At 67.4% G+C, this 115,343-nt stretch carries 90 protein-coding genes, 2 tRNA genes, 1 pseudogene and 1 riboswitch; of the genes and pseudogenes, 54 read left to right on the top strand and 39 right to left on the bottom strand.

All coding sequences use genetic code 11. The features are described 5' to 3' along the window. The first annotated feature begins 114 nt into the window (after positions 1 to 114). From IG65_RS0107605 to IG65_RS0107595, 3 genes are read left to right on the top strand one after another with little or no spacing between them, the layout of a single operon-like run. Positions 115 to 366 carry an acyl carrier protein gene (locus IG65_RS0107605; RefSeq protein WP_030514127.1) on the top strand — a complete coding sequence of 84 codons (252 nt, stop codon included), beginning with the start codon at positions 115 to 117 and terminating at the stop codon, positions 364 to 366. Continuing rightward, on the top strand, positions 363 to 5,573 hold the full coding sequence (locus IG65_RS0107600) for a type I polyketide synthase (protein WP_030514126.1): 5,211 nt from the start codon (positions 363 to 365) through the stop codon (positions 5,571 to 5,573). Before IG65_RS0107605 ends, IG65_RS0107600 begins: the two co-directional genes overlap by 4 nt. After that, the gene (locus IG65_RS0107595) at positions 5,570 to 7,300 is read left to right on the top strand and encodes a fatty acyl-AMP ligase (RefSeq protein ID WP_063833547.1); all 1,731 of its coding nucleotides are present in this window, start codon (positions 5,570 to 5,572) and stop codon (positions 7,298 to 7,300) included. Before IG65_RS0107600 ends, IG65_RS0107595 begins: the two co-directional genes overlap by 4 nt. Here the strand turns inward: IG65_RS0107595 and IG65_RS0107590 are convergent. The 3 genes from IG65_RS0107590 to IG65_RS0107580 all read right to left on the bottom strand — a co-directional run bounded on the left by IG65_RS0107590 (position 7,277) and on the right by IG65_RS0107580 (position 9,130). Beyond that, positions 7,277 to 7,663 (bottom strand): RNA-binding S4 domain-containing protein, encoded by a 387-nt coding sequence (locus IG65_RS0107590; protein WP_030514124.1) that lies wholly within the window; start codon positions 7,661 to 7,663, stop codon positions 7,277 to 7,279. The genes IG65_RS0107595 and IG65_RS0107590 overlap by 24 nt on opposite strands. A gap of 61 nt (positions 7,664 to 7,724) precedes the next feature. Continuing rightward, positions 7,725 to 8,402, bottom strand: coding sequence for a C40 family peptidase (locus tag IG65_RS39655; protein ID WP_030514123.1), 678 nt, complete (start codon positions 8,400 to 8,402; stop codon positions 7,725 to 7,727). 18 nt (positions 8,403 to 8,420) lie between these two features. After that, positions 8,421 to 8,584, bottom strand: a riboswitch (cyclic di-AMP (ydaO/yuaA leader). Positions 8,585 to 8,845: 261 nt separating this feature from the next. Then, complete coding sequence (locus tag IG65_RS0107580) at positions 8,846 to 9,130, bottom strand: hypothetical protein (protein WP_030514122.1); 285 nt, start codon at positions 9,128 to 9,130, stop codon at positions 8,846 to 8,848. A gap of 164 nt (positions 9,131 to 9,294) precedes the next feature. Here IG65_RS0107580 and IG65_RS0107575 point away from each other — a divergent pair, with 164 nt between their 5' ends. Both IG65_RS0107575 and IG65_RS0107570 read left to right on the top strand, forming a co-directional pair. Next, a complete protein-coding gene (locus IG65_RS0107575; RefSeq protein WP_030514121.1) occupies positions 9,295 to 10,479 on the top strand; it encodes an ATP-binding protein in 1,185 nt (394 codons plus the stop codon). Positions 10,480 to 10,574: 95 nt separating this feature from the next. Beyond that, on the top strand, positions 10,575 to 12,530 hold the full coding sequence (locus IG65_RS0107570) for an acyl-CoA dehydrogenase family protein (protein ID WP_030514120.1): 1,956 nt from the start codon (positions 10,575 to 10,577) through the stop codon (positions 12,528 to 12,530). Positions 12,531 to 12,602: 72 nt separating this feature from the next. Here IG65_RS0107570 and IG65_RS0107565 read toward each other — a convergent pair whose 3' ends face one another. Further along, positions 12,603 to 13,733 (bottom strand): epoxide hydrolase family protein, encoded by a 1,131-nt coding sequence (locus IG65_RS0107565; RefSeq protein ID WP_030514119.1) that lies wholly within the window; start codon positions 13,731 to 13,733, stop codon positions 12,603 to 12,605. Positions 13,734 to 13,983: 250 nt separating this feature from the next. On the opposite strand from IG65_RS0107565, the gene IG65_RS0107560 reads away from it, so the two are divergent. The 6 genes and pseudogenes from IG65_RS0107560 (at position 13,984) to IG65_RS0107535 (ending at position 20,305) form a co-directional block, all read left to right on the top strand. Further along, positions 13,984 to 15,000 carry an alpha/beta fold hydrolase gene (locus tag IG65_RS0107560; RefSeq protein WP_081879350.1) on the top strand — a complete coding sequence of 339 codons (1,017 nt, stop codon included), beginning with the start codon at positions 13,984 to 13,986 and terminating at the stop codon, positions 14,998 to 15,000. A gap of 169 nt (positions 15,001 to 15,169) precedes the next feature. Continuing rightward, positions 15,170 to 15,460 carry a hypothetical protein gene (locus IG65_RS0107555; RefSeq protein ID WP_030514117.1) on the top strand — a complete coding sequence of 97 codons (291 nt, stop codon included), beginning with the start codon at positions 15,170 to 15,172 and terminating at the stop codon, positions 15,458 to 15,460. 306 nt (positions 15,461 to 15,766) lie between these two features. Next, complete coding sequence (locus IG65_RS0107550) at positions 15,767 to 16,597, top strand: hypothetical protein (protein ID WP_030514116.1); 831 nt, start codon at positions 15,767 to 15,769, stop codon at positions 16,595 to 16,597. A gap of 60 nt (positions 16,598 to 16,657) precedes the next feature. Next, positions 16,658 to 18,151: pseudogene (locus tag IG65_RS39650) on the top strand (FAD-binding protein); the annotation flags it as partial. A gap of 37 nt (positions 18,152 to 18,188) precedes the next feature. Next, complete coding sequence (locus IG65_RS0107540) at positions 18,189 to 19,028, top strand: carbohydrate ABC transporter permease (RefSeq protein WP_030514114.1); 840 nt, start codon at positions 18,189 to 18,191, stop codon at positions 19,026 to 19,028. Further along, entirely contained in the window at positions 19,025 to 20,305 is a 1,281-nt protein-coding gene (locus IG65_RS0107535; RefSeq protein WP_030514113.1) for a sugar ABC transporter substrate-binding protein, read from the top strand. Before IG65_RS0107540 ends, IG65_RS0107535 begins: the two co-directional genes overlap by 4 nt. A gap of 5 nt (positions 20,306 to 20,310) precedes the next feature. Here the strand turns inward: IG65_RS0107535 and IG65_RS0107530 are convergent, their stop codons facing one another. The 3 genes from IG65_RS0107530 to IG65_RS0107520 all read right to left on the bottom strand — a co-directional run bounded on the left by IG65_RS0107530 (position 20,311) and on the right by IG65_RS0107520 (position 25,455). Continuing rightward, on the bottom strand, positions 20,311 to 21,306 hold the full coding sequence (locus IG65_RS0107530; protein WP_231509081.1) for a DNA-3-methyladenine glycosylase: 996 nt from the start codon (positions 21,304 to 21,306) through the stop codon (positions 20,311 to 20,313). A gap of 424 nt (positions 21,307 to 21,730) precedes the next feature. Further along, positions 21,731 to 24,502, bottom strand: coding sequence for an FAD-binding and (Fe-S)-binding domain-containing protein (locus IG65_RS0107525; protein ID WP_030514111.1), 2,772 nt, complete (start codon positions 24,500 to 24,502; stop codon positions 21,731 to 21,733). Positions 24,503 to 24,537: 35 nt separating this feature from the next. Further along, the gene (locus IG65_RS0107520) at positions 24,538 to 25,455 is read right to left on the bottom strand and encodes an NADP-dependent oxidoreductase (protein WP_228796162.1); all 918 of its coding nucleotides are present in this window, start codon (positions 25,453 to 25,455) and stop codon (positions 24,538 to 24,540) included. A gap of 170 nt (positions 25,456 to 25,625) precedes the next feature. Here IG65_RS0107520 and IG65_RS0107515 point away from each other — a divergent pair, with 170 nt between their 5' ends. Next, positions 25,626 to 27,506, top strand: coding sequence for an ABC transporter ATP-binding protein (locus IG65_RS0107515; RefSeq protein ID WP_030514109.1), 1,881 nt, complete (start codon positions 25,626 to 25,628; stop codon positions 27,504 to 27,506). Here the strand turns inward: IG65_RS0107515 and IG65_RS0107510 are convergent. The 6 genes from IG65_RS0107510 to IG65_RS0107485 form a co-directional block, all read right to left on the bottom strand. Then, positions 27,461 to 28,672 (bottom strand): Cmx/CmrA family chloramphenicol efflux MFS transporter, encoded by a 1,212-nt coding sequence (locus tag IG65_RS0107510; RefSeq protein WP_063833546.1) that lies wholly within the window; start codon positions 28,670 to 28,672, stop codon positions 27,461 to 27,463. The two genes, IG65_RS0107515 and IG65_RS0107510, sit on opposite strands and share 46 nt — an antisense overlap. Positions 28,673 to 28,754: 82 nt before the next feature. Next, positions 28,755 to 29,327 (bottom strand): TetR/AcrR family transcriptional regulator, encoded by a 573-nt coding sequence (locus tag IG65_RS0107505; protein WP_030514107.1) that lies wholly within the window; start codon positions 29,325 to 29,327, stop codon positions 28,755 to 28,757. 88 nt (positions 29,328 to 29,415) lie between these two features. Continuing rightward, complete coding sequence (locus IG65_RS0107500) at positions 29,416 to 30,411, bottom strand: oxidoreductase (protein ID WP_030514106.1); 996 nt, start codon at positions 30,409 to 30,411, stop codon at positions 29,416 to 29,418. Between the two features lie 42 nt (positions 30,412 to 30,453). Beyond that, positions 30,454 to 32,379, bottom strand: a complete 1,926-nt coding sequence (locus tag IG65_RS0107495; RefSeq protein WP_369801484.1) for a hypothetical protein — start codon at positions 32,377 to 32,379, stop codon at positions 30,454 to 30,456. 232 nt (positions 32,380 to 32,611) lie between these two features. Next, positions 32,612 to 33,397, bottom strand: coding sequence for an enoyl-CoA hydratase/isomerase family protein (locus tag IG65_RS0107490; RefSeq protein WP_030514104.1), 786 nt, complete (start codon positions 33,395 to 33,397; stop codon positions 32,612 to 32,614). Positions 33,398 to 33,510: 113 nt separating this feature from the next. Then, the gene (locus tag IG65_RS0107485; RefSeq protein WP_030514103.1) at positions 33,511 to 34,671 is read right to left on the bottom strand and encodes a DNA polymerase IV; all 1,161 of its coding nucleotides are present in this window, start codon (positions 34,669 to 34,671) and stop codon (positions 33,511 to 33,513) included. A gap of 90 nt (positions 34,672 to 34,761) precedes the next feature. Between IG65_RS0107485 and IG65_RS0107480 the strand changes: the two genes are divergently transcribed. From IG65_RS0107480 to IG65_RS35745, 3 genes are all read left to right on the top strand, one after another. After that, entirely contained in the window at positions 34,762 to 35,319 is a 558-nt protein-coding gene (locus tag IG65_RS0107480; RefSeq protein ID WP_030514102.1) for a TetR/AcrR family transcriptional regulator, read from the top strand. A gap of 29 nt (positions 35,320 to 35,348) precedes the next feature. Next, a complete protein-coding gene (locus IG65_RS0107475) occupies positions 35,349 to 35,849 on the top strand; it encodes a PaaI family thioesterase (RefSeq protein WP_051755574.1) in 501 nt (166 codons plus the stop codon). Between the two features lie 126 nt (positions 35,850 to 35,975). Next, positions 35,976 to 36,599, top strand: coding sequence for a DUF1707 domain-containing protein (locus tag IG65_RS35745; RefSeq protein WP_051755516.1), 624 nt, complete (start codon positions 35,976 to 35,978; stop codon positions 36,597 to 36,599). A 94-nt stretch (positions 36,600 to 36,693) separates the two neighbouring features. On the opposite strand, the gene lon is transcribed toward IG65_RS35745, so the two are convergent. Next, positions 36,694 to 39,138 (bottom strand): endopeptidase La, encoded by a 2,445-nt coding sequence (lon, locus tag IG65_RS0107465; protein ID WP_030514099.1) that lies wholly within the window; start codon positions 39,136 to 39,138, stop codon positions 36,694 to 36,696. A gap of 161 nt (positions 39,139 to 39,299) precedes the next feature. Between lon and IG65_RS0107460 the strand changes: the two genes are divergently transcribed. From IG65_RS0107460 to IG65_RS0107450, 3 genes are all read left to right on the top strand, one after another. Beyond that, positions 39,300 to 40,643 (top strand): hypothetical protein, encoded by a 1,344-nt coding sequence (locus IG65_RS0107460; protein WP_197039799.1) that lies wholly within the window; start codon positions 39,300 to 39,302, stop codon positions 40,641 to 40,643. Further along, a complete protein-coding gene (locus IG65_RS37665) occupies positions 40,640 to 41,548 on the top strand; it encodes a hypothetical protein (protein ID WP_030514097.1) in 909 nt (302 codons plus the stop codon). Before IG65_RS0107460 ends, IG65_RS37665 begins: the two co-directional genes overlap by 4 nt. Positions 41,549 to 41,687: 139 nt before the next feature. Further along, the gene (locus IG65_RS0107450; protein WP_051755515.1) at positions 41,688 to 42,425 is read left to right on the top strand and encodes a TetR/AcrR family transcriptional regulator; all 738 of its coding nucleotides are present in this window, start codon (positions 41,688 to 41,690) and stop codon (positions 42,423 to 42,425) included. A gap of 24 nt (positions 42,426 to 42,449) precedes the next feature. Here IG65_RS0107450 and IG65_RS0107445 read toward each other — a convergent pair whose 3' ends face one another. Beyond that, positions 42,450 to 43,499: a diiron oxygenase gene (locus IG65_RS0107445; protein WP_051755514.1), complete on the bottom strand. Its 1,050-nt coding sequence runs from the start codon at positions 43,497 to 43,499 to the stop codon at positions 42,450 to 42,452. Between the two features lie 299 nt (positions 43,500 to 43,798). On the opposite strand from IG65_RS0107445, the gene IG65_RS0107440 reads away from it, so the two are divergent. From IG65_RS0107440 to IG65_RS0107415, 6 genes are all read left to right on the top strand, one after another. Further along, entirely contained in the window at positions 43,799 to 44,803 is a 1,005-nt protein-coding gene (locus IG65_RS0107440) for a zinc-binding dehydrogenase (RefSeq protein ID WP_030514094.1), read from the top strand. Between the two features lie 125 nt (positions 44,804 to 44,928). Continuing rightward, entirely contained in the window at positions 44,929 to 46,284 is a 1,356-nt protein-coding gene (locus IG65_RS0107435) for a hypothetical protein (protein WP_030514093.1), read from the top strand. Positions 46,285 to 46,337: 53 nt separating this feature from the next. Continuing rightward, positions 46,338 to 47,129 carry a TIGR03084 family metal-binding protein gene (locus tag IG65_RS0107430; RefSeq protein ID WP_030514092.1) on the top strand — a complete coding sequence of 264 codons (792 nt, stop codon included), beginning with the start codon at positions 46,338 to 46,340 and terminating at the stop codon, positions 47,127 to 47,129. A 355-nt stretch (positions 47,130 to 47,484) separates the two neighbouring features. Continuing rightward, positions 47,485 to 48,294 (top strand): hypothetical protein, encoded by an 810-nt coding sequence (locus IG65_RS0107425; protein ID WP_030514091.1) that lies wholly within the window; start codon positions 47,485 to 47,487, stop codon positions 48,292 to 48,294. A gap of 225 nt (positions 48,295 to 48,519) precedes the next feature. Next, entirely contained in the window at positions 48,520 to 49,056 is a 537-nt protein-coding gene (locus tag IG65_RS0107420; protein ID WP_030514090.1) for an SRPBCC family protein, read from the top strand. A 10-nt stretch (positions 49,057 to 49,066) separates the two neighbouring features. After that, positions 49,067 to 49,696: a ribonuclease H gene (locus IG65_RS0107415; protein WP_030514089.1), complete on the top strand. Its 630-nt coding sequence runs from the start codon at positions 49,067 to 49,069 to the stop codon at positions 49,694 to 49,696. Between the two features lie 191 nt (positions 49,697 to 49,887). Here IG65_RS0107415 and IG65_RS0107410 read toward each other — a convergent pair whose 3' ends face one another. From IG65_RS0107410 to IG65_RS0107370, 9 genes are all read right to left on the bottom strand, one after another. Beyond that, positions 49,888 to 50,739 carry a hypothetical protein gene (locus IG65_RS0107410; RefSeq protein WP_051755513.1) on the bottom strand — a complete coding sequence of 284 codons (852 nt, stop codon included), beginning with the start codon at positions 50,737 to 50,739 and terminating at the stop codon, positions 49,888 to 49,890. A gap of 61 nt (positions 50,740 to 50,800) precedes the next feature. Then, complete coding sequence (locus IG65_RS0107405) at positions 50,801 to 51,970, bottom strand: MlaD family protein (protein WP_030514087.1); 1,170 nt, start codon at positions 51,968 to 51,970, stop codon at positions 50,801 to 50,803. After that, positions 51,967 to 53,061, bottom strand: a complete 1,095-nt coding sequence (locus IG65_RS0107400) for an MCE family protein (RefSeq protein ID WP_030514086.1) — start codon at positions 53,059 to 53,061, stop codon at positions 51,967 to 51,969. Before IG65_RS0107400 ends, IG65_RS0107405 begins: the two co-directional genes overlap by 4 nt. After that, complete coding sequence (locus IG65_RS0107395; RefSeq protein ID WP_030514085.1) at positions 53,058 to 54,146, bottom strand: MCE family protein; 1,089 nt, start codon at positions 54,144 to 54,146, stop codon at positions 53,058 to 53,060. Before IG65_RS0107395 ends, IG65_RS0107400 begins: the two co-directional genes overlap by 4 nt. Continuing rightward, complete coding sequence (locus IG65_RS0107390) at positions 54,143 to 55,150, bottom strand: MCE family protein (protein WP_030514084.1); 1,008 nt, start codon at positions 55,148 to 55,150, stop codon at positions 54,143 to 54,145. The genes IG65_RS0107395 and IG65_RS0107390 overlap by 4 nt, the downstream gene beginning before the upstream one ends. Then, complete coding sequence (locus IG65_RS0107385) at positions 55,147 to 56,178, bottom strand: MCE family protein (RefSeq protein WP_030514083.1); 1,032 nt, start codon at positions 56,176 to 56,178, stop codon at positions 55,147 to 55,149. Before IG65_RS0107385 ends, IG65_RS0107390 begins: the two co-directional genes overlap by 4 nt. Next, on the bottom strand, positions 56,178 to 57,680 hold the full coding sequence (locus IG65_RS0107380; RefSeq protein WP_030514082.1) for an MlaD family protein: 1,503 nt from the start codon (positions 57,678 to 57,680) through the stop codon (positions 56,178 to 56,180). The genes IG65_RS0107385 and IG65_RS0107380 overlap by 1 nt, the downstream gene beginning before the upstream one ends. An 82-nt stretch (positions 57,681 to 57,762) precedes the next feature. Continuing rightward, the gene (locus IG65_RS0107375; RefSeq protein WP_030514081.1) at positions 57,763 to 58,626 is read right to left on the bottom strand and encodes an ABC transporter permease; all 864 of its coding nucleotides are present in this window, start codon (positions 58,624 to 58,626) and stop codon (positions 57,763 to 57,765) included. Between the two features lie 4 nt (positions 58,627 to 58,630). Next, positions 58,631 to 59,449 carry an ABC transporter permease gene (locus tag IG65_RS0107370; protein WP_030514080.1) on the bottom strand — a complete coding sequence of 273 codons (819 nt, stop codon included), beginning with the start codon at positions 59,447 to 59,449 and terminating at the stop codon, positions 58,631 to 58,633. Positions 59,450 to 59,991: 542 nt separating this feature from the next. On the opposite strand from IG65_RS0107370, the gene IG65_RS0107365 reads away from it, so the two are divergent. From IG65_RS0107365 to IG65_RS0107330, 8 genes are all read left to right on the top strand, one after another. Then, entirely contained in the window at positions 59,992 to 60,663 is a 672-nt protein-coding gene (locus IG65_RS0107365) for a hypothetical protein (RefSeq protein ID WP_030514079.1), read from the top strand. Between the two features lie 172 nt (positions 60,664 to 60,835). Further along, positions 60,836 to 61,348 (top strand): DUF6764 family protein, encoded by a 513-nt coding sequence (locus tag IG65_RS0107360; protein ID WP_231509098.1) that lies wholly within the window; start codon positions 60,836 to 60,838, stop codon positions 61,346 to 61,348. A gap of 163 nt (positions 61,349 to 61,511) precedes the next feature. Further along, positions 61,512 to 62,678: a serine hydrolase domain-containing protein gene (locus IG65_RS0107355; protein WP_051755571.1), complete on the top strand. Its 1,167-nt coding sequence runs from the start codon at positions 61,512 to 61,514 to the stop codon at positions 62,676 to 62,678. 62 nt (positions 62,679 to 62,740) lie between these two features. Next, a complete protein-coding gene (locus IG65_RS0107350) occupies positions 62,741 to 64,144 on the top strand; it encodes a cytochrome P450 (RefSeq protein WP_081879349.1) in 1,404 nt (467 codons plus the stop codon). Between the two features lie 424 nt (positions 64,145 to 64,568). Beyond that, positions 64,569 to 65,396, top strand: a complete 828-nt coding sequence (locus IG65_RS0107345) for a L,D-transpeptidase (protein WP_081879348.1) — start codon at positions 64,569 to 64,571, stop codon at positions 65,394 to 65,396. A gap of 241 nt (positions 65,397 to 65,637) precedes the next feature. Continuing rightward, complete coding sequence (locus IG65_RS0107340; protein WP_030514074.1) at positions 65,638 to 66,564, top strand: carbohydrate ABC transporter permease; 927 nt, start codon at positions 65,638 to 65,640, stop codon at positions 66,562 to 66,564. Next, positions 66,561 to 67,403 carry a carbohydrate ABC transporter permease gene (locus tag IG65_RS0107335; RefSeq protein WP_030514073.1) on the top strand — a complete coding sequence of 281 codons (843 nt, stop codon included), beginning with the start codon at positions 66,561 to 66,563 and terminating at the stop codon, positions 67,401 to 67,403. The genes IG65_RS0107340 and IG65_RS0107335 overlap by 4 nt, the downstream gene beginning before the upstream one ends. 19 nt (positions 67,404 to 67,422) lie before the next feature. Then, on the top strand, positions 67,423 to 68,742 hold the full coding sequence (locus tag IG65_RS0107330) for an ABC transporter substrate-binding protein (RefSeq protein ID WP_231509080.1): 1,320 nt from the start codon (positions 67,423 to 67,425) through the stop codon (positions 68,740 to 68,742). On the opposite strand, the gene IG65_RS0107325 is transcribed toward IG65_RS0107330, so the two are convergent. From IG65_RS0107325 to IG65_RS0107315, 3 genes are read right to left on the bottom strand one after another with little or no spacing between them, the layout of a single operon-like run. Next, entirely contained in the window at positions 68,743 to 70,773 is a 2,031-nt protein-coding gene (locus tag IG65_RS0107325; RefSeq protein ID WP_081879326.1) for a M13 family metallopeptidase, read from the bottom strand. Further along, positions 70,774 to 71,163, bottom strand: coding sequence for a DUF397 domain-containing protein (locus tag IG65_RS0107320; protein ID WP_030514070.1), 390 nt, complete (start codon positions 71,161 to 71,163; stop codon positions 70,774 to 70,776). A gap of 10 nt (positions 71,164 to 71,173) precedes the next feature. Next, positions 71,174 to 72,022, bottom strand: coding sequence for a helix-turn-helix transcriptional regulator (locus tag IG65_RS0107315; protein ID WP_030514069.1), 849 nt, complete (start codon positions 72,020 to 72,022; stop codon positions 71,174 to 71,176). 117 nt (positions 72,023 to 72,139) lie between these two features. Between IG65_RS0107315 and IG65_RS0107310 the strand changes: the two genes are divergently transcribed. Further along, positions 72,140 to 72,655, top strand: coding sequence for a hypothetical protein (locus tag IG65_RS0107310; protein WP_036507404.1), 516 nt, complete (start codon positions 72,140 to 72,142; stop codon positions 72,653 to 72,655). A 9-nt stretch (positions 72,656 to 72,664) separates the two neighbouring features. On the opposite strand, the gene IG65_RS0107305 is transcribed toward IG65_RS0107310, so the two are convergent. Together IG65_RS0107305 and IG65_RS0107300 are read right to left on the bottom strand one after the other, a co-directional pair. Next, entirely contained in the window at positions 72,665 to 73,336 is a 672-nt protein-coding gene (locus IG65_RS0107305; protein WP_081879325.1) for a DUF4870 domain-containing protein, read from the bottom strand. A 51-nt stretch (positions 73,337 to 73,387) separates the two neighbouring features. Then, positions 73,388 to 74,188: a pirin-like bicupin family protein gene (locus IG65_RS0107300; RefSeq protein ID WP_030514066.1), complete on the bottom strand. Its 801-nt coding sequence runs from the start codon at positions 74,186 to 74,188 to the stop codon at positions 73,388 to 73,390. A gap of 95 nt (positions 74,189 to 74,283) precedes the next feature. On the opposite strand from IG65_RS0107300, the gene IG65_RS0107295 reads away from it, so the two are divergent. The 3 genes from IG65_RS0107295 (at position 74,284) to IG65_RS0107285 (ending at position 78,354) form a co-directional block, all read left to right on the top strand. Then, a complete protein-coding gene (locus IG65_RS0107295) occupies positions 74,284 to 75,648 on the top strand; it encodes a hypothetical protein (RefSeq protein WP_051755511.1) in 1,365 nt (454 codons plus the stop codon). 187 nt (positions 75,649 to 75,835) lie between these two features. After that, positions 75,836 to 77,458 carry a DUF4185 domain-containing protein gene (locus IG65_RS0107290; RefSeq protein WP_051755569.1) on the top strand — a complete coding sequence of 541 codons (1,623 nt, stop codon included), beginning with the start codon at positions 75,836 to 75,838 and terminating at the stop codon, positions 77,456 to 77,458. Between the two features lie 80 nt (positions 77,459 to 77,538). Continuing rightward, positions 77,539 to 78,354 carry a hypothetical protein gene (locus tag IG65_RS0107285; protein ID WP_030514063.1) on the top strand — a complete coding sequence of 272 codons (816 nt, stop codon included), beginning with the start codon at positions 77,539 to 77,541 and terminating at the stop codon, positions 78,352 to 78,354. Positions 78,355 to 78,381: 27 nt separating this feature from the next. On the opposite strand, the gene IG65_RS0107280 is transcribed toward IG65_RS0107285, so the two are convergent. Then, the gene (locus IG65_RS0107280) at positions 78,382 to 79,830 is read right to left on the bottom strand and encodes a CCA tRNA nucleotidyltransferase (protein WP_030514062.1); all 1,449 of its coding nucleotides are present in this window, start codon (positions 79,828 to 79,830) and stop codon (positions 78,382 to 78,384) included. 194 nt (positions 79,831 to 80,024) lie between these two features. On the opposite strand from IG65_RS0107280, the gene IG65_RS0107275 reads away from it, so the two are divergent. From IG65_RS0107275 to IG65_RS0107240, 8 genes are all read left to right on the top strand, one after another. Next, complete coding sequence (locus IG65_RS0107275) at positions 80,025 to 80,561, top strand: NUDIX hydrolase (protein ID WP_064923396.1); 537 nt, start codon at positions 80,025 to 80,027, stop codon at positions 80,559 to 80,561. Next, the gene (locus IG65_RS0107270; RefSeq protein WP_030514060.1) at positions 80,558 to 83,119 is read left to right on the top strand and encodes a DUF6049 family protein; all 2,562 of its coding nucleotides are present in this window, start codon (positions 80,558 to 80,560) and stop codon (positions 83,117 to 83,119) included. Before IG65_RS0107275 ends, IG65_RS0107270 begins: the two co-directional genes overlap by 4 nt. Positions 83,120 to 84,017: 898 nt before the next feature. After that, positions 84,018 to 87,944 carry a murein biosynthesis integral membrane protein MurJ gene (gene murJ, locus IG65_RS0107265; RefSeq protein WP_051755510.1) on the top strand — a complete coding sequence of 1,309 codons (3,927 nt, stop codon included), beginning with the start codon at positions 84,018 to 84,020 and terminating at the stop codon, positions 87,942 to 87,944. Between the two features lie 271 nt (positions 87,945 to 88,215). Beyond that, on the top strand, positions 88,216 to 88,779 hold the full coding sequence (gene sigM, locus IG65_RS0107260; protein ID WP_030514058.1) for an RNA polymerase sigma factor SigM: 564 nt from the start codon (positions 88,216 to 88,218) through the stop codon (positions 88,777 to 88,779). A 181-nt stretch (positions 88,780 to 88,960) separates the two neighbouring features. Continuing rightward, entirely contained in the window at positions 88,961 to 89,830 is an 870-nt protein-coding gene (locus IG65_RS0107255) for a hypothetical protein (protein ID WP_156055524.1), read from the top strand. A 99-nt stretch (positions 89,831 to 89,929) separates the two neighbouring features. Continuing rightward, positions 89,930 to 90,916, top strand: a complete 987-nt coding sequence (gene trxB / locus IG65_RS0107250) for a thioredoxin-disulfide reductase (protein WP_030514056.1) — start codon at positions 89,930 to 89,932, stop codon at positions 90,914 to 90,916. A gap of 55 nt (positions 90,917 to 90,971) precedes the next feature. Continuing rightward, positions 90,972 to 91,301: a thioredoxin gene (gene trxA, locus IG65_RS0107245; protein ID WP_030514055.1), complete on the top strand. Its 330-nt coding sequence runs from the start codon at positions 90,972 to 90,974 to the stop codon at positions 91,299 to 91,301. Between the two features lie 239 nt (positions 91,302 to 91,540). Then, positions 91,541 to 92,737 carry an N-acetylmuramoyl-L-alanine amidase gene (locus tag IG65_RS0107240; RefSeq protein WP_030514054.1) on the top strand — a complete coding sequence of 399 codons (1,197 nt, stop codon included), beginning with the start codon at positions 91,541 to 91,543 and terminating at the stop codon, positions 92,735 to 92,737. 61 nt (positions 92,738 to 92,798) lie between these two features. Here IG65_RS0107240 and IG65_RS0107235 read toward each other — a convergent pair whose 3' ends face one another. From IG65_RS0107235 to rpmH, 9 genes are all read right to left on the bottom strand, one after another. Beyond that, positions 92,799 to 93,539, bottom strand: coding sequence for a hypothetical protein (locus IG65_RS0107235; protein ID WP_030514053.1), 741 nt, complete (start codon positions 93,537 to 93,539; stop codon positions 92,799 to 92,801). Positions 93,540 to 93,731: 192 nt separating this feature from the next. Beyond that, positions 93,732 to 94,733 (bottom strand): ParB/RepB/Spo0J family partition protein, encoded by a 1,002-nt coding sequence (locus tag IG65_RS0107230; protein WP_030514052.1) that lies wholly within the window; start codon positions 94,731 to 94,733, stop codon positions 93,732 to 93,734. A gap of 4 nt (positions 94,734 to 94,737) precedes the next feature. Then, positions 94,738 to 95,739, bottom strand: coding sequence for a ParA family protein (locus IG65_RS0107225; protein WP_104366055.1), 1,002 nt, complete (start codon positions 95,737 to 95,739; stop codon positions 94,738 to 94,740). Between the two features lie 307 nt (positions 95,740 to 96,046). Next, complete coding sequence (gene rsmG / locus IG65_RS0107220; RefSeq protein WP_081879323.1) at positions 96,047 to 96,793, bottom strand: 16S rRNA (guanine(527)-N(7))-methyltransferase RsmG; 747 nt, start codon at positions 96,791 to 96,793, stop codon at positions 96,047 to 96,049. A 98-nt stretch (positions 96,794 to 96,891) separates the two neighbouring features. Next, positions 96,892 to 97,467, bottom strand: coding sequence for a protein jag (locus IG65_RS0107215; protein ID WP_030514049.1), 576 nt, complete (start codon positions 97,465 to 97,467; stop codon positions 96,892 to 96,894). A gap of 44 nt (positions 97,468 to 97,511) precedes the next feature. Continuing rightward, positions 97,512 to 98,666 carry a membrane protein insertase YidC gene (gene yidC, locus IG65_RS0107210; RefSeq protein WP_030514048.1) on the bottom strand — a complete coding sequence of 385 codons (1,155 nt, stop codon included), beginning with the start codon at positions 98,664 to 98,666 and terminating at the stop codon, positions 97,512 to 97,514. Between the two features lie 4 nt (positions 98,667 to 98,670). Further along, positions 98,671 to 99,036: a membrane protein insertion efficiency factor YidD gene (gene yidD / locus IG65_RS36715; RefSeq protein WP_081879322.1), complete on the bottom strand. Its 366-nt coding sequence runs from the start codon at positions 99,034 to 99,036 to the stop codon at positions 98,671 to 98,673. Further along, positions 99,033 to 99,473 carry a ribonuclease P protein component gene (rnpA, locus tag IG65_RS34460; RefSeq protein ID WP_081879321.1) on the bottom strand — a complete coding sequence of 147 codons (441 nt, stop codon included), beginning with the start codon at positions 99,471 to 99,473 and terminating at the stop codon, positions 99,033 to 99,035. The genes yidD and rnpA overlap by 4 nt, the downstream gene beginning before the upstream one ends. An 85-nt stretch (positions 99,474 to 99,558) precedes the next feature. Continuing rightward, entirely contained in the window at positions 99,559 to 99,702 is a 144-nt protein-coding gene (rpmH, locus tag IG65_RS36710; protein ID WP_006550910.1) for a 50S ribosomal protein L34, read from the bottom strand. Positions 99,703 to 100,273: 571 nt separating this feature from the next. Between rpmH and dnaA the strand changes: the two genes are divergently transcribed. From dnaA to IG65_RS34455, 10 genes are all read left to right on the top strand, one after another. Beyond that, positions 100,274 to 102,319, top strand: coding sequence for a chromosomal replication initiator protein DnaA (gene dnaA, locus IG65_RS0107200; RefSeq protein WP_030514046.1), 2,046 nt, complete (start codon positions 100,274 to 100,276; stop codon positions 102,317 to 102,319). A gap of 834 nt (positions 102,320 to 103,153) precedes the next feature. Beyond that, entirely contained in the window at positions 103,154 to 104,323 is a 1,170-nt protein-coding gene (gene dnaN, locus IG65_RS0107195) for a DNA polymerase III subunit beta (protein ID WP_030514045.1), read from the top strand. A gap of 166 nt (positions 104,324 to 104,489) precedes the next feature. Further along, entirely contained in the window at positions 104,490 to 105,725 is a 1,236-nt protein-coding gene (recF, locus tag IG65_RS0107190) for a DNA replication/repair protein RecF (RefSeq protein WP_030514044.1), read from the top strand. 111 nt (positions 105,726 to 105,836) lie between these two features. Next, a complete protein-coding gene (locus IG65_RS0107185) occupies positions 105,837 to 106,409 on the top strand; it encodes a DUF721 family protein (RefSeq protein ID WP_030514043.1) in 573 nt (190 codons plus the stop codon). A 392-nt stretch (positions 106,410 to 106,801) separates the two neighbouring features. Continuing rightward, positions 106,802 to 108,850, top strand: a complete 2,049-nt coding sequence (gene gyrB, locus IG65_RS0107175; protein WP_030514042.1) for a DNA topoisomerase (ATP-hydrolyzing) subunit B — start codon at positions 106,802 to 106,804, stop codon at positions 108,848 to 108,850. Positions 108,851 to 108,911: 61 nt separating this feature from the next. Next, positions 108,912 to 111,410, top strand: coding sequence for a DNA gyrase subunit A (gene gyrA, locus IG65_RS0107170; RefSeq protein WP_030514041.1), 2,499 nt, complete (start codon positions 108,912 to 108,914; stop codon positions 111,408 to 111,410). Positions 111,411 to 111,489: 79 nt separating this feature from the next. Further along, positions 111,490 to 112,464 carry a DUF3566 domain-containing protein gene (locus IG65_RS0107165; protein ID WP_030514040.1) on the top strand — a complete coding sequence of 325 codons (975 nt, stop codon included), beginning with the start codon at positions 111,490 to 111,492 and terminating at the stop codon, positions 112,462 to 112,464. A 151-nt stretch (positions 112,465 to 112,615) separates the two neighbouring features. Further along, positions 112,616 to 112,689, top strand: a tRNA-Ile gene (locus tag IG65_RS0107160). 33 nt (positions 112,690 to 112,722) lie between these two features. Beyond that, a tRNA-Ala gene (locus IG65_RS0107155) sits at positions 112,723 to 112,798 on the top strand. Between the two features lie 187 nt (positions 112,799 to 112,985). Further along, positions 112,986 to 114,968: a hypothetical protein gene (locus IG65_RS34455; RefSeq protein ID WP_036523616.1), complete on the top strand. Its 1,983-nt coding sequence runs from the start codon at positions 112,986 to 112,988 to the stop codon at positions 114,966 to 114,968. Positions 114,969 to 115,343: the final 375 nt, after the last annotated feature.

Genomic DNA, 115,343 nt, shown 5'->3' with positions numbered 1-115,343 from the left:
GGGGAACCTGCACTATGCGGGACACCCGCACCCGGTCGGCACTGTGAGCCGCTGCGCGAATCGCGCTCGCATGCCACCCGACCGTCGTGCGACGGCGCCGGATACGGGGAGGACATGGCGGTGGGGCAGCGGGAGCGGATCGGCACCTCGGCGGACGCGGCGGTCGCCGCCGTCGCGCACATGCTGGGCGCCGCACCCGAATCCGTCTCCACCACAGTGCCTTTCACCGATCTGGGCCTGAGCTCCGCGCAGCTCGCCCGCCTGGCCGGCGTGCTGGAAGATACTCTGGGCGTGGAGATCTCGCTCACCGAGCTCTACGACAACCCGGATATCGAGCGGCTCGTCGACCATCTCGAGCGCCGATGACAGCCGCCACGCCACCGGTATCGATCATCGGTATCGGATGCCGAGTACCGGGCGCTTCCGGCGTGAACGAATTGTGGCGCTTGCTGATCGAGAGCCGCAGCGGAGTCGGCGAACCGCCGCCGGGACGCGACGGCGCGGGCCGCGGCGGCTATCTGGATTCGATCACGGAATTCGACAACGACCGCTTCTCGATCTCCGATCGCGAAGCGGCCCTGATGGATCCACAACAGCGGCTGGCGCTGGAGGTCGCGGTCGAAGCGATCGACGATGCCGGAATCGGCTATCGGCTGAGCGGGTCGGATACGGCGGTTCTCTTCGGCGCCTGCGGTTTCGACCACGGAGCGGTCGTCCTCGGCAGCGGCGGACAGGACGCGCCCTACGCGGTGACCGGGTCCGCGCTGAGCATCATCGCCAATCGGATCTCGTACGCACTGGATCTGCACGGACCGAGTGTGGTCCTCGACAGCGCGTGTTCGTCCTCGCTCGCGGCGGTGGACCTCGCCGTGCGGTTGCTGGCCGACGACGCCGTACCGTACGCCATCGTCGGCGGCGTGAATCTCGCGCTGCTGCCGCACACTTCGCAGTACCTCGAACAGGGAGGCTTCCTCGCCGCGGACGGGCGGTGCAAGCCGTTCGACGCGGCCGCCGACGGATACGTTCGCGGCGACGGGGCGACCGTGCTGGTATTGCAGCGCGCGGCCGACGCGCAGCGTGAGGGCAATCGCTGCTACGCCGAGATCGTCGGCGCCGCAGTGGGTTCCGACGGCCGCTCGAACGGTCTCTACGCCCCGAACGGGCGCGCGCAACAACAGGTGATCCGCACAGCGTGGGCACGCGCCGGCCTGGATGTCCGCTCCGCCGGATACTTCGAATGTCACGGCACCGGAACACCGGTCGGCGATGCGGTGGAGATCGAGGCGCTGGCCACCGTACTCGATGCGCCGGGCGGCGCGGTGAAACCGTATGTCGGATCGATCAAATCGAATATCGGCCATCTGGAGGCGGCGGCCGGGGTGACCGGGCTGGCCAAGGTGGCGCTGTGCCTGCACCACGGAACCATCGTGCCCACCATCAACTTTCAGCGCGAAAATCCGCTGCTGCGATTGTCCGAACGCGGCCTCCGAGTGCCGGGTGAAGTGGTCGGCTGGCCCGCGGATTCCGGCGTGCCGCGATGCGCGGGCGTCAGTTCGTTCGGATTCGGCGGCACCAATGCGCATGTGGTGCTGCGGGAGGTGGAGCCGGGACCGGTGCGCGAGGTGCGGCCTCCGGTGCTCATCGGCCTCACCGGTCGCGACGAGGACGAACTGCGTGACACCGCGACCGTTCTGGCCGGCGGCGAGATGTCGCTGTCCACCCTGGCGGCAACCGGACGCGCACTGCCCCAACCGGTTCGGGCCGCGATCGTGGCGGACGAGCCCGACGATGCGGGCGACGCACTGCGCGCGGTGGCGAGCGGCTCCCGTTCGCCGGCCCTGCTCGGAGTCGGTGGGCGACGGCGCGGACGCGTGCTTTTCCTGTTCTCCGGACAAGGTGGTCAGCATGCGTACATGGGGCGCGAGCTGGCGGCCCGGTATCCCGAATTCGCCCGGGCGGCAGGCGAAGCGGCCGACGCCGTGGCGAATGCGGGCGGGCCGCGAGTGTGGACGCCCCGGCACGGCTTCGCCGACAGCGTCGGCGCCACCGAGACGGTGCAACCGGCGCTGTTCGTCTACCAGGTGGCGCTGGCCCGGTTGCTCGCGGCATGGGGAATCGAGCCGGATGCGGTCGCCGGGCACAGCCTCGGCGAAATCGCGGCCGCGGTGATCGCGGGAGCCCTGTCCCTCGACGATGCCGCGCATCTGGTCACCGTGCGCTCGCGGGCGCTGGGCCGGCTGGCCGGGCAGGGCATGATGGCGCTGCTCGAGGCGACACCGGATCAAGCGCGGCGGCTGGTCGAGCCCTTGCGCGCGGAGGTCGCGGTGGCGGCGGTGAACGGGCCCCGGGCGGTGGTGGTCTCCGGGACCACGCGATACATGGAGACATTGCTGCGGCGAGCGCGGCGGCGGCAGTACTACGTACGACCCGTGCCGGTGGACTTCGCCGCGCACAGTCCACAGGTTCGCGCGCTCGCCGACGAATTCACCACCGCGCTGCGAGCGCCGGTGCCGCGGGCGCCCCGCGTGCCGGTGTTCTCGACGGCACGATCCGGCCGGGTGATCGATTCCGCCGCGATGGATACCGACTATTGGATCGACAACCTCTGTGGCACCGTCGATCTGGACGCGGCCGTCGAATCCGCCATGGGCCGGGGCTACACCTCGATCGTGGAGATATCACCGCATCCGGTGCTGGCGCCGGCCGTGCGCGACTATCCCGAACTGGCCGACGCCGTCTTCTCGGCCGCGCATCGCGACGGCGAGGTCACCGCCCTGCTCCGCACCGTCGGTGCCATGTATCTGCGGGGGCGTGATGTCGATTGGTCGATCCAGGGCGCGACGGCCGGTCCGGCGGTCGAACGGCGTTGGCGGCGAAGAACTTTCCCGTTGCTCACCCGGACCGCGACCGATCCCGGCCGCGAACGACTGGACGATCATGTGGTGAACGGTGTGCCGACCGTGCCGGCCGCGTATTGGATTCGGCGCCTCCTGGATTCGGTTCCCGGGCCGATCCGGCTGGCCGATTTCGCGGTTCAGGAACGCACGGATATCGCGGATCTCGCGGCAGTCGGCTACCGCAGCGGATCGGATCTGCGCGTACTGCTGGGACCGGTGTCGCTGGCCTCGGCGCGGGCGGAGACCGCCGCCTCGCCCGCCGACATTCTCGGGTGGATGCGTACGGTGGACGACCATCGCATCTCCGCCACGACAGCGGACGAACTCGATATCGACGAGTTCTATACCTCCTTGCGCACCCGTGGACTCGACTACGGTCCGCGCTTCCGGACGCTGGCCGCCGTGCGTGCCGGAAACCGCAGCGCCGTAGGAGTTTTCGATTCGATCCCGCTGACCACGGCCGCGCTCGACGGCTGCTTACAGCTGATCGCCGCCGCCGGCCGGGAAATCCTGCCCGCGGACGGGCCGGCGGTTCCGGTAGCCATCGGGTCGGTATGGCTTTCCGATGCCCCCCGTGTACTGCTGACCGAGGCGCACGCGTTCGTGCGCGGGCACGAACCGGGCGGGCTGTTGTGCGACGTCATCGCGGTGGACCAGGACGATGCCCCGGCAGTGGCACTGATCGGCGTGTGGATAGCATTCGCGGACAAGGCTTTCGGCTCGCGGCAAGCGGCGAGAGACCCGTCCGGGCACACGGTCGTCTACCGGCCGCCCGGAAACGCCGACTTCGACGGCGACCGTCCCGACGCTGCCACCGATGACGGTCTGTACGCCCAGCCCCGGATGACTCGCGCGGCGGTACCGGACGATGCGCCGCGCGAACGCGCAAGTGCCGGTGTTGTTTCCGGAGTCGCCACCGGATCGGGAATGAACCTGCTTCTCGAGCGCACCGCCGCGCGCGGACCAGCCGAGTACGACGCGACGGTCGCCACGGCACCGGAGTGGGCGAACTCCGTACTGCGCGAGGAGCAGTGGATTGCTGTGCCGTTCTCCGCGGACGCCGCGCGGGCGGTGCACCCGACCGTCGAGCGGGCGTCGGTCGTCGGAGAATCGCGCCTCGCGAAGTCGATCGCCCGCGCGCTGGACCGCCACCTCCCCGCCGAGCGGATCGCCCGCGAGCCCGGAGAGTCGACGGCCTTGGCGGCGGCACAAGGACCGGCGCCCACGGCCGTGGTGTTGGTCTGGGCGGAAGCACTCTCGGCGCCTCGGCACGACGCGTTCGGCGCGGGAACCGACACGAGTCCGGTCGTCCCCGCACTCGAGCGAGCCTTGCGGGTCCTGCAGCAGGTGATCGCCGCGGAAACGACGGCGAGCCTCACCGTGGTGCTGCGGGATCCGGCATCCGTCGAACACAATGCTGTCGCCGCGCTGGTCCGGACCCTGCAGCTGGAATCCGGCCGACCGGTGCGCCTGATCTGGTCCGACGAGTCGGGCGCCGATATCGTGCGGGACCTCGTGCTCGACTCGCGGGGGCCGGCGGAAATGCGCGTGGAAGGTGCGCGGACGCTGATGCGGCGGTTCCGGCGACTCGGGGGAGCAGGCTCCGGGGTCCCGATCTGCGCCGACGGCACCTATGTGGTCACCGGCGGGCTCGGCGCGCTGGGGGCCGCCGCGGTGCGGTGGCTGCTCGAGCAGGGAGCACGCGATGTGGTCGTCCTGACCCGGCGTCCGCGGCCGCTGCCGCCGCTGCTCGACGGCGCCGAGGACCGCGTGGTGGTCGTGCGCTGTGATGTCGCCGATCGCGCGGACCTGGCCAACGCCCTCGACGACATCCGAGCGTGTGGATCGACGATCCGAGGTCTGGTGCATGCCGCCGGTGTGCTGCAGGACGCCGAATTCGACCGCGTGACAGGCGAGTCCCTGGCCGTGCACTTCGAACCGAAAACGACTGCGGCCGTCTCGCTGCTCGAACTGACGGCGAGCGACCCGGTCGACTTCACCCTCCTGTTCTCCTCCGCCACCGGTCTGTTCGGGGCACCCGGACAAGCCGCGTACGCCGCCGCCAATGCGGCAGTGGATGCGCTGGCACACGCCGCCACCGGCCGATCGGTGACCAGCATCGCCTGGGGCAGCTGGGACGCCGGGCTCGCCCGCTCCGCCGGAGGCGCCGCACATCTGCGGACCGCCGGCATCACCCCTTTCGATGCCGCTCGCGGCATGTCCGTGCTGTCCGCGATTCTCGGCCGCCCGCAGGCGGTGGTGCTCGCGCTGGACTACACGCCCACCGACGACTCGGGACCGGTCGCGGCCAGACTTCGCGAGGCGCTGGCTCCCGCGGGTTCGCTCGGGGCCGATCTGCCGGGTGAACGCTCGCCGGGCTCGGCAAACACTGCGGCCGACAGACGTCTTTCCCGAGTTGCCGACGCGGGTGAGGACGTACAGCGAATCGTGCGCGCCACAGTTGCGAACGTACTGTCGCGCGACGTCGAATCCGTCGATCCCGAAGCCGATTTCGCGACACTGAATCTGTCCTCGCTGCTGGCCATAGATCTGCGACGCCGTCTGGAGCACCGGCTGGAAATCCGGATCGCCACCGCCGAGCTGTTCGACAACCCCTCTGTCACGGCGTTGTCGGCCGCGTTGGCGCTTCGAATGCCGCGCCAGGAACGACGATGATCAACCGCTTGGCGGCGACCGTCGCGGACCGAGCAACGAACACACCGGACGATCCGGCCTTCACCGCGCTGTCGTACCCGGGCGGTCGGCGTACGGCGGCCACCGTCACGGTATCCGAATTACACAGTGCGGCAGGCACATTGGCCTCGCAGCTTCGCGAGCGGACATCGCCCGGTGATCGTGTCGCGATCCTGTGCGAGCACGGTCTCGACTATGTCGTCGCCTTTCTCGCCTGCCTCTACAGCGCCCGCACCGCGGTTCCGCTGTTTCCGATAGCGATGCGCCGCAATGCCGAACGGCTACGGACGATCCTCGTCGACGCCGAGCCGCGTCTGAGCCTCGTCTCGCCACGCTTGCCGACCGCCACGCCCGAATGTCCGGATGCCGACGCCATGCCGTACGGCGAACTCCTGACGGTGGATGTGCACGCCGGCACCGGCGACGTCCGAGTGGATCCGGCCGGCGCGCATCCCGCCTACCTCCAGTACACCTCCGGCTCCACCACTTCGCCTGCGGGGGTGTGCATCACCCACGCCAATCTCGCGGCGGCACTCGATCAGTTGCGTACGGCCCTGGCACCGGCCGACGACCGTCCGATGGTCACCTGGCTGCCGTTCTTCCACGATATGGGCCTGATTTTCGCCCTGTCGCTGCCACTGTATCTGGGCGTTCATGCGATCACGATGCCACCGGCCGACTTCGCCAAACGCCCGATCCGATGGTTGCGCGCGTGCAGCGACTATCGCGCCGCCGCGACCGCCAGCCCGAATTTCGGTCTGGCACTGGCCGTTTCGGGCACAACGGCGGAGGAGCGCGACGGTCTCGATCTGTCCTCGCTGGATCTGCTGCTCAACGGGGCCGAACCGATCCGCGCCACCGCTCTGGACGCCTTCACTCGCACCTTCGCCCCGTACGGATTCCGTCACCGGGCCCATACCGCGGGATACGGCCTGGCCGAGGCAACCCTTCCGGTGACCATCTCGCGCCCGGAGGCGGAACCGGTATGCGTCGACTTCGACCGCGCCGCCCTGAGCTCGGGCCGGGCGACCGTCGCGTCCGCGCGGCACGACGGTATCGCGCTGGTCGACTGCGGCCGTCCCGCCGGGCAAACCGTGCGCATCGTCGATCCCGTGACGGGCATACCGTGCGACGACGGTGCCGTCGGTGAGATATGGGTGCGGGGTCCGAATGTCGGCGCGGGATATGCGGGACTGCGCGAGCGGACCGCGGACATTTTCGGCGCAGTGCTCCCTGGACGTTCCGGAGCGTGGCTGCGCACCGGAGATCTCGGTTTCCTCCACGACGGGGGGCTCTACATCGCGGGCCGCCTGCGCGACACGATCGTCATCGACGGCCGCAACCATTTCCCCGCCGATATCGAAGCCACCGCCGCCGACTCCGCTCCCGAACTGCGCCCCGGGCATATCGCGGCGTTCGGGGTCGATACCGGTGAACGTGAGGACCTCGTGGTCGTCGCCGAGGTGGTGAGCCCACCGGCCGCCGCGCGCGATATCGGCCGGCGGGTCCGGGCCGCGGTGGCGACCGTGCACGGCATCGCACCGGCGGACGTGCTGTTGCTGCCGCGCGGCGCGATTCCGAAGACCTCGAGCGGAAAGGTGCGCCGGGGCGAATGCCGCACTCGCTATCGGGCAGGGGAGTTCAGCGAGGAATTCGGCACCGACGCGGGCGCCCTCCGCGCGAACTCAGGTCGAATCCCGGCCGAATAGCCGATCGGTTTCGCGGCGTTCGCGCTTGGTGGGCCGTCCGGCGCCGCGGTCGCGCTTGGGCATCGCGGCGACGATTTCCGGTGCGGGTGGCGGAGGGCTCTTGTCGATATAGCATTGCGTCGCAATCGAAGCGCCGACGCGTTTCACGACCGGTCGGACCACGACGACGATGCGTTCGACCCCGGCATTGCGGACCCGCACCTCATCACCGGGCTTGATCTGATGAGCGGGTTTGACCGTCGTGCCGTTGACACGCACATGACCGCCGCGGCACGCTGTGGCTGCGGCGGATCGCGTTTTGAACAGCCGGACAGCCCAGATCCAGGAGTCGACCCGAGCTGTAGCTGGTTGTGCCTGTTCCAGTTTCGCTCCTCACAGTAGGCCCGGCGGGTCACCGCCGGGCCGTGCTGTCGAGCGAAAACGACTAGGCGACGCGGCGTGCGGTGACGATCGAGTCGGGATCCAGATGCGCGTAGCTGACGGTCTCACCCGACTGCGGCGCCTGGAGAATCTTGCCATCCCCGGCGTACATGGCCACGTGGCCGCCGCCGTTCTGGATGACCAGGTCGCCCGGCTTCAGGTCCTGGAAGGCAACCGGCTTACCGACGTGCGACTGTTCGAAGCTGGTACGCGGCAGCTGAATTCCGGCCTGCTTGTACGCCCACTGCACCAGACCGGAGCAGTCGAAGTTCGCCGGACCGGAGGCGCCCCACACATAGTCGGCGCCGATCTTGCTGCGCGCAGCGTCGAGAGCGACGTCGCCGACACCGTGCTGCTGCTGCGACTGGCCGAACATGCCACTCATCGGGTTCTGCGCGGCGTTGGGGATGCTGGGCGCGATCGCCTGCGAGCTCAGCGCCTGCTGAACTCCCTTGATCTGATCCGCGTGATCGGCGAGCACCTGGTTCGCCTGGCTGACCTGCTGGTCGAATTCCGAACCCAGCGGAACGTCGAAGTTGCCGACGCCGGGAACGTTGATCGTGGCCGCCATGGCCGGAATCGCCGGAATCGCACCGGTTGTGGCCGCTACTGCGCCGCAGACCAGCGCACCCTTGACGGAATTCGGCAGCCGAGATTCCCGTTGCAGACTGTGTTTACCCACCGAGCTGAGTCTCCTGTTTCTTCCTTGCCCACGCGCCGACCGGGTTAGCTGACGGGTTCGGACCGGGAAGATCGGCCCTACCCCATCGACCTTGCGACCGAAGAGGATTCACCCCAGTAACCTGGGTCCCCGGTTCAGCGATCGAGCTGCCCACTCGACTGCTGATTAGGCGGTGACTCAGCGGGCCGCCCCTCTAATGAAGCGACATACTCCGCGAAGTCACGAAGAGATTACGACGGCTCGGTGTTGTTGTCCACCCCACACGACGGCGTGTCTGCCCGCGTGTCGCCAAAACGCCAGGACCACCCCCGATTACAGCCCGACGAATCCATCTGCTATGGAGATCACGGCACGGTATCCACGGCTGTGCCCTCGTTATCGAAAGAGTCGCCGGGGCGTTACATCCGTGGCATTTCATCGGCGGCGTTACATCGGCGACCGATTCACGCCTCATCGCGCGGACGGACCGCGCGCTCGAGTTCCGCGATGCGTCCTCGTGCGTCCGCCAGTTCTGTTTCCAGCCGGCCCAGGGCGATCACGAGCGGACCGACCGCCAGATCGGCCACCAGTTGCGGATCGTCGTACCCCTGCGCGATCGCGTGCAGGATGTTGTCGCGAATCTGCCGGGCGACGCTCGCTCCGGCCGGCACGTCCCAGGACCCGACGACCTCGGCCACCGTGGGGTTCGGCCGATCGCCGGACTGCTGATCTTCCGAATCGGTGGACATGACCCCTCCTGCGGACATTTCGGACCTCGATCAGCCACCAGCGTAGAGAGCCCCTCGCGCCCGGTCATCCCCGCACAGCGACTGCCATTCGCTCGGATAGCGCAATCTAGGACATCCCCTATATATCCCGAGATTTCGGTGCGAACGCGCTACGGTGTCGGGGCATGGACCCCGTGCGGAATCCGTATGCCCCGGGCGCCGGCCAGCGCCCGCCCGAACTCGCCGGGCGCGACAAACAGCTCGACGCGTTCGACATCGTGCTCGAACGTATCTCGCGCGGGCGCCCCGAACGCAGTGTGATGCTCACCGGACTGCGCGGCGTGGGAAAGACCGTGCTGCTCAACCAACTTCGGTCCACGGCCCGCTCGCGCGGTTGGGGGACCGGCAAACTGGAGGCTCGCCCGGATCAGGAATTGCGGCGACCGCTGGCATCGGCGCTGCATATGGCGGTGCGCCAGATCGCGGTCGCCCACCGCAATCCCGAGATGGTCGACGATTTCCTGGGCATCCTCAAGGCCTTCGCCCTGCGCGCGACCGCCGACAAGGGGATGCGGGAACGCTGGCAGCCCGGCATCGACGTCCCGGCCGTCACCGGGCGCGCGGACTCCGGTGACATCGAGATCGATCTGGTGGAGTTGCTCCTGGAGGCCGCCCAGCTCGCCCGCGATATCGGCGTAGGCATCGCCGTGTTCATCGACGAGATGCAGGATCTGGGACCGGCCGATATCTCCGCGATCTGCGGCGCCTGCCACGAATTGAGCCAGGAGACAGCGCCGTTGATCGTAGTGGGCGCGGGCCTGCCACATCTGCCGGCCGTCCTCTCGGCCTCCAAGAGCTATTCCGAGCGCCTTTTCGGCTACCACCGCATCGACCGACTCGATCGCGATTCCGCGGACCGCGCGCTGATCGCTCCCGCCGAGCGCGAGGCGGTGGAGTTCACCGAGGAGGCCCTGAAAGCCTTGTACGACAAGGCAGATGGGTACCCCTATTTCGTCCAGGCTTACGGTAAGGCCACGTGGGATGTGGCCGCCCGCAGCCCGATCGGCGCCGAGGATGTGGAACTGGCGGCTCCCGCGGCCGAGGAGGAGTTGGCGGTCGGGTTCTTCGGCTCCCGTTATGAACGAGCAACCCCGGCCGAGCGCGAGTACATGCGGGCGATGGCCGATCTGGCCGGCGACGACGGCCCGGTGCCGACCGCGGCGGTCGCCCAGGAGCTGGGCCGCAAACCCGCGTCGCTGTCTCCGGCCCGGGACGGACTCATCAAGAAGGGGCTGATCTACTCCGCCGAGCGGGGCACCATCGGCTTCACGGTGCCGCATTTCGGGCGGTACCTGCGCGGCGTGCAGTAATTCTTCGACCGCCGATTTCGCCGGAGGCCTACCGGCGGGTAACCAAGCCTTCTACACTCAAATGTGATCCTGATCACGTTTCGAGGGAGGGTTCCATGGCGACAGCCGCGAAAGTTCACGCCACCGAAGAGCAAGCCCGCGCACTGGTCGAGGAGTCGCGCGAAAGTACCTGGGCCAAACCGTCGTTCGCCAAGCAGATGTTCCTCGGCCGGTTCCGGCTCGACCTGATCCATCCGTATCCACAGCCGGCTCCCGACGACGCGGCGCGGACCGAGGCCTACCTGGAACGGCTGCGGGCCTTCTGCGAGACGCTGGACGGGTCGGTCATCGAGGCCGAATCGAAGATCCCCGACGACTACGTTCGCGGCCTGGCCGAACTCGGCTGCTTCGGGCTCAAGATCCCGCCGGAATACGGCGGGCAGGGCCTGTCGCAGGTCGGCTACAACCGGGCGCTGATGCTGGTCGGCTCGGTACACGCGAGCCTGGGCGTGCTGCTGTCGGCGCATCAGTCGATCGGCGTGCCGGAACCGCTGAAGTTGGCCGGCACCGAGGAACAGAAGCGCGAATTCCTGCCCCGATGCGCGCGGGGCGCGGTCAGCGCCTTCCTGCTGACCGAACCGGACGTCGGATCCGACCCCGCCCGGATGGCGAGTACCGCGACCCCGACCGCCGACGGCGAGGCCTACGAACTCGACGGAGTGAAGTTGTGGACGACCAACGGTGTGGTCGCCGAACTGCTGGTGGTGATGGCGCGGGTGCCGAAGGGGCCCGGACATCGCGGCGGGATATCCGCCTTCGTGGTGGAGGCCGACACCCCCGGCATCACCGTCGAGCGCCGCAACGCCTTCATGGGTCTGCACGGGATCGAGAACGGTGTCACCCGCATGCACAAGGTCCGGGTGCCGGCGCGCAATCTGATCGGTCGCGAGGGCGACGGCCTGAAGATCGCGCTGACCACGCTCAATGCCGGACGGTTGGCGATTCCCGCGCTGTGCACCGCGGCGGCGAAGTGGTCGCTCAAGATCAGCCGCGGCTGGTCGGCGGCACGCGTGCAGTGGGGCCGCCCGGTCGGTGAACACGCGGCGGTCGCGTCGAAGATATCCTTCGTCGCCGCAACCGCTTTCGCGCTGGAGGCGGTGCTCGAGCTGTCCGGGACCATGTGCGACGAGGCGCGCAACGACATCCGCATCGAAGCCGCACTGGCCAAACTGTGGGCCTCCGAGATGAGCTGTCGCATCGCCGACGAGCTGGTGCAGATACGCGGCGGGCGCGGCTACGAGACCGCCGCCTCCCTGCGCAGCCGGGGTGAGCGGGCGGTGCCGACCGAACAACTGGTGCGCGATCTGCGAATCAATCGGATCTTCGAAGGCTCCAGCGAGATCATGCGGCTGCTGATCGCCCGGGAGATGGCCGATGCGCACATGGCCGCCGCGGGCGCACTCGTGGACCGTCATGCGGCGTTGAAGGACAAGGCCACCGCAGCGGTCGGGGCGAGTGGCTTCTACGCGAAGTGGTTCCCGCAGTTGGCGGTCGGCCGGGGCACACTCCCGGCCGGATATACCGAATTCGGCCCGCTGGCAACGCATCTGCGTTTCGTCGAGCGCATGTCGCGCAAGCAGGCGCGCGAACTGATGTACGCGATGGCGCGCTGGCAGGCGAAACTCGAATACCGGCAGGGGTTCCTGGGCCGCCTCGTGGATATCGGCGCGGAACTGTTCGCCATGTCGGCGGCCTGTGTTCGGGCGCAGGCCATGCGCGCCGAAGACAGCCGGGACGCGGCCGCGGCGACGGAACTGGCCGATACCTTCTGCCGCCAGTCCCGGTTGCGGGTCGAGGCCGCCTTCGCCGCGCTCTGGGACAACACCGACGACGCCGACAATGCGCTGACTCGGCAGGTGCTCGAGGGCCGCTACGAATGGCTGGAATCGGGCGTGCTCGACCCGAGCGAGGGCACCGGCCCGTGGATCGCGGAATGGGAATTCGGGCCGTCCACCGAGCACAATCTGCTCACCCCGTTCCTGCCGTCCACGCGCGCGGCGGCCGACGCGTAGCGATCCATCGGGAAATCTAGGGCTGTCTAGCTTCAGTGATCGAGAGCCTTAGATTTCCCGATGAAACGTCGCTCAGCCGAGATTGCCGAAGAAGGTGCGCAGGTCCGCCGCATATGCCCGCGGTTGATCCATCGCGATGAAATGGTGCCCAGGCGGATTGTCCTCGGGCCAGTGCACGATCTTCGCGGTGCGCTCGGCGAGCCGCCGGATACCCGGCGCACCGCTGTACACCCCGGTCGGGACCTGCGCCGAACCGGTGGGCCAGGCGAAGCCGGTGCTGTCGTAATACGACCACGCGGAGGTGCCGAAACTCTGGGTGAACCAGTAGATGCTCACGGTGGTCAGCAGCGCATCGCGGTCGATCGCCGCCTCGAGCGAGCCGGCGGCGCTGAAGTCGGTGTACTTCTGCACCATCCAGGCCAGTGCGGCGGCGGGTGAATCGTTCCATCCGATCGAGAAGGTCTGTGGCGCCGCACGCAGCAGAGCGTGATGGTCCACGCCGTTGACCCAGTCCGCCGCCATCATCGCCTGGTAACCGGCCCGTTCCGTGTCGGTCAGGATCGGCAGATCGGCCTCGGTAGGAAAGCCCAGACCGGCGGTGATGTAGAGCCCGGCCACCCGGTCGGGCGCCACCTCGGCCATCGCGGTGCCCACGTAGGTGCCGAGATCTCCGCCCTGGACGCCGTACCGCTCGTAACCGAGCCGGCGCATCAGCTCCACCCACATCCGTCCGACGCGCTCGGTGCTCCACCCGGTTTCGGCAGGCGCCGCCGAGAATCCGTATCCCGGCACCGACGGTACGACCACATGGAAGGCCCGCGCGGGATCGCCACCGTGCGCCCGGGGATCGACGAGAAGATCGACGAGATCGGCGAATTCGGCGAAGGTGTTGGGCCAGCCGTGGTTGAGGACCAGGGGCAGCGCCTCGGGTTCGGGCGAGCGCACATGCAGGAAATGCACATCGAGGCCGTCGATCTCGGTGCGGTATTGCGGGAACCGATCGAGCCGGGATTCCGCTGCCCGCCAGTCGTATTCGGTGCGCCAGTACTCGGCCAGCTCGCGGAGCCGAGCCACCGGGACACCCCGGCTGCCGTCCGCGCCGGGCAATTGCGGCGCCCACCGCGTCCGGGCGAGGCGTTCGTGCAGATCATCGATGTCGGACTGCGGAATATCGATGTGGAAGTTGCGGATCTCTGCGCTCATGAACGCCACGCTATGGGTGATATAGGCCAGATTCCGTCCTAGTGCGGCGGGAAGCTCTCGATCCGTTTCTACGCCTGTCTACAGAAGTCGGTAGATTCGCGAAGATTCTCCCGATCACCGGCCCCGCCGGATCGTCGGCGTCCCAGCGGCAGCAATTGTGCAACTTCTGCATAACACCAGGTTAGAGCGGTTAACGCGACGGCAATCAATGACGACATCCGGGCAGGAACGGACTCTGCAGGAGGACGTCATGTCCACGACGATCGCCACCCGCGTCACCGTCTGCGCCGACGACGGCACCCCGCTGGCCGCCTGGACCTTCGGCCCGGCCACGGCCTCGGTGACGGTGGTCTTCGCCCACGGTCACTGCCTGCGGACCGAATCCTGGTGGTTCCTGCGGGATGAACTGCTGCGGCAATGGGGCTCGGACACCCGGATGGTGTTCTACGACCACCGCGGTCACGGCGATTCCGCCGGCGCCGATCCCGCGACCTACACCATCGACCAGCTGGGCCACGATCTCGACGCGGTCCTGCGCGCGGTCGCGCCGACCGGTCCGGTGGTGCTGGTCGGCCATTCCATGGGTGCGATGGTGGTCCTGGCCTACGCTCGCCTGTTCCCGGCCACGATCGGCACCCGGGTGGTCGGCGTCGGGCTGATCGCCGGGGCGGCCGCCGGTATCACCGCGGTGGGACTGGGCCGATTGCTCAACCGGCACACCGTGACGTCACTGCGGGTCGCGGTACAGCGGGCGCCGCGGGCGCTACAGGTCTCGAAGCGATTGGGGCGCCGCGTTTTCGAGCCGATGGTGCGCGAAGCGAGTTTCGGCTCGCGGCGGGTGAATCCACGCATGGCCGCCCTCGCCACCGCGATGCTCAACGACACCCCACTGCCCACCATGGCCTACTTCCTCGATTCGCTCATCCGCTTCGACGAGACGCCGACGCTGCGACTGCTGTCCGATCTTCCGGCCCTGGTCCTCGGCGGATCGGCCGACATCATGATTCCGTTCGCGCATTCGGTGGTACTCGCCGCGCAACTCGGCCGTTCGGAACTGGTCCGGCTCGACGGCGCCGGGCACAGCGTGATCCTGGAACGCGCGGAGGAAGTGGCCGTGGCCGTCGCGGCACTCGTGGACCGCGCGCTCGGGACGTCGGCCGGGACCTCCGAGAGCCGTCCGGCCGTCACGGCCGTACTTCCGGTTCTCGCACCTCTCGGCAAGGTGGAGCCCCCCTCGGTGACGGCGACCCTGCCGGCCGCCGGATGAGACTCGGATCCCGCGCAGGTGACGAGATCTTTTTCCCTGGGCGACGAGCCAGAACGCAAATGATCACGTAATGTGTTGTAGATCACGATGTGCGGTCCGTCACAGGTTTGATCTTGCCCTCGGGCGAGATCCGAGCCGGTGATCGGCCCGGAAGCACCAGGAGGTTTCGATGACACGCAGTGAGATCGCTGAACTGCGCTTCGCAGTCGGACAGCTCCGGCAATGCGTCGGCGCGTTGCGCACCCATTACGGAGATGCCAATTCGGTCCGCCGGCTGGAGAACGATCTCGAACGACTCACCATCGATGCCGAGGAGTTCGAACACACCCCACCACCCGAGGTGGACAGCCGCCGCCAACAGGAGGTCATCTACGTGCCGGACAGCAAGTCCGACGAGGCGGCATGGATGGGCGCGCAGGACGAAGGCCTCGGCTTCCATTCCCGGCCGCGCACCAAGTAACCGAACATTCACCAGCAGCACGGGCTGTCGCGGCGGCTGTCCATTCCGCCGTGACGGCGCTGCGGCCCGTGGGTTCCCACCCCACCGTATTCGCGAAGAAGGTCCGAAGTAGCTCGTCATTCACTCGTTGCACCGCTGCCGTCGAGCGCCCAGAAAATGTGGCGCAAATCATAGGACGGGGCGGCGATAGATCTTGCCTGGACCGACCTCGAGTCATAGCCCGGTTGTCGTATGGTGCTCAGCATCACATTCGACGCCGGAGGTAACGATGACGTTCCACGGGGTAGACCAGCGAGGCAGCTTGCAGTGAGCGCAGCACCGACACGCGCCCCCGAGGCGGGCACGGGAGTTTTCAGCAAAGGCCGGGCGGCCATTTCCACACGCACTCTGCGTACCGACCGATGGTGGGTCCCCCCACTGCTCACGGTGCTCGGACTGGCCGCATTCATCATCTACGCAACCGTGAGAGCCTTTGTGCGATCGGCATATTGGGTCTCCGATTACCACTATCTGACGCCGTTCTACTCACCGTGCGTGAGTACCTCGTGCGTCGAAGGTTCGAGCCACTTCGGGCACTGGGTCGGCGACCTGCCGATGTGGATTCCGCTCGGTTTCCTGGTGCTGCCGTTCCTTCTGCTGTTCCGGTTGACCTGCTACTACTACCGCAAGGCCTACTACCGCGCGGTGTGGTTCTCGCCGCCGGCCTGCGCGGTCGCCGAACCGCACGGCAAATACACCGGTGAGACGCGGCTTCCGCTGATCATCCAGAACGTGCACCGCTACTTCTTCTATGTCGCGGTCGTCGTATCGGTGGTCAACACCTACGACGCGGTCATGGCGTTCCACGGCAAGGACGGCGGCTTCGGCTTCGGCCTGGGCAACATCGTCTTGGTGGTGAACGTCGTTCTGCTGTGGGCATATACGATCTCGTGCCACTCCTGCCGGCATATCACCGGCGGCCGTCTCAAACACTTCTCCGCCCATCCGGCGCGCTACTGGATGTGGACGCAGGTGTCGAAGTTGAACACACGGCACATGCAGCTGGCGTGGACCACGCTGGCCACCCTGGCGATCACCGACTTCTACATCATGCTGGTCGCCAGCGGGACCATCTCCGATCCGCGTTTCGTCGGCTGATTCCGGTGACAGATAACGCCATAGAGCCCAATTCCTCAGTGTCCCAGGAGAATTCGTTTCATGCCTGAAGTCGAACGGCACAAGTACGACGTCGTCGTGATCGGTGCCGGTGGCGCCGGCCTGCGTGCGGTGATCGAGGCGCGCGAACACGGTCTGTCGGTGGCGGTGGTGTGTAAATCGTTGTTCGGCAAGGCCCATACGGTCATGGCCGAAGGCGGTTGCGCCGCCTCGATGGGCAATGCCAACGAGAAGGACAACTGGCAGACGCATTTCCGCGACACCATGCGCGGCGGAAAATTCCTCAACAACTGGCGCATGGCCGAACTGCACGCCCAGGAAGCGCCCGACCGGGTGTGGGAGCTCGAGACCTACGGTGCGCTGTTCGACCGGACGCCCGACGGGCGGATCAGTCAGCGCAACTTCGGCGGGCACACCTACCCCCGACTCGCGCACGTCGGCGACCGCACCGGCCTCGAGATCATCCGCACCATGCAGCAGAAGATCGTCTCGCTGCAGCAGGAGGACTATGCCGCGACCGGCGACTACGAGGCACGGATCAAGGTGTTCGCCGAATGCACGATCACCGATCTGCTCAAGGACGGCGACGCCATCTCCGGCGCCTTCGGGTACTGGCGGGAGTCCGGGCGGTTCGTCCTGTTCGAGACTCCGGCGGTCGTACTGGCCACCGGCGGGGTGGGCAAGTCCTACAAGGTCACCTCGAATTCGTGGGAGTACACCGGCGACGGCCACGCGCTCGCACTGCGCGCCGGCGCCTCGCTGATCAATATGGAATTCCTGCAGTTCCATCCGACCGGCATGGTCTGGCCGCCGAGTGTGAAGGGCATTCTGGTCACCGAGGGTGTGCGCGGTGACGGTGGCGTGCTCAAGAACACCGAGGGCAAGCGCTTCATGTTCGAGTACATCCCGGCGGTGTTCAAGGGGCAGTACACGGCCGCGCTCACCCTGCTCGTGGTGCCGCTGCAGACCGTCCTCGGATTCGCGGTGGCCGCGCTGCTGGTGCGCCGCCGTGCCGGTGGCGCGTTCCGGGTGCTGTTCGCGCTGCCCTGGATGTGCGCGCCGGTGGCGGTGGGCGTGATCTGGCGCTGGCTGTTCGCACCCACCGACGGGGCGCTCAACGCACTGCTGGGCCGGCGGATCGAATGGCTGGCCGATCCGGCGCTGGCCCTGCCTTCGGTTGCGGCGGTGAGCATCTGGTCGAACTTCGGCTATGTGGCCCTGTTCTTCGTCGCGGGGCTGCGGGCGATACCTCCGGAGATCCACGAGGCGGGGGCGCTGGACGGGGCCACCGGCTGGCGGCGGATTCGCTGGCTGACACTGCCGCTGCTGCGACCTACCCTGTTCTTCGTCCTGGTAACCGGGACCATCACCGCGTTCCAGACCTTCGACACCGTGTATGCCCTGACCAAGGGCGGTCCGGGCGATCGCACGAATGTGGTGGCGATGCAGATCTTTTCGGAAGCGTTCGACGCCGCGCGGCCCGGACGGGCCGCGGTCATGGCGATCGTGGTCTTCGGGATCATGCTGGCGATCACCGTGCTCCAGCATCGTTACTTCCGCACCAGGACCGGCTATGAATTCTGATGTCCGGCATCGCCGTTCGGCGGGTGCGCGATCGGTCCTCGCCTACCTGCTACTGCTGGCGGGCGCGGTGTGCACGGTGGCGCCGCTGGTGCTGGGCGCGTTCACGGCCGTGAAGACGCCGGGGCAGTTCGCGTCGGAATCTCCGCTCGCACTGCCGGATCCGATGACCTGGGACAACTTCCGCGCGGCGTTCGACCAGGGGTTCGGCCGCGCGGTGCTGGTGACGGCGTTGATGACCGCGTTCATCACCGTCGGGCAATTGATCACCTCGATCGCCGCCGCATATGCGTTCGGCTGCACCGAGTTCCGCGGTCGCGACCTGCTGTTCTGGATCTACCTGGCGACCATGATGGTGCCGCCGATCGTCACCTTGATTCCGCTGTATCTGATGTTCGCGCATCTGGGTTGGCTGAACACGTTCTGGGCGCTGGTGCTGCCGTTCGTCTTCGGCTCGCCGTATGCGATCTTCTTACTGCGCCAGTATTTCCGGGGCATTCCGCGCGAGTTGATCGGCGCGGCGCGGCTGGACGGCGCGAACACCCTCGACGTGATCGTGCACGTCGTGGTGCCGATGAGCCGTCCCATTCTGGCGACGCTCGCGGTGATCACCGTGGTGACGCAGTGGAACAGCTTCCTGTGGCCGCTGGTCGCCGGCTCGGGCCGCTGGCAGGTGCTCACGGTGGCCACCGCCGATCTGCAGACCCGCTACAACGAGCAGTGGACGCTGGTCATGGCGGCGACGACGCTGGCGATCGTGCCGCTGCTGGTGCTCTTCGTGATCTTCCAACGGCAGGTGCTGCGGTCCATCACTTGGACGGGCCTGAAATGAGAGCCGTGAAGACCTCGACGCTGAGCGTGCCGGCCGTCGTACTCGGCGTGGTGCTGCTGGTGACCGCGGCGCTGTGGCTGGGCCACGACAGTACGGGCGGGTCGGGTCGCACGGTGATCCGGCTGCGGATCTGGGATGCGAGTTTCGTACCCGCCTATCGCGCCGCACTCGACGAATTCCAGCGCGCCGAACCGGATGTCGAGGTGCGGATCACGGTGGTGCCGTGGGCGTCCTACCAGCAGAAATTGCGTCTCGACGTGGCGGGCGCAACGGTGGACGACCTGTTCTGGACGAATCTGTACACCGATTACGCCGATGCCGGCCGACTCGCCGATATCGGCGCGATGCTGGGCCCCGAGGCGGTGCGGCAGTGGGATCCGGGTGCGGTGGAGCAGTACACACGCAACGGAAAGCTCTGGGCGGTACCGCAATTCGTGGACGGCGGTACGGCGGTCTACTACAACCGCGATCTGTTGAGCGCGGCCGGAGTCGACCCCGCGGAATTGGCACGCGCGAGCTGGAATCCCCACGGGCCGGATACCTTCGAGCCGCTTGTGCGCCGGATCGCCGCGGCGGCGCCCTGGGCTTACAACGCCGCCAACGATTTCCAGTCGCTCTCGCTGCCGTATCTGGGATCGGCGGGCGGGCAGTTCCAGGACGGGGATCGGTACGTCTTCGACAGTCCACAGGGTGTGGATGCCTTCGGATATCTCGTGGGGCTGGTGCGGGCGGGGCTCACCCCTCCGGCGGCGGATACCCGCAGCGGCAGTGATTTCGCGAAAAACGCCTTCCTGCAGGGCAAGCTGGCGTTGTTCCAATCCGGAAGTTTCAATCTGGCGCAGATCGCGCAGCAGGCTCGCTTCGGCTGGGGGATCGCGATGATTCCGGCCGGGCCCGCAGGCCGGGTGAGTACCGACAACGCGATCGGCATCGCCGCCGATGCCCGCACCGCCCACCCCGATGCGGTGCGGCGGGTGCTGGCCTGGCTCGGTAGCCCCGCCGGCAACCGGTATCTGGCCGCCGGTGGGCAGACCATTCCGGCCGTGGTGGCCGATCAGCGGCTGTATCGGGAGTATTGGGCGGACCGGGGCATCGACGTGTCGCCGTTCTTCGATGTGCTGCGCGGGCCGCGGATCGCTTCGGGTGGCGGACCGGGTTTCGCGGCCGCACTGCAGGCGATCGACCCGATCTTCGACGAGATGTTCCTCGGCCGCATTCCGGTATCCGAGGCGTTGCGTCGCGCCCAGACCGCCGCACAGGCCACGGCGCAGCGCTGATCCGCTCAGATCCGGCTGTGGTCGACCAGCGGAGTCCGCGGGCCGAACGCCGGCTTGCGCGCCTGCCCCGATATCTCCAGCAGCCGGATCGCCCGATAGCGGTGCGGGCGTAGCGGTTCGAGGTAGTCGACCATGCCCTCGTCGTCGAGCGGGCGGCCCACCAGCGTCCAGCCGACGATCGCGGCCAGATGGAAATCACCGACCGACAGCGCATCGGCGTCACCCAGGGCTCGCTGCGCGATCTCCGCGGCCGTCCACACTCCGATCCCCGGCACGGTGCACAGCCGCTCGGCGGCCTGCTGCGGCGTCATCGTCGCGGCGGCCTCCAGCTTCTCGGCCATCCGGGCGGCGGTGACGATCGTGCGCGAACGCTGCGGATCGACGTTGGCGCGGTGATAGACCCAGGAGGGGATGTAGCGCCAGGTCTGCGCCGACGGCGGCACCCGCATCGGCGCGGGCGTGGGTCCGGGCGCCGGCTCGCCGTACTGCCACACCAGCTTTCGATACGAGCCGCGAGCGGTGACGGTGTGCACCCGCTGCTCGAGCACGGCCGGCACCAAGGCCTCGAAGACGAGTCCGGTGCGGAGCATGTGCAGGCCGGGATGACGCCGGTGCGCCTCGGCGATGCGGGGGTGTTCGGGGGCGAAGTCGTCGAGCTCCTCGTCGACGCACAGCATGCGGGGCAGGTGCTCGAGGAATTCCGCCGCACCCGGACCCCAGGCCCGTGCCGCCACGACATTCGATTCGGACTGGACGAGGCGATAGGTCACCGGGCCGCTGGCCATGCGCGACGCTCGCCAGTGGGCGCCGTCGGGAGTGACGCGGTGGCACGGGTCGCCCTGACCCCGGCGCAGCGGGGCGAGAGTATGCGCGAGGGCTATCGGCCGCGATGTGGTGACGGTGCGGGCCGCTCCGTCGCTCTCGGCGCGAGTGGGGTCGTGGGTCGTGCGGGAGGGACTGTGCCGGGCGGCGATCACCCCGGATCGGGGGGAGTCGATCATCGGCCTGCTTCGTCCTCGCACCGACTCATTGTGCGCCGTGCCCGAGGCCGACCGGGCGGGACCCGCGGGGTCGGGGCCGAACCTGCCGCCGGCAGCCGCGTCTCGAGGAAACTCCCAGGTATTCCTATGGCGCGGGTCACGGAGTCGGGCGAGCATGTAACGATACGATTAAGCGCGCCGATTTCGCCGAAGAATGGTTCAACAGCAATCATTCGGCAATGCCACAACGGAGGTGTCCATGCTTACCAACATTCTGAATTGGCTGCTCAACGCGTGGGGCGGAGTATCCGCCGGTAGCTCGGGCTACCAGATCCCTCCGGGCACCCTGCCGTTCGGTAGCTGACCCGGCACCGCCCGCGCCCGCCGCCACTCGGCGCGGCGGGCGTGCGCGGTGAATCACCGGTGCGACCTCCCGCCATCTGAATCATCGATCAGTCAGATATTGCGCGAGGTGACGGCCCCGGCGCCCGGCCAGGTGATCGGCCTGGGTGCGGCACGAGAATCCGTCCGCCAGGAAGGCGGTCTCCGGATCGGCCGCCTGTAATGCCGGGAGTAATCCACCCTCCGCTACCGCGACGGAAATCTCGTAATGTCCGGATTGCATTCCGAAGTTCCCGGCAAGTCCACAGCATCCACTGATTTCGGTGATCTCGGCCCCCGTTCGCCGCAATAGCCGCCGATCGGCGTCGAACCCTGTCACGGCATGCTGATGACAATGCGGCTGCAGCACCACCGACTCGCCCGATCGGTCCGGTGGCTGCCAATCCGGTTGCTCCGTCAGGAATTCGGCGAGGGTGCGCACGGCCCGGGCGGTACTCGCCGCGCGCGGATCGTCGGGTAGCAACTGCGGGAGATCCGCTCGCAGCGCCGCCGTGCACGAGGGCTCCAGGCCGATCACCGGGCCGCCCTGTCGAACGTGGTCGTCGAGTGCGTCCAGGGCGGCTCGCAATCGCTGCCGCGCCCCGTCGAGCTGGCCGGTGCTGATCCAGGTGAGGCCACAGCACACCCGGCGCTCCGGGATGCGGACCCGGTATCCGGCCGATTCCACGAGTTCCACTGCGGCCCAGCCGATTTCCGGCGCGAAGGCATCGGTGAAGCTGTCGATCCACAGCATCGCCACCGGGCCGTCCGGATGCCGGTCGCTTCCGCGGTCCGCCCACCGGCTGCGGAACGAGCGCGGCGCCAGTCGCGGCGCGGGACGCCGCGGATCCATTCCGGCCACGCGCATACCCGCGCGCCGTAACCATCGAATGCCGGTGAGCGCGTTCACGGTTCGGGGCATCCTGGTGCCCACCGCCAGCCACTGCGGCAACCGGCCGAGCACATAGTGGTCGATCGGGCGCGGCCGTCCCCGGTACGCGCGATACAGCGTCTCGGATTTGTAGGTCGCCATATCGACACCGGCCGGGCAGTCGGAGGAGCAGGCCCGGCACGACAGGCACAGGTCCAGCGACTGCGCGACCGCCTCGTCGCGCCAGTCGAGCGCGCCTCGGACCACCTCCTGCAGCACGCGAGCCCGGCCCCTGGTGCTGTCCTTCTCGTCCGCGGTGGCGAGGTAGGACGGGCACATGAAACCGCCGGTCGCGCGAGTGTCGGCGCGACATTTTCCGACCCCGACGCAGCGGTGTACCGCCGTGCCGATATCGCCGTCGGCGGTGAATGCGAAACCGCCCGCATCCGGAACCGGGCGCAGCCCGGGCAGACGCAGACCGGTGTCGACCGGCGCGGGGCGGACCAGAACGCCGGGGTTCAGGATCGCGTCCGGATCGAAAAGCCCTTTGAATTCGGCGAATACACGCAAGGCGTCCGGTGAGTACATGCGCGACAGCAGTTCCGAACGGGCGCGGCCGTCCCCGTGTTCACCGGAGGCCGATCCGCCGTAGCGCACCACCAGATCGGTGGCGTCGAACAGGAAGTCGCGGAACCGTTGTGGCGCGCGGGCGATCGGGAGATCCAGCCGGACGTGGATGCACCCGTCACCGATGTGGCCGTACAGCAGGCCGTCCACCCGGTGATCACGCATCAGCCGATCGAAATCGCGAAGGTAGTCACCGAGCCGTTCGGGCGGGACCGCGGCGTCCTCCCAGCCCGGCCAGGCCGGTTCGCCCGCGGGTGTGCGCCCGGCGAGGCCGGCGCCGTCGGCGCGAATCCGCCACAGCCGGGCCGCGGTTCGCAAGTCGGTGACGATCCGGGTGTCGAGTGCGGCGCAGGCGGTGGTGACCGCGGCCGCACTCTCGTAGGCGGATTCCGCGGTGTCCCCGGCGAATTCGACGAACAGCCACGCGCCGCCGGCGGGTAGTTCGGGTACCGGGCGTCCGTGCGCGCGCACGACATCCACCAGGCGGGCGTCCAAGCCCTCGACCGCGATCGGCCGGCCCGCCATGACGGCTTTCACGTCGTCGGCGGCGGCGGGCATATCGGGATATCCGAGGACCGCGACCGCGGTCGCGCTCGGCAACGGGACCAGATCCACGGTCGCGTCGAGCACGAGGCCGCAGGTGCCCTCGGACCCGACGAATGCCTTGGCGATCGACGCGCCGCGTTCGGGAGTCAGGTACTGCAGTCCGTATCCCGAGGCCTGCCGGTCGAACCGGCCCAACTCGGTGCGCAGCGTCGCCAGATTGCGGCGGGTGAACTCGGCCAGCCCCGCCACCACCGACAGATCGGTGCCCAGGCCGCGCTCGGCGCCGGTGCCGTCGAAAATGCGCAGCTCACGCACGGTATCGGAGGTGCGTCCCCAGGCCACCGCGCGGGGGCCGCAGGCATTGTTACCGATCATGCCGCCGAGCGTGCAGCGGTTCTGCGTCGACGGGTCGGGGCCCAGTCGCAGGCCGTGCCGGCCGGCGGCCTGTTGCAGGCCGGACAGCACGACCCCCGGCTGCACCCGGGCGCAGCGACGGTCGGCGTCTATCGACAGTACGGCGTTCATGTACCGGCTGAAGTCGAGGACCAGTCCGGGCCCGATCGCATTGCCCGCCACGGAGGTTCCGCCACCGCGCGCGGTGATCGGCCTGCCTTCCTCGCGGGCGAACCGCACGGCCGTGGCCACATCCTCGTCCCCGCGCGGGTAGATCACCGCCGCCGGGAGGACGCGGTAGTTCGAGGCGTCCGAGGAATACTCCGCGCGGCGTCGGGCATCGTCGTCGACCTCGCCGTCGATCCGGTCGCGCAAAGCCCGCACCCAGGAGTCGGTCATATCGCCAGCGTAGAACGCGAAGTTCTCCGGAGCGGCTACGGGAGCAGGACGATTTTGCCGAGTCCGTGGCCGGTTTCGCTGTCGCGCTGGGCGGCGGCGGCCTCGGACAGCGGGTACGTCCGTGCGGCGCCGGGCAGGCGGAATTCCCCCGCGGCGACGAGCTGCGCGACGCGGGCCACGATGTCGAGGGCGGGGCCGCCGGTGCGAGCGAAGAAGGTGACGCCCTTGTCGGCGGCGGCGCCGTCGGCGATGGTGATGATCCGATCGGTTCCGCCCCGCAATTCGATTGCGGCGTCCAGGAATCCGTGACCGGCACAGTCGTAGACCGCGTCGACCCCGCGCGGGGCCAGCTCGCGCACGCGGTCGGCGACGCCGGGACCGTAGGTGGTCGGCACCGCACCCAGCGTGCGCACGACCTCCTGATTGGCGGCCGAGGCGGTGCCGACGACCGTGGCCCCGCGCGCCCGGGCCAGCTGCACCACGAACGCGCCGACCGCGCCCGAGGCGCCGTTCACCACCACCGTCTCGCCCGATTTCACGGCCAGTTCGTCCAGTCCGGTACCGGCCGTATTGGCGGCGACCGGGATCGCCGCGGCCTCGGGGAAGGACAGCTCCGCCGGTTTGGCGACGAGCTGGGTGCCCAGCGCGTACTCCGCGTAGCCGCCACCCTGTGCCCAGCCCAGCACTTCGTCACCCGGCCGGAACCGGGCGTCGGGGCCGGCGGCGTCGACCACACCCGCGATCTCGAATCCGGCGCGGCGCGGGAATCCGGGCGGACCGGGCATCAGGCCGGCGCGCATCTTCCAATCGGCCGGATTGACGCCGGCGGCCCGGATCGCCACCCGCACCTGCTCTCCGGCCGGGTCCGGAATCGGCACCTCCACCTGCGTCAGCACCTCGGGTCCACCCACTCGCTCGTACTGGATCGCTCGCATGCTGTGGTTCGACGACATGATGTCGACCTTAGGAGGCGGACGGACCGCGGCCGAGCGCAGCGCCGCAGCGCCCGTCGCCCGGCGCGTTTCGCCCGTGGCGAACCGGGACTACTTGCTCTCAACCTTTGTTGAGGTCTTAATGTCGGTGGCCCGGAGTTCAATGAATCCGGCAGCGGAAGGAGATGCGGATGAGCATCGAATCGGTAGCGTGGAGTCAGCTGTACCGGCAGGCGCACGCACCTCAGCAGCGGCGTGGTCTGCGCCGGGAGACGGCCGCGCGCATTCTGCGATTCGCGCGCCCGCATCGAGCTCAGCTCATCGGCTTCCTGGTCTTCAGCGTCGCGTCGGCATTGCTCACGGTGGCCAACCCGGTGCTGGCCGGGCGAGTGGTCAACGACATCGTGGGCCATGCCGCGCCGCGCTCGGTCCTCACCCTCGCGGCGGTGATCGCACTGGTGGCCGTGCTGGACGCGGGCCTGGGCATCGTGATCAGGTGGCTGTCCGCGCGGATCGGGGAGGGGTTGATTCTCGATCTGCGCACCGCGGTGTTCGACCACGTGCAGAAGATGCCCGTCGCCTTCTTCACCCGCACCCGCACGGGGGCGCTGGTCAGCCGGCTCAACAACGACGTGATCGGCGCCCAGCGGGCGTTCAGCACGACCCTGTCCGGCGTGGTCACCAACATCGTGACGCTGCTGTTGACCGTGGTGGTGATGGTGCGGCTGTCCTGGCAGATCACCCTGCTGGCACTGATCCTGTTGCCGCTGTTCATGTTCCCCGCCCGCAAGATGGGCACCCGGATCGCGAGCATCCAGCGCGAGGCCGCCCAGCTCAACGCCTCGATGAGCACCCAGATGACCGAGCGGTTCTCGGCTCCCGGCGCGACGCTGGTGAAACTGTTCGGACGCCCGGATCAGGAGTCCGCGGAATTCGCGGTGCGCGCCGGGCGGGTACGCGATATCGGCGTGCGGACGGCGATGCTGCAGACGGTGTTCGTCACCGCGTTGACGCTGGTATCCGCGCTCGCCGTGGCATTGGTCTACGGCCTCGGCGGCTGGTACGCCCTGCGCGGACAGCTCGATGCCGGTGCGGTGGTCGCGCTCTCGCTGCTGCTGACCCGGCTCTACACCCCGCTGACGGCGCTGGCCAGCGCTCGGGTGGACATCATGTCGGCGCTGGTGAGCTTCGAGCGGGTCTTCGAAATTCTCGATCTGAAGCCGCTGATCCAGGATGCGCCGAATGCGGTGGCGGTTCCGGCGGGACCGGTGTCGGTCGAATTCGACCGCGTGCGTTTCGGTTATCCGTCGGCCGACAAGGTCTCGCTGGCGTCGCTGGAGGATGTCTCGACGCTCGACCATCGCGGCGGCAGCGAGGTGCTGCACGATATTTCGCTGCATGCCGAGCCGGGGCGGATGATCGCCCTGGTCGGATCCTCGGGCGCGGGCAAATCGACCATCGCGCAACTGGTTTCGCGGCTCTACGACGTGGACGACGGCGCGGTGAAGCTCAACGGTGTCGACGTGCGGGAGCTGAGCACGCGCTCGATTCAGGACACGGTCGGACTCGTCACCCAGGACGGCCACCTGTTCCACGACAGCATTCGCGCCAATCTGTTGCTCGCCCGGCCCGAGGCGAGCGAGGCGGAGTTGTGGGATGCACTGGAGCGGGCACGGTTGCGCGCGGTGATCGACGCGCTGCCCGACGGTTTGGACACCGTGGTCGGCGAACGCGGATACCGGTTGTCCGGCGGCGAACGCCAGCGGTTGACCATCGCCCGGCTGCTGCTCAAACAGCCGCGGGTCGTCATCCTCGACGAGGCCACCGCCTCCCTGGATTCCACCTCCGAGGCCGCGGTGCAGGAGGCCCTGACCGAGGCGCTGGAAGGGCGGACCGCCCTGGTCATCGCGCACCGGCTGTCGACCATCCGGAATGCGGACGAGATCCTGGTGATCGAGGACGGGCGGATCGTCGAGCGGGGCAGTCATGCGCAACTGCTCGCCGAAGAGGGAAGATACGCCGAGCTCTACCGCACCCAGTTCGCCGACGATACGGAAGTTGCTGCGGCATAAGGGATCAGCGCGGAGGTGCGGTTCGCACCTCCGCCCGCGGTCCGGCTCAGCCCGACCAGGCCCAGCGCGAGCACGCCCAGCCCCGCGCCGATCCAGGCCACCGCCGAGTAGTCCGCGCCGGCGCCGATGGCGAGTCCGCCCAGCCAGGGGCCGAGCGTGATGCCGACGTTGAACGCCATCACATTGCCCGCCGCGCCGAGTGTTCCGGCGGCCGGCGCGAGGGTGAAGACCCGGCTGTTCAACACCGGATTGGTACCGAAGCCGAAGGCGCCCAGCAGGAACGACGCCACGGCGACCGCCGGCCAGTAGTGCGCGGTGAGCGCCAGCACCGCGGAGGCCAGGACCAGGCCCGAGATGCCGACGGTGAGGCTGCGGAGTGGATGGGCATCCGCGGTGCGTCCGCCGATCGCGATGCCGGCGAAGGAGCCGAGCCCGTAGATCCCCAGCACCACCGGTACCCAGTTCTCGCCGATCCCGGTCGTCTCGGTGAGCAGCGCGCCGAGGTAGCCGAAGGTGACCAGCAGCGCGGCGGTGGCCGTCACGGTGGTGCCGTACAGCAGTGCCACCGGTCGGGTTGTCAAGGCGCGCAATTCCTTTCGCACCGGCGGTACCTGCTCGGCGCGTTGTTCGGGCACCGCGATCGCCACCGCGACCATCACCAGCGCACATGCGGCCGCCACGGTCCAGAACGCCGCCCGCCAGCCCAGATGCTGACCGATGAAGGTGCCCGCCGGTAGTCCGAGGATGGTCGCGATGGTGAGCCCGCCCGCGACGACGCTCATCGCACGCCCACGAGCCGTCGGCGGCACCATCCCGACCGCCGTTGCCGAGGCCACCGACCAGAAACCCGCGTAGACGAAGGCGCCGACGACGCGCGTGCCGACAAGGACGCCGTAGTCGGAGGTCAGCGCCGCGACGACGTGGGTGGCGACGAAGACGGCGAGAAACGCGAGTAGCGCGGTTCGCCGCGACCAGCGCGCCGTGACGACGGCCAGAATCGGCGCGCCCACCAGCATGCCGACGGCGAAGGCCGAGATCAGCAGTCCGGCCTGCGGAACGGTCACGCCGAGATCGGCGGCCATTCCCGTGAGCAGGCCGGACAGCATCATCTCGGACGTGCCCTGCGCGAAGATCGCCAGGCCGACTATGTATACCGCCGAGGGCATTTCGTTTCCTTCCGATTTTGGATCATTCAGTTCAAAACGAAGGCGTGCGTGAACGCGAGTGACGGCCGGGCCGGTGGGTCGATCAGAGACAGCGCAGGGCGACTTCGGCGATACCGGCCAACGTTTCCCGGGAGGCGCCGCCGCGCGCCGCGACTCGCATACCGCCGATGGTGGCGACGACGAATTGGGCCAGATCGGACGGATCGGCTCGCCCATCGATCTCACCCGACGACTGTCCGGCGCGAATCACGCCGACCAGGGCGGACATCCGACGGTCGAGGTCGGCACGCAGCATCGCGGCGACCTCCGGGTCACGGGGGCCCATCTCCACCGTCGTATTCACGACCAGACATCCCAGTGGATCGTCGTCGGGCGCATCCACCACCCGCCACAGCAGCGCCTCGATCTTGTCGCGCACCGATCCGGGACCGTCGAGCAAGGCGAACGTGTCGGCGTTCTTGGTCTCCATGTACCGCCGCAGTGCCCGCTCGAACAGATTGTGCTTACTGGTGAAGGTGTTGTAGATACTCGAGCGGCCCAAACCGGTGGCCGCGCAGAGGTCCTGAGTGGACGTGCCCTCGTAACCGGCGCTCCAGAAGGCTCGCATGGCCGCTTCCACCGCGCCCGGCTCGTCGAACTGCTTGGGTCGTGCCATGTGCTCACGCTAACACATTTTGGATAGATCAGTACAAAACTGAGGCGAGCGAGCGGCGGACGTCCGATCCGGACGCCCGCCCGCTCGATCAGAATTCGCCGGCCACAGCGAGGACGGTGCGCCCGGAGTGGTGACCGCTGCGAATGGCGTGCAGTACCGCTTCCGCCTCGGTGATCGGCGCGACATGCTCCAGCGTCGACAGATGCCGTGGCTTCAGGTCCTTGCCGAGCCGGGCCCACAGCGCGCGCCGCTGCTCGATCGGGAAGTTCACCGAATCGATGCCGAGGAGACTGACCCCGCGCAGGATGAACGGCATGACGGTGGTGGGAAGTTCGGTCCCACCGGTCAGCCCGCTGACCGCCACCGACCCGCCGTAGCGGACGGTACTGAGGATGTGGGCCAGCGATTTTCCGCCGACGCTGTCGACCGCGCCGGCCCACTGCGCCTTACCCAGCGGACGAGGCTTGGCATCCGGATCCTCGGGCAGACGGCCGATCACCGCGGCCGCGCCGAGGGTGGACAGCAGCTCGCCGACATCGGTCTTCCCGGTGGAGGCGGTGACCTCGTAGCCGAGGCCGGACAGGATATCCACCGCGACACTGCCGACGCCGCCGGTCGCGCCGGTCACCAGCACCGGCCCGTCACCGGGATTCAGGCCGCGATCGAGCAGTGCCTGCACACTCATGGCCGCGGTGAATCCCGCGGTGCCGAGGGCCGCTGCCTCGCGCGGGCTCAGCCCCTCCAGCTTGACCACCCATTCGGCCGGCACGCGCGCGTATTCGGCGAAGCCGCCGTTGTGCGCGACGCCGATCTCGTACCCGTGCGCGATCACGAGATCACCCACCGTGAAGGCGGCGTCCTCGGAGGCGACCACCTCGCCGGTCAGGTCGATACCGGGAATGATCGGGTACTTGCGCACCACACCGCCGCGCGGGGTGATGGCCAGCCCGTCCTTGAAGTTCGCACTCGAATAGTGCACCTTGATCGTCACCGTGCCCGGCCCGAGGAAATCCTCGCCCACCTCCTCGCGGGCCAGTACCACGCCGTCGTCGGTCTCATGCGCAACCATCGCCTGGAACTGCATGCGTCCGAGCATAGGGGGACCGATGCTCCACGGCTATGGCAGTCAGCGGCCGAATGCCGCCACGCCCACCGGTCCCACCCCGATGCACACGTTCAAACCCGTTGTGCGCGAGCCGATTCGCACGATCTCGCCGCCGCCGACGAGATGGACGAAGACGGTGTGCACACCTGCTCGCACCGGCGCCACCACGACGTCGCCGTGCTCGAGAGCCACGGTGATCCGGCCGTCGCGGTTGGCGAAATAGTTGATCTGCGCGGTCCAGCCGTGGTCCAGCATCGGCCCGTCGAGCCACAGGGCCACCGGCTCGGCGCCGTCGACGCGATATCCGCAGCCGGGTTCGGGGCCCGCCAGAATCCGGCGGTTCCACCACACCGACGCGTCTACCAGCGTCCCGTCGTCGGTGAGCATCCGCAGCTGCGGCGTGGCGACACCGAACGCCCCGGGGCCGGCGATCGGCCCGAGCACCTGCGCGATGAGATTCTGCGGATAGGTCATCGGCGTCAGCACCCCCCACGGCACCTCCTGCTCCAGCAGCGGGGCGCCGTGGCGATCCGCCAGTGCGGCATGGGCATTCGTGAGGTAGGTGCGCGTCGGCGAGATCTCCCACGACCGGGCGAACGATACGGTCGTGCACACGCTGCTGACCACGAACGCCGCGGTCAGCCCGATCGCCGCGACCCGCGGTCCGGCCACGCGACTCTCCGAACGAGGGCGGCGGGGACGGGCGGCAAGCAGCAGCGCGATCGCCGCCGCCAGCACCACGGCGACATCGGCCAGGTAGCGCAGCGACTGCATGAGTTCGGCGGCGGTGTTCGGCCCGCCGCGGATCAGCACGATCGGAAGCTGAACGACCAGAACGTATCCCGCGACCAGGACCCACACCGGTAGCACGCGGCGGCGCAGTCGCAGCGTCACCAGAACCACCGCGGCGAGGATCAGCCAGGCGAGCACGACGGTCCACCCCGGGGGCGTGGCCCACGGTGTCGACGGCAGCCAGCGCGCCCATACCCACGGCCCGCCGAGCAGGGTCGGGACGATCCCCAAGGAGATGGCGCTGTGGAGCAGTCGCCGCGCCCCGGCCAGGCTGGTGTCCACCGCGATGTGGTCGGCGACGGTGAGATAGGCCGCGACCCAGCCCGCGAGAATCAACGCCGAACCGGCCCACAGCGCCGCTCCGGCGCGCGCCACGTCGCGAACCGCCGCCCAGGCACTCGGGTCGGCATGATCACCCGTCGGCTCGGCCTCATCGGTATGCGCGGCATCGACGGTGCGGGCGCCGACGATATAGCGCTCCAGCACCGCGACGGCGAAGGCGACGAACGGCACCACCACTGCTTTCTCGAAGAACAACAGTCCCACGATCAGCACCAGCAGACCGGAGATCGCATAGCGCCCGCGTCCCGTGCGCACCAGCAGCACCGCATCCGCGATCACCCAGGCCAGCGCGAACTGCAGCGGCAGCGCGTTGAGTGAGGCCGCCCACCAGGCGAATGCCGGAAGGGTCAGGGGACTGGACAGATAGCCGATCAACGGAATCAGCACCGCCCAGCGCAGGGCACCGGATCGCCGTGGAAGGAGCACCAGCAGCATGCGCAGCACCGCGACCGAGGCCGCGAGCTGCAGCAGCACCATGGTCACCATCGGCCCGGCCCACTGCAGCGGCGCGATCCGGGTCACCACCCACGCGGTCGCGAAGGCCAGCGGCATGAAATGGCCGTCGTGGTCGTAGAGCAGCAGATCGGCGGACCAGAGCGGATAGCGGTCGGCGCGGCCCACCAGAATGAGGTCGTCCCAGTAGAAGTAGCCGCGCCCGGCCACCCAGCCGCGCAGCCCGAGCTGCGCGAGGATCAGCAGCACCGCCACCAGTAGAACGGGACGACGGATCACCGTGCGCAGACCGGTGGAAACGACGCGCAGCGCGGGCGCCGATCCAGCGTGGTCCGCGGCGGGCGAGCCGTCCGGGGCCACCTCCCTCGGCCGGTATCGGGTGCCGGACGAGGCGACCTGCGCAACGGCGCCGAGAGGAGCACTCCCGCGATCGTTGCGGTCCGGGGGTCCGTCGCCGCGGTCTTCGTGCCCGTCGCCCGGCCGACGAGGCGACCGCGCCGGGACCCACCCGCGTGCGAAGCCGGGCGCGGAGAACATGGCACCCCACCCTAGTGGCCCACGACCGGGCTCGCTCGCGGCGACGGTCAGGCCCTCACTCGAAGACGGGGGCGCGCTTGCCGAGGAATGCCGCGATGCCCTCGGTGCCGTCGGGCGAATCGGCACAGGCCGAGATGAACGCCGCCTCGCGTGCGGTCTGCTCCTCGAGCGTGTGCGAGGAGCTCACCAGCAGGAGCTTCTTGACGCTGGCATTCGAATGCCGGGGCCCCGCCGCGAATTCCGCGACCACTTCGTCCACGGCGGAAGCGAGTTCGGCATCCGGCACCACGCGATGCACGAGATTCCAGTCCAGCGCCTCGGCCGCGGTCAGGGTGCGGTTGGTGAACATGAGCTCCTGCGTGCGGCGCAGGCCGATCAGGCGGGGCAGATAGTAGGAGGCACCGCCGTCCGGACTCAGTCCGGCCCGGGTGTAGGCCATGGTGAATGCCGCCGATTCGCCCGCGAGGACCAGATCACCGGCCATCGCCAGGCTGAAGCCGGCGCCCGCGGCCACACCGTTGACCGCCACGACGAGCAGGGCGTCCATCCGGGCGAACGACGAGAGGGCCTCGTGCAGGTCGTCGGCCAGTCCCTTGACGTAGTGGCCGGCGCCGCCGCCCTGGGCAGCCATCGCCTTGAGGTCGCCACCGGCGGAGAAGAACCTGCCGGCACCGGTCAGCACGACGACCTTCAGCGCCGGATCGTCCACGCACTGTCCCGCGATATCGGCCAGTTCCCGGCCGAGGACGTGGTCGATACCGTTGGCGGCCTTCGGCCGGTTCAGGGTGATCCGGGCGACGGGGCCGGTCCGCTCGAAGGTGATCGTCTCGTACTCGCTCATGGCTGCCTTTCGGTCGAGTCTGCGGGCCCAGCATGACAAACGGCCGCACTGCGCGCGACGCCGCCACCACCGAGGCATATCCGACATCCCGGCACGGAAACGCGGCGGCTCTTCTATTGCGGGACGAGTTCGAGTCGCACCCCGAGCAGCCGGACCGGCCGATCGAGTTCGAAACGGTCGATGATCTCGAGTGCGACCGTGGTGATCGCCTCCGCGTCGATCGTCGGTTCGGGCAACTTCTTCTGCTTGGTGCGGGTATAGAAGGTGTTGGTACGCACGGTGACTCCCACCCGCGTGCCGATCCGGCCGGCCGCGGCCATCTCCTCGGCGACCTCGCGGGCCAGCCGCGCCACCTGCGCACGAATCTCCTCGCGATCGGTCAGATCGTGCGGGAAGGTTTCGGATCTACTGCGGCCCACCGGGATTCGCGGCTCGGTCACCACATCGGTGTCACCGGCGCCGTGGCCGAGAACCCAGAGGTAGGGACCGGTGGTGGGGCCGAATTCGGCGGCCAGGACATTCCGGTCGGCGGCCGCGAGCTGGGCGACGGTGTCGATACCGAGGGCCGACATTCGCTGCGCGATGCGATTGCCGATACCCCACAGCGCGCTGGTCGGCCGGTGCGCCATGAGCTCGTTCCAGTTCTCGGCGGTGAGCCGGAAGATGCCCGCACCGAGGCCGGCGGTCGGAGGTGCCCCCGCTGCCTCGCTGTGCGAATTCTCCTGTCCCACCGCTTCTTCCGCAGCTGGGATCACACCCTTCGAGGCCGTGCTGTTCGGGCCCGTGGCGTCCTCGCCTTTGCCGACGCTCTTCGCGAATCCGGTCGCCAGTTTCGCGCGCAATTTGTTGTCGCCGATACCTATCGAGCAGGTGAGGTTCAATGTCGCTATCGCACTGCGGATTTCGCGAGCGAGCTGTTCGGGATCGTCGGTGTCGGCGGCGAGGAAGGCCTCGTCCCAGCCCAGCACTTCGACCCGCACCGGAAAGCTCCGCAGCACCTCCATGACCTCGTCGGACGCCTCCTCGTAGGTGGTCATGTCCAAGGGCAGGAACACTCCGTCCGGGCATTTGCGGACAGCGGTACGCAGCGGCATTCCGGCTCGCACGCCGAAGGCCCGCGCCGGATACGACGCGCACGTGACCACCTTGCGCGGTTCGTTCGGGTCGCCGTTGCCGCCGACGATCACCGGCTGCCCGCGCAGCTCGGGATGGCGGCGGAACTCCACCGCCGCCTGGAATTGGTCGAGGTCGACGTGCAACAGCCACCTGGCCACGAGTCCGTTCTTACCGCACGGCACCGACAGCCGGGGGAACTTCGCAGGTAGCGCCTTGCGCTCGCTCGAGAACAGAACTAAATTCTGGTTATGAAGATTCGGGATCGGTTGCTGCTCGCGGCCGAGCGGCAGTTCGCCGAGCACGGGGCGCTCGAGGCGACGCTGAGCCGGATCAGGGCCGACGCCGATGCCAGCGTCGGCGCGCTCTACCACCACTTCCCGGACAAGGCCGATCTGTACCGGCAGGTGTGGGCCAACGCATTGGCCGACTACCAGCGGCATTTCTGGACGAGCATCGCCGACAGCGCCGATGCCGAGCAGGGCGTGACCGCGGGCGTCGTCGAGCATCTGCGGTGGGTGACCGACAACCGATACCGCGCAACGATTCTCATCTCACCGAGGCCGCCCGGAGTACGCGACAGCGACAGCAACCGGGAATTCCTCACCTCGGTTGCGCGCTGGTGGCGCACCCATGCCCGCTACGGCGCGGTGCGCGAACTGGACTTCGACGTGCTGTACGCGCTGTGGCTGGGGCCGGCACAGGAGTATTCGCGGCAATGGCTCGGGGGCGGTATCCGGACCGCGCCGATCGATGTCGCGGCGGAATTGGCAGCGGCGGCATGGAAATCGCTGCGCGGCGATCGATGACCACGGATTCGACAGCAAAGGACGTGACCATGAAACCTGCGACACGGACCGACAGCCCCACCGAGAGTGCGGCGACGGAGAAACTGACGTTCGACCAGGCTCGCGCGGTGCTGGCCGCGCAACCGTTCGCGCAGCACGTGGGCACCGAGATCACCGAATTCGCCGACGGGACGGCCACATTGGTGGTCGAGGTGGCTCCCGAGCACGCGCAGCAGTTCGGTTTCGTCCACGGCGGCGTGCTCGCTTATCTGGCCGACAACGCGCTCACCTTCGCCGCCGGGTCCGCTCTCGGCCCGAATGTGCTGACCGGCGGTTTCACCGTCACCTATCTGCGGCCAGCACGAGGTGGCCGGCTGCGGGCACGGGCCACGGTCACCGACGCCACCCGCCGCCAAGCGGTCACGCGGTGCGAGATCTATTGCGACAGCGAGGGTTCCAGCACATTGTGTGCGGTGGCGCAGGGCACTGTGCGCGTGGTCGAGCGCGTGTTGCCCGGCAACGGTTCGCATGCCGGCGCGGGTGGTGCGTAAGCGCGGCGGCAGTCCACCCGGGCAGTAGGTCATCGCTTGCGGGCCGCTGGTATCGGCCGCCGGCGGATGTTCGGATCGACGCAACGACCGTAGGATTTTCGGCATCGCGACCAAGAGGATGTGCCGATGACCGAACCCCAGGACCACAGCCCGGACATCGCCCGCAACGACCCGGCGCCCGCGGTGCGTACCCGTATCACCGACCACGAACGCGCCCAGGTGGAGCGCCTGCTGCAACTGGCCCTGAACGACGGCTCCCTCGATCTCACCGAGCTCGACCGGCGCCTGGCCACCGCTTATGCGGCGAACACCCGCGAGGAGCTCGCGGCGGTCACCGCCGATCTGCCGGTGGCGGCCGCGCGCGAACCGCTGGTGCTGAGCACGGTCAGTGGGTCGCTGCGCAAGGACGGTCAGTGGATCGTGCCCGCCGAGATCACCGTCTCCGCCGCCTCCGGTTCGGTGCGCCTGGACTTCACCGAGGCGATCTGCCCGCACGCCGTCGTGGACGTGCACGTCGGAATCGCCTCCGGCAGCCTGCGATTGACGGTGCCGCACGGCTGGCAGGTGGATCTGGACCGGGTGTCCTTCGTCAGCGGGAGCGCGAAGAACCGGGTGACCGAACCACCGCTGCCCGGCTGTCCGACCCTGCGCATCGACGGATCGATCACCTCCGGCTCGATCCGCGCCCGCTACCCGAAACCGCCTCGCCGCTCCTTCTGGGCCTGGTTGCTGCGCAGCGCGCGCCGGTGACCGGCACGGCCGGAGGCGAGCCGGAACACGGCGAGAGGCCGTTCACCCGGAAAGGTGAACGGCCTCTCGACTCGTGACGGCCGATCGTTGCGGATCAGGCGCTGGCCGCGAATGCCTCGTAGGCCGGTTCGGCGACCGGTTCGATGGCGTAGGCCAGGATGTCGGCCACGTCGGCGACGGGGCGGACATCCAGTGCGGCGAGCACCTCGGCCGGGACCTCGTCCAGGTCCGGCTCGTTACGGGCCGGGATGAAGACCGTCTTCAAACCGGCACGCTGGGCGGCCAGCAGCTTCTGCTTCACGCCGCCGATCGGCAGGACCCGGCCGTTCAGCGTGACCTCGCCGGTCATACCGACGTCCGCACGGACCTGCCGGCCCAGGGCCAGCGACACCAGGGCGGTAACCATGGTGACGCCCGCGGACGGACCGTCCTTGGGCACCGCACCCGCCGGGAAGTGGATGTGGATATTGCGATCCAGCACCTTCGGCTCGATGCCAATCTCTTCCAGGTGCGAGCGCACATAGGTCAGTGCGATCTGCGCGGATTCCTTCATGACGTCACCCAGCTGGCCGGTCAGGGTCAGTGAGCGTTCGCCCTCGGCGGCGTTGGCCTCGATGTACAGGACATCGCCACCGGCACCCGTGACGGCCAGGCCGGTCGCCACACCGGGGACCGAGGTGCGTTCCACCGAATCGGGGGTGAAGCGCGGACGGCCCAGGTAGTCCTTCAGATCGCCCAGACCGATCACCAGCGGCTCGGAACCTGCTGCCACACCGGGCTTTTCACCGTAACCGAGCGCAGGCTCGTAGCCCAGATCGATCACCGTGGCGTCCGAATCACCTTCCGCCGCGACCGTCTCCGCACCGAACTCGTCCTGCGACAGTCGAGTCGCCGCCTTGCGCAACGCCTTCGCGAGCAGCCGCTCCAGCTGACGCACACCGGCTTCCCGGGTGTAGTTGGCGGCGATCTCCCGCAGCGCCTCGTCGGTGAACGACACCTCCTCGGCGGTCAGCGCATTCCGTTCCAGCTGCCGGGGCACCAGGAAGTCGCGGGCGATGGCCACCTTGTCGTCCTCGGTGTACCCGTCGACGGTGATCAGTTCCATGCGGTCCAGCAGCGGGCCGGGAATGGTCTCCATGACATTCGCGGTCGCGATGAACAGCACATCGGACAGATCCAGGTCCAGATCCAGGTAGTGGTCGCGGAAGGTGTGGTTCTGCGCCGGATCCAGCACCTCGAGCAGCGCGGCCGCCGGATCACCCCGGAAGTCCGAGCCGACCTTGTCGATCTCGTCCAGCAGGACAACGGGATTCATCGAACCCGCCTCCTTGATGGCACGCACGATCCGGCCGGGCAGGGCACCGACATAGGTCCGCCGGTGACCGCGGATCTCGGCCTCGTCGCGCACACCGCCCAGGGCGACGCGCACGAACTTGCGGCCCAGGGCCCGCGCCACGCTCTCGCCGAGCGAGGTCTTACCGACACCGGGAGGGCCGGCCAGCACCATCACGGCGCCGGAGCCACGACCGCCGACGACCTCCAGACCACGCGCGGCCCGGCGGGCGCGCACGGCCAGGTATTCGACCATGCGGTCCTTGACCTCTTCCAGGCCATGATGATCGGCGTCCAGCACCGCACGAGCAGCCGAAACATCGGTGCTGTCGGTGGTTTTCACCGACCACGGCAGATCCAGGACGGTATCCAGCCAGGTGCGGATCCAGCCCGATTCCGGACTCTGATCGCTGCTGCGCTCGAGCCGGTCGACCTCGCGCAGCGCGGCCTCGCGCACGTTGTCGGGCAGCTCGGCGGTCTCCACCCGGGTGCGGTAGTCGTCCGCGCCGTCGGGCTCGCCTTCGCCCAGCTCCTTGCGGATCGCGTTGAGCTGCTGGCGCAGCAGGAATTCCCGCTGCGACTTCTCGACGCCCTCGCGCACATCCTCACTGATCTTCTCGGTGACCTCGACCTCGGCGATGTGGTCCTTGGTCCACCCGATCAACCGGGTCAGGCGCTCGGCGACATCGGGAGTGTCGAGCAGTTCACGCTTCTGCTCGGCGGTCAGATACGGCGCGTAGCCGGCGGTATCGGCCAGGGCCGACGGGTCGGTCAGCCGGTTGACCACATCGATGACCTGCCAGGCCTCGCGACGCTGCAGGACCGAGACGACCAGCTGCTTGTATTCGGCGGCCAGCTCCTTCGTGTGCGCGTCGGGTGCGGGTGTGTCGACCGGTTCGGCCTCCACCCACAGCGCGGCGCCCGGACCGGTGACGCCGTGTCCGATCTTCGCCCGCTGCTCGGCCTTCAACACCGCGGCAGCGGCGCCGCCGCGCATCCGGCCGACCTGTTCGATGGTCGCGATCACACCGTAGGCGGCATAGCCCTCGTCCAGACGCGGTGCGAGCAACACGGAATCCGACTTCGCGGCCCGTGCGGCGTCGATGGCGGCCTGTGCCGATTCGTCGAGCTCGATGGGGACGACCATGCCCGGCAAAACGACCGGATCGGTCAGAAACAGCACCGGCAGACGCTGTGGAGTACTCACAGATTCAGCCCCTTCCAAAGCATGCCCCGGATCCTGTGTTTCTTCGCCTCCAGGGTTGAGCGCTACCTACTCAACTACAGGGTATGCCGAGTTGTTCCAACCCCCTGTTCACCGGCAGCGAACGAGGTATAACCGGCGGCTACGCGACTCGTAAGAGAGTGATGCGAGAACTGTCTCACTGTGTTAAACAGGTCACCTACGGCAAGGAGGCGGTTGTGGAGCGTCCGTATCGGCTCGTGATCTGGGGGCCCGGGGACATGGGTGGGCGAGCGCTGCGGACCGCGCTCGAATCGCCGGACTTCGAGGTGGTCGGGGTCAAGGTGTTCAGTCCGCACAAGCACGGCCGGGATATCGGCGAACTGGCCGGGCTGGCGCCGGTGGGGGTCGCGGCGACGACCTCGAAGGACGAAATCCTCGCCTTGAACGCCGATTGCGTCGTCCATACCCCGACCACGCCCGCGCTGATCCAGGGCGCCGACACGGACGTCGTCGATCTGCTGGAATCCGGCAAGAACGTCGTCTCCGCGGCGAGTTATCACAATCCGTCGATGCCGACCTGGCTCTCCGCCTCGCGGAGTCCGCTGTCGGTCCTGCGCACGGTGGCGGATATGAAGGTCACCGGTGATGCGTTCGGCGCCCGGCTGCGACCAGCGTTGCGGGCATTGCGGGCCGGGATGCGCGCCGTGGATTCGGCGCCCGCGCGGCCGTTGCGCCCGGTCCTCGAACGGCTGGCCGGCCCGATCGTCGATCGCGCCCTGCCCCGGCGGGCGCTGGGCAGCCGGTTGCAGGCTGCGTGCGAGACGGGCGGAGTGTCGTTGCACGGCACGGGATTACATCCGGGCCTGATGGTCGAACAGTTGCTGCTGCGGCTGGCCGGCCTGCTGGACGAGATCACCGAGGTGCGATTCCTGGAGGTCGGTGACCTCTCGGCCGCACCCGACGGGATGTGGGGCGGTTTGGAAAGCCTCGGCTTCGGCATGCCGTTGAGCGCGGTGGACACCAACCATGCGATCGGGCTGATGCAGCACTTCTACTTCGACGCGGTGCTCGGCAATGTGGCGCACGCGCTGTTCGGCGCCGGTCCGGACGAGGTGCGCGTGGAACGCCACCTCTCTCCCGTGCCCGCGCGGGTGCGAGTGCGAGCGGGCGGAACCGTGATCGAACCCGGCAGCGTCGGCGCGATCCACATGACCTATCGCGGCTACCTCGGCGACCGCCTGTTCATGACGAATTCCGAATGCTGGCACGTCGGTGGCGGCAATGCGCATCTGGGACCGGACCATCCGCGCAGCCGCTCCGGCGGCCATGTGATCACCCTCGACGGCAGCCCGGCCCGCATCGAGATGCGCAACGAGATGGACGACGAGGCCTACAGCGCCGACTGGTCCGCGGTGACCGACATCTCGGTGCGCGCGATGCTGAGCGCGGTCCCCGAATTATGTTCCGCACCACCGGGAGTGGTGATGCCCGACCTGGATCCGCGCTATCGGCTGGAGACCGTATGAGCACCCCGATCATTCCCGTCGCGGTGCTGGGCACCGGGCCGCTCTCCGACCTGCTCGCCGCCCGCATCGACGCACGCTCCGATCTGCGATCGGCCGGGCGGATCACGGCGGCGCAGCCCGCACCGACGGAAACCGAGTGCGTGGTCTACGTGCCGACCGTGGACGAAACCGGTGGGAATCCGAGCACGAAGGTGCTGCGCTTGCTGGCGGACGGCCTGGATGTCGTCTCGGCCCTTCCGGTCGACGGGCTCGCCGAGATTCGGGACGCCGCCCGTCGTGGAGGATCGACATTCCATGCGACAGGGGGCTTTCCGACCCAGCTCGCCGCCCGGATCACCCGCTCACTGGCCGAGGTCACGGCCGATATCCGCCGCGTCGAACTCGAGGAGGAGCTCGCACTTCCCGAATGCGGCATTCATCCCTGGAACAGCCTGGAAGACACCGGCATCGGCACGTCCATCGCCGCACGGGCGGAGATGGCCGCCGCGGCCGTGAGCGGCTACTACGAAGCCGGACTGCGGGTGCTCGAGGAAGCGGTCTTCGGTGAGCGGTCCGAACCGGAGCCCACGCTGTCGATCGAAGTCGTCACCACGGACACCGGAATCGTCGACACGGTGATCATCGAACGCGAACTCGGCTCACGACTGAGCTACCGGTCGACCTGGACCGCCCGCGCGAAAGACACAGCGCCCCTGCGATATCGGCTGACCACGGCTACCGGCACCGCGCGCGGCACGGCGACGGTCGAATTCCACGACACCGCCGGAACCCATCCCGCGGACCATGTCACCGCGGTGGCGGTTCTCGACGCGATCCGCCCGATCCACGAGAGCGCACCGGGCATCGCTCACCGTGACCTGTCGATCACCCATCTGAAACCCGACCCTCGGCTGACGGTGCACTGATCGTGCAAACCTCGCCGGTTTGTGCGGTTTTCTCGCATTTCTGTCGAGGTTTGCACGGAAAGTTCACCTCGTCCCCGCAACCGGACTGGACGCAACCGAAGCTCATTCGCGCGGGAGTCGGTGATTTAAACTCGACCGCGTGGCGATTCCCTCCCCGTCCGAACCGGCCCCGATCGGGGGCCGGCAGGCGCGGTGGCAGACGCACAACGACCGGCGGCGGAGCCGGATCGTCGGGGCGTTGATCGAGCTGCTGGAGGAGTCCGGCGGGGGCGCCGAGATCTCGATGCAGCAGATCGCCGCGCGGGCGGGGCTGGCCAAATCGGTGGTCTACCGGCAGTTCTCGGGGCGGGACGAACTCGATCGGCGGGCTCGGACCGCGATCAGTGAGCAGTTCATCGATACCGTCGACGCGGCGCTGGATATCTGGGACGGATCCATCCATCGAATCCTGCACCGCACGATCGCCGCGGTCGCGGACTGGCTCACCGAGCACCCACGGCTGTACGACTTCGCGCGCAGCGGGCCGGCGATGGGGGATCCCGACGATGTGGACGCGCTCAGCAGTATCAAGGCCACCATCGCGGCTCGGACCCGGCTGCTGGTGTCGAGCCTGGCGGGGGTGATCGGCGTGGTCGACGAGGCCACGGCCGACACGATGACCTTCGCCATCGTGTCGATGACCGAGGCGACCGTCAGCCGGTGGGCACGCGATCCCAGCCCGCTGCTGAGTCGCGAACAGCTGATATCCGAGGTCGCCGGCTACGCCTGGAGCGTGCTCGACGGCGCGGCGCGCGCCCACGGATTGACCCTGGATCCCGAACTGCCGCTGATCGAACTGATCAACGCGCTGGCCGAGGGAGCCGACGACACCCTGTGAGCGGACGCCGCCGGTCCCGGCAGGTCAGGCCGCCAACCAGCCGACGAGGGAGCCGACCACGGGCAACCGGTCCGCCATCGCGGCCGCCGCGTTGCGCCGCTCGGGCTCCCCGCGATACCGCGACGGTTCGCCGTCGACGTGCAACAGCGACCACAGCTTGCGGGTCACCGGATTCATCAACCCCAACTCGTCGGCGAGTTTGCGCATATCGCCGAAGTAGCCGGACAGGATCCGCCGTGCATGCGGGGCATCCCAGAACGCCTCCCGGATGACCTCGCGCGGAATGTCGAATTCCTTCGCGAACGAACGCGGGGGCGCCATGATCTCACCGGCCAGCCAGCGCATCGTGATCGGAAACGCCAAGGCGCACATGGCTTTACCGAACGGGCTCATCCGCTCGATATGCGCCTTCAGGAACTCGCCGGCGAAGGAGATGTGCCGAGCCTCCTCGGCGATGTGGATCTGCATGGTGCGCAGCACCGCCGGGGGCATCGCCTCGCCCTCCCGGATGATCGCCTTCTGATAGTGGTCGATCGGCTCCTCACCACCGAGAATGCCGATGAACAGGATGGCGTGCGCGTAGCCGCCGGCCACGCCGATGAAGGGCGACAGCACGCGGAACAGCGGGCGCATCCCCGGGACGTCCACGCCGATCCGGTTGATCAGCTCCTGGAACATCTGGATGTGATTGCACTCTTCGGTCATCTCGTGCAGGCAGTAGCGAAACTCCGGAGATCCGTTGGGGAGCTTCATGATGTACTGCATCATGCCGCGGATGAGAATGCTCTCGAAGGCGGCGCCGACCTTGATCACGTTGGCCGTGCGCCACTTTCCGATCTCGATCCTGCGCTCCGGCGGCAACGACTTGTACCAGTCGGTTCCGCCGAGCGGGTCGAGCTCCGGCGAGAGCACCCATCTCGGATCGTCGGGATCGATCGCCAACTCCGGTGAATCCCAATCGATATCGAGATAGGGGTCGAAATTGCGGTGGACCGATCCCTCGGACAGGATCGCCAGCATTTCTCGGTAGTCCGGGCCGAATATGTCGGTACGAACGGATTTCGACAGCGTCATCGATGTCTCCTGTGCTCTGCGGGACCCCCGCACCCGTTCGGCCCGGCGAGCGGGCTTCGCAGTGTGGCTCATCGGGCCTCCTAGCTCCCATCCGCCGAGGCGCGGCCCGGCGGCGGTCGACACCCAGCAGGTGTGGTCCTTCGAGGATATATGGGACTCACAGTCCCACACAATCCCCGCAGCCCGGAGAGTCGCCCCCGCAGTCCTGCCGTTCGCAACTCCGAACGGAACCGCGACGACGGTGCGATACTCGACCGGGCCCGCGGGTCCGCCCGCCCGATCCAGAGGAGTAGCCCGACATGCTGGCCGCACGCCTTCACCTGGGACCACAGCGCCGGCTGGAACTGGATGACGTGCCGACACCGGAGCCGGGTCCCGACCACGTCCTGGTCAAGGTCGAAGCGGCGGGGGTCTGCCTGTCCGATGTCCATCTCATCGACGGGACGCTGACCCCGGTGATGCTCTCCGGTGACGTGGTGACACTCGGCCACGAGGTCGCGGGCACCGTCCACGCCCTCGGGCCGGATGTGACGGGCGCGAAGGTGGGAGATCGGGTGCTGCTGCAGGCCGGCGAACGACGCGGCGGCGCTGTGTTCACCCGCGGAGTCGACTACGACGGCGGGTGGGCGGAATACACCCTGGCCCGGGTCGACACCCTCGTACCCATTCCCGACGATCTACCCTTCGAGCAGGCCTGCTTCATCCCCGACGCGGTCTCCACGCCGTGGGCCGCGATCACGGCGACCGCCCAGGTACGGCCCGCCGAACCGGTCGGCGTCTGGGGTGTGGGCGGCCTCGGCGCCCACGGGGTGCAATTGCTGCGCATGGTCGGTGCGGCGCCGATCGTGGCGGTGGATCCGCTGCCGGCGGCACGGGAACGGGCGCTGGGTTTCGGTGCGGATCTGGCCTTCGATCCGGCCGATCCCGAACTGCGAGCACAGATTTTCGCCGCGACCGGGGGCGCCGGCTTGGCGGCCGCCTTCGATTTCGCCGGCGTGGCGGCGGTGCGCGAACAGGCCGTGACCTGCCTGGGACCGGGTGGGCGACTGGTTCTGGTCGGCCTGACCGACAAGCCGATCACGATCACCGGAGGCATCGGTTTCAGCTTCTTCCAGCAGCAATTGCGTGGACACTACGGCTCGCAGCCCGAACACGTCACCGAACTGGTGACGCTGCGGCGGCTCCATCGTCTCGATCTCGCCCGCTCGGTCAGCGCGGTGCTGCCGCTCTCGCAAGCCCCGGACGCGGTGCGGGCGCTGGAAACCAAACAGGGCAATCCGATTCGACTCGTCCTGCGCCCCTGAACGGGGTGCGTTTGCCCCGCCGACCAGGGCAAGTGCCGCCCCGCCGCATTGACACCGTCTGGCCCCGGTGAGAATGTGGGGACCCAGTCAACTCGCAAGTCCGCACGGCGCAAGGGGGATCCACGATGGCGGTAGTCGCCGGCGGTGTGTTCATCGACTGGGAACAACTGACTGGACAGTCCAAATTCGTCGTGGACCTGATCACCTTCCCGATCTTCAGCGCGGTGGCCGGCTGGCTCACCAACTGGACCGGCGTGCTGATGTTGTTCTGGCCGTTGCAATTTCGCGGCGTCCGGATTCCGGGACTGAAGGTGCTGTACCCCTATTTCCCACGCCGGGTGCAGGTGCTGCCGACGTTTTCCGGCGACGGTAGACAACTCGGTTTCCAAGGCTTCATCCCCGCTCGCGCGGAGAAGATGGCCAGCATATGCGTGGATATGGCGATCATGCGGATCGGCAGCCCGCGCGATTTCATCCACGAACTCGATCTGGAGGGTATCGCCGACTACATCGCCGACCGCGCGCACGAACAGTTGCAGCAGATCGTCGACGATGTGATGTACCGCGAGAATCCGGAACTGTGGCGAGCCGTACCGCGCCCGGCGAAACAGATTCTCTATCAGCGCATCGACCGCGAACTGCCGAAACTGTGCCGGCGCGGATTCGAGCAACTCGGTGACAATGTCGACCACCTCATCGACATCAAGAGCTTCGTCATCCGCTATCTGCAGGCCAATCCGGAGATCCTCAAGGATCTGACCACCACGATCGCCGCGCCGGAGCTGCGGTTCATGGTGCGGATCGGCCTGCTCGGCGCCCCGTTCGGTGTCCTCCTGGCGCTGTACATGCATGTCCACTCCGACATTCCGGTGATCGGCTGGCTCCCGGGATGGCTGGTGGTCCTGGCCGCGGCCGCCACCATCGGCGTGCTGGTGAACATGATCGCCATCAAGATGGTGTTCGAGCCCGGCGATCCGCAGCCGCGCTACAAATACCTCTGGCGGCAGGCACTGCTGGCCAAGCGGCAACCGCAGGCCGCCGACGACCTCGCCCAGATTCTGGCCTATCAGGTGCTGACCTTGCCGAATCTGGCGGCGGAACTGCTGGACGGACCCAACGGGGACAAGACCCGTCAGCTCGTGGAGCATCTGATCGCCGACGAGATCCGCACCCAGCTGGGACCCACGCGCTCGGTGGTGCGCGCCGCCTTCGGTGCGCGGCAGTTCGACAACCTGCAGGTCGGCGCCGCCGGGGCCGCGGTGAGCCTGGCGCCGAGCCTGGTGCAGGACGAGGCCTTCGCCTTGGACCAGGCCAAGAAGATCGACGAATTCGCGGCGCGGAAACTCAAGCAGCTCACGCCCGGTGAGTTCATGGAGATGTTCTACGCCTCGGTCGAACAGGATGCCTGGCTGCTCTATCTGCACGGCGCGGCACTGGGCCTGCTCGTGGGTGGCGTGCACCTGCTGATCTTCGGCTGGTGACAAACAAGCACGCATGCTTGCATTTTTTTCGGGGCGTTGCCATGCTTTCGGTCATGGCTGACCTAGAGGCGCTGCTCGACGACTTCGAGGCCGAATGCGCGGACCTGGACCGGCTGGTCGCGCCGCTGGATCCGGCCGGCTGGGCGCGGGAGACACCGGCCCCGGGATGGTCCATCGCCCATCAGATCGCCCATCTGACCTGGACCGACGAGGTGTCGACGATCGCGGCGACCGATGCCGAGGCGTTCGCCGAATTGCTGCGCGAGGCGACCACGAAGATCGCGACCTTCGTCGACGACGCGGCCGCCGAGGTGGCCACCACACCGGCGCCCGAACTGCTCGAGCGGTGGCGCCGGGGCCGGGCCGGTCTGGCGAAGGCGCTGCGCGCGGTACCCGCGGGCACGAAGTTGCCCTGGTTCGGACCGCCGATGAGCCCGATGTCGATGGTGAGCGCGCGGTTGATGGAGACCTGGGCCCACGGTCAGGACATCGCCGATGCGCTGGGCGCGGTGCGGACGCCGACGGCGCGCCTGCGCAATATCGCGCATATCGGCGTGCGGACCCGCGATTTCGCCTATACCGTGCACGGCCGCCCGGCCCCTGCGGAACCGTTCCGAGTCGAGCTCACGGCACCGGACGGGTCGGTCTGGAGCTGGGGTCCCGAGGATGCCGCGCAACGAGTGAATGGTTCGGCATTGGACTTCTGCCTGCTGGTGACGCAGCGCCGGCATCGTGACGATCTGCCGTTGACGGCGACGGGAACCGACGCCGCGGAGTGGCTGACGATCGCGCAGGCCTTCGCCGGGCCCCCGGGATCGGGGCGCGAGGCCGGCCAATTCGCCTGAAAAGTTCCGGTTCGAGCGGGCGAGCGCCGACTCAGGTTGCGACGTGCTTGTGGCCGACCGGACGCCGTTGGCCGGAGGACTTCGAGATCGCAGCTCGAAGTTGACGCTCGCCAGCTTCCACGGGTTACCCGGCGTCGATCCGGCGCAAACCTTCGCACCGCTCGGCGGCGGGCGGCGTACCGGCACCGGCCGAATGGGGTGAACAGCGGTTTTCACGCCGCTACGCCCGCTGTTGTGATCTTGACCGCAGGCCTCGGAATCCCCTGCGCCAGGCAGTAACCTGGACGTGCGTACGACTTTCAACGGTGCGGGTCGGCCACGAGGGGAACCAGGGGAGAGGGAAGGACGCACCGCTATGGCTCAGTCCGCGCAGTCCCGGTCCACCGGCCAAATTCTGCAACACACCGCTGTCGTGCTCGCCGGAATGGCGAGTATCGGCCTGACCGTCGCCGCCGGAACCTATGTCGTCAACCAGATCGGCGGCGCGGGCCTACCGGCCGTCATCGGCTCCGGCGAGCGGGGCGACACGCTCGTCCCGGCGCCCGACACCCACCGGTCCGACACGTCGTCGAACACCGGCCCGGCCACCATCGGTTCGTGGGAGGCGGCCGCGGCCTCACGCCGCCTGCCCGCTTTCGCGGCCGCCGCCGCGGCGGAGTCGGCGCGTCTCGTGCCCGAACCGGCGGACCGCTCACCGAATACCGAAACATCCTCGGCGACAACCGGTCCCGGCGGCGTCGGGGGCCGCCTGAACCTCACCGGCGAAACCTTCGTCGGGGCGAATCTGTCCAGGACACAACAGCATTCGTTCGCCGTCACCGTCGACACGAATGTGCCGTCGGCACTGGGCGCGAACGGCTCCCGGGACCAACGGCCGGGCACCGCACCGAATGCTGTGACCGAATTCCGTACCGACGTCGACGTGCACAGTGGTGAGTTCAGCGTCGCGATGAGCGATCCGCTCCTGGGCCGCCACGACGTTCAGGTCCAGCGGCACGCGCGGCCGGCTCCGGTGCCGTCGCACCATCCACAGCAGATTCCCGCGGACCCGGCCGGCACCGATTCGGCGGAACCGACGGTGGGCCCGGCGACCACGGCGGCGGCCGGTTCGCCCACCGCGGCAGCCGGGTTGACCACAGCGCCACCGGATTCCACGCTGGCATAGCGTTTCGACACTCTCCCGGCCGGGTACCGTCAAGGTGCCTGGCCGGTTGTCGTCTGCGCCCGCTCCCGTCGAGCACACTCGAAACGTACTGGTCGTTTGCCGCATTTGTCCTCGTCAGCGGTTATCCGCCACTCGACGTGCGGAGCGCACGTTATTCCCCGGTAACCGTTTAATAAAAAGGAATTCTGTAGTACTTTTGTGGCAAGCGTGGAACAGGGAGGGCCTATGGGCCACATCAGGTACGCGAGCGACGTCGGGGCTCCGGTGGAGGTCGCATTCACGTACACCGACAACCATCTGTTCGTCCCGGATTGGATGTTCGGCATCGCAGCGTTCGAACCGGTCGGCGAGGCCGGCCACGGACCGGGTGCGGTCTACGCGGCGACGTTCCGGCTCGGGCTGTGGCATCCCACGGTCGACTGTGAGATCACCGAATACCGCCGCAACGCGGTCATCGGGTACACCCTGCGCAGGCGCCGGCCGGGGAAGGTGGCGCCTGCGCAGGACCCCGCCGCGTCGTCACAGGACCTCGAACCCGCACCCGCGCTCGCCACACTGACGCTGCGATTCGATCCGCTCGGCTACGGCCGGTCGGTGCTGACCTCGGAGGCGGACTACCCGCCGGTGCGCGGCTGGCTGGCCCGTCCGGCCGCCAAGGCGCTCGATGCGCTGGCCCAGGCGGCGGTGCGGCGCAGCGAAACGCAATTGCGCAGGGAAATCGAAGAATTCCACGGCACGGATCTTGTCGGCCGGATTGCGTAGGGTACCGGTCATGATCATCGTGAGCACCGACGGATCCTGCCTGCGCAATCCCGGCGGCGCCATCGGCTGGGCGTGGGTCAATCATCAGGGCAGTTCGGCCAGCGCCGGCGCGGCCTCCGGCACCAACCAGGTGGCGGAGCTACGCGCGGTTCTGGAGGCGATTCGGGCGCATCCCGGTCCGGAACCGCTGTTCATCGAGAGCGATTCGCTGTACGCGATCAAATGCGCGTCGGAATGGCTACCGAGCTGGCGGCTCAACGGCTGGCGCACCGCCACCGGCAGCGCGGTGAAGAATGTGGAGCTCGTCCAGTGGATCGATCACGCGATCGCCACTCGCCCAGGGCCGGTGCGGTTCCGCTGGGTGCGCGGGCACGTGGGCAACTACTACAACGAACAGGCCGACAAGCTCGCCGGTGAGGCCGCCCGCGCCGCGGCGGGCCGGGCCGATGCGACGCCGAACGGTATCGACGATCTCCCGCCGTTGCCGACCGTGGCTCGGCCCACCGCCGTAGCCACCGAGACGATGTCCGACACCGCCGCGACGACGCCACTGACGGTCGTCGTCACCGACAAGCCGGCGTCCCGGCCGAAACGCGGCCGTGCGACAGCCGAAACCGCGGACGCCCTCACCCTTTTCTGACCGGGCACGCGTCAGACCAACTGAATGGCTTCCGGCGGTGGTGGGTCGGCCCACCGCCGGAGGCGCCCGGTTGCTGCCACCTCGGCCGCCCGAACCCTGCCGTGTCCACCGCCGGAATTACCCCTCGAACGCGTTCCGGCCCCGCGACGGAAACTGTCGCGGGGCCGGAAAGTGTTGTGCTGTAACCGGATTCAGTTACCCGGCTGCGGAGCCGGTGCGGGCTGCGCCCCGCCGTTGGCCTGCGGGCTGGTACCCGGGGCCGCCTGCGGCGCACCCGGAGCCGGACCTGACGGGCCCATTCCCTTGGTGACCGGCGAGTCGAACTTCGCGACCAGCCACTTACCGTCGTGCTTCTCCATCTGGGCGACGCCCGGGATGGTCAGCTTGTCCGGCTGCGGGACGGCCTGGTTGGTCTGCTCCTGGGTGATCACCAGCACCACGTTGGCCTGGCTGTCGTTGCCGGACTCCCACGCGCAGTGGATCTCGTCGAGCTTCGACTTGGCCTGCACGCTGACCATGGCCTGCTTCAGCGTGTCCGAAGCGCCGCTGAAGAACTTGCCCCACTCACCCGTCGAGAGGTCGTTGACGCTCTTGAAGTAAGCGTCGAGATCCTTCGAGTCGTAGCTGGCCACGGCCTTGCCGAAATCGCACGCCGCCTTGGTCGAATCATCGCGTGCGGAGAGCTGATCCTCGCGATTGTCGGCCTTCAGATAGAAGACCACCACCGCGGTGACCGCGGCCACCAGCAGCACACCGGCGGCGAAGGCCGCGACGATCGGAACCCACGGAGTGCTCTTCCCGGAGGAAGGGGCACTCGCCGGCGCCGGGGCCGCCGTCCGGAGCTTCACCGTTTCGTCCGCGTCGGCGGCCTTCGCGGCGTCGGTGGTCTTCGCGGTATCGGCACCCTTGGCGGCAGCAACCGACGAGTCCGACTCGAACTTGACCGTTGCGTCCGCGGCGGTGCTGTCTTGCGCCGCGTCGACCTTCTCGGTCGACTCGGCATCGTTGTTCGCCTTGTCCTTGGCGGTGTCGTCATCGGACATGAATCGATCTGTCACCTTCCCGGCATGTGGAAACCACGCCGTATGTTTCGGGCCACTCTACTTACCGCACCGGCTTCGGGGTCCGAGCGTTCGGATCGGCACCCGATGGCATCTGCGCTCCGTTGTTCGGAACGTCGGGCCGCGGCGCGTTCGCCGAACCACGAATCTGCTGGTCCGGAGGTGCGTTGGTGCAATAGTTGTACTTCGGGAACGACCCGTCGGTCGCGACATACGGTGCGACCGGCGCGTGCGAGTACTGGCAGAACGGGCGCGGCCAGATATCGAGGATCGTATAGAACTCTCCGTCGTGGGCCGGCACCCCCATCGCCGAACTGCCGACGACCAGCGACGGGAACAGCGCCCGCAGCGCCGGCAGCCGCAGCTGCGCCGCCTTGGTGACGGCCACGAAGTTGGTCGCGAGGCTGGTGATCGGATCGGTGGTCTCGTCCAGCGTGGCGCCCAGCGACTTCATCTGCGCCGGGGCCTGATCCAGCACCTTACGCAGTTCGTCGTTGGCGTTGTTGAACTGGGTGAACAGCGTCGACGAGTTCTGCGTCAGGGTGCTCAGATCGGGCTGCGCGTTCGACGTCGTGGACGCGATGGTGCGCAGGTTGGTGAGCAGGTTGGTGGTCTGCGGCAGCAGATTGTCCAGACCGGCCGTCACCAGGCTCAGCGCATCGACCATGTCCCGCAGCTGATCCGGTCCGCCGCTGAGCGCGGTGTCGAATTCGGTGAGGATGGTGCTGAACCGGTCCGGGTCGATCTGGTCGAAGAACCCGCTGGCGTTCTCCAGCACCGCCGACACCGGCGTCGGGGTCTGCACCTTCTGCGGGTCGAACGGGATCACCGAACCGTCGGTGAGGTACGGACCCTTGTCGCTTTCGGGCTGGAAATCGATGTACTGCTCACCGGCGGCCGAGAGGGCGTGCACGACGACCTGCGTGGCCTTCGGAATCTTGTACCGGGTGTCGATCTGGGCCTCGGCCGCGATCGAGGCGCCGCGATTCGCCAGCTTGATCGAATTCACCTTGCCGATGCGGAATCCGCGCAGCGTGACGTCGTTGCCCGGCTGCAGACCGCCGGAGCGGTCGAGCGCGACCGTGACCGTATAGGTGCTGCGCAGCGGATTGATCCGCATGACGCTCACCGCCAGATACGTCGCGCCCACGACGAACGCGATCACCAGTCCGATCGTGGAAAGCAGCAGTTTGTGTCGCAGCAGCCAGCTCATCGGTGGCCCCCTGTCACTCGGCCGTAGACGATCTGCAGCACCTGGATCAGACTGCCCGCCATGTCCTGCAGATCGCGCAGATCCCAGAACTTGCTGTGCGGCGGGTCGGTGAGCAGGCCGATGTCGAGCTGGGTCAGAGTCGCGGCGACGGCAAGGGTGTTGCCCTTGAACGAGGCGTCGACCTTCGGCCGGATCTCGTGCAGTGCGTCCAGCGCCGGACCCAGGTCGTTGCCGGCCCGCGACAGCGCGTCCATCAGCCTGTGCACGTTCTCGAGCAGGCTGGCCAGCTGATCGTGGCTGGTATCGGCGTAATCGCCGAGCGCCGCGCTGGTGGTGGAGATCTTGCCGAGCAGATCACCGATCTGCTTGTTGTTCTCCGCGATGGCGCCGATCATCTGCGGCAGCGAATCCGCCACCTGACCCAGCTGATCGTGATTGGCCTCGATGGTGTTGGTCAGCGCGTCGAAGCCGTTGAGCGTGTTGTCGATGCGCTCGCTGTTGGCGTGCAGCGTGGTGACCACACTCGTCATCTGCTTGATCAGGCTCGCGAGCTGATCGGGCCGGCCGCCGACGATCGAATCCAGTTCCGAGGTCAGCTTGGTCAGCGCGGCCACGCCGCCGCCGTTGAACAGCATCGAGACCGAGAGCAGCAACTCCTCGACGGTGGCGCCGGCCGAGGTGTGGTCGATGCCGATGGTGTCGCCGTCCTTCAGCATCGGCGTGGTCTCGTCGGACTTCGGCTTCGACAGCGCCACGAACACATCGCCCAGCGGAGTGGCCTGACGCAGTTCGGCGGTGGAATCGCGCGGCAGCGTGATGTCCTTGCGGACGTTCATGTCGACGATGGCCTGATAGTTCTTGGTCGAGATGTGGGTGACCACACCGACATCGGAACCACCGATCTTGACCTTGGCCTGATCGGGCAGGTTGAGCGCGTTGGCGAAAATCGCGTGCAGGGTATAGGTCTCACCGGACTGCCCCGGTTTGGGCAGCGGCAGACTCTCCACGGTCAGACCGCAGCCGGAGGCCGCCACGGCCGCCGAGACGCCGAGTGCCAGCCAGGTGCGCCGCAGGCGCGTCGATACCGTCATTTCGTCAGTCCCAACAGTGCGGCGGACAACCCGAGGTCGGGTCCGAAATCCTCGATCTTGCCGGTCCGGCAGCCGTCGGCCCTCATCTGAATGCGTTCACAGAACAGGCTGACGATCTCGCCGGACAGTGCGGTGCCGAGCACCGCGTGCAGGCGGACGAAGCCGCGGTTGCGGTCCATCGAACGGTCCAGGTTCTGCAGCAGCAGCGGCGCCACGTCGACGGTCTCGACCACGCCGGCCGCGTTCTGCCGCAGCTGGTCGGTGACCTTGGTGAGCCCGGTGAGGCTCTCCGACAACTGACTCCGGTACTGGCTGAACACGCCGCTGGTGTTGGCCAGGAAGTCGTTGAGCTGATCCAGCGTGGCCTGCAGACCGGGCGCCTGCTCGGCCAGCAACGACGACATCTGGGTGACCTTGTTGCTGAACTCGCGCACCGACTGGTCGTTGTCGGCCAGCATCGAGGTCAGCTCGTTGAGCTTGATGATGATGGTCGAGATGGCGTCCTTGTTGTCGACGCCGACCTTCAACGCCCCCGACAGCGCGTTGAGCGTGTCGCGGATCCGCTCACCCTGGCCGTTGACCATGTCGTAGAGCAGCGTGCCCGACAGCGGTCCCTGGCTCTGGCCGGGCGCCGGCTTGAGCGCGGCGGTGAACTGGTCGATGGTTTTGATCATCGTGTCCAGTTCGACCGGGGTGCGGGTCTGCTGCACCGTGAGGTGCGTGTTGTCCGGCAGCTTGGGCCCGCCGGTGTAGCGCGGGGTCAGCTCGATGTGCCGATTGGTCACGATCGAGGGCGACACGATCGCCGCCATCACATTCTTCGGAATGTCCACGTCGTGGTTCACCGTCATGTGCACCTCGACGAACTCACCCTTGGGGATGATCTTGTCGACCTTGCCGACCTCGAGCCCCAGCACGGTGATCGGATTGCCCTCGAAAACGCCGGCGATATTGCGGAAATCAGCGGTGATGTGGGTCGACCCGCCCACCGCGTTCTGCACCGATCCGCAGCTGCCGGCCACCAGTACGGCCGCGCCGATCGCGACCGTCTTGGTGGCGCGGGCCAGCCATTTGTTCAGGATCATCCCTGGCACCCCTCGATCACTCGCGCGAAGCACAACCAGTTGTCCGGGAACAGCCACGGCACACCGACCTCACCGTAGGGGCCGTTGCCGAACACATTGTTGAACTGCCGCAGCGACGCGGGCATGATCGTCAACAGTTTGTCCAGGTTGTCCTTGTTCTTCTGCAGACCCTGGGCCATGGTGTTCAGCTGTTCGATGGTCGGGCCGAGCTGGTTGTTGTTCTCCGCGCCGATCTGCTGCAGTTGCTTGGTCAGGGTCGCGGTGTTGTTCAGCAGTTGCTTGAGCAGCTCCTGGCGTTCCATCACCCGGCCGGCGATGGCCTCGCCCTGGGTGATCACCAGCAGCAGGCTGTTGCGGTTGTCGCCGAGGATCTTGGTGACCTTGTCCAGATCCTTGAGCAGACCGTCGACCTGGTCGCGCCGATCGTTGATGGTCTTGGCGAGCGCACCGACGCTGTCGAGCGCCTGCGCGGTCAGCTGCGGCGAACCGTCGATCTGGTCGCCGAGCACCTTCAGCGATTCGGCCAGCTTCTCGGTGTCGAGCGCCTCGAACTTCGGCGTGCCGATCTGCACCACGTCGGCCAGGTCGTAGGGAACCTTGGTGTTGGACTTGTGAATCCGGTTGCCCGGCAAGCCCTTACCGTTGCCCGGGTCGAGATCGACGTAGCGCGCACCCAGCAGCGTGGCCATCTTGATGGAGGCGCGGGCATCGGGGCCGAGCTTCACGTCGTTGTTCACGTGCAGGGTGATCAGCACGTGGTCACCCTCGAGTTTCGCCCCGGCCACCGTGCCGACCGGCACACCGGCGACGTTCACCTTGTCACCGGTCTGGACGCCGGCCGTCTGCACGAATTCCGCCTGCACGTCATTGGTGCCGACGCCCAGTTTCTTGTAACTGCTGGACACCACGAGCAGCACCACGATGAGAACGGCGCCGATGACGCCGAGCCAGAAGAAGCGGTTGCTCTGGAAACGATTCCTGATTCGCGTACCGAAGGTCGTCATGGGCGGCACACCGCCGAGTGGTTGGGTCCGCCGATCTGGCTGACCAGACCTCGCGGCAACAGCACCCCGTACAGCGAGACGTCCAGCGTGCACAGATACGCGTTGGCGTAGGCGCCGTCGGAGGTGAACTTACCGACGTTCGCGAGGATGCCGGGCAGGTCGATCGCGGCCTGGTCCAGCTTGGAGCCGTTGTTGATCAGCATGGTCAGCGCCGCGGTGCTCGAGTTCTGCGCGGCCGCGATCTTCGGCTGCACCTGATCGACCATATTCACCAGAGAGGAAGTGGCATTCGCGATCTGGACGGTCGAAGCCTGCAGGGATTGTCCCTGCTCGTAGAGCCCGCCGATCAGCGCGCGGGTCTGGGTCACCAGTGTCTCCAATTCATCACCTCGTTTCGCCAGTCCCGACATCACGCCCGACAGTTTGGTGATCACGTCGGCCAGGATGACGTCGCGTCGCTGGAAGTCACCGGCCAGTGCGGCGGCCTGGGTGATGAACGAGCTCAGCGAAACACCGTCGCCCTGCAACGCCTGGATGAAGGTGTTGGTCAGGTCGTTGACCTGCTGGGGTTGCAAGGTTTCGAACAGCGGCTGAAAACCGTTGAGCAGACCCGAGATATCGAACGAGGGCTCGGTGCGCTCGACCGGGATGGTCGCGTTGTTGCGCAACGCCGAATTGTCGCCCTTGTTGCCCGGCGCCAGCGCCACGTAGCGCTGGCCGATCAGATTCTGGTACCGGACAAGGGCTTTGGTGTTGCCGTACACGGTCTGATCGGTCTGCACGATGAACGACACCTTGGCCTGGTGCTGTCCTTCGACCTCGATGTCGGTGACCTTGCCGACGCGCACGCCGGCCATCCGGACGTCGTCGCCCTCACGCAGGCCCAGGACATCGGTGAAGATTGCCGAGTAGCTGTGGGTGGAACCGTTCACGGTGCGCGCCAGCGTATTCCAGATGACCACGGTCACCAGGATCGAGACGAGGGCGAAGATGCCGAACCCGATCAGCGGTTTGCGAATTCCTCTCATCAGCTGGCACCGCTTTCGGAAACTTGCAAGGTTCCACCCCTCAGGATCGAGCTCAGCAGCAGATATTCGGCAGTCGTCGGATTCCGGCCGAGCAGCGCGCTCATCGCGTCACGTCCGGTGTAGTAGGCGATCGGCCCCGCGGTGGGCTTCTGCCCGTCCGACGCCGGAGCAGCGGCCGGAGCCGGCTGCGGCGCGGGGGCCGCGGGCGCACCCGGCAGGCCCGGCAGCTGCGGGAACAGACCCTCCAACGGAGTTCCGGCGAACGGGTTGCCCGGCTTGGGCGCCTGCTGCGGAGCTGCCGTCTGCGCGGTGTCACCGGTCGTGACGCCCGGGATGGCGGGCAGGCCCGGCATCGGCGGCAGCTTCGGCAGTCCCTGCGACGCGTCCAGCGTGCGCGGCTTCAGCGCCGGTGTCGGCGGGCCGATATCGGAGACCACCGGGGCGGTGCCACAGCTCGGCCCCGCCATGTCGCCGTAGCGCGGGCAGTCGGACCGGTCGTACGGCTTGTACGGCGTGAAGGTCAGGCCCGCGTTCCAGATCATCTGCTGCTGCGGACCCCAGTGGAAGGTGGTGCTCAGCTTGCGGACCGACGCGTTCAGGTTCGCGATGGCCTGCGGGATCGCGTCGGGGTCCTCGGTGAGCGCCCCGAACATGTCGCCGGTGCCCGAGGTCAGCTGCTTGCCGACGTCGGGGTTGCGGGCGAACAGGCTGTTGACCTTGTCGATGGTCGCCGAGGTGCCGGTGATGAGGCCGGCCAGCTCGCTGCGCTTGTCGGCGATGGTCTGCGCGGTCTTCACCGATTCCGACAGCGTCGTCATCAGATCCGGCGCGGACTGGTTGAGCGCGTGGAACGAGGCGGAGAAATCGTTCAGCGTGCCTTCCGGATCCGGCACCGCGGCGCGGACCTGGATGAACCAGTTGTTCAGCCGCTCGACGGTGGAACCGGGTACCCGGCCGCTGCCGTCCAGCGCATAGGACAGGGTGCTCAGCACCCGGCCCAGCTGCATGGGGTCGATCTTGTTCAGGATCGTGCGGACCGTGGTGAGCGTGTCCTGCAGCGCGATGGTGCCCTGGCTGTGGTCCTCGGCGATCTGCGAACCGGCCTTCAGCGAGGCGTTGTCGGGACCGTTGTAGACCAGTTCGACCGAGGTGACGGCGAACAGGTTGCTGGGGACCACGCGAGCGGTGACATTGGCCGGGATATCGGAGATGTAGTCCGGCTTCATATTGATGTGCACCTGCTGCAGCTCGCCCTTGGCGGCCACCGACACATCCTTCACCGCGCCGACCAGCACGCCGCGGAACTTCACGTCGGCCTGCGGGGGCAGGCCGTCGCCGGTGGTGGTCAGATTGGCGGTGACCTCCACCTTCGGGTTGAGAATGTAGCCCTTGTAGCGGGCCATCAGCAGCGTCAGCGCGGCGGCGATGACGACGATTCCGCAGACGCCCGCGATGAGCAGCTGCCGCATCGTCGGTCCGCGGCCACTCGGATCGATGATCATCACTCGCCCCCTGTGCTCGTGCGGGACACCCGCACCCGGTCGGCCCGGCGAGCGGGTTTCGCATTGTTACTCACAGGGCCTCCTATCCCGAGATCCTGATGCCCGGGTTCACGCCCCAGATGGCCAGCGTCATGAACAGGTCGGCGAAGACGACCGCGATGATGCAGAGCTTGATCGCCCGGCCCGCGGCCACACCGACACCCTCGGGACCGCCCGAGGCGAAGAAGCCGTAGTAGCACTGTATGAAGGTCGTGATGGCCACGAAGAGAATGGCTTTCAGCAACGACCACAGCACGTCGTGCGGTACCAGGAATTGATAGAAGTAGTGCTGGAAGGTGCCCGAGGCCGTGCCGCCGATGAACCCCACCGTGATGGAACACGACAGGTAGGCGACCGGCAGCGCCAGGCAGTACAGCGGCACGATCGCGATCATCGCCGCGATCATCCGGGTGCTGACCAGATAGGGCAGCGGCCGGATCGCCTGCGACTCCAGCGCGTCGATCTCCTCGGCGATGCGCATCGAACCCAGCTGGGCGGTGAAGCGGCAGCCCGCCTGTGCGGCGAATGCGAGGGTGGCGAGCATGGGCCCGAGCTCACGCGTGGTCGCGAAGGCGGAAATCGCACCGGTCAGCGGGCTCAAGCCGAGCAGATTCAGCGAGGTGTAGCCCTGGATGGCGACGGTCATACCGCCGAAGGCACTGAGGATCAGAACCACGCCGATGGTGCCACCACCGACGATCAGGCTGCCGTTGCCCCAGGTGACGTCCGAGAGCAGCCGCCAGACTTCCTTCGGATAGTGCTTGAGCGCCAACGGCATCGAGCCGATCGAGCGCAGGAAGAAGAAGACCTGGTGACCGACCCGCGCGAGCCAGTCCCGCGGGGCGCCGGCGGAGCTGCGGATCCGCTGCAGGGGCCGCAGTAGCGGCGGAACATAAGTTGACGACACCGGCTCAAACCATCTGTGGGGGGAACAGGGCGTTGTAGATCTGCGTGATGATCAGATTCGTGCCGAACAGCATCAGCGCGGACAGCACCACGGCGGTGTTGACCGAGTTCGCGACACCGCCCGGGCCGCCGCGGGTGTTCAAGCCCGAATCACACGCGATGATCGCGGCCAGCAGGCCGAAGATCAGCGATTTGATCAACGCCACCAGCAAATCGCTGGTCACCGCGAACGACGCGAATGTGCCGATATAGGAGCCGGGGGTGCCGTTCTGGGCGAAGATGTTGAAGATGTAGCCGGTCAGGAAGCCGACGAAGATCACGAAGCCGCACAGCAGCACCGAGACCAGCATGGCGGCGCCGAGCCGGGGGGCCACCAGCCGGCGCATCGGGTCGACACCCATGACCTTCATGGCGTCGATCTCCTCGCGGATGGTGCGGGAGCCGAGGTCGGCGCAGATGGCCGAGCCGACGGCGCCGGCGATCATCAGCGAGGTGACCAGCGGCGCACCCTGCTGAATGATGCCCAGCCCGTTGGCCGCGCCGATGAAGGAGGTGGCGCCGACCTGCTGCGCGACCGAGCCCACCTGAATGGAGACGATGACGCCGATCGGAATTGCGACCAGCAAGGTGGGGGCCGCTGCGACGCTGGCCATGAATGCGCACTGCCGCACGAATTCACCGAACGGGAAGCGACGACGGAAGATGGCGACGAACAGTTCCGCGACCGCCGAGAAGCCCATCGTGATCTGTCGACCGAAGGTCTCGAGAGACCGCTTGGGATGATCCTGCCAGTACGCCTTCGTCCAGTCCGCCGCGGCACTCATTCTCGATGGTGAACTAATTGCCCCCGACCCGTCCGGACCGTTGGTGACTTGCACTGGCTACCCCTCTCGACGCCGGTTACCCGCCCCGACGACTGTTTCGCTTGAGGCACCTTACTACGGAGTTAGGAAAAACACACCACAAAGTGTGGCTGTGGTCATAGACCCAGATCACGTTGGGTCCGGGCCTGTGATCGGGCGCACCCGACTGGTATCGATCACAAAGAACACGACCATTTCCTAGAACACGTTCTAGTTTACTGATCGAATGTCCAACTCGAGATCCGATACCTGTTTTATCGGATTAAAATTCTCGTTATTAAGATTTGCCCCGAATACTGACGAAAGCCTATAGCGAGTACCCGCGAAACAGCGGTCGTCGTGAGCAGGTGTCGCATCTCGTCGGCCTCGTACGTGTCGTCGCGCGGGCCACGGCATCGATCCAGCAAACTGCATGCGCATACCGGGCGCGTTCGGGCCCGACAACTGCAAGGATGTAGTACGACAAGGCTGATATCGTGCGGACTTCCGACGTCTGGAGGGAAATGTTCAACAAACTCGTCAGGGCGGCTCATGCCGCCTTCGCCGTAGCTCTGGGCGCGGCGCTGCTCGGGACGGGCGCGGGGGTCGCGCAAGCCGGTCCCGGATCGCCGGTGATCGGCGGCGGCTCCGGCATCATCATCGACAACCAGTTCGAGTGCACGGTCACGACCATCGGGCACGACGCCGGTGGCCGCCTGGTCGGCCTGACCGCCGGTCACTGCGGCGAGGCAGGTTCCGAGGTGTGGTCCGAACAGGACCGCGGCGCGGGCGTGATCGGGCATTTCGTCTATTCCAACCACGACCTGGACTATGCGGTCATCCAGTTCGATCCGGGTCACGTCACTCCGGTCAATCGCATCGGCAATGTGACGATCACCGGGATCGGGGCACCGGCCCAGTTCCCCAGCATCATCTGCAAGGAAGGCCGGACCACCGGTAACACCTGTGGCCTGGCCTTCGGCGACGTCTTCCAGACCGACGAGACGTGGGCCGAGATGTGTGTCGTCGAGGGCGACTCCGGCGCTCCCGTCGTCATCGGCACCACTCTGGTCGGCATGGTGAACGCCTATCTGGCGGTGGCCTGCTTCGGGCCCGAGGTCGGTACCAACATGTCGGCGATCGTCAACGACATGAATGCGCACGGTGGCGCCGGGGCGGGCTTCGCGCCGATCTGATCGGCGGCACGACGACCCTTGTAACGGGCGGCGATTCGGGTATCACACCGGAGTCGCCGCCCGTTTTCCGTGCCCGGGGCGGGGCCGGCCGCGCGGCGCGGATCGGGTAGGCCGCCGCTGGGCGCGGTTATGGTGAGGGCTGCCGGCCCGAAAGGAGCACTCCGTGAAGGTGATGAGCGCGATTACAGGTGGGGCCGTCGCGGCCGGGGCCGCGGTGTACTGGGCCACCGGCACCGCCTCGGCAACCGCCGTGCACTGCGATGCCGACCGCAACCGCGATATGACGATCGTCGCCGGTACCACGGCGTGCCGGGCGATGGGCGACGATTCCGGGCACGCTCGGTCGGCGGGAATCGATGGCGTCGGCTATGCCAAGGCAACCGCGGGTGCGATCGCCCTCGGCGTGGGCGCCGGCGGCGGAATCGGGGCCAGTGAGGGCGCTGCCGGACTGCCGGTCGCGGTCGGTATGGGTCCCGACGCCTTCGCCTTCACCTCCCTCGCCGCGGAGGATGTACCCGGCCGGATCGGACTCTCCTTCGCGATGAACGGCTCACAGGCGCAGGTGGTCTCGGGTGAGCGCAGCACGGTCTGTCTCGGCTCGGCGGCGCTGGCATGGGATTCCCGAACGGGCGCGCTCTGTCTCGCGACGCCGATCGGAATGTGGCAGGTCCCGGCCGCACATTGAGCACGATTCCCGGGCTGTCCTACGCTGGCGGGTAGGGGTAACGACGCCGCGGCATGCGGCGGCAGGAGGTCGGCACACGGTGGATCCGGCACGATCGGAGCAGGCAGCCGAGGTAGAAGCGGCGCGGGTGGCACAGGCCGCCGAGACCGACGACGCACCGCAGATGGTCATCGACCCGCGATTCGTGCCGGTCGTGCACCATTTCTTCCGGCTGTTCCCGCGACCCAACCGGGGCGGGGGCGCCTTCGCGATCTTTCTGCACGGGCAGCCCGTCGTCGATGTGTGGGCCGGATGGTCGGCGCCGGATCAGCGCTGGCAGTCCGACACGGTGGCGTTGAGCTTCTCCACCGGCAAGGGTGTGGTCACCACGGTGCTGCATCGGATCGCCGAACGCGGACTGGTCGATTACGACGCCCCGGTGGCCGAATACTGGCCGGAGTTCGCCGCGAACGGCAAACAGGACATCACCGTGCGCGAGGTGCTCACCCATCGCGCGGGACTGCACAAGGTGCGCGGCCTGGCCGCCGACGCCGACGGCATTCTCGACTACGACGCGATGATCGCGGCACTGGCGGCCGCCGAACCGGATCCGCGCCGGTTGCAGGGGTCGGGATATCACGCGGTCACCTTCGGCTGGCTGGTCGCCGAAATCGTGCAGCGCGCGACCGGCAAGCCGTTCACCGAGGTGTTGCGGCACGAGATCGCCGAACCGCTGCAGACCGAGGAGTTCTGGTACCGGGTGCCCGAATCCGAGCGGCACCGCATCGCCCGCACCTTCCCGCGGTTGCGAATCCCCGGACTGCGCTGGGATACCGCCTCGAAGGTCATCGCCCGCAGCCGCACGGTCGGTGCGATCGCCGAGGCCGGGATGCCGGCCGGCTTCGATATGCTGGTCGGCGATCCGCGCGTCCACGACGCGGTGATGCCCGGCTTCAACGGGGTGTTCTCCGCTCGCGCCCTGGCCCGGATGTACGGCGCCCTCGCGAATGAAGGGCGGGTGCTGCTGCCGGACGAGACCTGGAGCGAACCGCTGCTGCGCCCGGAAACCATCGAGTACGTCAACCATGTGCAACGCAGCGAACATCGCGACTACGTCATCGGCGTACCCGTACCGTTCACGCTGGGATACCACCGGCCGCCGATCGCTTCCCGGCGTCCGCTGCGCCGGGCGTTCGGCCACTACGGCGTGGGTGGTTCCGGTGCGTTCGCCGATCCGGAATCGGGCATGTCGGTCGCCTTCGTCACCAATCGGCTGGGCAATTCGCTGAATACGATCGGCGACGGGCGCCTGGCCCGATTGGCCGCGGAGGCTCGCGCGGCACTCGGCTGACGGCGGCGTGCGGGACCGCGTACCGCTTCGAACCCGGGGCCGGGCTGTCTCGTGTGCTGGGTATGCGCGCAGCAACCTCAGGCCGGGACCGCACACCGCAGATTTCCGGCGAACGGGCCGCGCCCCGGCAGCCGCGGTGGGTTGCCGCGCACGCGCTGGCGGCCGGAATCGATTTCGATCGGTACTTCCGGCTGCGTCGCGCGCGCGACGGCGACCCGTTTCTGGTCCGCTTCCCGGGATTCGGCGCGGTATTGTTCACAGGAACACCCGATGGCACAAAGGAATTACTCCGGTCGCCGATCGGAATTCTGCATCCGCCGCAACCGAATCCCATTGAACCGCTTATCGGTTCGGCCTCATTGATACTCGCTCGTGATCAGCGCCATCGCAACGACCGCACTTTGCTGGCGCCCGCATTTCATCGCGCCCGAATTGCGCAGTACGGCACGGTAATTCGGGACAGCACTCGCGACGAGCTCGTCGGCGCCGGCACCGGTCCGGGGTGGCTGCCGGGGACGGTGATCGATGCGCGGGTGGCGGCGCGAGCGCTGACGCTGCGGGTGATTCTCACGCTGATCTTCGGCGCCGACGACCCGCTCCGGCGTGACACCTACACCGCGGCGGTCGGAGAATTCCTCACCGCCTTCACCGGACCGCTGATGCTCGTTCCCGCCTTGCGGCGCAGCGCATTCGGCATGTCGCCGTGGGACAGATTCGCCCGGGCGCGCACCCGGCTGGACGCGTTGCTCGACGCCGACATCGGCGCGCGGCGGGCTACCGGTACGCCCGATGACGGCGCGCTGGGCGTGCTGTCGAGCGCCCGCTACGAGGACGGCAGCGGGGTGAGCGACGCCGATCTGCGCGAACAACTGCGCACCCTGTTGGTGGCCGGTCACGAAACCACTGCCACGAGTCTGGTGTGGGCGCTGTTCCGGCTACACCGCGACCGCGGCGTGCTGGCCCGGCTGCGCGCCGAACTGAGTGGCGTTGGGCCCGACGCAGATCCCGAGGATCTGGCCGGTCTGCCGTATCTGAATGCCGTATGTCAGGAGACGCTGCGACTGCATCCGCCGGTGCCGATCGTGCTGCGGCGGTTGACCGGACCGCACACGGTGTGCGGAGTGGAATTGGCCGAAGGGGACACGATGGGGGTCGCGATTCCGCTCGTGCACTCGGATCCCGGTACGTGGGACGAGCCCGAGCGGTTCCGGCCGGAACGGTTCCTGGACCGCCGGTACGGGCCGTTCGAATACCTGCCCTACGGCGGCGGCCATCGCCGCTGTCTCGGCGCCACCCTGGCCGACTACGAGCTGCGGATCGCGCTCGCCACCATCGTTTCCCGAGTCGAGCTGTCGCTGCTCCCGCGCTATCGTCATGGCCGAATTCCGCGCTCGGTGCCGAACAACATCGCGACCGGTCCACACCGCGGAATCCGCTTCACTGTGGAGGGAATCCGCCACCCGTGAGGTGATTTGTCTCACAATGAGGTTTGCTGGGTATCGATCCGGCTCACGTCCGCCCGCCCGGACCCCGAATCCGACTCGCCGATGCGAACGGGACTTTCACCCTGTCACCACTACGCCGGCGACCCGTGGTGACGCATCACACACGCGCGATGCGGACTTCATAACTGCCGGAACACAATTGGCCGATGCCCGCGAGAGATGTAGTAATGGATGCCGGGCCGGGGCCTGATTGACCATTCGCGCACCCGCGCGCGAATATTCCTGTGCGCCGTGGCGCGCGATCTAGGTGGGAGAGGACGAAACGGCTGTGCGCACCACAACCTGTCGGAAGCCCGTTCGGGACGAGACCAGCCTGTCCAAGCGGACCGGCCTGTTAGCCCTCGCGGTGACCTCTCTGGCGGTGACCGCCGCCGGTGCCATCGCGATGGCGCCCGCCTCGGCAGCGCCGCTGTGGCCCGGCGGACCCGACGTTCCCGGCGCTCCCGCTGTCGTGCAGGCGCCGCAGCCCGAACCCGGTGCCGCGCCGGTGAAGAACCCGCCGCCGCTGCCGCAGGCGAATTTCGCCGCGCCGAGCATCAGCCCCGGCGACGGTGACGTGGTCGGCGTCGCGCAGCCCATCATCATCAACTTCAAGGATCCGGTCGGCGACCACGCCGCGGCGGAGAAGGCCATCCGGATCACCTCCAGCAATGCCACGCACGGCCACTTCTACTGGCGCGGTGACAAGCAGGTGCGGTGGCGGCCGGAGGAGTTCTGGCCCGCCAACTCCGACATCACCGTCGAGGCCGGCGGCACCAAGGTCGCCTACAAGGTGGGCGACGCGGTCGTCGCCACGGCCGACGATGCGACCCACATGATCACCGTCACCCGCAACGGCGAGGTCATCAAGACCATGCCGACCTCGATGGGCAAGAAGGACCACGAAACCCCCAACGGCACCTACTACGTCGGGGAGAAGAACCGGAAGATGATCATGGACTCCTCGACCTACGGGGTTCCGATCACCGATCCGCAGGGCTACAAGCTCGAGGTCGAGTACGCGACCCGGCTGTCCAACAGCGGCATCTTCGTGCACGCCGCCCCGTGGTCGCTCGCCCAGCAGGGTGTGTCCGACTCCAGCCACGGCTGCCTGAACGTCAGCACCGAGGACGCCCAGTGGTTCTTCGAGAACGCGCAGAAGGGTGATCCCGTGGTGGTGACGAACTCCACCGGAAACTTCAGCGCAGGCGACGGTATGGGCGACTGGAGCTGAGCCGAAACGCTGTTCGGTAGCGGCCCCGGAGCGAATGCGCTCCGGGGCCGCTGTCGTTGCCGCCCCTCGCCGCACGGCGCTGTCGCCGATTCCCGCCGCCGGACGCGCTCGGCCACTTAGTATTCGGCGCATGACCCGGGTGCCGGAGACCACGCTCCCCGACGGGAGTTCGCGCACACCGTTCAGGCGCCCGGTGTCGGGATTTCACCGCGTGTTCGCACGAGAGCGGCAGGCTGCGAACGTGCGTCGACGGCCCGAACGGGTATTGCCCTCGAACCGGACGCGCGGGCTGCGCCACCGGCCGTGGAGCGACTACGGGCTATTCCTGGTGCTGGTGGTGCCGAATCTGGTGCTGCTCGGGCTGTTCGTCTACCGGCCGCTGGTCGACAACATCCGGCTGTCGTTCACCGACTGGAATCTCGCCGAACCGTTCGCCCACTTCATCGGAGTCCGCAACTACCGCGAGTGGTGGACGCGGGCGGACACCTGGCAGATCGTCGGCAATACCGTGATCTTCACCGCCTTCGCGGTCGGCGGCAGTATGGTGCTGGGCCTCGCGCTGGCGCTGCTGCTGGATCGGAAACTGTTCGGCCGCAATGTGGTTCGCTCGGTGATCTTCGCGCCGTTCGTGATCTCCGGCGCGGCGGTCGGGGTGGCGTTCCAGTTCATCTTCGATCCCGGTTTCGGCCTGGTGCAGGACCTGCTGCATCGCATCGGCATCACGAACGTGCCGGATTTCTATCAGGATCCGCACTGGGCGCTGTTCATGGTGACGGTGACCTACATCTGGAAGAACCTGGGCTACACGTTCGTCATCTATCTCGCCGCACTGCAGGGTGTGCGGCGAGAACTGCTGGAGGCGGCCGCGATCGACGGCGCCGGACGCTGGACCACCTTCACCCGGGTATTGCTGCCGCAGCTGCGGCCGACGACGTACTTCCTGTCGATCACGGTCATGCTGAATTCGCTGCAGGTCTTCGACATCATCAACGTGATGACGCGCGGCGGACCACTGGGCACCGGTACGACCACCATGGTCTATCAGGTCTACCAGGAGAGCTTCCGCAATTTCCGCGCCGGATACGGTGCCACGGTCGCGACGATCATGTTCGTCGTGCTGCTGGTCATCACGCTGATCCAGGTGCGAGTGATGGATCGAGACGAATGACGAGCACTCGGAAACGCCTGGCGGCGACGATTTTCGGCTACGCGGCGATGGTGTGCGTGCTGATCGTCGTCGGGGTGCCGCTGTTCTGGATTCTGATCACCTCGTTCAAGGCGCGGCCCGATATCTACACCCAGCCGGCGGTGTGGTGGCCGCGCAGTTGGCATCCGGAGAACTATCGCGAGGCCACGACCACATTGCCGTTCTGGACGTTCCTGCGCAATTCGCTGATCGTCACCGCGGTAGTCTCCGCGGTCAAATTCGCGCTGGGCGTCTTCAGCGCCTACGGACTCGTCTTCCTGCGCTTTCCGGGTAAGACGCTGATCTTCCTCGCCGTCATCGCCGCGCTGATGGTGCCCAACCAGATCACCGTGATCTCCAACTACGCCCTGATCGCCCAGGTGGGGTGGCGCAACACGCTGCCGGGCATCATCGTGCCGCTGTGCGGCGTGGCATTCGGCACCTTCCTGATGCGCAACCACTTTCTCTCCCTGCCGGTTTCGGTGATCGAGGCGGCCCGCATCGACGGCGCGAACTGGTGGCAGCTGCTGGTCCGGGTGGTGCTGCCGATGTCCGGCCCGACGATGGTGGCGTTCGCGGTGGTTACGCTCGTCAACGAGTGGAACGAATACCTGTGGCCGTTCCTGATGGCCGACGATGCCGGCGTCGCGACCCTGCCCGTCGGATTGACGCTGCTACAGAACACCGAAAACCCGAGCGTCACCAACTGGGGGCCGGTGATGGCCGGAACCCTGCTGACCATGCTGCCGATTTTGGTGGTGTTCGTGCTGCTGCAGCGGCACATGATCAAGGGCCTCACCACCGGTGCCGTCAAAGGCTGATTCGCTCGAGGAGAGTGCCGTGACCCGACCGCGCACACTGACCCGCCGCGGATTTCTCACCGCCGCCTCGGCGGCCACCGGTTCGGCCCTCTCGGCGTGTGCGGGGATGGGCGGCAGCACCGGAGCCGGCGGCGACCCGAACACGATCATCTTCTGGTCGAACCATCCGGGCACCTCGAAGAATCAGGAAACCGAGTTGATCAACCGGTTCCACGCACAGCACCCCGAGCTGACGGTGAAGCTGGTGGACGCCGGGCGAAACTACGAAGAGGTCGCGCAGAAGTTCAACGCCGCGCTGACCGGCGGCGCGCTGCCGGATGTCGTGGTGCTCTCGGACGTCTGGTGGTTCAACTACGCCCTGAACAAGGCCATCGAACCGCTCGACGAACACATCGCCGCCGCGGCGGTGCCGCTGGCGGACTACGTCGACAGCTTCGTGGACGACTACCGGTTCGACGACAAACTGTGGGCGCTGCCGTATGCGCGTTCGACGCAGATCTTCTGCTATAACCGCGACCTGTGGGCCCGCGCCGGACTGCCCGACCGTGGCCCGCAGAGCTGGCAGGAATTCGACGAATGGGGCCCCGAACTGCAACGCGCCATCGGCGCGGGGAAGTGGGCGCACGGCTGGGGTGATGCCAAGAACTACCTGGCCTGGACGTTTCAGGGACCGAACTGGACCTTCGGTGGCGCCTACTCGGATCGGTGGACATTGAAGTTCTCCGATCCGCGCACGGCCGAGGCCGGAAACTTCCTGCGCGACATGATCAATCGCAAACGCTACGCCGCCATCCGCCCCCAGCTGGCCGTGGATTTCGGCACCGGAGTGGTGGGGTCGGCCATCACCTCCACCGGCGATATCAAGGGCATCGTCGCCAATGCGGCGGGCAAGCTCGACTTCGCCACCGCGTTCCTGCCGCATCCGAACGGGCCGGGATGCACCACCGGCGGTGCGGGGCTGGCGATTCCGTCGCGCATCTCCGACCGGCGCAAGGCCAATGCCGTGCGCTTCGTCGAGTTCATCACGAATCCGGTGAACACCGCCTACTTTTCGCAGGCCACCGGCTACATCCCGGTGCGCAAGTCGGCGGTCCGTGATCCGTCGGAACAGCAATTCCTCGCCGCCAACCGCAATTTCGCGACCGCCGTCGATCAGCTGCCGCTGACCCGCTCACAGGACTACGCCCGGGTGTTCCTGCCCGGCGCCGATCAGATCATCGGCACCGGGCTGGAACAGATCGGACTGCAGAACCGGGATGTGAAGTCGGCCTTCGCCGATATCACCGATCGCCTGCAGACCATCTACGACCGGCAGATCGAACCGAAGCTGCCGCGCTAGCTACCAGATCCGCACGCGCTCGGTGGGTTCCAGATACAACGCGTCACCCGGTTCGACACCGAACGCCTCGTGGAAACCGTCCAGATTGCGGACCACACCGTTGCACCGGAACTCCGGCGGAGAATGCGGGTCGACGGCCAGCCGGCGAATCGCCTCCTCGTCGCGCGCCTTGGTCCGCCACACCTGCGCCCAGCCGAAGAACACTCGCTGCAGGCCCGTCAGACCGTCGATCACCGGCGGCTCGGCGCCGTCGAGGGCGATCTTGTAGGCCTCCAACGCGATCGAGAGCCCGCCGAGGTCGCCGATGTTCTCACCGATGGTGAATTCGCCGTTGACGGTGTGACCGGGCAGTGCCTTCGGTTCGAACTGGTTGTACTGATCGATCAACGCCTTCGTGCGCTTACCGAATTCGGAGCGATCGGTTTCGGTCCACCAATCGACCATATTGCCGTCGCCGTCGTATTTACTGCCCTGATCGTCGAAGCCGTGGCCGATCTCGTGCCCGATCACGGCACCGATGCCGCCGTAGTTGGCGGCGTCGTCGGCGTTCATGTCGAAGAACGGCGGTTGCAGAATCGCCGCGGGGAACACGATCTCGTTCATGCCCGGGTTGTAGTAGGCGTTCACCGTCTGCGGCGTCATGAACCATTCGCCACGATCGACCGGACCGCCGAGCTTGTTCAGATCGCGGTCGTGGTCGGCGGCGTAACCGCTGCGGTAGTTATCCACCGGATCGGCGGGATCGACACGGACCGCGGAATAGTCGCGCCAGGTGTCGGGGTAGCCGATCTTGGGGGTGAAGCGCTCCAGCTTGGCCAATGCGGCCTCGCGGGTCTGCGGGCTCATCCACTCCAGTTCGCTGATGTTGCGGCGGTAGGCCTCGATCAGATTCGCCACCAGCTCCTGCATGCGCTGTTTGGCCTCGGGCGGGAAATGTTCGGCGACATAGATTTTCGCCACCGCTTCGCCGAGCAGATCCTGCACCAGCGATACGCCGCGCTTCCAGCGCTCGCGATTCTCCTGGGCGCCGGTGAGGGTGCGACCGTAGAAGTCGAAGCTCTCCTCGACCACGGCGGCGGTCAGGTACGGCGCTCGCGCCCGCAGCACCCGCCAGCTCGCCCACGCCTGCCAGTCCTCGAGCGGCTCCGCGGCCCAGACCTGCGCGAAGGTGCGCGCGTAATCAGGCTGGCGCACAATCACTTCGGCGAACAACTCGGGTCCCGAGGCCGAGACGCCCTCGGCCAGCGCCTCGGTCCACGCGGCCCAGTCGAATTCGGGATTCGCGGCGGCGAGGTCGGCGAAAGTGGTGAGGTTGTAACTCAATTCGGCGTCGCGGCGGCGCACCACGTCCCAATGTCCGGCGGCCAGTTTGCGTTCCAGTTCGAAGACGCGCTGCGGGTCGTACTCGATCGCGGCCAGCTGGAACATGCGCCGGATGTGCTCGACATATTTGGTGCGGATCTCGGCGTAATCGTCGTTGCGGTAATACGATTCGTCCGGCAGCCCGAGCCCGGACTGGGTCAGGTTGATCAGATAGCGCTGCGAATTCTTGTCGTCGGTATCGACGTAGGCGCCGACCGCCCCGCCCACACCGGTGCGTTGCAGCCGGCCCAGCAGCGCGGCGAATTCGGCGCGATCGCTCACCTCGCGCACCGCCGCCAATTCCGCGGCGATCGGGGTGAGCGCGGCGGCCTCCACCGACTCCTCGTCCATGAAGCTGTTGTAGAGATCGGCGATCTTGCGCGCCTCTTCCTCGTCCGGCACCGAGGCCGCGGTTCCGGCCGCCAGATCCTGGATGATCTTCTTGACGTCCAGTTCGGCCTGGTCGTAGAGGGTACGGAACGCTCCGTCGACCGCGCGATCGGCGGGAATGTCGTACGTGTCCAGCCATTTGCCGTTGACGTGCGCGAACAGGTTGTCCTGCACCCGCACAGCGTCGTCGCGATAGGTCAGATCGATGCCCGAGGGAGTCGTCACGTCGAAAGTCACGACCTCCAGTATGCCGACGGCGGCGGCGCGCCGCCGCCGCATTCAGCCGTGCGCGGCGGTCGCCACCGGGATGCGGTCGAATTCGCCGTCACGCGCACCGGCCAGGAACGCCTGCCACTCGCCGGGGGTGAAGGACAGCTCGGTGGTGCCGTGGACCAGTACCGCGGCGCCGTCCGCGGCCGGGCGAACGTGCAGGTCACCCTCGCTGCCACCGTGCACGACCGTGCGGAGGAATGCCATCCAGGCGGGCGCGCCGACGGTGATCACCGGCTCGCGTTCGAGGCTGTTCGCGGGGTCGCGGCGATATTTGCTGTCGCGGATCAGCACCGCGTCACCGTCGAAACGCACCTCGACACACTGATTGCCGTTGTTGGTGCGCGTCGAGGTGAACCAGGATGTGATCTCCGGCCGGTACCTCGCGGGGGTGGGCATGGGCAGGAGTTTACACGGCTGCGTATTTCTCGATCAGCGCCAATGACTCTGTGCGAGTGAGGGATTGATCGAGCGCTCGCACGAATGCGAACGCCAGATCGTGCACCTGGTCGGGATTGTCGACCGGTCCGCCGAAGACGGCGCTCTCGGCCCAGCCGAAGGTCGGCAGGTACTCGGAGGCGAAGTCCAGCAGGTGAAAACTCGCCCCGCCGAGGATCGCGCCGTCGGGAGCCGCGAACGGGATGACCCGGATGTCCACGTTCGGCCTGGTGCGCAACAGCCCGGCCAGATACTCCAGCTGCGCGCACAGCACGGCCTGCCCGCCGACCTGCTGCAACAGCGTCGCCTCGCCGACCACCGCGGTGAGCGCGACCGGGTCGTGTCCGTGCAACCGCTTGCGGCGCCGCATCCGCATCGCGACCAGCTGTTCGATCTGCGCCGGGGGGATCATCACATCCGCGGCGATCAGCGCCCGCGCATACGCCTCGGTTTGCAGCAGGCCCGGAATCACGAGGCTGTCGTAGCTGCGAATACGGTCCGCGCCGTGTTCCATCCCGTAGTAGCGCTGTAGTTCCGGCCCGATCAGACCCGATCGCGTCCACCAGCCGCGCTCTCGCCCGGCGGACAGCAAGGCGAGCAGTTCCGCGCGTTCCTGTTCGCCGACCGCGAGCAGATCCAGCACCGGGCCGATGGTGTTGGCGGTCAGCACCCGGCGGCCCTTCTCGACATGCGACCAATTGGCCGGGGTGAAGCCGACCGCGCGGGCGAAGCCGGCCGAGTCGAAGCCACGTTGTTCGCGAAGTTCGCGCAGGCGAAGGACCAATTCCCACCGAGCGACCACTGGCGAGGGAGGGGCCATGCGGGCAGATGCTACGCCGGCCGCCGCGACACGCCCGTGACTATTGTCATTTCAACTGTACGGCGATACGGTCTGCGTATCGGTGGCACTGCACTCGACGACGAGACGAGGTTCGCCATGAGCACGCGCGACCCGATGGCCGGCGCGATCGAACCGAATATCACCACCATCACCACCGCGCCGCGCGCTGTCACCCAGGAAGCGCTGGTCCGCTGTCGTCGCTACCGCAAAGAGAACGGGCTCTACGGGATCGTCGAACCGGTACGAGGTCGCATCCTGTTGGAAATAGGCCCGGTCGGCGCGATCACCGTGCCGGCCGCCCTCGGAGCCCCCATTCGCGAATACCTCACCGTGCGTGGACATCGCGGGCCGATCATCGGACATCCGCGATCGGCACGCTGGACGTTTCTCACCGGACACGTCGACGAATCGGCCACCGACGCCGCGATCGCTTCCGATATGTTCCATCGCTGCGCCGCACTGGTAGCCCCCGGCACCACCATCGTGCTGCCCTCACCCGCCGACGAACGCACCGGATACCGGGTGTGGATCGATTCGCCGCACAGCGACTACCGGCCGGAACTGGCCGAGGTGCTCACCGCAACCCGCCAGTGCCGGCCGGACCCGTACTGACCAGGCCGATCATGAGGTCGGCCGCGGGCTCAGCGTCACGCTGTACTTGTTCTCCAGCGTCTGATTCCAATCACGTTGGCACTGATCGATCTTCGACTGATCGCCGTTGGCCTTGTTCACGCAGTCGAGGAAATCCTTACCGCCGTTGTTGACGAAGAAGTTGACCCCGATCGCGGCGATCACGATTCCGGCGATGAGCCCGAGCAGGCCCAGGACCAGGCCGGCCATCGCCATACCGCCGCCGGCCGCGGTGCCGCGCCGAGCCTTGACCGTCGCGATGATGCCGAAGATCAGGGCGACCAGGCCGAAGAGGATTCCGCCCACCACTGTCCAGCAGGTCAGCAGGGCGATGATGCCGAGGACCAGCGCCGTGATGGCCAGCCCCTTGCCCTTGGGCTGCTCCCACGTGCCCTGTCCCGGCGGGCCGGGGTAGCCGCCGGCCGGCGGCGGGGGATATCCGCCCGGATACTGTCCCGGCTGCTGGCCGTACTGTCCCGGCTGCTGGCCGTACTGGCCGGGTTGTTGTGCGTACTGCCCCGGTTGCTGGGGATATTCGCCGGAGTGGCCGGGATACTCGCCGGAACGACCGGGGTACTCGCCCGAGCGTCCGGGTTGTTCGCCGCCCGACTGCGGATACGGTTCCGGCGGGGGATAGTTCCCGGGCGGTGGATTCTCGGTCATCGCTGTCCTCTCCTCGGACGCACGGGCCCTCGACGGCCGCGTCTGCCGACTCTATTGGCCGCCGAGACGTGCGTGCATTTCCCACACCAGGACTTCCGCCGGAACTTCGGCGACGATGCGCTGCCCGCCACTGCGCGTCATCCGCACCGCGTCGCCCTCGTAGAGGGTTCCGACCCCCTCCATCTCCACCTCGCCGCGGGCGACGAAGACATGCAGGTAGGGCGCCTCGGGCAGAGTGATCGCCTGCCCCGCACCGGTTCCCGCCGCGCCGGGCATGCGCCCGACGTGCAGGGCGGAATGGCTGCTGCTGATCGCGATCGCGGTTCGATCGCGGTAGCGCGGCATCCCCGTGGCGACCGTGATCAGGCCGCCGCGGTCCAGTTCGTCGTCGATTTCCAGTTGCTGATATCCCGGAGTAATTCCCGGCTCGTCCGGTACTACCCACATCTGCACGAAATGAACCGGTTCGGAATGCGGCGACGTGCCGCCCTGTTCGGGCGGCAGTCGCCACGAATCATTTTTTTCCGAATGCAGAATTCCGGTTCCCGCACTCATTCGCTGCGCCAATCCGGGATAGATGACACCGGCATGTCCCAGCGAATCCTGATGCACGAGAGAACCGTTCAGAACCCAGGTGACAATTTCCATATCGCGATGCGGATGAGTTTCGAATCCCTCGCCCGGCAACACGATGTCCTCGTTGTTCACCAGCAGCAGCCCGTGATGGGTGTTCTCCGGATCGTAATGCTCGCCGAACGAGAACGAATGCTTCGAATCCAGCCATGCCACACGGGTTTTCATGCGATCGCCGGCGCGATGAACATCGATGTGTGGTGTCGTGAGTGTGGACAACGGGGGTCCTCCTCTCGAGCTGCTGTCGAGGCCGCCGGGTAGATTCTACCGTGGCTGTGCACCGGCCCCGCACATTGATCCGGAGGTGAACCGAAATGCGACCCGACGCTGCGCGGCGGGCCGCCGTGGCCGCCGCCGTCCGCCGGCCCGGAATGCCGCGGCTGGCGCTGATCCGGTTCTCCGGACAGTTCGGCGACGGAATGTTTCAGGCCGCACTGTCGGGAGCGATTCTGTTCAATCCCGAACGTGCCACGGATCCGTTGGCGATCGCGGGCGGGTTCGCGGTGCTGCTGCTGCCGTATTCGGTGATCGGGCCGTATGCCGGAGCGATGCTGGACCGCTGGGACCGCCGGATGGTGCTGCTGGTCGCCAATGCGCTGCGCACGGTGTTGATCGTGGTGACCGCCGTCGGACTGTGGGCCGGAATCCGGGATACGCCGCTGTTGCTGCTGGCGCTGGCGGTGGTCGGGATCAGCCGCTTCGTCCTGGCCGGGATCTCGGCGTCGCTGCCCCGGGTGTTGGAACAGCGCTGGCTGGTGCCGATGAATTCGGTCCTGGCGACGGTGGCATCGGGATGCGCCGGAGCGGGAGCCGCGGTCGCGGTGGCGATCATCGGCGCGATGGGAGCGGGCGATGTCGCGAGCGCGGTGGCGGTGGCGGCCAGTGCCTGCGGGTCGGTGATCTCGGCCGTGGCGGCGATCGGTTTCGCGCGACACCGACTCGGACCCGAACATCGCATAGAAACACCCGGACGCAGTGCGGCCGCCGAATCCGTGCGGGCCGTGCTGACCGGTCTGCGCACCGGTGCCCGGGCGGTCGCCGAATCACGGGATTGCACCACCGCGATGATCGGCGTCGGCACCCACCGCATCGTCTTCGGTGCGAACACCCTGCTCATGGTGCTGGTTTTGCGTCGTCCCAACGAATCCGGAATGTCGACCGGTTCGGGACTGGTCGGCTTCGGGGTCGCGATCACCGCTGTCGCCGCGGGCATGCTGGCCGCCGCGGTACTGACGCCGCTGCTGATTCCGCGGCTCGGGCGCCCGCGCACGGTGGTCGCCGGTCTGTCGGCGGCGCTGCTGGTGCAGGCGACACTGGTCCCGCCGATCACCGTCGCCACCGGTGCGGCCGAACACCGCGCCCATCAACTGTTGCTGGTGGGCGCGTTCCTGCTCGGCCTGGCCGGGCAGATGGTGAAACTGACCGGCGACGCCACCCTGCAGATCGATGTCGACGACGCCCGGCGCGGACAGGTATTCGCCCTGCAGGACACGATTTTCAACATCACGTTCGTGGTCGCCGTCGCGGTGACGGCCCTGATCATTCCCGCCGACGGCCGTTCTCTCGGCGTGGTGGCGGCCGGCGCCGGACTGTATGCGCTGGGTATCGCGGCGATCGCGGTCAACAGTCGCCGGCCTGCGCCACGCGGTTCCGGACGTTCGCAGACGCATCCCGAGTGATCGGTTAGATTGTTAGCCGCTGTGCTCGGTCCCAGCTGATGCGGTGACTGACAGTGCATGTCACCAGCGGTGCGAGTGGTAGTCGAGGAGTGCGGTGTTCGGGAACAACGCGACGGGGAGAGCGGCTGCCGGTAGACCGGCGGCGGCGCGCGGCTCCACCCGCAACGGAAAGCGCTGCGCCTCGGCGATTTTCACGCCCGCGGTCACCGGACTGCTGTTGTTCGGCACGGTCGCCCCCGTCCCGGCCTCGGCCGAACTCGCGCCGTGGGCGCCACCGCCGAAGAATGCCTGCGGCGAAACGGGATTCGATCCGCTGGCCCGCCAGCCCGATCCGAATGCGCCCGCGCCGCCGATCCTTCCGCCGCGAATCGACATTCCGGTGCCGGTGCCCGAGATCGTGCCCGTGCCGGTGCCGGGCCCGCGACCGGACAACACCCGCATCGTGCCGCAGCCTCTGCCCGCGGACCCGTGCCGCAACCCGTGCCCGGATATTCGCGATACGCCGAAACCACCGCCGGCCGAAGACCCTTCCGCGCCGGGCGAGCCCGCACCCGACTCCGGTTCGGCATCCGGCTCGAACGGTGGCTCGAACAACGGCTCGGGCACGGGTTCCGGTTCCGGGTCCGGGTCCGGCACGGGCTCGGGGTCGAATTCCGGTCCGTTCAATCTGCCGAACATCAATATCAATCCGGAACCCGAACCGATCCCGATTCCGATTCCCGGGGGCGAGCCGCCCGCACCGGAGACCCCGCCGCGTCCGGTGCACCCGTCGATCGACCCGGGCGCGGTCGTCGAAGCACCCGCACCGCGCACGGTCGAGAACGTGAAGCTGGTCAATCAGGTGACCGGCCACGGCTCGGTCAACCGCACCGATATGCGCTGGCAGGTCGACGGGACAGACCTCGGCATCATGTGGGAGACCAAGCCCGGCCAGGTCGCGGTGGTGTTCGGCGACACCTTCGGCAAGGGCTGGGAGTACGGCCAGGTCGGCGGACCGGACTGGCGTTCGAACGTGCTCGGCTTCAGCTCCGAACAGGACCTGTCCAAGGGCCTGATCATCGACGACATGGTGCAGGACAGCCGCTGCCACGCCGCCGAACTGCTGAACAGTCGCAAGATCAAGAACTTCGAGACCACCGTGATCCCGACCTCCGGATTCGCACTCGGCGACCGGCAGTACATGAGCTACATGTCGGTCAATCACTGGAGCAAGATTCCGGGGATGTGGTGGACCAACAACGGTGGTCTGGCCTATTCCGACGACGGCGGCAGCACCTGGGTCAAGGATCAGTACGCCAAGTGGGACAACATGTTCGGCATCGATCGCTTCCAGGTCACGACGATGGTGCCGCACGGCGACTACGTCTACATGTTCGGCACGCCCAACGGCCGCATCGGCATGATCGGCCTGGCGCGGGTGCCGAAGAAAGAGGTACTGAACAAGTCCGCGTATCAGTACTGGGTCGACGGGACCTGGGCGCCGGCGCAGGAGAACCGCGCGACGCCGCTCATACCCGGCATCGCGGGCGAACTGTCGGTGCGCTACGACGACTCGAGTAAACAGTGGCAGATGGTCTACCTGGACCCGGCTCGGCATGCGATCGTGCTGCGCACCGCGACCGAACCGCAGGGGACCTGGACCGACGGCACGCTACTGGCCGATACGAACGACTACCCGAAGGCCTACGGCGGATTCATCCACCCCTGGTCGACGGGTAAGGACCTCTACTTCACGATGTCGGCCTGGGACAGCTACAACGTCTACCTGATGCACGCGACGCTGAACGACCCGGAACCCGCCGATCCGTAGGGCCGCGCCGCCGCCCGATCGGGAAATGTCATCCACAGCCCCTGGCGTATTCACCAGCGGCCAGTACTCTCGAATCAATCATGGCCACCTATTTCGATCCCAAATCCTGGTCGCCGTTGCGGGCAGTAGACCTCGGCCGGCGGCTGTTCGACCCGGAGTTGCTGGATCAGTGGACGGCTTTCACCACCGCGTGGCTCGACCCGGTGGCGGATCTCGGCGCGGGTACGGTCACCGCACTCATGCCGGATGTGCTGATGACGCTGCTCAGCGAGGGGATTCTGAGTCGCTTCGGCGGCCGGGAGGTCACCGCGACCCTACTCGGACACGATCTGACCGCGATTCTGCAAACCCTCAAGGTGCGCCGCCGCGGCGCCCACTTCCAGACCAAAACGGTGCTGACCGAGCTGCGCTGGAACGGGCATCCGATCGAGGAGATGACGGTGATCGCGCACGGGGTGCGGCTGATCCCGGGCGTCCCGACGAAGGTGCGCACCGCGGGACTCGACGTCACCGGCACCGTGACCACCGCGGCCCTGGTCGAGTGGCTCAACGAGAAGCGGCTGGACTGGCGGTTCGAGGTGCATCCGAGCGGACTGATCAGCGCGCGTCATCGCACCCGGAAATTCCAGGCGATGGTCGACGCTGCGATCAGTGACAACCTCGTCACGATCGCGGTCCATCAGGCCGCCTGGTCGGGCGTCCGGATGCCGCGGCGCTGGGTGACGGTGGCGCCGGTCACCCTCTCGGACCTGCCCAACGACGTACGCATCGCGCGCGCCGACCGGCAGGGCGACCGGGTGCATTTCCGGCTCGAACTGCCGCAGATCACCGGCTCGTTCGACCTCGGGCAGATGCGGGCGGCGATCGTCGCCGGCACGACGCTGATCGTGTTCTGAGGCCTTTCGGTCCGCCGATTCCGGACGCTATTGCCCGCCGGCGTTCCACCATTCGAGCAGCGCGGCCTCGGCCTCGTCGCGAGTGAGCGGACCGCGATCCAGCCGCAGTTCCTTCAGGTAGCGCCAGGCATGGCCGACCTGCGGCCCCGGCTCCAGGCCGAGCAGTTCCATGATCGCGTTGCCGTCCAGGTCCGGGCGCACCCGCTGCAGATCCTCCTCCTGCTGCAGGCGCTCGATCCGGGCTTCCAGATCGTCGTAGGTCGAGCGCAGCAGTGCGGCGCGGCGCTTGTTGCGTGTGGTGCAGTCGGCGCGCACCAATTTGTGCAGCCGCGGCAGCAGGTCGTCGGCATCGGTGACGTAGCGGCGCACCGCCGAGTCGGTCCACTGGCCCTTGCCGTAGCCGTGGAACCGCAGGTGCAGATACACCAGCCGCGCCACGTCCTCGGTGAACTGCTTCGGATATTTCAAGGCGCGCATGCGCTTTCGCACCATCTTCGCGCCGACGACCTCGTGGTGATGGAAGCTGACGCCGCCGCCGGGCTCGTTGCGCTTGGTCGGCGGTTTGCCGATGTCGTGCAGCAGCGCGGCCCAGCGCAGCACCAGATCCGGATCGCCCTGCTCCTGGTCGATGGCCTGGCGCAGCACGGTCAGCGAATGCTGGTAGACGTCCTTGTGCTGATGGTGTTCGTCGATCTCCAGTTTCATCGCCGGAACCTCGGGCAGTACGCGTTCGGCCAGCCCGGTCTCGCACATGATGTCGATGCCGTCGGTCGGATGTTCACCCGCGATCAGCTTGTCCAGTTCGGTACGGACCCGCTCGGCGGTGATGCGGCGGATCTCGTCGGCCATCAGCGCGATCGCCACTCGCACCCGCGGCGCCACCTCGAAGCCGAGCTGGGAGACGAAGCGGGCGGCGCGCAGCATGCGCAGCGGATCGTCGTTGAACGAATCCCCCGGCGCCGCAGGCGTATCCAGCACTCCGGCCAGCAGTGCGTCCATGCCGTCGAGCGGATCGACGAATTCCAGCTCACCGGCCCCGCCGATGCGCACGGCCATCGCGTTGACCGTGAAGTCGCGGCGAACCAGATCGCCCTCGAGGTTGTCGCCGAAGGTCACCTCCGGATTGCGGGAGACGCGGTCGTAGCTGTCGCTGCGGAAGGTGGTGATCTCCAGCTGCCAGCCCGATTTCGACGCGCTCACCGTGCCGAACGCCAAACCGCCGGTGTCCCACAGGTTGTCGGCCCAGCCGCGCACGATCTCCTGCACGACCTCGGGCCGCGCGTCGGTGGTGAAGTCCAGATCGGTGCCGAGCCGGCCCAGCACCGCATCGCGCACGCTACCGCCGACCAGGTACAGCTCGTGGCCGCGCGCGGCGAACAGGCCGCCGAGCGGAGTCAGCACATCCGAGAGCCGGCCCAGGGTGATCGCCGCCGCGGCAAGCAATCGCGTCCGGCGATCATGGTCGGGGTCGGACACGGCCCTTCCTTTCACTTGTGTGCCGTCCTCCACTTCTGCGTCAACGGACTTCGGCGAAACCACGGAAACGCAGCTTAGTTGGTACGCACCCGCCGGTACCCGCCCGGACCGGCCGGACGACACCACCGCGGCGGGCGTGACACTCGGCATCGAACACGTTCAGTGCATCGATCCGGCGCGGCTAGACTGACCCGGTGTCTCCGGCCGATCGCGCGAACAGTCGACGCCGCCAGCCCCGGCGCCGCGGTTCGGCCGGTAATGCGGCGAAACCTCGCATGCGCACCGTCCGGGAAACCTCCGCGGGCGGATTGGTCGTCGACGGACTCGACGGCCCCGCCGAACAGCGCTGCGCCGCGCTCATCGGGCGCACCGACCGCCGCGGCCGGCTGCTGTGGTCGCTGCCGAAGGGCCATATCGAGGAGGGGGAGACGGCCGAACAGACCGCCGTCCGGGAGGTCGCCGAGGAGACCGGCATCAACGGCCGGGTGGTCGCGGAACTGGGAAGCATCGACTACTGGTTCGTCACCGAAGGCCGTCGGGTACACAAGACCGTGCACCATTACTTGATGCGGTCGTTGGGGGGTGAGCTCTCCGATGCCGACGTCGAGGTCACCAAGGTGGCCTGGGTGCCGTTGAGCGAACTCGATTCCCGGCTCGCCTACGCCGACGAGCGGCGTCTGGCCGAGGTCGCGAATCGGCTGATAGATCGGATGGAGAGCGGCAGACAATGACGCGTGCGAGTCGCAGTGGGCACCGTTGGGTGCTACTGCTCGTCTCGCTGGCGCTCGCCGTATTGAGCGTGCCGTCGGCCGGGTCGAGCCATGCGCAGCCCTCCGGGTCGGGAGGTTCGACCGCCGCGCCGAAATTCCTCAAGCTCACGCTCGATTCGGTGTCGCCGAGCACGATCACCACCACAAGCGATTCCGTCCTCGCGCTGACCGGCACGGTGACCAACATCGGCGATCGCGTGGTGGACGACGTCAGCGTGCGGGTGCAGCGCGGGGCGGCCATCGCCGAACCCAGCGAATTGCGATCCACGCTGCGTCAGGATCAATCGAATTTTCCGGTCAGCGCACAGTTCCAGGACGTCGCCGACCAGTTGGGGCCCGGGCAGCGCAAACAGTTCACCCTGCGGATCGGGGTGCGCGAGGGCATGTCCAACGCGGCCGCCAATCCGCCGGTCACCGACTCGCTCGGGATCACCGAACCGGGCGTGTATCCGCTGCTGCTTAATGTGAACGGCGAACCGGCCTACGGCAATCAGGCACATCTCGACGATGCGCGGTTTCTGCTGCCGGTGCTCGGCCTGCCGGCCCTGCCGAACGGCTCCGATGCCGCCGCGGAGGGCGCGCAGCCGGTTCCGGCCGCGCCGCAGCCGCCGGTGGCCACCACCATGTTGTGGCCCCTGGCCGATCGGCCCCGCATGGTCGCGGGCATTCCCGGGTCGGTGGACGGCAAGGCGCTGCTCACCGACGACGAACTGGCCGGCGAACTCGCCGCGGGTGGCCGCTTGGATCAGCTGCTCTCGGCGCTGGAGTCGGCCCTGCGGCCCGACCCCTCGCACGATTCCGGCCGCTCGGGCGCCGGGCTGGCCGGATCGCTGTGCCTGGCCGTGGACCCGGATCTGCTGCTCACCGTGTCGAGGATGACCGAGGGATACCGGGTGCTGGCCTCGCCGTCGGATCCGGACGGGCCGACGCGCGACGGAACCGGACCGCAGGCCGCGCGGACCTGGCTCGACCGGCTGCGTGCGCTGGCGCCGACGATGTGCACGGTGGCGCTGCCGTTCGCGCAGGTAGACCCGACCGCGTTGGCCGGCGTACACGATGCCGATCTGGTCGCCCGCGCGATCACCGCACCCGCGGATATCGTCGATTCGCTGCTGTCGGTCAAATCCGTGCGCGGGGTGAGCCTGCCCGCCTCCGGAGCCATCGGAGCCGATGCCGCGGCCATGCTGGCCGAGCGGGGTTTCACCACCGCCGTCCTCTCCGGTAACGCCGTCGCCGAGGGCGGTTCCGTCAGCGCCGCAACGGGTTCCGGCCGCGGCGAGGCGACGGTACGCAGTACCGCCTCCGTCGCCGCGGATATCGCACCGGTGGTGCCGGAGATGGTTCGCCTGCCGGCCGCCGCGCCGGCCAAACCCGAACTCACGCCACCGGCGCCCGATTCCGGGTTGAAGGTCGCCACCTTCGACATGTGGTCGGCGACCGCGCTGGCCGCGGTGGGATCGAATCCGCCGACTCCGGCATTCACTCCCGACCGGGTTCGTTACGCGGTCACCAACGACTCCCGCACCGCTCGACTGCAGGACGCACTGGGCGCGCTGACCTGGCCGGTGCTGAATACGACCGAGACCCGCCCCCGGGCGACCCTGCTGATGCCGCCGCAACAGTGGGGCGCCGACCGCGACGAGGCCGGAGCGTTGCTCTCGCATCTGGAGCTGATGTTCCGCAGCGGTTTGGCCACACCGCGTTCGTTCGCCGATCTGCTGGCCCAGCCGGTCGATCCGCGCCCGTACGAACTGGACTACTCCGGTGATGCGGTGGCGCAGGCGGTGCCGGACCAATTCGTCGCGCCGGTCGGGCAGCAGGAACATCGGATCGACGATCTGATGAGCGCCCTGGTGGAGATCCCACAGCAGGAGCCGACGCCGCGGACGTTCCTCACGCCGCTGCGCGACGATCTGATCCGGGTGCTGACGCTCTCGGATCGCACCGGCACCGATTCGCAGGCCGATACCGCCGCGCAACGACGACTCGAACAGACGACCCGGACCATGGACGGTTTGTTCTCCTCGGTGAGTGTGCTGCCGCCGGGCGGGGTCTACACGCTGGCCTCGGAGCAGAGTCCGTTGCTGCTGGTCGCGCGGAACGATCTGCCGGTCGCGATCCGGATCCGCTTCAAGATCGGGGTGCCCGCCGAGACGAATATCACCGATATCGGTGAGCAGCAGCTTCCGGCGGAGGGTACTCGGTCGTTCCAGATTCCGACCAAGGTGAGCGACAGCCGTAACCTGGTGATTCCGATATCCCTTACCACACCGGCCGGAGTGCCTCTCGGCAACGCCACCTCGGTTTCGGTACGTTCGAACGCTTACGGTCAAGCGTTGGCGATAATTACCGCATGTGCCGGTGCACTGCTGTTCCTGCTCGCCGGTCGCCGCTTGTGGCGCCGCTTCCGGGGACAGCCGGATCCGGCCGACAAGGGTTTGGACCCCGGAAAACGACGCAGGCTGAACCGATACCTGCGCGCCCGCAAACGAGTACTGCAGGAAGAGGAGGCACAGTGAGCGACAATCGCGCAGCGGCTCGTTGTGCCGACCGGGTGGTTCACGGGCCGGCACGAATGCCGAGCAGACCGGAGGTCCGGTGACCGAGTACGACGGCCCCGTCGTGCCCGATCAGGCCGACGACGAGCAGTTTCCGCGACGCGCGCCCGCCGCGCCGTGGGAGCGTGGACCGCGTCGGCTGAGTCCCGATCCCTCGATGCCGCCCTCGGGCGCCAACGGTGTCGTGCCCCACGGCGCGCCGCCGCATCGCTTGCCGAACGAGGCCCGCCCCGATCCGGCCGATCCGCGGCGACCGCTCAGCGGCCCGATTCCCCAGGTACCCCCGGCCGGCCGGATGCCCGGCCCGAACGGGGCCCGGCCCACCCCGCCGCCGCGCCGGCAAACGCCGCCCAGCGCACCCATGCGCCCGATACCGGGTGCCGTCCCGCGTCAGGTTCCGCCGGGAGCATCGCCTCGTCCGGGACCTCCGAACCCGCCCGAGGGGTCCCGGTATCCGGGCCCGCAGAATCCGCCGCGCCGGCAGAGTCCGCCGAGCGCGCCCATCCGCCAGACGCCGCCGAATGCGCCGCGCCCGCCGCTACCCCCCAACGCCCCGCCGAGCGAGCCGTTCCGTCAAGTGCCCCCGACGGATCATCGCGGTGCTCGCCCGCAGCAGGACACCCCGCCGCCGGGACGGCCCCGTCCACCGCAGCGCGGCCTGCGCCCGCCGGTCGAGCCCTCCGACCAGGAATCCCGCTACCGGGACCCCGAGTACCGAGACCCTCAGTACCGCGAGTCTCAGAGTCGGGAGACCCCGCGCCGCGATGTGCCTCGTGCGGATCCGCGACGGTCCTATCCGCCGGGCCCGCCGAGCGGTCCGGTCGACCGAGTCCCTCGGCCGCCCCGCGCGGAGCGGGCGATGCCGCGCCAGATCCCGCCCTCCGAGGCGGCCGAGCCGCGTCGCAGGCCGGCAGCGGAGCGTCCGGCCGCGGCGCGCCCCGATACGCCACGGCCGACACGCGCGCGCGCTGATTCGGCAGGTCCTCGCACCGCCCAGCAGGCCGTGATCGAGCAGGAACCGGAAGAGTCGTCGACTTCGCGATTGGTCCGCGATTCCGGGTCCATCGCAGTCGCCACGTTGGTCAGCCGTATCACCGGCTTCGTCAAGCAGCTGTTGCTCGTCACCGTGCTGGGCCCGGCCATCGCCAGTGCGTTCACGGTCTCCAGCACGATCCCGACCATGATCTCCGAGCTACTGCTCGGCGCGGTGCTCACCGCCATCGTGGTGCCGACCCTGGTCCGTGCGGAGAAGGAGGACGCCGACCGCGGCGCCGCCTTCGTCCGCCGCTTGGTCACCGCGGCATTCACGGTGCTGGCCATCGGAACCGTCCTCGCCGTCGCCGCGGCGCCGGTGATGACCACCCACATCTTCCTGTCCCACGACGGCAAGGTGAATACCGCGCTGACCACGGCGCTCGCCTTCCTGCTGCTGCCGGCCATCCTCTTCTACGGGATGTCGGGCCTGCTCATGGCAATCCTGAACACACATCAGGTGTTCAAACCGGGCGCCTGGGCGCCGGTGCTGAACAACGTGGTCGTGCTGGCGATTCTGACCCTGTACGCGGTCACGCCGGGTGAGATCAGCCTCGATCCGGTCCGGATGAGCGACCCGAAGCTGCTGGTCCTCGGCATCGGTGTGACCGTCGGTGTCATCGTTCAGATGGTGAGCCTGCTGCCGGCCATCCGGCGGCTGGGGATCGATCTGCGCCCGCTGTGGGGGGTGGACGCCCGGCTCAAGCAGTTCGCCGGAATGGGCGCGGCCATCATCCTGTACGTGTTCATCAGCCAGATCGGCTGGACCATCGCCACCCGGGTCTCCTCGCACGCCGATGTCGCGGGCCCGACCATCTATCAGAACGCCTGGCTGCTGCTTCAGCTGCCGTACGGCGTGCTCGGCGTGACCCTGCTGACCGCGATCATGCCGCGGCTGAGCCGCAATGCCGCCGCCGACGACAATCCGGCGGTCGTCGACGACCTCGGCGTCGCCACCCGTCTGACCATGATTTCGCTGGTCCCGGTGGTCACCTTCCTCACCATCGCGGGTCCGCAGATCGGCCAGGCGCTGTACGGATACGGCCATTTCGGTAGTTCGGATGCGGGCCGTCTGGGCGAGGCGGTCTCCTGGTCGGCGTTCACGCTGATTCCGTACGCGCTGGTGCTGATTCACCTGCGGGTGTTCTACGCGCGGGAACAGGCCTGGACACCCACCTGGATCATCCTCGGCATCACCGGCGTCAAGATCGTGTTGTCGCTGCTCACGCCGGTGTTCTTCAGTGACGATCACGTGGTCATCGCCCTGGGCGTGGCCAACGGCCTGGGCTTCGTGACCGGCGCGGTGATCGGCGGCTGGCTGTTGCACCGCAGTCTCGGCGACCTGCGCATGGCCAACGTCGGCCGCACCGTCACCCGGGTCGTGCTGGCCTCGGTGGCCGGCGCGGCGGTGACGCTGATCATGGATCAGGTGCTGGGCCTGTCGCGGCTCGACGGCGGCCTCGCCTCGGTCCTGCGGGTCGGCCTGGACGCGATCGTCATGTTCGGCGTCGCATTCGGCCTGATGCGCCTCGCCGGAGTGCCGGAGATCGTCGCGCTCACGGTCGCGGTGTCGCGCCGCCTGGGCTTCACGCCGCCGGCGCCCGACCTCGGCTTGGGCGACACCGCGGCCGATATGCACGACACGATGGTGCTGCCGCGCCCGGATCTCGCAGCTCCGTACTACTACCGCTACGACCCGTATACCGACGCCCAGACCATGGTGTTGCCGGTAATCCGTCCTGGTGCGGTTGACCGCACCGGTCAGGGCGAGTTCCCGTACCCTGTTCGGCAGAGAAACGCAAATGCCGGTGCTACACCGGCGCAACAAGCTTCGACATATCAGGGCGAAGGAGGAGCGAGGGTGAGCGACGACGCGGCGGAGGGCCAGCCTTCCGCCGAGGCTGCCGACGCGGCAGGCGCAGTGCGCACCGACGACGTCCCACCCGGGAGTGTTCCGCCGGCCGACCGCACTCGGGACTCCGCATCCGACCATACGGAAGCGTCGAACGCCGCTGCGGCGCCCGACGCCGAGGCCGGTGTGCACGGGGATGCCCCCGACGCGCCGAACGCCGCGGACGCGGTGGGCGGCAACGGCGCGGAAGCAGTGCCGCCCGCAGCGGTGCCGCCGCGGGATCCGGCCTACGACACCGGCATGCTGCCGGTCGGTTCGCCGGAGATGCCCCCGATGCGGGTGGAACCACCGGCCCGGCGGGTGCCGCGCGGTCCCAAACTGATTCCGGGAGCCTCCGTGGCGGGTGGCCGCTATCGGCTGCTCGCCGACCACGGCGGCGCGCGCGGACTGCGGTTCTGGCAGGCCTTGGATGTGAAACTGGACCGCGAGGTCGCTCTCACCTTCGTCGATGCCGATCAGAAGGCCGCCGACAATCCCGGCCACGACGGCCCGCAGGCCATCCTCTCGCGCACGCTGCGCCTGGGCCGGATCAACTCGTCCGGCCTGGCCCGCGTGCTCGACGTGGTGCGCGGCAGTTCCGGCGGCATCGTGGTCGCGGAGTGGACTCCCGGCCGTTCGCTGCGGGAGATGGCCGAGACCCAGCCCTCGCCGATCGGCGCGGCGCGGGCCATCCGCGCCCTGGCCGCGGCGGCCGAACTGGCCCATCGCGGCGGCGGATCGCTCTCGATCGACCATCCGGACAGGGTGCGCATCAGCGCGTCCGGCGATGCGGTGCTGGCCTTCCCGGGCACCTTGGCCGATTCCGACGCCCAATCGGATGTGCGCGGCCTCGGCGCGATGCTCTACGCGTTGATCACCGCCCGCTGGCCGATCCGCACCGGCGGTGTCACCGGTTCGGCGGCGACCGTCGGCGGGCTGAAGCTGGCCGATTTCGGAAGCGACGGCTCTCCGGTGGAACCGCGCCAGATTCGTCCCGAGGTGCCGTTCGAGATCTCCGCCGTGGCGGTCCGCTCGCTCGAGGCCGACAAGGGCGTGCGTACGGCGGCGACCGTGCAACACGTGCTCGAGCAGGCCTCGGTCGTCGACCAGAAGACCGACTTCATCCCGGTCCTGCGTCTGGGCCAGCGCGCGGTTGCGAATCCGGACGAAAGCCTCGCCGATCCGGAACTGCTCGCCGCCGAGCGCGAGCGGTCGCAGCGCATGCTGTGGATCCTGGTCGCTCTGGGTGTGCTCGCGGCGCTGGTCGTCGGCGTGATCATCTGGTGGCTGCTGAGCATCTTCGCGCCGGGTTCGGCCGACGAACCGCTCAACGAACAGCGCAAACTGGGCCTGACCACGGCCAGCGTCGCACCGACGACGCCGGCCGCGCAGTCGGCGGGACCCGCGCCGACCACGGCCGCCGGACTTCCGCTGCAGGCGACGGGCGTATCGGTGTACTCCCCGGAGGGGACCCCGGACAGTCCCGGCAACGTGTCGGCCCTGCTGGACGGCAATCCGACCACCACCTGGCACACCGATCAGTACTTCCAGCAGTTCCCGGCCTTGAAGAAGGGGATCGGGGTGCTCGCGACGCTGCCCGGGCCCAGCAAGGTGAGCAAGGTCGTCATCGATTCCGCGTCGCCGGGCACGGTGGTCGAGGTGCGTACCTCGCCCAACGCGGTTCCCACCCTGGATCAGACCCAGCTCGTCGGCCAGGCCACCCTGGCCGACGGCACCACCACGATCCCGGTGCAGTCCGACCAGCCGGCCCGCTACATCCTGATCTGGATCACCCAGCTGGCCAACAACGGCGGCCAGTTCCAGTCGTCGATGGGCGACATTCACTTCGAGGCAGCTTCCTGATTCGTGCCGCCGCGGCCGGCGGTTGTTCCGGCCCGTGATATCACCTCGCTCTGGTTGCTACCGATTCGTAATAAACGTTATGATTCACAGCGCGCTCTCAGCAGGGGAGCTTCCTGGGATCTGGTGTCTCGGTCCTGGATGATGCGGAATTTGCGGCCGGTCCGGTGTAGGACTTCGTGCCGCCGTGAGCGCTGTCCAAGGGGTTTGTGTGTCGTTCGAAGCGATCGCCAGTGGGGGGACACCGGAGTCGTCTGCTGTTCGTCGTCGCTCGATCGATCCGGACGAAACCACCGATTTCGAATTGCTTTCCGCCCATGTCGCCGGAGACCGCGACGCTTTCGGCATTCTGTTCCGCCGCCATTACAGCCGGCTCTGGCAATTGGCACTGCGCACCTGCCGAACTCCGGAGGATGCCGCCGATTCGCTGCAGGACGCGCTGCTGTCCGCGCATCGCAATGCCGCCACCTTCCGCGGGGATGCGGAGGTACGCAGCTGGCTGCATCGCATCGTGGTCAACGCATGCCTGGATCGTATGCGGCGCAACAAATCCCGTCCCGCGACGTCACTGTCGGACGAATCGGTGGCCGAACCCGCAATGGAACGCGACGACATCGCGCAGCGCGAGGTGAAAATGGTCGTCGCCGCGGCCCTGTTCACGCTGCCGCCCGATCAGCGAGCAGCGCTGGTTGCGATCGACATGGAAGGGTATACCGTAGCGGAAGCGGCGCAGTTGCTGGGCGTCGCCGAGGGGACGATCAAAAGTCGCTGCGCTCGTGGCCGAAAACGGCTGGAACAGGAATTGGAATTCCTGCGAAATCCGGGGAACCGGACGTAGCCGAGAAGCGTCTTTACTAACAGACGGACAAATATTCGTTGTGCCTGCCGCCGCCTCGCTGCGATGACAGGCGCTACATCATGAGGCCGGACCCGGAGAGGCGATGGACGACAAGGGCGAATTCGCCGCGCGGCGACGCCGTTCCGGGGTGTGGGGCGACGAAGCGGACACAGGAGGTGTGATGGCAGCCCGTTCCGTGCCGCGCCCTCCGTTCTCCACCGATCTGCTGGCCGAGCTGCACGCCGACAACGTCCCTCCGGAGCAGGCCGAGCTGCTGTGGCCACAAGTTCGCCGGGACCCCGAAGCCGTCCGTTTTCTGCACTCGCTCGACGGCGTGAGCGCCGAATTACGCGCGCTGAGCCTGGACGACCGCATCCTGCACCCGATACCGACCCAGGTCGCGGCCCGGTTGGACGCGCTGCTGGACGAGTTGTCCCGCGGCGAGCAGCCGCAGCCGGTCGCCACCGTCCATCAGCTCCACCGTGACGGCTCGGACGGTGAGCCACCCTCGACCCGTCCGATGCCGGCTCTCGACGCGGTACCGCCGGAGCCCGTTCCCGAGGAGCCGATGCCGCAGGACGCCGACGTCCCGGGCGCGGCGCCACCGGACGAGCCGATGTCTCTGGACGGTCACCGCACGAAGCGATTGCGCTGGTTCACCGCGGCCGCGGCAGCGGTGGCCGTCATCGCCGGAACCCTGGTCGCCGTCGACGCGGCGACCGATCGCACGGTGAGGCCGAACGCACTGCCCGCCGAACACGGCACCAGCGTCGCCCTCGGCGACGAGCTGTCCTCCGCGGCCGTACTCAGTGCCATGGGCCGCAACGACGTCACCGGCCCGCTGTCGGGCCCCGGCGCGATGGCCGGGTGTGTGAAGGCCGCGGTCCCGGACCGCACGGTGCTCGGCTCGACGAATGTCACATATCGCGGTGAATCGGCCGTGTTGATTCTGCTCACCGGCCCGCGTCCGCCCAAGATCACCGCACTGGTCGTGCGGACCGGTTGCAGCCCAGCGGATCCGCAGATCCTCGATATGCGTGATATCGGCTGACAGCGCGCGGCCTCGGCCACAGCCGATCGGCGGCGGGAACATCTACGTTTACCCTGTTGTTGACCGACACGCCTGTTGAACACACTTCGGAAGGGCATCATGAGCACGCCTGTACGCGATCTGATCATTGTCGGCTCCGGCCCCGCCGGCTACACCGCCGCGGTCTACGCTGCCCGGGCCGAGCTCGAACCTTTGGTGTTCGAGGGCACCCAGTTCGGTGGTGCGCTGATGACGACGACCGAGGTGGAGAACTTCCCCGGCTTCCGCGACGGCATCATGGGCCCCGATCTCATGGAAGAGATGCGTGAGCAGGCCAAGCGCTTCGGCGCGGATATCCGTACCGAGGATGTCGAGGCGATCGATCTCTCCGGCCCGATCAAGTCGGTCACGGTCGGCGGCGAGGTCTATCAGGCCTACGCGATCATCCTGGCCATGGGCTCGGCGGCCCGCTACCTCGGCGTGCCGGGGGAGCAGGAGCTGCTGGGCCGCGGGGTCAGCGCCTGCGCGACCTGTGACGGCTTCTTCTTCAAGGGCCAGGACATCGTCGTGGTCGGCGGTGGCGATTCCGCGATGGAGGAAGCGACCTTCCTCACCAAATTCGCCTCCAGCGTGACCATCGTGCATCGCCGCGAGGAATTCCGGGCCTCCCGCATCATGCTCGAGCGCGCGAAGGCGAACGAGAAGATCCGCTTCCGCCTGAACTCCGAGGTGGTCGAGGTGCACGGCGACACCGCCGTGACCAGTCTCACCCTGCGCGACACCAAGACCGGCGAAACCTCCGAGCTGGCGGCCACCGGCCTGTTCGTGGCGATCGGCCACGACCCGCGCAGCGAATTGGTCCGTGGCCAGGTCGATCTCGATGCCGAGGGCTACGTGAAGGTACGCGAGCCCGGCACCGCGACCTCGGTGGACGGCGTCTTCGCGGCCGGCGATCTGGTCGATCACACCTACCGCCAGGCCATTACGGCCGCCGGCACCGGCTGCCGTTCGGCGATCGACGCCGAGCGCTGGCTCGCCGAGAAGGGCGACATCACCAGCAACACGCTCGATCACGCCGGCAACCCGGTGGAAGTGACCGCCGGCTGATCCACCCCCGAAGCCTTTCGAATATCGCGTCATCGCACACCGCTAGGAGTTCCGCATGTCCGAAACAGCCACCAAGACCGTCACCGACGCCACCTTCGAACAGGATGTGCTCGGTAGCGACAAGCCGGTGCTCGTCGACTTCTGGGCCTCCTGGTGCGGTCCGTGCAAGATGGTCGCCCCGGTGCTGGAGGAGATCGCCGCGGCGCACGGTGACAAGCTGACCGTCGCGAAGGTCGATGCCGACGCCAACCCCACGAGCTCCCGTGACTACGGTGTGATGGCATTGCCGACGATGATCCTGTTCTCCGGTGGCAAGGAAGCCAAGCGCATCGTGGGTGCCAAGGGTAAGGCCGCCCTGCTGCGCGAACTCGAGGGCATCATCTGAGTCGTCCCATTCGAGGCCCCGGGTTACCGCACGTCGCGAGCGTGTCCGGCCCGGGGCCCCGATGCGGTTCGAACCAGGGGGCACTCCGGGACCCGATAGCTGTGTACTATTTCGGCACCCGGAGAATTGCCGAAATACGGCTCGGGTCTGAGACAATCGACCGACGCTCCGGTCGTGCGAGGGTGTGTGCCATCGCACAAGTGGGTACCCGGGTTGGCGGAAGGAAAGGGCTCTCACGCATGCACCGACTTCGTCACGGCGATACTGGTCCAGCCGTCGCTGAGGTCCGGAGCAACCTGGCAAGTCTCGGATTCCATCCACACCCGCACGGGACCGACCGGTCCGGTGGGCAGGGGGAGTACTGGAAGGATTCCGACGCCGTCTTCGATCGTGAACTCGATTCGGCCGTACGCGCTTTCCAGCAGCAGCGAGGCCTGCTGGTCGACGGCGTCGTCGGGCCCGCGACCTATCGTGCGCTGAAGGAGGCGTCCTATCGCCTCGGCGCCCGGACCCTGATCTATCAGCTCTCGGCGCCGCTGTACGGCGACGATGTCGCCACCCTGCAGCGGCGCCTGCAGGATCTGGGCTTCTACGTCCATCGCATCGACGGCTACTTCGGCCCGCATACCCACGATGCGCTCACTGCCTTCCAGCGCGAGATCGGCCTGTCCGCGGACGGCATCTGTGGTCCGGACACCCTGCGCTCGCTGGAACTGCTCGGAGCGCGGGTCACCGGCGGCAATCCGCATCGCATCGCCGAGGAAGAGGTCGTCCACCGGGCCGGCCCGCAGCTGACCGGAAAGCGCATCGTCATCGACCCCGGAATGGGCGGCGAGGACAAGGGTTTGGCCGTGCCGACGGAATTCGGCGACGTGTACGAGTCCGAGATCCTCTGGGATCTGGCGAGCCGCCTCGAGGGCCGGATGGCCGCCACCGGCATGGAGACGTTCCTGTCCCGCCCGTGGGGCGCCAACCCGACCGACGCCGAGCGCGCCGAGACCTCCAACACCTTCGACGCGGATCTGATGATCTCGCTGCGCTGTGCGGCGAATCTCAGTTCATCCGCGGGCGGCGTGGCCAGTTTCCACTTCGGGAATTCGCACGGTTCGGTATCGATGATCGGCCAGGTGCTGGCGGGATTCATCCAGCGCGAAATCGTGGCGCGAACCTCGTTGCAGGACTGCCGCACCCACGCCCGCACCTGGGACCTGCTGCGTCTGACCAAGATGCCGACCGTACAGGTCGATATCGGCTACCTGACAAATGAATACGACGCCTCGGTGCTGACCAATCCCCGGATGCGCGATGTGATCGCGGAAGCCATTCTGATCTCGGTCAAGCGGTTGTATCTGCTCGGCCAGGACGATCAGCCCACCGGTACTTACACATTCGCCGAACTGTTGGCGGAGGAATTGGCCGCGGCCGACCGGATGTAGTTCCCGTATACCGCAAGAAGGCGCCCCCGGAATCGGATGCCGGGGGCGCCTTCTTTTTCGGTCAGTGGCAGGGAACGCTCGGTTGGGCCTGCATCGCGGCGGCGGCCAGTAGCTGGTCCAGAGCGCGCTCGACGTCTTCCTTCCACAGATGATCGCTGTCGAGTTCCAACCGCAGTCGCGGAAAACGATGGTGCTGCGCCACCACCGAGAATCCGACGTCCTCGAGGAAATCCGCGTCGATCATGCAGCTCTCGGGAGAGCAGGCCCTGTTGGCCTTCGGCCGCGGTGCCGAGGCGATGCCGTGGCCCGGCGAGTCGATGCGCTCCATGAAGAACATGGATCGCACTCCGCGCGCCGGCAGCGCGGTCGCGGCCGGATCGGTGCGAATTCCGAAGGCCTCGATCGCTCGCACACCTCGGCGCATCAGATCGCCGACTACGGCCTGAATCAGCCGATGGGCAATGTCTCCATCGTTGTGCGGCGGTTCGGCCCGCAGCGTGGTCAGCAGGACCGCATCCGGGCTCACGGGGGAGGTGGGGAACAACGCCGCGCGCGGCACCACACTCGGCGGCGAATACAGCGCACAGCCGGCCGGCTGACCATCGACCAACGCGATCTGCCCGCAGGACCCCCATTCGAGCATGACCGTCGACAACCACGCCTCTTTTTCGAAGACGGGATCGCTGAATTCACGAGAGTCTGCCGCCACGGCCGGGTCGATCTCCCAGAACACACATCGACGCGCATGTGCGGGAAGTTTGTCCAGTCCGCCGAGGGTTAGTGCGGTCACGCTGGTCGACACCGCTCTGCTCAGCCTCCAGCTTTCCGATTCATCTATGCTCACGCCGCATCAACATCTTCTCGCCAGCAAGAATATGCGATCAAAGCGAACGCCTCATTTCCCATCCCTTATCGATCGCGGCACATTCGGATCGGCGCGAAAAACAGCGGTGTCACAGTGACGTTTCTCGCCGAACCCCAGGGATCTGTCTCGTCAGAGCTGTTGTTGCTCCATCAGCCCGACAATGCGCTCCAAATCGTCGACCGAACCGAACTCGACGACGATCTTGCCCTTCTTCTTGCCCATACTCACCGTGACCCTGGTGTCGAACGAATTGGCCAATCGCTCGGCAACCTTGTCCAACCCCGGTGCGTAGATCTGCCGCCGCTTGGGGGTCGGCTTCACTTCTTCTTCGGGGTAGCGGTTCGCGAGAGTGACGGCCTCCTCGGTCGCACGAACCGACAACCCCTCGGCGACGATGCGTTCGGCCAACCGCTCCTGCGCCTCGGCGCCCGCTTCCAACCCGAGCAGCGCGCGAGCATGTCCGGCGGAGAGCACGCCGGCCGCGACTCGTCGCTGCACCGGAATCGGCAACTTCAGTAGGCGAATCATATTCGTGACGACCGGTCGGGATCGGCCGATTCGGTTCGCCAGTTCCTCGTGGGTGACGCCGAATTCCTCCAGCAGCTGCTGATAGGCCGCCGCCTCTTCGAGCGGATTCAGCTGCACCCGGTGGATGTTCTCCAGCAGCGCATCGCGCAGCATGGCGTCGTCGGTGGTCTCCCGCACGATCGCCGGGATGGTCTCCAGACCGGCTTCCTGGCAGGCTCGCCATCGCCGTTCACCCATCACCAGCTGATAGCGCGGAGTGGGGGAGGACTCCAGCACCCGCACCACGATCGGCTGCATCAGACCGAATTCCCGCACCGAATGGACGAGTTCGGCGAGCGCATCCTCTTCGAAGACCTGCCGCGGCTGCTTCGGATTGCGCTCGATCTGATCCGGCGGAATCTCCCGGTACACCGCACCGGCGCTCGACTCCTCGGCCGCATCGGGCACCCGATGCAGATAGGCCGACGCGGGATGCGGCCCGATCGGATCGAGTCCGATCACCGCATTGGCTGCCGCGCTTCCGAGCCCCTGCACATCGGCAGGACCGGTCGGAATCAACGCGGCTAGCCCGCGCCCCAAGCCACCCTTCTTCGCCTGACTCATCGGCCTACCGACCCCTTTCCTGTGCTGCACCAGCCGTACCGACCGACGCGCCTTCCTGGCCCGGCGACACTCGGCTCTGGATGACGGCCGAGCGGGCCGCGATCTCCCGCCCCGCGTCGAGATAACTCATCGCGCCGCGGGAACCAGGATCGTAATCGAGCACGGTCATGCCGTAGCCCGGCGCCTCGGAAACCTTGACGCTGCGCGGAATCACCGAGCGCAGCACCGCGTCACCGAAGTGGCCGCGGACCTCTTCGGCAACCTGGTCGGCGAGTTTGGTCCGGCCGTCGTACATAGTGAGGACGACGGTCGAGACGTGCAGCTCCGGATTCAGATGTGCCTGCACCAGACCGATATTGCGCAGCAGCTGGCCGACGCCCTCCAGCGCGTAGTACTCGCACTGGATCGGGATCATCACTTCCTTGGCCGCCACCATCGCGTTGACGGTCAGCAGGCCGAGAGAAGGCGGGCAGTCGATCATCACGTAGTCGATGTCGTAGCCCGCCAGGTTGGCCTCTTGAATGGCCGCTTTCAATCGGCCCTCACGGGCGACCATGGAGACCAATTCGATCTCGGCGCCGGCGAGGTCGATCGTCGCCGGAATGCACAGTAGGCGTTCGTTGTGCGGGCTTCGCTGGATCGCGTCCTGCACCGAGATCTCACCGATCAGCAGTTCATAGCTCGACGGCACGCCGGAGTGGTGCTCCACGCCGAGCGCGGTGCTGGCATTGCCCTGAGGATCGAGATCGATGACGAGCACCGTCATCCCCTGCAGTGCCAGCGCGGCAGCGAGATTCACGGCCGTCGTCGTCTTACCGACGCCGCCCTTCTGATTGGCGATGGTGATGATGCGTTGTTCGCGCGGCTTGGGGATGTTGAGTGAGCCGGGGTGCAGGACCTGGCTGGCGCGATGCGCTTCGGCCGCGATCGGAGTTTCAGCGGCGGAGATATTTCCGAATGCGGTCTTGGCGAATTCATCTCCCTCGAGGCCGCCGCTGTCCAGCATTCCGGGCACCCGGGATGTTGTTTCCCGTGAAACATTCGCCGGACGGTTCGACATACAGGCTCCTAACCCCGAGAACTTCAGACACGTGCCCAGGCAGCACCGGCGCCGCATGGCTCGAACAAGCAGAACGCGGAGCTGCCGGGAACCGCGAAACCGCGCGCTCACGCTCGACGACAACTAGCTTGCCAGCACCGGCCAGAATACGGAAGTTGAACCGCGGCAATCACTATCCGACACGCACGGAATGACTCGCTGCGGCCGTCTCGAGCGGCCTCGCGAGGCGTTGTTTCATGTGAAACAACGAAAGTTACTGTGCGCGCCGGGCGCGTCGACTCGCTTCCTTGTTCGCCCGCTTCTCCGCGCGGGGCACACGCTCGACACTGAGCACGACGGTCGGCGGCGACACGATGCCCACGCCGCATTCGAGAATCTTCGCGTGGCCCGCACCCGCGCGCGCCAGTTCAACCTGATCCCGCTCGAGTTCCTCGGCGACGCTGGATCCCTTGAGCGCCAACATATGGCCGTGCTCGCGAACCAGCGGCAGGGACCACTTGGCCAATTTCCCGAGGGGAGCGACCGCACGGGAAGTCACGTAATCCGCACCGCCGGCTTCCTTTCGAACGTCCGGCTGTTCGGCGCGACCACGCACCACGGTGATCTCGAGCCCCGCCGATTCGACGAACTCCGCCAGGAACTTGGTGCGGCGCAGCAACGGCTCGACGAGTGTGATGCGCAGATCCGGACGCGCGATGGCGAGTGGAATTCCCGGAAGTCCGGCGCCACTGCCGATGTCGACGACGGAAGCTCCGAGAGGAATCAACTCGCCCAGCACCGCACAGTTGAGGATGTGGCGGTCCCAGAGCCGCGGCACCTCCCGCGGTCCGATCAGACCGCGTTCGACGCCCGCGGTCGCCAGCGCGGCGCAGTACTGCTCGGCCAGCGGAAGACGATCGCCGAATACCTCGGCCGCCACCGCGGGCGGCGTCAGATCGACAGAGTCACCGCCGGGGGAGTGCTGAGGAGTGGCACCCGCGCCTCGTTCCACGTGAAACATCCTTCCGGACCGTCGAAATCCATCACAACGCAACTCATCACAAAGAGTAGGGCCCCCGGTTCGATGAACCGGGGGCCCTACCTTACCCATCTAATTTCTCAGGCCGGGATCACGACCACGTGCCGGTTGGGTTCGACACCTTCACTCTCACTGGCGGCACCGTCCACGGCCGCCACCGCATCGTGGACGATCTTGCGCTCGAACGGAGTCATCGGGGCCAGCGATTCGGGCTTGCCCGATTCCGCCACCCGTCGCGCCGCATCGGTTCCGAGCGCACTGAGTTCCTCGCGACGCTTCGCCCGCCAGCCGGCCACATCGAGCATCAGGCGGCTGCGCACACCGGTCGCCTGTTGCACGGCCAGTCGGGTCAACTCCTGCAACGCGTCCAGAACCTCGCCGCGCCGACCGACGAGCTTCGACAGGTCCCGCCCGCCGTCGATGCTGACGACCGCCCGGTCGCCCTCGACATCCAGATCGATATCGCCGTCGAAGTCGAGAACGTCCAGCAGCTGCTCCAGATAGTCGCCCGCGATCTCGCCCTCTTCGATCAACGCCTCTTCGGCATCGGTCGGATCCGGTTCGGTCGTCGCCTCATCGCGGTCGTCTACCGCTGACGCATCATCCTGCACACCGAGGGCCACAGTGGCGTCCCCTCCATCGGTCTCAACAGTCATATGTCGTTTCCTTCAATCTGAATCTTCCGTCGTATCCGGATCCGCTAGCGACGTCGCTTCTGATTCGCCCGACCTCTGTTGCCGGACCGCTTGCGATTACCCGGCCCGGGTGACTTACCGGACGAGCCCGACTTGCCGGAGGCCGAACCTGCCTTGGCCGAAGAAGTCGGAGTGGTGGACTCCGAAGTCGTGGAGGCGGAGGTGCCGTTCGTCGGGGCCGCGGGCTTGTCCCCGTCCGCGGCCGACGGCTCGGCGGCACCGGACTTCTTCTTGGCGGTCGGCTTGGCGCCGGGCTTCGGGGCGTTCTGCGCCTTCCGCTCGATCGCCTCTTCCTTCTTCTGCTGCTCTTCCTTGTCGATGCGCCCGAAGACCAGATGCTGCTGCCCGTAGGTCCAGATGTTGTTGGCCACCCAGTAGAGCAGGATCGCGATGGGCAGGAAGGGGCCACCGACGACGACACCGAGCGGGAACACCCACAGCGCCAGTTTGTTCATCAGCGCGGCTTGGGGATTCGCCGCCGCCTCCGCACTCTGGCGTGCCACCGAGGCGCGGGCGTTGAAGTGGGTTGCGAGGCCGGCGATGATCATCAGCGGCACCGCGACGACGACCATATTCCACACGTGCGGAATGCCGCCGTAATCGGCGTACGCGTCCAGGGTCGCCTTGGGCGAGGTGATCGCGGCGGAGATCGGCGCACCGAAGATGCGGGCACTCAGGAACGACTGCACATCGTGCGCGCTGAACACGTAGTTCGGCGTCATCGCGTTCTGCTCGGGCGTCATGTGCAGCTGGCCGATACCACTACCGGTGCGGTTGAAGGACCGCAGCACGTGGTACAGACCGATGAACACCGGCACCTGAGCCAGCACCGGCAGACAGCCCATCAGCGGGTTGAAGCCGTGCTCCTTCTGCAGCTTCTGCATCTCGACGGCCATCTTCTGGCGGTCGTTCTTGTATTTGCGCTGCAGTTCCTTGATCTGCGGCTGCAGTTCCTGCATCTGCCGCGTGGTGCGCACCTGTTTGACGAAGGGCTTGTACAGCACCAGGCGCAGGGTGAACACCAGGAACACCACTGCCAGCGCCCAGGCGAACCCGTTGCTGGCGCCCTTGTCGAAATCTCCGAGTCCGAAGACGAACCCGAAGACCCGGTGCCAGAACCAAAGGATCCAGGACACCGGGTAATAGATGAAGTCGAGCACGGCTCTATGTACTCCCGTCGGTCGTGTCGCCGGTCACCGCGCGCGGCGACCCTTTACAAGACTTGTGTTCGGCCGCCTCGTCGTGGGCCCGACTCGTCTCGTGAGCCGCTTCGGCAGCAGCCCGTTTCCGTTCCGGAACCGGGTCCCACCCACCAGGGTGCCAGGGCGCACATTTGGCCAGCCGCACGGCCGTCAATCCGAGACCTACGAACAGCCCGCGCGTACGCAGAGCCGTCACCGCGTATTCGCTACAGGTCGGGGTGAATCGGCACACCGGCATGCGGGTGGGGGAGACGTACGTCCGGTACAACTCGATCAGAAAGATCAAGAGATTCGCCGGAAGCCGCGTCACTACGCGTAGGCGGTTCATGACGCATCACTCGAAGCCACCCGCGCGGCGGAGAGATCGAACGACATTTTCCGCAGCGCGGACCGCAACTGCTGATCCAGCTCCGCCGAGGTCGCCACCGCGGCACCCGGGAGGGCGCGGATCACGACATCGGCCTCCGCCGGTAGATCTGCGACGACCCCAGCGCAGATATGACGCAGGCGGCGGGCGACGCGGTGTCGAACCACCGCGGTGCCCACCGCCTTGCTGACGATCAATCCGAAACGAGGACCACCGAAGCGTGCGAGCGGCCTAGCCGCCGCATCGTCGGACCTCACGGCATCGTCGGATCTCGGCTCCTCCGACGCCGACGGCATCACCACATGCACGACGATGTCCCGTCTCCCGACTCGTCGGCCACGTCGCACCGTCCGGGAGAAGTCGGCACGATGATTCAGCCGGTACGGCTCAGGCAACACCCGAGTGTCCGACCACGTAACGGGTGAACGGAAGCAGCGAGACGATCGACGAGTCAGGCATGGCGGCGATGCCGATGCCGTGCGATCAGGCCGTCAGAGAGGCGCGGCCCTTGCGACGGCGCGCCGACACGATCGCGCGCCCGGCACGGGTGCGCATCCGGAGTCGGAAGCCGTGGACCCGCGCACGACGACGGTTGTTCGGCTGGAACGTCCGCTTGCCCTTGGCCACGGTCAACACTCCTCGAGTTGGTGGGCGCCAGGCGGCGCCCGAAGCTGTTCGGTGAAACGTATGTGGTCGCGATGAAAACTGGTCTTCATCGGCACAACGCCCATTGCGTGGTGGTCCCGCTGGATCGACGATTCGACCGGGCAGCAGGCAGCCAACACCGCGTCAACGGGTGACTGTACGAGGGTACTGATCAGCCAGGAGAGGGTCAAACTCGGGGTCCCTCATGAGACGCCCGCCACTGCTTTCCGGGTCGACGATATCCGTTCGCTCCGCGCGACGCACCGAATGGCCGCGACGCGCCGTGCGGACGGCGCGGTCGTGAACCGCCCTTGTCACAGCCACCGCGGACGCACTACGATTCATAGCTAGAAGATAGCTGCAGAAGCGCAGGTCCAGGCGCTGACCGGGGGGTTGTTGCAGCGAACCACGTATCATCCGAGTTCTCCACATCTGTGGATAATTGTGTGGAAAGACCCCTGGAGTGGCATATTCGTATGGCTGACGGCCAGGCTTGTCAGTGGTCGCCGACCGTTGGAGCTCCTGTCGACTTGCTCCGGGGAGGAAATAATACGTGGACGACGAGCAGAACGTGTTGACCGCGGTCTGGCCCGAAGTGGTCGCCGAGCTCACCGCCGGCTCCACCGACGGAGCCATCCCGCCGGTGACCAACGCCCAGAAGGCGTGGCTCGGCCTGGTCAAGCCGCTGACGGTCGCACAAGGCTTTGCCCTGCTCTCGGTGCCTTCTTCCCTGGCCCAGGAGGCCATCGAACGCGATCTGCGCGAACCGATTCTGCGGTCGCTGGCCCGTCGGCTGGGCCCGCAGGTCGAGGGTCTGGGCGTCCGGATCGCCGCGCCGGCCAATCCGCCGCCGGACCGTCCCGGCGCCGGCGCCCGCCATGCTCGCCTGACGTCGCGTCCGGAGCGGATGCGCGACAAGCCCCGCGAACCGGTCGGCTTCCCGGCGCCGCCGCAGTATCCCGACGCCGACGATTTCCCCACCCCACGCTATCTTTCCCCAGCCGACTACCAGGCCCGGACCGCCTATCCCCAGGGTGAATATCCGTCCGCGCCGATGGCCGGGGAATTGCCGGACAGCCTCGGACCGTCCTCCCCGCTGCGCCGGGACCCGGAAGCGCATCTGCACGACGAAGCGCTGGTCCGGCATCCGGAAAGTCTGCGTCGCGATCCCGACGATCTGCGCCGGGACGCCGAAGCCTTCCGCCACGACCCGGACGTACTCCGCCGCGAAGCCGACGTCCTGCGGCGGGACCCTGACAGCCTGCCCGGCCGGGACGGCCTGCACGGTCCGGATTCGCTGCGGCGTGAGGCGGACACCCTGCGCCGCGACCACGAACTGCATCCCCAGGAGGCGCTGCGCCGGGAGACCGAACCGTTGCGTCACGATCCGGAGCTGCCCCGGCCGGGCGGACATCCCGGACAGGAGTCGCTGTTCGCGCCGGAGCCGGAGGTCGGTCAGCGGCCGGGCCCGGCCGAAGAGGCCGACGAACCGGTGGTGAGCGCGCGCAATTCCTGGCCGACGTATTTCACGAAGTCGCCGGAACCGCCGCCGCCCGCCCCCGCGAACTCCTCGGCCAGTCTGAACGCCAAATACACCTTCGAGACCTTCGTCATCGGCGCCTCGAACCGATTCGCCCACGCGGCGGCGGTCGCGATCGCCGAGGCGCCGGCCCGTGCGTACAACCCGCTGTTCGTCTGGGGGGCTTCCGGTCTGGGAAAGACGCATCTGCTGCACGCGGCCGGGCATTATGCCCAGCGACTGTTCCCCGGGATGCGCGTCAAGTACGTATCGACCGAGGAATTCACCAACGACTTCATCAACAGTCTGCGCGACGACCGGAAGGTGGCGTTCAAGCGGCGCTACCGCGAAACCGACATCCTGCTGGTGGACGACATCCAGTTCATCGAGGGTAAGGAAGGTATCCAGGAGGAGTTCTTCCACACCTTCAACACCCTGCACAACGCGAACAAGCAGATCGTGGTGTCCTCCGATCGGCCACCGAAGCAACTGGCGACGCTCGAGGAGCGACTGCGTACCCGGTTCGAATGGGGCCTGATCACCGACGTGCAGCCGCCGGAGTTGGAGACCCGGATCGCGATTCTGCGCAAGAAGGCGCGGATGGACCGCCTCGATGTGCCGCACGACGTGCTGGAACTGATCGCCAGCCGGGTCGAGCGCAATATCCGTGAACTCGAGGGCGCGTTGATCCGGGTAACGGCCTTCGCCTCCCTCAACGGGCAGCCGCTGGATCTGTCGCTGGCCGAGGTCGTCCTGCGCGATCTGATGCCGGACACCACCACGATCGAGATCACGGCGTCGACGATCATGGCCGTGACCGCGGAATACTTCAACACCACGCTGGAGGAGCTGACCGGTCCGGGTAAGGCCCGGCCGCTGGCCCAGGCTCGCCAGATCGCGATGTACCTGTGCCGGGAACTGACCGACCTGTCGCTGCCGAAGATCGGCCAGGCCTTCGGTCGCGACCACACAACGGTCATGTACGCGGAGAAGAAAGTGCGCAAGGAGATGACCGAGCGCCGCCGGGTCTACGACCAGGTCCAAGAACTCACAGCCCGAATCAAACAGCGCTCGCGCTGAATCGCTACACAAGCCGATCCACCCGGTTGACCTGGGTGGATCGGCTTTTTCGTGTTGTGGATTCCTCGAGGAGTCCTTGTGGAGTCCTCGAGGAATCCCAGGTTTGTCCTCGAGGTTGCGCACAGTCGATGCGCGGGGCTGTGCACGCATTCGCTCACAGCCCTCGGTCCACAGTTCCCACAGCCGAATTCGTCCACGGGGTCCGAACTGCGGAGACGGCCGAATCGGCATGTGGATTCCTCGAGGACTCCCTGTCAGGTCCTCGAGGAATCCCCCGGTAGTGCACCGATCGGCACACACGTGTGTACAACAGGTCTCGGGCCATGGAAGAACTCGAGGATGGCTCGAGGATGGAAGTTGAACAGTTTCGCGGCCTCCACAGCGGCCCACTGTTCATCCTCGAGTCACCCGCCGGACATCCCCACGCCGCCACGCCACCTGAGCTGGGCGAACGGGCCGCGTCCACAGAATCCACAGTGCCTACTACTACTTCAGTTCTTCTTCTTTAGATTTCTTCTTGAAAACAGGGTGTGTGGAAACTCGGCTCGGAGGCGGACGGATCGATTCGTGGCACTCCACAACCGAACGAAGCAGGGAGCGGAACGGGTCCGGCCCATCCCGGCGGACGACGCACCGGGCGAGGGGGTGACGTAGTCATCGCCCGCATGCGCGGGTACGGTTTGATGTCGGTCGCCTGTGCCACACTGCGGTGCGTACGGGCGAGTCGTTTCGACCGCATTGCCGCGCGAACCACGCTGTTGTATGAACCACGCTGATCACCACGGCGTCGAACAGATCACGACCGATCGACACTGGGAGAGGACATACCGAGCGATGGAGCTTGCAAGTATGAAGTTTCGGGTCGCTCGCGAGGATTTCGCGGAATCCGTCGCCTGGGTGGCCCGTAGCCTGCCGTCTCGCCCGCCCGTGCCCGTCCTGGGCGGTGTGCTGCTGGTGGCCGACGAGGACGGCCTCACGGTCTCCGGATTCGACTACGAGGTCTCCGCGCAGATGCGCGTCGCCGCCGAGGTGGCCGGCCCGGGACAGGTGCTGGTCTCCGGTCGTCTGCTGGCCGACATCACCAAGGCGCTGTCCAACAAGCCGGTCGACGTCTCGGTCGACGGCACCCGGGTGCTGATCGCGTGTGGCAGCGCCAAGTTCTCGCTGCCGACCATGCCGGTCGAGGACTATCCCCAGTTGCCCGAACTGCCGCCGCAGACCGGCGAACTGGGTGTGGATCTGTTCTCCGAGGCCGTGGGCCAGGTGGCCGTCGCCGCCGGGCGCGACGACACGTTGCCGATGCTGACCGGCATCCGCGTCGAAATCGAGGGCTCCCAGGTGGTTCTGGCAGCCACCGACCGCTTCCGCCTGGCGGTGCGGCATCTGGAGTGGCAGCCCGGCCGCCCGGATGTGGAGACCGCGGTCCTGGTCCCGGCTCGCACGCTGTCGGAATCGGCGAAGACGCTCGGAGCCTCCGACGCGCCCGTCCAGCTGGCCTTCGGCAACGGGACCGACGGACTGCTGGGGATCGTCAACGGCGGCCGCCGGACCACCACGCGACTGCTCGACGCGGAATTCCCCAAGTTCCGCCAATTGCTCCCCAAGGAGCACACCTCGATCGCGACCCTGCAGGTGAGCGCACTGATCGAGGCCATCAAACGTGTGGCCCTGGTCGCCGAGCGCGGCGCCCAGGTGCGGCTCGAATTCTCCGACCAGGGCCTGCAGCTGTCCGCCGGAGGTGACGACGCCGGTCGCGCCGAGGAGTGGCTGGAGGCCGAGTTCCGCGGTGAGCCGCTGACCATCGCGTTCAACCCCAGTTACCTCAACGACGGCCTGTCGGCGCTGCATTCGGACCGGGTGACCTTCGGTTTCACCACACCCAGCCGCCCCGCGGTGATGTGCCCGACCACCGACGACGAGCCGGAGCTTTCGGAGTCCGGTGCGTTCGCGGCGCTGTCGAGCAACTACATCTACCTGCTGATGCCGGTTCGTTTGCCCGGCTGATCGATTCGGTTCCGATCCTCCCCGCCTCGCCGGCCACGATACGACCGGCGAGGCGGCACTCGTTCAACCCGACCTGTGGAGATGTTGATAAACCTGTGAAAAATCCCGGGCGCGTGTGCATTTCGACCCGTCCGTCACAAAGTGCCTGGTGACGGCGGGTTCATCCATGCACATTCGAACGCTCACGCTGCGCGATTTCCGCTCCTGGGAGCATGCCGACCTCGAATTACCCACAGGCAGAACCGTTTTCCTGGGGGCCAACGGCAACGGTAAGACCAATCTCGTCGAGGCCGTCGGTTATCTGTCCACACTCGGTTCCCACCGGGTTGCCGGCGATGCCCCGCTGATCAGGTTGGGGCAGCAGCGATCTCGGATCGGCGCCACCGTCGTCAACGGTGGCCGCGAACTGCGCATCGATGTGGAGTTGAATCAGGGCGCCGCCAATCGCGCTCAAATCAATCGGTCACCGGTCCGCCGCACGGGCGAGATCCTCGGAATTCTCCAGACCGTGTTGTTCGCGCCGGAGGATCTAGCGCTGGTCCGCGGCGACCCGTCCGAACGACGCCGTTTCCTGGACGAACTGGCCACTGCCCGGCTGCCGCGGCTGGCGGCGGTGCGCTCGGATTACGACCGTGTGCTGCGGCAGCGCTCCGCGCTGCTGAAAACAGCGGGGCGACAGGCGCGTTCGCGTTCGGGCGCGCCGGCCGAACTGAGCACCCTCGACGTCTGGGACGGGCATCTGGCCGCGCACGGTGCCGAACTGCTGGCGCAGCGGCTGCGGCTGGCGCACGAGCTGCACCCCTATCTCGAGCAGGCCTACCGGTCCATCGCCCCGGAATCGCGGACCGCGGCCATCCGCTACCGCAGTTCCGCGCTGCCCGAGGAGTTCCTCGATCCACAGCGTTCTCCACAGTCCGACGATGTCGAGGCGCTGGAGGCGAATATGTTGAGCGAGTTGGCATCCGCGCGCGGCAAGGAACTCGAGCGCGGGGTCTGCCTGGTCGGCCCGCATCGCGACGATCTGGATCTGATGCTCGGTTCGGCACCCGCGAAAGGCTTTGCCAGCCACGGGGAATCGTGGTCGTTCGCCTTGGCCCTGCGACTGGGCGCCTTCGAACTGCTGCGCAGCGCGGGGACGGATCCGGTCCTGCTGCTCGACGACGTCTTCGCGGAATTGGATCGCCGCCGCCGCACCGCATTGGCGGCGGTGGCCGCGGGCGCCGAACAGGTCCTGATCACGGCCGCGGTGCCCGAGGACGTGCCGCCGGAACTCGAGGCGAATCCGGTCCGGGTCGAGACCGACGGCGTGGCGGACGGGCGGACCTCGCACATCGTCGAGCCTCCGTCCCTCACGGACGAGGTCCGTGCGGACGAGCCCACCGAAGGCCGGCACATCGGGTGACGCCGATCGGCGCACTTGGGCCGAATCGCCCCGGGCACAAGGGGCGCGAGTTGTCGGACCCAGCGGCTAGCCTTGCCGCAACGCAGTGACAGGACGGGAAAGGAGTCGAAGGTGGCTGCAGAACCCGGGCGCGAAGACGGCTCCCCGCCGTCCGCCGGCCCCGAACCGGAACTGCGTGGTGTGGACCTGGCTCGTCGTGCCCTGGAGGAGGCGCGCGCTGCGGCGCGTGCCAGCGGTAAGGCGGTCGGCCAGGGGCGCGCATCACCGCGTAAGGGCGGGGTTCGAGCACTGCGCCGGCGTTCCGGCTGGTCCGGTGCGCGGCCCGACGAGCGGGATCCGCAACTGCTGTCCGCACTGGCCGGGTCGCTCGCCAAGAGTCGCGGGTGGTCCGGAAAGGTCGCCGAGGGAATGGTTTTCGGCCGGTGGTCGGCCGTGGTCGGCGACGACATCGCGGCACACGCCGACCCGGTATCGCTCACCGACGGCGTGCTGAGTATCCAGGCCGAATCCACCGCCTGGGCCACTCAGTTGCGAATGCTGCAGTCGCAGTTACTGGCGAAGATCAATGCCGCGGTCGGTCAGGGCGTGGTCACCTCGCTGAAGATCAGCGGTCCCGCCGCGCCGAGTTGGCGCAAGGGTGAGCGTCATATCAAGGGGCGGGGTCCGCGCGACACCTACGGCTGATCCGCGGGCGCCGAGTTTCACGTGGAACCGGTGCGCAGTCCGGCGCCCGGCGGAACCACATCGGCGTAACTTCGCGCCGCGGGATCCGAGTGCCCGTCGCTTTCGCTGAGGCTCGCGGGAGCGGGTTCGCCCATAACCCGACCCGGCGGCGACCGATTTCACGCACTCACGACGCTCTCAGGGGTGTCATAGGTGCATCCTGTGCCGGGGGTACCAGTAAGATGGAAGAGTAACTAGCGGCGATACCTTCGGCGCGTTCCGTGCAGCACGCGCGAGGACCCGTAATTCTCGAGCAGTTCGAACATCTCGAGCAGAGGCCATACGGGGCTCGGTCTGTGTGTGTTGTCCGACGTCGCATCGAGGGATCAGCAAGTAAGGAGAGCTACCGAGCAGTGGCTGCCAACGACTCCAACGCAAGCGGCTCGTCCAAGGCGAAAGCGGGCAACAAGGACTACGGTGCCTCCAACATCACCGTTCTCGAGGGACTCGAGGCGGTCCGCAAACGCCCCGGTATGTACATCGGTTCCACCGGTGAGCGCGGTCTCCACCACCTGATCTGGGAGGTTGTGGACAACTCCGTCGACGAGGCGATGGCCGGTTACGCCAGCCGAGTCGACGTGACGCTGCTGGCCGACGGCGGCGTCGAGGTCGTCGACGACGGCCGCGGTATCCCGGTGGCGATGCACGCCACGGGTGTGCCCACCATCGAGGTCGTCATGACCCAGCTGCACGCCGGCGGCAAGTTCGACTCGGACGCCTACGCCGTGTCCGGTGGTCTGCACGGTGTCGGTATCTCCGTGGTGAACGCGCTGTCCAGCCGGATGGTCACCGAGATCGACCGCGACGGCTTCCATTGGAGCCAGGAGTACAAGGACGCCAAGCCCGGCAAGCTCGTCAAGGGCGAGCCCACCGACCGGACCGGCACCACGCAGCGCTTCTGGGCGGATCCGGACGTCTTCGAGACCACGACCTACAACTTCGAGACGATCTCGCGCCGGTTGCAGGAGATGGCCTTCCTGAACAAGGGCCTGACCATCACCCTCACCGACCAGCGGGTCAGCGAGGCCGAGGTCACCGACGAGGTGGTCAGCGAGACCGCCGAGGCGCCCAAGCACGACGAGGGCACCGCCGCGCCGCCGGAGCCGAAGGTCAAGACTCGCACCTACCATTACCCGGGCGGGCTCGAGGATTTCGTCAAGCACATCAACCGCACCAAGCAGGCGATCCACAACACCGTCGTCTCGTTCACCAGCAAGGGCACCGGCCACGAACTCGAGGTCGCGATGCAGTGGAATTCGGGTTACTCCGAATCCGTCCACACCTTCGCCAACACCATCAACACCCATGAGGGTGGAACCCACGAAGAGGGCTTCCGCGCGGCGCTGACCACCGTGGTCAACAAGTACGCCAAGGACAAGAAGCTCCTCAAGGAGAAGGACGGCAACCTCACCGGTGACGACATCCGCGAGGGTCTGGCCGCCATCGTGAGCGTCAAGGTCAGCGAGCCGCAGTTCGAGGGCCAGACCAAGACGAAGCTCGGCAACACCGAGGTGAAGTCGTTCGTCCAGCGCACCTGCAACGAACATCTCGCGCACTGGTTCGAGGCCAATCCGGCCGATGCCAAGACGATCGTGCAGAAGGCGGTGTCCTCCGCGCAGGCCCGCGTCGCCGCCCGCAAGGCTCGTGAGCTGGTGCGGCGCAAGAGCGCCACCGATCTGGGCGGGCTGCCGGGAAAGCTGGCCGACTGCCGGTCCAAGGATCCGAGCAAGTCCGAGATCTACATCGTCGAGGGTGACTCCGCCGGTGGCTCGGCGAAATCCGGTCGCGACTCGATGTACCAGGCGATCCTGCCGCTGCGCGGAAAGATCATCAACGTCGAGAAGGCGCGTATCGACCGAGTCCTCAAGAACAACGAGGTCCAGTCGATCATCACCGCCTTCGGCACCGGTATCCACGACGAGTTCGACATCTCGAAGCTGCGGTATCACAAGATCGTGCTGATGGCCGACGCCGACGTCGACGGCCAGCACATCTCGACCCTGCTGCTCACCCTGCTGTTCCGCTTCATGCGCCCGCTGGTCGAACACGGGCACGTGTACCTCGCCCAGCCGCCGCTGTACAAGCTGAAGTGGCAGCGCTCGGATCCGGAATTCGCCTACTCGGACCGCGAGCGCGACGGTCTGCTGGAGGCCGGTCTGGCCGCCGGTAAGAAGATCAACAAGGACGACGGCGTCCAGCGCTACAAGGGTCTCGGCGAGATGAACGCCAAGGAGCTGTGGGAAACCACCATGGATCCTTCGGTGCGTGTGCTTCGTCAGGTGACGTTGGACGACGCGGCCGCGGCCGACGAGTTGTTCTCCGTGCTGATGGGTGAAGACGTCGAGGCGCGTCGCAGCTTCATCACCCGCAACGCCAAGGACGTCCGCTTCCTCGATGTGTAACCGGTGCTGCGCGGTCTGCCCGCGCGCCCGTCACACCGCCCAGGCCTGTTAAGGAGAATTCATGACTGAGACCACCCTGCCGCCCGAAGGTGGTGCGGGCGACCGGATCGAGCCGGTCGACATCCAGAACGAAATGCAGAGCAGCTACATCGATTACGCGATGAGCGTGATCGTGGGCCGCGCGCTGCCCGATGTGCGCGACGGCCTCAAGCCGGTGCACCGGCGCGTGCTCTACGCGATGTACGACAACGGGTATCGGCCCGACCGCGGTTACGTGAAATCCGCGCGTCCGGTCGCCGAGACCATGGGTAACTACCACCCGCACGGCGACGCCTCGATCTACGACACCCTGGTGCGCATGGCGCAGCCGTGGTCGCTGCGGTATCCGCTGGTCGACGGCCAGGGCAACTTCGGTTCCCGCGGTAACGACGGTGCCGCCGCCATGCGGTACACCGAGTGCCGGCTCACTCCGCTGGCGATGGAACTGCTCCGTGAAATCGATCACGAGACGGTCGATTTCACGCCGAACTACGACGGCCGCTCCCAGGAGCCCGTGGTTCTCCCCAGCCGGGTGCCGAACCTGTTGATGAACGGGTCCAACGGCATCGCCGTCGGTATGGCGACCAATATCCCGCCGCACAATCTGAACGAGCTGGCGGAAGCGATCTACTGGGCGCTGGACAATCACGACGCCGACGAGGAGACCACTCTCGCCGCGTGCATGGAGCGCGTCAAGGGACCGGACTTCCCGACCTACGGTCTGATCGTCGGTAGCCAGGGCATCCACGACGCCTACACCACCGGGCGCGGTTCCATCCGGATGCGCGGTGTGGTCGAGATCGAGGAGGACAATCGCGGCCGCACCACGATCGTCATCACCGAGCTGCCGTACCAGGTCAACACCGACAACTTCATCAACTCGATCGCCGAGCAGGTCAAGGACGGCAAGATCGCGGGTATCTCCGATATCCACGACGAATCCTCCGACCGCGCGGGTATGCGGATCGTGGTCACGGTCAAGCGCGATGCCGTGGCGAAGGTGGTGCTGAACAACCTCTACAAGCACACCCAGCTGCAGACCAGCTTCGGCGCCAACATGCTGTCGATCGTCGACGGCGTACCGCGCACGCTGCGGCTGGATCAGATGATCCGGCTCTACGTCGACCACCAGTTGGAAGTTATCGTCCGGCGCACCCGTTACCTGCTGCGCAAGGCCGAGGAGCGGGCCCACATCCTGCGCGGCCTGGTCAAGGCCCTGGACATGCTCGACGAGGTCATCGCCCTCATCCGGCGTTCGGCCAACACCGACACCGCGCGCACCGGCCTGATGGAACTGCTCGAGATCGACGAGATCCAGGCGACCGCCATCCTCGATATGCAGCTGCGGCGCCTGTCGGCCCTGGAGCGGCAGAAGATCGTCGACGAATTGGCCCGTATCGAGGCCGAGATCGCCGATTTGAAGGACATTCTGGAGAAGCCGGAACGTCAGCGTGCCATCGTGCGCGACGAACTGGCCGAAATCGTCGAGAAGTACGGCGACGACCGCCGCACCAAGATCGTCGCGGCCGACGGTGACGTCGCCGACGAGGATCTGATCGCTCGCGAGGACGTCGTGGTCACCATCACCGCGACCGGCTACGCCAAGCGCACCAAGACCGACCTGTACCGCAGCCAGAAGCGCGGCGGCAAGGGCGTGCAGGGCGCCGGCCTCAAGCAGGACGATCTGGTCAAGCACTTCTTCGTGACCTCGACCCACGACTGGCTGCTGTTCTTCACCAACCTCGGCCGGGTCTACCGGGCCAAGGCCTACGAGCTGCCCGAGGCCAACCGCACCGCGCGCGGCCAGCACGTGGCCAACCTGCTGGCGTTCCAGCCGGAGGAGAAGATCGCCCAGGTCATCCGGATCAAGACCTACGAGGACGCCCCCTACCTGGTGCTGGCCACCCGCAACGGCCTGGTGAAGAAGTCGAAACTGACCGACTTCGACTCCAACCGCACCGGTGGCATCGTCGCGGTGAACCTGCGCGACGGTGACGAATTGGTCGGCGCCGCACTGTGTTCGGCCGACGAGGATCTGCTGCTGGTGTCCGCGCACGGACAGTCGATCCGGTTCACCGCCAACGACGAGGTGCTGCGTCCCATGGGCCGCGCCACCTCGGGCGTGCAGGGTATGCGCTTCAACGCCGACGATGAGCTGTTGTCGCTCAATGTGGTTCGGGACGGCACCTATCTGTTGGTCGCGACCGCGGGCGGATACTCCAAGCGCACCGCGATCGAGGAGTACACCGCGCAGGGCCGCGGCGGTAAAGGTGTGTTGACGATTCAGTACGACCCGAAGCGTGGCAGTCTGGTAGGAGCGCTCATCGTCGACAACGATGACGAGCTCTACGCCATCACGTCCGGCGGCGGTGTCATCCGGACGGCGGCGAATCAGGTACGCAAGGCGGGCCGGCAGACCAAGGGCGTGCGTTTGATGAACCTCGGCGAGGGCGATACCTTGCTCGCGATCGCGCGTAACGCCGATGAGCCCGACCAGGTTTCCGGGGAAGAAGAGGCCTGAGGCTCGGATTAGCGTTAGGTTCTGGAAGCGGTAATTTCTCCACAAGCAGCGGCGCCACGACGGATCGAAGGATTCTGCATTGACCACTCCGAATCAGCCGAACGACGAGCGAAACCACGCCAACGGTGTGACCGAGCGGATCGCACCGTCACCGATTCCGCCGCGGCCTGCGCCGCGGTCCGGGTCGTCGGCCGACAACGGCTCGGGTAGTTCGCCCGCAAACCCCGAGTCGCAGGGCGATTCCGCGAAATCCGGCGCTGCGGCGCCGGAGGCCGCCGAGGCCGGTGAGGGTCGTGGTGGTTCTCGCTTCGAGGAGGGTTGGTCGCAGCTGCCGCAGCGGGAGCCGCAGTCGAATCTGAATCGCCCCGGCCAGGCTCCCGTGCAGGGCCGGGCGAACCCCCAGACCGGACTCGGCGGCGGGGTGAAGAACGCCCGTACCACCACCGACCTCGCGGCCAAGGCGGCGCGCAAGGAAGCGGCGATGGTGAAATCCGTCGGCATCGACGGACCGACCCGCAGCATCGCCCGCCCGGAACTGATCAAGGATCTGCCCGATCTGTCGGATCTGCGGCATCCGCTGCCGCAGGCGGACGCCGGTGCGGCACAGTCGGTTCCGATGGCGGCGAAGACCGCGGCGCCGACCGTCTCGCCGGCCGCGCAGGCGGCGGTTGCCCAGGCGGTGACCAGCGGTGAGCCGTTGCGCGCGACCGTGCAGGTGCGCCATATCGACCCGTGGTCGACGTTGAAGGTGTCGCTGGTGATCAGCGTCGCCATGTTCTTCGTGTGGATGCTGGCCGTCGGATTCCTCTACATCGTGCTCTCCGGCATGGGTGTGTGGGACCGCCTGAACAGCACCTTCACCGACATGGTGAACGACAACAACTCCTCGGCGACGACGATCATCGACGCCGGCAGCGTATTCGGATACGCGGCCGTCATCGGCCTGATCAACGTGGTGCTGTTCACCGCGCTCTCGACGGTGGGTGTCTTCATCTACAACCAGTGCACCGATCTGGTGGGCGGGGTGCAGGTGACGCTGGCCGATCCGGACTGACGCTCCGCGACGAACGGCCGGCCGGTTCTCACCGGACCGGCCGTTCGTGCTTTACGGGTGCTTTGACCAGCCGTTTTGGAGAGCAATCGGGGGGTTGTGTAGACTCTACCGAGTCAGTCACGACAGCATGTCGAGTCGAGACGAACACTACGGGCCTATAGCTCAGGCGGTTAGAGCGCTTCGCTGATAACGAAGAGGTCGGAGGTTCAAGTCCTCCTAGGCCCACATTCGCATACCTGGTCGTCGACGACGGCCGAGGGGGCCTTAGCTCAATTGGCAGAGCACTGCCTTTGCAAGGCAGGGGTTAGGGGTTCGATTCCCCTAGGCTCCACCACACAGACTGGCCGCTCAGGGCGCAGAAACGTATCCTGAGCGTGAACGGCGTCAGTACCCGCCGTCAGCAGCCGGTTACCAGCGGTCGGTAACAGGACATCTCGCGAGATGTCGCCTGGAACCGACCGGAGGTGACAATGCCCACCCCCCGACCCCGTCCCCGCGCGGACGGGACCGTCGCGTGGCAAGTGCCGTTCAACATCTACGTCGATGGCCGCCGACGTCAGAGTTCTGAGACCTTCGACGACCCCGCCGAGGCGACGCGCTGGGCTGCGCTGCTCGAACGCGTCGGCGTCGAGGAAGCACTCAAAATCCTCGACGTCCAACGAGGAACCCACGTCGAATACCTGACGCTGACCGAATGGCTGCGCCGCTACGCCGACACCCTCACCGGGATCGAACCCGAGACCCGCAAGCGGTACCACCGCTACATCGACCGCGACATCGCCGATTTCATGGGCTATCTGCCCCTCGGCGCGATCACGGCCGAGACCGACAAGTCCTGGGTGGTGCACCTGGAAGAGGAAGTCGGCAACAAGCCCAAAACCATCGCGAACAAACACGGCTTTCTCTCGGCGGCGATGAGCGCGGCCGCCGCGGTGCGCCCGACCCCGCTGATCGCCTACAATCCATGCGCCGACACCCGGCTGCCCCGCAACGACGCCCCCGAGCCCGACTATTTCGACGACGCCGAGTGGGAGCTGTTCGAGCAGCTGATGCCGCCGCGCTGGCGTGCCCACGCGGAGTTCGCGCTGATGTCGATGGCCCGCCCCAGCGAGGTCACCGCTCTGCGCGTCGGCGACATCAACCGCCGCACCGGCGCCGTGCGGATCACCAAGGCGTGGAAATGGGCAGGCGGCACGCTGAAACTCGGCAAACCCAAGTCCAGCCGGGGAATCCGAACCGTCAACGTGCCCTTGGAAACCCTCGACCGGCTCGACCTGAACCGCCCCCGCGATCAGCTGCTGTTTCACACCGCCACCGGAAACCCCATCAGCGTCACCTACTTCTACAAGAAGGCGTGGCTGCCCGCCTTGGGGCCGCCGGGCACGAGTCGGTCGCCACCACCGACAAACGCTACGGCCACATCGACCGCCGGGCCAGCGAATCCGCCGCCGACGTCATCCGCCTGCATCTGCCACGCGTGCGAAACGCCGGCCTGCGCCCCGTCGCCTGACCGCCCCCGATTCATTTCATCGACGGATATGAAATGCAATGAAACGAAATGGAATTCAATGCCACAGCCCATTGATCTCCACGCCCGCAAACGCAGCACGCGAACCGGGTGCGGCTATCCCGGCTGCACTGCCGAGCCCGAGGCGGCGACCCGGCGTCCGGGCCGCCCCTTCGCCTACTGCGCTGATCCCGACCACAACGCACAGACCGCGTTGCGCGCCAAAAGAAAACACGCCCAGCAGCAGACCCGCGAACCCGCCACCCCGAGCCTGCGACCGGTCACCGACGGCGCAATGACGGTCGCGGGTTTGTTGAGCGAGGCCGCGCGCCTGCGCGACGAGTTGTCCGCGATCGTCAGCGACAGCGCCGACATGCTGGCCACCATCACCGGTGCCGAGGCGATCGATCGCGAAATCGCCGACATCCGGCGTGAGGCGGCGGTCAAGATCGCCGCCGCCGAGCAGGCCCAATCGGCCGCCGAGCGGGCACTGGCCGAGATGACGGCGCAGCGTGACCGAGCCGCCGAACTGGAAACCCTGGCATTGCAAGCGGCCGACGAGGCCGCCGCGCAAGCCTCGCAGGCCCGCCTCGAGAGCGACCAAGCCCGGACCGACGCCGGGGCGAGAATCGCAGGGGCCGAGAAGGATCGCGACAGCGTCTACACCGAGGCAGAGCAAGCGCTGGCCACGATGCGCCGCGAATACGATGCCGCGCGCACCGCGCAAGCACGCGCCGAGGCAGAAGCAGACGTCATCAGAGGTCAGGCCCAGGCCGCCGCCGAGGAGAACGCGGCATTGCGACGACAACTCGCCGAGCAAGCCGACAGACAACGCCAGCAGATCGAGGCGCGCGAGCGCGAGCACTCGCGGGCCATCGCTGCGGCCCACGCCATGGCCGACCGCGCCGCCCGGGAACAACGCCGACAGATCGACTCGATCCTGCGGGCACACCAGCCTTCCGCGGTCGCCGCGGCCGACGTCGCCGAGGCAGAGTAGAGGCAGAGTAGGGGAGCGCACGGGCGCGTGTGCACACTCTGTGCACAGGCGCGTTCACCGACGTGGAGTTACACCCAGCAGCGCGGTTTGTGCACAGGGCACCGAGGTATCGGTGGCATGTGCTAAACGCGCAGATTTGATTGGTGAACAGGCCTTTTCAATCGGGAGAGCAGTCGCGAACACGCTTAAGTCTGAGAAAGCGACACGTCCGAGGTCTCGCATAGAGTGCGGCGTACGGACCCGCCCAGAACCATCGGCAGACCGGAAAACAGCGGGCCCTGAGGCAACAGGCGGGGCCACTCAACACCCATCCACTCTGCGACACGAAGGGGCTCGGCGACCTCAGCCCGGTGAGCCGCTGCCGGTACGGTCAAC

It is taken from the genome of Nocardia sp. NRRL WC-3656, from assembly GCF_000720265.1.
GTDB lineage: Bacteria > Actinomycetota > Actinomycetes > Mycobacteriales > Mycobacteriaceae > Nocardia > Nocardia nova.
Note: the sequence above shows the minus strand (reverse complement) of the source record. Positions and strands in the feature narration are given on the sequence as shown.

What these genes read in the sequence shown, in the direction of transcription:
- IG65_RS0107605 (WP_030514127.1), top strand. Translation starts at nt 115, where the DNA reads ATGGCGGTGGGGCAGCGGGAGCGGATCGGCACCTCGGCGGACGCGGCG.
- IG65_RS0107600 (WP_030514126.1), top strand. Translation starts at nt 363, where the DNA reads ATGACAGCCGCCACGCCACCGGTATCGATCATCGGTATCGGATGCCGA.
- IG65_RS0107595 (WP_063833547.1), top strand. Translation starts at nt 5,570, where the DNA reads ATGATCAACCGCTTGGCGGCGACCGTCGCGGACCGAGCAACGAACACA.
- IG65_RS0107580 (WP_030514122.1), bottom strand. Translation starts at nt 9,130, where the DNA reads ATGTCCACCGATTCGGAAGATCAGCAGTCCGGCGATCGGCCGAACCCC.
- IG65_RS0107575 (WP_030514121.1), top strand. Translation starts at nt 9,295, where the DNA reads ATGGACCCCGTGCGGAATCCGTATGCCCCGGGCGCCGGCCAGCGCCCG.
- IG65_RS0107570 (WP_030514120.1), top strand. Translation starts at nt 10,575, where the DNA reads ATGGCGACAGCCGCGAAAGTTCACGCCACCGAAGAGCAAGCCCGCGCA.
- IG65_RS0107565 (WP_030514119.1), bottom strand. Translation starts at nt 13,733, where the DNA reads ATGAGCGCAGAGATCCGCAACTTCCACATCGATATTCCGCAGTCCGAC.
- IG65_RS0107560 (WP_081879350.1), top strand. Translation starts at nt 13,984, where the DNA reads ATGTCCACGACGATCGCCACCCGCGTCACCGTCTGCGCCGACGACGGC.
- IG65_RS0107555 (WP_030514117.1), top strand. Translation starts at nt 15,170, where the DNA reads ATGACACGCAGTGAGATCGCTGAACTGCGCTTCGCAGTCGGACAGCTC.
- IG65_RS0107540 (WP_030514114.1), top strand. Translation starts at nt 18,189, where the DNA reads ATGAATTCTGATGTCCGGCATCGCCGTTCGGCGGGTGCGCGATCGGTC.
- IG65_RS0107535 (WP_030514113.1), top strand. Translation starts at nt 19,025, where the DNA reads ATGAGAGCCGTGAAGACCTCGACGCTGAGCGTGCCGGCCGTCGTACTC.
- IG65_RS0107530 (WP_231509081.1), bottom strand. Translation starts at nt 21,306, where the DNA reads ATGATCGACTCCCCCCGATCCGGGGTGATCGCCGCCCGGCACAGTCCC.
- IG65_RS0107525 (WP_030514111.1), bottom strand. Translation starts at nt 24,502, where the DNA reads ATGACCGACTCCTGGGTGCGGGCTTTGCGCGACCGGATCGACGGCGAG.
- IG65_RS0107520 (WP_228796162.1), bottom strand. Translation starts at nt 25,455, where the DNA reads ATGTCGTCGAACCACAGCATGCGAGCGATCCAGTACGAGCGAGTGGGT.
- IG65_RS0107515 (WP_030514109.1), top strand. Translation starts at nt 25,626, where the DNA reads ATGAGCATCGAATCGGTAGCGTGGAGTCAGCTGTACCGGCAGGCGCAC.
- IG65_RS0107510 (WP_063833546.1), bottom strand. Translation starts at nt 28,672, where the DNA reads ATGCCCTCGGCGGTATACATAGTCGGCCTGGCGATCTTCGCGCAGGGC.
- IG65_RS0107505 (WP_030514107.1), bottom strand. Translation starts at nt 29,327, where the DNA reads ATGGCACGACCCAAGCAGTTCGACGAGCCGGGCGCGGTGGAAGCGGCC.
- IG65_RS0107500 (WP_030514106.1), bottom strand. Translation starts at nt 30,411, where the DNA reads ATGCAGTTCCAGGCGATGGTTGCGCATGAGACCGACGACGGCGTGGTA.
- IG65_RS0107490 (WP_030514104.1), bottom strand. Translation starts at nt 33,397, where the DNA reads ATGAGCGAGTACGAGACGATCACCTTCGAGCGGACCGGCCCCGTCGCC.
- IG65_RS0107480 (WP_030514102.1), top strand. Translation starts at nt 34,762, where the DNA reads ATGAAGATTCGGGATCGGTTGCTGCTCGCGGCCGAGCGGCAGTTCGCC.
- IG65_RS0107475 (WP_051755574.1), top strand. Translation starts at nt 35,349, where the DNA reads ATGAAACCTGCGACACGGACCGACAGCCCCACCGAGAGTGCGGCGACG.
- IG65_RS35745 (WP_051755516.1), top strand. Translation starts at nt 35,976, where the DNA reads ATGACCGAACCCCAGGACCACAGCCCGGACATCGCCCGCAACGACCCG.
- IG65_RS0107460 (WP_197039799.1), top strand. Translation starts at nt 39,300, where the DNA reads ATGCGAGAACTGTCTCACTGTGTTAAACAGGTCACCTACGGCAAGGAG.
- IG65_RS37665 (WP_030514097.1), top strand. Translation starts at nt 40,640, where the DNA reads ATGAGCACCCCGATCATTCCCGTCGCGGTGCTGGGCACCGGGCCGCTC.
- IG65_RS0107445 (WP_051755514.1), bottom strand. Translation starts at nt 43,499, where the DNA reads ATGACGCTGTCGAAATCCGTTCGTACCGACATATTCGGCCCGGACTAC.
- IG65_RS0107440 (WP_030514094.1), top strand. Translation starts at nt 43,799, where the DNA reads ATGCTGGCCGCACGCCTTCACCTGGGACCACAGCGCCGGCTGGAACTG.
- IG65_RS0107435 (WP_030514093.1), top strand. Translation starts at nt 44,929, where the DNA reads ATGGCGGTAGTCGCCGGCGGTGTGTTCATCGACTGGGAACAACTGACT.
- IG65_RS0107430 (WP_030514092.1), top strand. Translation starts at nt 46,338, where the DNA reads ATGGCTGACCTAGAGGCGCTGCTCGACGACTTCGAGGCCGAATGCGCG.
- IG65_RS0107425 (WP_030514091.1), top strand. Translation starts at nt 47,485, where the DNA reads ATGGCTCAGTCCGCGCAGTCCCGGTCCACCGGCCAAATTCTGCAACAC.
- IG65_RS0107420 (WP_030514090.1), top strand. Translation starts at nt 48,520, where the DNA reads ATGGGCCACATCAGGTACGCGAGCGACGTCGGGGCTCCGGTGGAGGTC.
- IG65_RS0107415 (WP_030514089.1), top strand. Translation starts at nt 49,067, where the DNA reads ATGATCATCGTGAGCACCGACGGATCCTGCCTGCGCAATCCCGGCGGC.
- IG65_RS0107410 (WP_051755513.1), bottom strand. Translation starts at nt 50,739, where the DNA reads ATGTCCGATGACGACACCGCCAAGGACAAGGCGAACAACGATGCCGAG.
- IG65_RS0107405 (WP_030514087.1), bottom strand. Translation starts at nt 51,970, where the DNA reads ATGAGCTGGCTGCTGCGACACAAACTGCTGCTTTCCACGATCGGACTG.
- IG65_RS0107400 (WP_030514086.1), bottom strand. Translation starts at nt 53,061, where the DNA reads ATGACGGTATCGACGCGCCTGCGGCGCACCTGGCTGGCACTCGGCGTC.
- IG65_RS0107395 (WP_030514085.1), bottom strand. Translation starts at nt 54,146, where the DNA reads ATGATCCTGAACAAATGGCTGGCCCGCGCCACCAAGACGGTCGCGATC.
- IG65_RS0107390 (WP_030514084.1), bottom strand. Translation starts at nt 55,150, where the DNA reads ATGACGACCTTCGGTACGCGAATCAGGAATCGTTTCCAGAGCAACCGC.
- IG65_RS0107385 (WP_030514083.1), bottom strand. Translation starts at nt 56,178, where the DNA reads ATGAGAGGAATTCGCAAACCGCTGATCGGGTTCGGCATCTTCGCCCTC.
- IG65_RS0107380 (WP_030514082.1), bottom strand. Translation starts at nt 57,680, where the DNA reads ATGATCATCGATCCGAGTGGCCGCGGACCGACGATGCGGCAGCTGCTC.
- IG65_RS0107370 (WP_030514080.1), bottom strand. Translation starts at nt 59,449, where the DNA reads ATGAGTGCCGCGGCGGACTGGACGAAGGCGTACTGGCAGGATCATCCC.
- IG65_RS0107365 (WP_030514079.1), top strand. Translation starts at nt 59,992, where the DNA reads ATGTTCAACAAACTCGTCAGGGCGGCTCATGCCGCCTTCGCCGTAGCT.
- IG65_RS0107360 (WP_231509098.1), top strand. Translation starts at nt 60,836, where the DNA reads ATGAGCGCGATTACAGGTGGGGCCGTCGCGGCCGGGGCCGCGGTGTAC.
- IG65_RS0107355 (WP_051755571.1), top strand. Translation starts at nt 61,512, where the DNA reads ATGGTCATCGACCCGCGATTCGTGCCGGTCGTGCACCATTTCTTCCGG.
- IG65_RS0107350 (WP_081879349.1), top strand. Translation starts at nt 62,741, where the DNA reads ATGCGCGCAGCAACCTCAGGCCGGGACCGCACACCGCAGATTTCCGGC.
- IG65_RS0107345 (WP_081879348.1), top strand. Translation starts at nt 64,569, where the DNA reads ATGGCGCCCGCCTCGGCAGCGCCGCTGTGGCCCGGCGGACCCGACGTT.
- IG65_RS0107335 (WP_030514073.1), top strand. Translation starts at nt 66,561, where the DNA reads ATGACGAGCACTCGGAAACGCCTGGCGGCGACGATTTTCGGCTACGCG.
- IG65_RS0107325 (WP_081879326.1), bottom strand. Translation starts at nt 70,773, where the DNA reads ATGCGGCGGCGGCGCGCCGCCGCCGTCGGCATACTGGAGGTCGTGACT.
- IG65_RS0107320 (WP_030514070.1), bottom strand. Translation starts at nt 71,163, where the DNA reads ATGCCCACCCCCGCGAGGTACCGGCCGGAGATCACATCCTGGTTCACC.
- IG65_RS0107315 (WP_030514069.1), bottom strand. Translation starts at nt 72,022, where the DNA reads ATGGCCCCTCCCTCGCCAGTGGTCGCTCGGTGGGAATTGGTCCTTCGC.
- IG65_RS0107310 (WP_036507404.1), top strand. Translation starts at nt 72,140, where the DNA reads ATGAGCACGCGCGACCCGATGGCCGGCGCGATCGAACCGAATATCACC.
- IG65_RS0107305 (WP_081879325.1), bottom strand. Translation starts at nt 73,336, where the DNA reads ATGACCGAGAATCCACCGCCCGGGAACTATCCCCCGCCGGAACCGTAT.
- IG65_RS0107295 (WP_051755511.1), top strand. Translation starts at nt 74,284, where the DNA reads ATGCGACCCGACGCTGCGCGGCGGGCCGCCGTGGCCGCCGCCGTCCGC.
- IG65_RS0107285 (WP_030514063.1), top strand. Translation starts at nt 77,539, where the DNA reads ATGGCCACCTATTTCGATCCCAAATCCTGGTCGCCGTTGCGGGCAGTA.
- IG65_RS0107270 (WP_030514060.1), top strand. Translation starts at nt 80,558, where the DNA reads ATGACGCGTGCGAGTCGCAGTGGGCACCGTTGGGTGCTACTGCTCGTC.
- murJ (WP_051755510.1), top strand. Translation starts at nt 84,018, where the DNA reads ATGCCGCGCCAGATCCCGCCCTCCGAGGCGGCCGAGCCGCGTCGCAGG.
- IG65_RS0107255 (WP_156055524.1), top strand. Translation starts at nt 88,961, where the DNA reads ATGGCAGCCCGTTCCGTGCCGCGCCCTCCGTTCTCCACCGATCTGCTG.
- trxB (WP_030514056.1), top strand. Translation starts at nt 89,930, where the DNA reads ATGAGCACGCCTGTACGCGATCTGATCATTGTCGGCTCCGGCCCCGCC.
- trxA (WP_030514055.1), top strand. Translation starts at nt 90,972, where the DNA reads ATGTCCGAAACAGCCACCAAGACCGTCACCGACGCCACCTTCGAACAG.
- IG65_RS0107240 (WP_030514054.1), top strand. Translation starts at nt 91,541, where the DNA reads ATGCACCGACTTCGTCACGGCGATACTGGTCCAGCCGTCGCTGAGGTC.
- IG65_RS0107230 (WP_030514052.1), bottom strand. Translation starts at nt 94,733, where the DNA reads ATGAGTCAGGCGAAGAAGGGTGGCTTGGGGCGCGGGCTAGCCGCGTTG.
- IG65_RS0107225 (WP_104366055.1), bottom strand. Translation starts at nt 95,739, where the DNA reads ATGCTGGACAGCGGCGGCCTCGAGGGAGATGAATTCGCCAAGACCGCA.
- rsmG (WP_081879323.1), bottom strand. Translation starts at nt 96,793, where the DNA reads ATGTTTCACGTGGAACGAGGCGCGGGTGCCACTCCTCAGCACTCCCCC.
- IG65_RS0107215 (WP_030514049.1), bottom strand. Translation starts at nt 97,467, where the DNA reads ATGACTGTTGAGACCGATGGAGGGGACGCCACTGTGGCCCTCGGTGTG.
- yidD (WP_081879322.1), bottom strand. Translation starts at nt 99,036, where the DNA reads ATGAACCGCCTACGCGTAGTGACGCGGCTTCCGGCGAATCTCTTGATC.
- dnaN (WP_030514045.1), top strand. Translation starts at nt 103,154, where the DNA reads ATGGAGCTTGCAAGTATGAAGTTTCGGGTCGCTCGCGAGGATTTCGCG.
- recF (WP_030514044.1), top strand. Translation starts at nt 104,490, where the DNA reads ATGCACATTCGAACGCTCACGCTGCGCGATTTCCGCTCCTGGGAGCAT.
- gyrA (WP_030514041.1), top strand. Translation starts at nt 108,912, where the DNA reads ATGACTGAGACCACCCTGCCGCCCGAAGGTGGTGCGGGCGACCGGATC.